Here is a 112,306-nt window from a genome sequence, read left to right as displayed (position 1 = left end):
CACCATTCCTGGTGCACTCCTCGGCCGGGTCGTCCGCCGCGTCGTCTTCCCGGATGCTTCTCTCGTGCGAGGGGCCTCGGCCCGCCGCGAATCCTTCCGCTCCCCCGGTCCCGTCGCGCTCGTGGCGCGGGACTCCGGTTGCAGCTGCACACTCGGAACTGACTATCCGACACGCGCTCCCCCGCGGTGCGACCTGCGGTCGACTCCCGGCGGAGCGGAGATCCGGCGCGTCCATTCGCGGAACGCTGTCGATCTCCTGTGGCCCGGTACTCGCCCGGTAAACCTTCTTCGCGTCGATGCGGGGTCCCCCGGACCGACGGCTCCGATTATCGCACGCATTCCCAGAGGCGCCGATCCGGCGCGTGCCATAATCCCCCGGTGTCCAGCGATCCCGGGGTGCGCGACGCCCCCACCCAGCAGCGCCCCGTCCTCTTCGCCGTCCTGCTGATCGTCCTCGGCGTGATCGGCTGGACCGCCGCCTTCGCTCTCACGAACGACAAGTTCGCCGCTCTCGAGAACCCCGATGCGGGCCTCGGCTGCGACTTCAGCCTGCTGGTGCAGTGCAGTGCGAACCTGAACTCGGCGCAGGGCGCGGTCTTCGGCTTCCCGAACCCTCTCATCGGCCTGGCGGCCTGGATCGCGCCGATCGTGGTGGGGCTGGGCCTGCTCGCGGGCGCCCGGTTCGACCGGTGGTTCTGGGCGGCCTTCAACGTCGGCTTCCTGCTGGCCCTGGTGTTCGTGGGCTGGCTCATCGCGACGAGCGTCTTCGCGCTCGGAACCCTCTGCCCCTGGTGCATGCTCACCTGGGCCGTCGTCATCCCGGGCTTCTGGCTGGTGACGCTCCGCAACCTCCGTGAGGGCGTGTTCCCCGTCCCCGCCGGGGTGCGCCGCTTCGCCGGTGCCGCCTACGGCTGGGTCCCGTTCATCACGCTGCTCTGCTACCTGCTGATCGCGGTGATCGCGCAGGTGAGGCTGAACGTGCTCGCCTACCTCTGACGGACGTCGTCAGAGGCAGGCGGCCGAGCGGCTCAGGCGAACCAGAGACCGAGCTCGCGCGCGGCCGACTCCTCGGAGTCGGACCCGTGCACGAGGTTCTGCTGGACCTTGAGGCCCCAGTCGCGGCCGAGGTCGCCGCGGATGGTGCCGGGAGCGGCCGTGGTCGGGTCGGTGGTGCCGGCGAGGGCGCGGAAGCCCTCGATCACACGGTCGCCCGCGATGCGCAGGGCGACGATCGGGCCGCTCTCCATGAACTCGACGAGCGGCTCGTAGAAGGGCTTGCCCTCGTGCTCGGCGTAGTGGGCGGCGAGCAGCTTGCGGTCGGCCTCGACGAGCTTCACGTCGACGAGGGAGTAGCCCTTCGCCTCGATGCGGCGGAGGATCTCGCCGGTGAGGTTGCGGGCGACGCCGTCGGGCTTGACGAGGACGAGGGTCTCCTGAGTGGCCATGGTTCAGCGGTCTCCTTCGGTGGGGGCGGTGGGCTCCGCCGCCCGGCGCGTCTGAGCGTCGAGGCGGGTGCCGGTCACCATGCAGTACGTCCACAGCGCCACGAAGGCGGCGCCGATCACGTACATGATCGGGACCAGCAGGCCCGAGGCCACGATAACGAACTGCAGCACCCAGCCGATGCGGAAGCCGACCGGCCGGTTCAGCAGGCCCAGAGTGGCGACGAGCGCGAGGCAGACCACCGCTCCCCCGACCAGCACGACCACGGGGTCGGCCGCCTTCAGCCCGAAGGCCACCAGGGTGGCGAGGAAGACGATGACCGCCTCGAAGCCGAGCACGATCGAGCCGAGGCTCTCCCGGACGGTCCGCGAGCGCCGCGGGCGCCCGGCCCTCACGCGCCCATCCAGTTCTCGTCGCGGGCCGCAGTGATCGTGCGGCCGACGAGGGTGATCGAGCCCGTGACCAGCAGAGCGCCCTTGTCGGTGCGCGCCGCGAGGACGCGGCCGGCCGTGAGAGCACCCAGCGGGTCGTCGGCGACGCGGACCGCCTCCTCCGGGAACACGGTGCGGGCGAGCGCGGCGAGCTCCTCGGCGGGCATCGCCCGATCGCTCGGCGCCGTGGTCACGATCAGCTCGTCCACCACGGGGCGGAGCTCCCGGAGGATCCCCTCGGCGTCCTTCTCGGCCAGCACGCCGAGGACGGCCGTCACGCGGTCGAAGTCGAAGTAGCGCCCGAGAGCGGCGGCGAGGGACGCGGCCCCGTGCGGGTTGTGCGCCGCGTCGACGACGGTGCGCGGAGCCAGTCCGACGAGCTGCAGGCGGCCCGGGGAGGTCGCGGCGGCGAAGCCCTCGTCGAGGACGTCGCCGGTGAGCTCCTGCGTCCCGCCTCCCAGGAAGGTCTCGACCGCGACGACGGCCACGGCGGCGTTCTCGGCCTGGTGGTCGCCGAAGAACGGCAGCAGCAGCTGCTCGTACGTGGTGACGAGTCCCCGGACGGTGACGACCTGGCCGCCGACGGCGACGGTCGTCGACTCGACGTCGAACTCCGCCCCCTCGACGACGATCGTCGACTCGGTGGCCTCGGCCGCGTGCCGCAGCACCGCCTCCGCCTCCGGGACCTGCCTCGCGGAGACCACCGAGGCGAGCGGCTTGACGATGCCCGACTTGGTGCGCGCGATCTCCTCGATCGTCGAGCCGAGGCGGTCGGTGTGGTCGAGGGCGATCGGCGTGAAGACGGCGACCTGCGCGTCGGCGACGTTCGTCGAGTCCCACTCGCCGCCCATCCCCACCTCGACGACGGCCACATCGACCGGCGCGTCGGCGAAGGCCGCGTAGGCCAGGACGGTGATCGCCTCGAAGAAGGACAGCGGCGCCTCGCCCTGCTCGGCCAGCTCGGCGTCGGTCATCCGCAGGTACGGCTCGACGTCCTGCCAGTTGTCGGCGAGGCTCCGGTCCGAGATCGGCTCTCCGTCGATGACGATGCGCTCGTTGAAGCGCTCGAGGTGCGGACTGGTGAACAGGCCCACCCGCAGCCCGTGGGCGCGCAGCAGGCTCTCGATCATCCGGCTGGTCGAGGTCTTGCCGTTGGTTCCGGCGATCTGGATCACCGGGTAGGCGCGCTGCGGGTCGCCGAGGATCTCGACGGCGCGCCGGGTCGGAGCGAGGCGCGGGCGGACGCTCGCCTCGCCCAGGCGCTCCAGCAGCGCGGCGTAGACGGCGTCGGCGGCTGCGCGGTCGGCGTCGTCCGGCTCGAACGGATCAGACATCGGCGGCCTCGACCTTCTCGACGCGGATGATGGCGGTGCCCGCGGGGCCGACGGCGATCGCGCCCTCGCCGCCCTCGAGAGCCGTGGTGAGCGGAGTGAACGCGCATCCGGTCGCGAGGGTCTCCTCCGCGATCCAGAGCGCGTGCGGCTCGAGCGCCTGCAGGCTCGGCTCGTCGAGCACGACCTCCAGGACGATCCGGTCGCTGACCTCGAACCCGGCCGCCTTGCGGGCGTCCTGCACCGCGCGGATGAGGTCGCGGGCGAGCCCCTCCGCTTCGAGCTCGGGGGTGGTCGCCGTGTCGAGGAGCACGAAGCCCCCGCGCGGGAGCAGGGCGATGGCGCGGTCGTCGCCGGCCGAGCCGCCGACCTCGAGCGTGAGCTCGTACTCGCCCTCGACCAGCTCGACGCCGCCGGCGGTGACGACGCCGTCCGTCTCGCTCCAGTCGCCGGCCTTGGCGGCCCTGATCACGGTCTGCACGCCCTTGCCGAGCCGGGGCCCGGCGGCGCGCGCGTTGACCGCGAGACGGGAGGTGACGCCGTAGTCGGCGGCGCTGGAGTCGACCAGCGGCACCAGCGACACCTCCTTCACGTTCAGCTCGTCGCGGAGGATCGCCTCGAACGGCGCGAGCTCGGCGGCGTCCGCGACCACCACGGTCAGGCGCGCGAGCGGCAGGCGAACGCGGAGCCCGGCCTGCTTGCGGAGGGAGAGCGCGGTGGACGAGATGCCGCGGACAGCGTCCATCGCGTGCACGAGCGCAGGGTCGGCGGGGAACTCGTCCGCCTCCGGCCAGTCGGTGAGGTGGACGCTGCGGCCGCCGGTCAGGCCCTGCCAGATCTGCTCCGTGACGAGAGGCAGGAGCGGGGCGGCGACGCGGCACACGGTCTCGAGGACCGTGTAGAGCGTGTCGAACGCCTCCGATCCGCGGCCGTCCTCGTCGACGCCCTGCCAGAAGCGGTCGCGGGAGCGGCGCACGTACCAGTTCGTCAGCACGTCGCTGAAGTCGCGGAGCGCGGCGGCCGCGAGCGTGGAGTCCAGCGCCTCGAGCCGGCCGGTCACGGTCTCGACCAGATCGCGGGTCTTGGCCAGCAGGTAGCGGTCGAGGACGTCCTCGGAGCCGGTGCGCCTGGTCGCCTCGTAGCCGCCGCCCGCCGAGGCGTTGGCGTAGAGGGAGAAGAAGTACCAGGTGCTCCACAGCGGCAGCAGCACCTGGCGGACGCCCTCGCGGATGCCCTCCTCCGTCACGACGAGGTTGCCGCCCCGGAGGACCGGGCTCGACATCAGGAACCAGCGCATGGCGTCGGAGCCGTCGCGGTCGAAGACCTCGGCCACGTCCGGGTAGTTGCGCAGCGACTTGGACATCTTCTGCCCGTCGTTGCCCAGCACGATGCCGTGGCTGACCACGTTGCGGAACGCCGGGCGGTCGAAGAGCGCGGTGGAGAGCACGTGCAGCGTGTAGAACCAGCCGCGCGTCTGCCCGATGTACTCGACGATGAAGTCCGCCGGGTTGTGGGTGTCGAACCAGTCCGCGTTCTCGAACGGGTAGTGCACCTGGGCGAAGGGCATCGATCCGGAGTCGAACCAGACGTCGAGGACGTCGCTGATCCGGCGCATCGTCGAGCGCCCGGTCGGGTCGTCGGGGTTCGGGCGGGTCAGCTCGTCGATGAACGGCCGGTGCAGGTCGTCCGGGCGCACGCCGAAGTCGCGCTCCAGCTCGTCCAGCGAGCCGTAGACGTCGATCCGCGGGTACTCCGGGTCGTCGCTCTTCCACACCGGGATCGGCGAGCCGAAGTAGCGGTTGCGGCTGATGGACCAGTCGCGCGCGCCCGAGAGCCACTTGCCGAACTGGCCGTCCTTGACGTTCTCGGGGACCCAGGTGATCTCCTGGTTGAGCTCCTCCATGCGGTCGCGGATCGCGGTGACCCGGACGAACCAGCTCGAGACCGCCTTGTAGATCAGCGGGTTGCGGCAGCGCCAGCAGTGCGGGTACGAGTGCTCGTAGCTCGCCTGGCGGAGCAGCCGGTGGCCCGCGCGCAGGAGCTGCGTGAGGGGCTTGTTCGCGTCGAAGACCTGGAGGCCGGCGACCTCGCTGATCTGCGGCAGGAAGCGGCCGCCGTCGTCGACCGAGATGATGACGGGGATGCCCGCCGCCTCGCAGACCTTCTGGTCGTCCTCGCCGTAGGCGGGCGCCTGGTGCACGATGCCGGTGCCCTCGCTGGTGGTCACGTAGTCGGCGACGAGGATGCGCCACGCGTTCTGCGTGCCCCAGGCCTCGGTGTCCGCGTAGTGGTCCCAGAGGCGGTCGTAGCTGATCCCCTCGAGCTCGGAGCCGCGGTGGGTGCGCGAGACGGCGGCCAGGGCCGACTCCGCGTCCGGATAGCCGAGGTCCTTCGCGTAGGCGCCGACCTGGTCGATGGCGAGCAGGTACTCGGCCGAGAGCTCGCGCTCCTCGGGCTCGCCCCTGCCGTCGGCCGCGCCGTTCGGGCCGGCGGGGACGACCGCGTACTCGATGTCGGGCCCGACGGCGAGCGCGAGGTTCGTCGGCAGCGTCCACGGCGTCGTCGTCCACGCGAGAGCGCGGACCGCCGTCAGCTGGAGCGCCTCCGCCGTCTCGCCGACCAGCGGGAAGGTGACGGTGACCGTCTGGTCCTGCCGCATCTTGTAGACGTCGTCGTCCATCCGCAGCTCGTGGTTCGAGAGCGGCGTCTGGTCGCGCCAGCAGTACGGCAGCACGCGGTGGCCCTCGTAGGCGAGGCCCTTGTCGTAGAGCTGCTTGAACGCCCAGATCACCGACTCCATGAAGGTGGGGTCGAGCGTCTTGTAGTCGTCGTCGAAGTCGACCCAGCGCGCCTGGCGGGTGACGTAGTCCTGCCACTCCCCGGTGTAGCGCAGCACCGACTCCTTCGCGGCGGCGTTGAAGGCCGCGACGCCCATCTCCTCGATCTGGGACTTGTCGGTGATGCCGAGCTGCCGCTCCGCCTCGAGCTCGGCGGGCAGGCCGTGGGTGTCCCAGCCGAAGCGGCGGTGCACCTGCCGTCCGCGCATCGTCTCGAAGCGGGGGAAGACGTCCTTGGCGTAGCCGGTGAGGAGGTGCCCGTAGTGCGGCAGGCCGTTGGCGAACGGCGGGCCGTCGTAGAAGACCCACTCCGGCGCTCCCTCGCGCTGCCGGATCGACTCCTGGAAGGTGTCGTCCGCCTTCCAGTACGCGAGCACGCGCTCCTCGATCTCGGGGAAGCGCGGCGACGGGGACACGCCCCGGCCGAACGCGGAGCCCTCGGCGGGCTCGGCTCCGTGCGGGGTGGGCGGGGTCAGGGGGTAGGTCACGTGCGGTCTCCTGGCAGTGCTGCTGGTCTGCACGAGGACGGCCCGCCCGGATCTCAGACCCCGGGCCGGGTCGCGGTACCACCTCGCTTGGACCGGTCGGCCGGTCGCTCCCGGAGGAGTGCCCGCTGACGCGTTCCCACTCGATCGGCTGTCACGGGCCGCACCCGTCCGGGTCTACTGGGCGCAGGCCGGAGCCGGCACCGTTCTTCCGGAGACTCACCGGTGATGGCCGGGTCGAAGTCGTCCGGCGCTATCCTAGCGCGTCGGGGGAAGCGGAGCAGGAGCGGGTCATGGTGCGAGGAGTGCAGCGCGGACGGCCCCGCGCGTCGTCGCGCTCCATGCTCGAGGACGCCGCACTGGACCTCTTCGTCGAGCAGAGCTACGCGGGCACGACGATCGAGCAGATCGCCCAGCGCGCGGGCGTCTCGCGCAACACCTTCTTCAACTACTTCGAGTCCAAGAGCGACGTCTTCTGGGTGCTGGTCGACGACCGGCTGGCCGAGCTCCCGGAGGCGCTGGCCGAGACTGCGGCAGAGGCGCCGGTGATGGACGCGCTCGGCGACGCGCTGCTCGCGATCGGCTCCGGCTTCGGACCCGCGACGGTGCCGTGGGTGCTCACCCAGTCCGACATGATCGGCAGCGTCCACGAGCTGCAGGCGTCGGCCCTCGGCCGCCTCGCGCGGCAGGCGGCCGTGATCGCCCGCTTCGTGGAGGAGCGGAGCGCGCGCCCGCTGCCCTCGCACCTCTCGCGCGCCATCGCCTACGCGAGCGTCGGAGCCGCGGTGGCGGCCGTGCAGGCCTGGGCCGCGGCGGGCCCCACCCGCGGCGAGCTCGTGCCCTATCTCGACGAGGCGCTCGCGCCCGTCCGCGCCGGCTTCGCCCCCGTCGTCGACTGACCCGGCTCCCGCCGCTCCGGTAGAATCGTCGCGGCCGGCGGGCGACTCGCCCCGGAGCCCCATCCAGGCACCATCACCACCGACGCGGTGCCGCCCATAGCGAACCGGAGCATCATGACCCTCGCCGACCGCCTCCTCGCGAAGCCCGCCCTCGAGGGCCTGGAGGGCACGTGGGGCCTCCGCTGGCAGACCGACGGGACCTACCGGTTCGACCGCACCGGCCTCACCCGCGCCGACGTCTACTCGATCGACACCCCGCCGCCCACCGCCTCCGGGTCGCTGCACATCGGGCACGTCTTCTCCTACACGCACACCGACGTCGTCGCGCGGTTCCAGCGGATGCGCGGCAAGAGCGTCTTCTACCCGATGGGCTGGGACGACAACGGCCTGCCCACCGAGCGCCGCGTGCAGAACTACTACGGTGTGCGCTGCGACCCGACGCTCCCCTACGAGCCCGGCTTCACGCCTCCGTTCGAGGGCGGCGACAATAAGAGCAGCAAGGCCGCCGACCAGAAGCCGATCTCGCGCCGCAACTTCGTCGAGCTGTGCGAGCGCCTCACCGTCGAGGACGAGAAGCAGTTCGAGGACGTCTGGCGCGCCCTCGGCCTGTCCGTCGACTGGTCGCAGAGCTACCGGACCATCGGCGACGAGTCGCAGGCCGCCTCGCAGCGCGCCTTCCTCCGCAACCTCGCCCGCGGCGAGGCCTACCAGGCGCAGGCCCCGACGCTCTGGGACATCACCTTCCGGACCGCCGTCGCCCAGGCGGAGCTCGAGGACAAGGACCAGCCCGGCGCCTACCACCGCCTCGGCTTCCACCGCGACGGCGGTGAGGACGTCTTCATCGAGACGACCCGTCCCGAGCTGCTGCCCGCCTGCGTCGCCCTCGTCGCGCACCCCGACGACGAGCGCTACCAGGCGCTGTTCGGCACCACCGTCCGCACGCCGCTCTTCGACGTCGAGGTCCCGGTGCTCGCGCACCACCTCGCGCAGAAGGACAAGGGCTCGGGCATCGCGATGATCTGCACCTTCGGCGACGTCACGGACGTGGTCTGGTGGCGCGAGCTCGACCTGCCCAACCGCGCGATCATCGGCTTCGACGGCCGCCTGATCTCGGAGGCTCCCGCCGCGATCACGAGCGACGCGGGCCGCGCCGCCTACGAGCAGCTCGCCGGCAAGACCGTCTTCTCCGCGAAGCAGGCCGTCGTGGCGCTGCTGAAGGAGTCCGGCGAGATGGTCGGCGACCCGCGCCCCATCACGCACCAGGTCAAGTTCTTCGAGAAGGGCGACAAGCCGCTCGAGATCGTGTCGACCCGCCAGTGGTACATCGGCAACGGCGCTCGCGACGCGGTGCTCAAGGAGCGCCTGCTGGAGCTCGGCCGCGACGTGCGCTTCGTGCCGGAGTTCATGCGCGTCCGCTACGAGAACTGGGTGAACGGCCTCTCCGGCGACTGGCTGATCTCGCGCCAGCGCTTCTTCGGCGTGCCGATCCCGGTGTGGTACCCGCTCGACGGCGACGGCAACCCCGTCTTCGACTCCCCGATCGTGCCGGACGAGGCGGCGCTGCCGGTGGATCCCTCCAGCGACCCGGCCCCCGGCTACTCGGAGGACCAGCGCGGAGCGGCGGGCGGCTTCCAGGGCGAGCTCGACGTGATGGACACCTGGGCGACCTCCTCGCTGACCCCGCAGCTCGCGGGCGGCTGGGAGCGCGACGACGAGCTCTGGCAGCTGGTCGCTCCCTACGACCTGCGCCCGCAGGGCCAGGACATCATCCGCACCTGGCTCTTCTCTACCCTCCTGCGCTCGCAGCTCGAGGACGGCCGCGCCCCGTGGAGCACGGCGACCGTGTCCGGCTTCATCGTCGACCCCGACCGCAAGAAGATGTCGAAGTCGAAGGGCAACGTGGTCACTCCCGCCGCGATGCTCGAGCAGCACGGCTCGGACGCGGTCCGCTACTGGGCCGCCTCCTCGCGCCTGGGCACCGACGCGGCCTTCGATCCGCAGAACCCGACGCAGATCAAGATCGGCCGCCGACTGGCGATCAAGATCCTCAACGCGGCGAAGTTCATCCACGGGTTCCCTCTCGCCGAGGGCGCCGAGGTCACCGACCCTCTCGACCTCAGCATGCTGGCCACCCTCGACACTGTGGTCGCCGACGCGACGACGGCGCTCGAGAACTACGACCACGCCCGCGCCCTCGAGACGACGGAGGCGTTCTTCTGGACGTTCTGCGACGACTACCTGGAGCTGGTGAAGGAGCGCGCGTACAGCGAGGACGGCGCGTCCGCCGCGGCCGCCCTGCACCGGGCGCTCGACGTCCTCCAGCGCCTGTTCGCGCCGTTCCTGCCGTTCGCGACGGAGGAGACCTGGTCGTGGTCGCACGACGACTCGGTGCACCTGCGCCCCTGGCCGGCCGTCGAGGGCCTGGGCGGCGACCCCGCCGTCCTGGCCGCGGCGAGCTCCGTCCTCACGGCCATCCGGCGCGCGAAGACCGATGCGAAGGCCTCGCAGAAGACGCCGGCCCGCTCCGCCCTGGTGACGGCGCCCGCCGAGCTCGTCGCGTCTCTCCGACTCGCCGCGGGAGACCTCGCGGCCGTCGGCAGGATCGCGACGCTCGACTTCGCCGAGGGCGACGCCCTCGCGGTCGGCATCGAGCTCGAGACCGAGGCGTAGCGCCGCTCCCGGGGGGCGGGAACCGTCCCGCCTCCCTCCCCACCGTCGAGAGGACCCCTCCCATGCAGCTCGGAACCCGCTGGTCGGTCGGCCAGGTGCCGCCGCAGACCCTCCCCGAGATCGTCGTCACCGCCATCGGCGACGTCGAGGGCGAGCTCGCCGCGGCCGGCACGGCGACCGCCGACTGGCGCTGGACGCTCACCTGGCTCGAGGGCAGGCCCGTGCTCGAACTCGACGACGGCACGACGATCACCTACCGTCCCGACGAGGACGCTGCCTACATCACGCAGCCGCAGGGCCGTGTGGAGGGCGAGGACGACGACGACTGGGGCTGACGCCCCTTCGCGGCGCGGTCGCCGAGCCCGGTGAGCGCGCGCGTCCTGCGATCCTGAGCCGGAGCCCTCTCCCCCGCTCGCGCTCTAGGCTCGCAGGATGAGTGCTCCCGATCCCGTCGCCGTCCTGCTCGAGCCGAGCGGACTCCCCCACGGGCTCCCCGACTTCGCCGCCGTCGACCCCGAGGCCTACCGCCCGGCGTTCCTCGAGGCCCTCCGCCGGCACCGCGCCGAGATCGGCGCGATCGCCGGCGCCTCCGAGCCGCCGACCGTCGAGAACACCCTCGTCGCCCTCGAGCGGGCGGGCCGCGAGCTGCGCCGGGTGAGCGCCGTCTTCTTCACCGTCGCCGCCTCCGACCGCACTCCGCTCACCGACGCTCTGGAGGCCGAGCTCGCTCCGCTGCTCTCGGCCCACAGCGATGCGATCAGCCTCGACCCGCGCCTGTTCGCCCGGCTCCGCGCTCTCGCCGAGCAGTCGACGGAGCTCGACCTCGACGCCGAGACGGCCTATCTCCTGGAACGGAGGATCACCGGGTTCGAGCGCTCCGGTGCGCTCCTCGACGACGCGGGGAAGGCACGGCTCGGCGAGCTGAACGAGCAGCTGTCGACCCTGACCACGCGCTTCGAGAAGGACCTGCTCGCCGAGTCGAACGACCGGGCGGTCCTCCTCGAGGACGTCGCCGGCCTCGACGGGCTCGACGAGTCCGACGTCTCGGCCGCCGCGCGCGCCGCCGCCGACCGCGGCGTCGACGGCTGGCTGATCACCCTGCCCCTCTACTCCGGCCACCCCTGGCTCGCGCGTCTGCGCGACCGCGGCGTCCGCGAGCGCGTCCTGCGCGCCTCTGTCGGCCGCGGTGCGGAAGGCGGGCCGCACGACACCACCGCGACCCTGCAGCAGATCGTCGCGCTGCGGGCCGAGCGCGCAGCTCTGCTGGGCGCGGCCTCGCATGCCGAGTTCGTGATCTCGGGCCAGACCGCGGGCTCGCCGGAGCGCGTCCTGTCGCTGCTGCGCGAGCTCGCCGCTCCCGCCGCCCGGAACGCGAGGATCGAGCTCGAGCGGATGCAGGCCTCCGCCGACGCCGAGCAGGACGCCGCCGGAGCGCCGCGCTTCACGATCGAGGCGTGGGATCGCGCCTACTACGAGGAGCGCGTGCGGTCGGAGAGCTACTCCGTCGACTCCAGCGCACTGCGTCCCTTCTTCGAGCTGGAGCGGGTGCTCCGGCACGGCGTGTTCGCCGCCGCCACCGGTCTCTACGGCGTCCGCTTCTCGGAGCGGAGCGACCTGGCCGGCTACAGCGAGCACGTCCGCGTGTTCGAGGTGCACGAGGAGGACGGGACGCCGCTGGGCCTGTTCCTGCTCGATCCCTTCACCCGCGACTCGAAGCGCGGCGGGGCGTGGATGAACTCCCTCTCCAGCCGCACGTCGCTGCTCGGTGACTCCGCCGTCGTCGTGAACAACCTGAACCTGTCGGCTCCGGGCCCGGGCGAGCCCGCCCTTCTCAGCCTCGACGAGGTGGAGACGCTGTTCCACGAGTTCGGGCACGCCCTGCACGGCCTGTTCGCGAGCACGCGGTACCCGCGCTTCGCCGGTACCGCGGTGTTCCGGGACTTCGTCGAGTTCCCGAGCCAGGTGAACGAGACGTGGGTGCGCCGCCCTGGGCTCCTCGCCGAGTACGCCCGCCACGTCGAGACCGGCGAGGCCCTGCCCGCGGGGACCGTCGAGCGCCTCGAGGCGTCCGCGCTGTGGGGCGAAGGCTTCGCGACGAGCGAGTACCTGGCGTCCGCCCTGCTCGACCTCGCCTGGCACTCCCTGCCGGCACCGGTCGAGCCGCGCGACGCGGCCGCCTTCGAGCGCGACGTGCTCGACGGCGCGGGCCTCCTCCTCCCCGCCGTGCCGCCCCGCTACCGCAGCACGTACTTCGCGCACGTCTTCTCCGGCGGCTATTCCGCGGGCTACTACTCCTACATCTGGAGCGAGATCCTCGACGCGGACACGGTCGAGTGGTTCGAGGAGAACGGCGGCCTCGACCGCTCGGCGGGCGAGCGCTTCCGCCGCGGGGTGCTCGAGCTCGGCGGCTCCCGCGATCCGCTCGACGCGTACCGCGCGTTCCGCGGGCGGGATGCGCGGACCGAGCCGCTGCTCGCGCGCCGCGGCCTCCTCTAGCGGCGCCGGGGGACGAGCCAGGCGAGGAGGACGAGTCCCACGACAAGGCCCCAGAAGGCCGAGCCGATCCCTGCGATGGTCGTGCCGGAGGCGGTGACCAGGAGCGTCGCCGCCGCCGGCAGCCGCAGCCGCGCGTCCTCCACAGCGGCCTGCACCGCCGACACGAACACCCCCAGCAGCGCCAGACCGGCGACCGCCTCGATCAGCAGCGGGCTCGCGGAGGACACCAGCGCGGCGGCCGCTCCGGCGAACACGCCCAGCACGAGGTAGGAGGCGCCCGCCGAGACCGAGGCGACCCAGCGCTGCTCCGGCCGCGGCGAGGCCTCGGGACCCGCGGTCAGCGCGGCGCTGAGCGCGGCGTAGTTGATCGGCACGCCGCCGAAGACCGCCGAGACCCCGGAGAGAGCACCGGTCGAGACGATCCCGGGACGCGAGTGGGCCGCGAAGCCGAAGCTCGTCAGCACCGCGATGCCCGGGATGTTCTGCCCGGCCGTGGTGACCACGTAGAGCGGCAGGCCGATCCCGACCATCGCTCCGATCTCGAACACCGGAGCGACGAACTGCGGCACGGGGAGCAGCGGTGCACCGGCGAGTGCCGCGCCGTCCGTCACGACCAGCAGCACGATCGCCAGAGCGATCGCGGCCGGCACCGCCCAGCGGGGCAGGAGCCGCAGGAGCAGCAGCCAGAGCAGGATCACCGGCAGGGCGAGTAAGGGGATCTCGACCGCCGCGCGCACCGGCGCCAGGACGAGCGGGAACAGGATGCCCGCGAGCATGGCGTTCGCGAGCGGCCGCGGGATGCGCGCGACGAGCCTCCCGAGCGCCGGCCACAGCCCGGTGACCACCAGCAGAGCGGAGGCGACCAGGAACGCTCCGACCGCGCGGTCGAAGCCACCGGGGAGCGTCGCGGTCGCGGCCAGCAGGGCGGCGCCCGGCGTGCTCCAGGCGAAGGTCATCGGCACGCGGTAGCGGATGCTCAGCGCGATGCACAGGACTCCCTGCAGCACGCAGACGGCGAGGAGGCCCGAGGCCGCCTGTTCGTCCGTCGCGCCCACCGCGACCACCCCGGCGAGCACGATCGCGAACGAGCTCGAGAAGCCGGTCAGGGCGGCGACGATCCCGGCGAGCAGCGGCTGAACGATGGCGATGCCTCCCGGGGGATCGACCGGCACCGAGGCGGCGGGACGCGCCGTCGGCGCGCTCCGCCAGGTTAGGGAAGCGAGAGCGCCTCGCCCGACGATCCGCCGGGCCAATCGCGGTGAACTGGCAGAGCGGGGCGGGGAGCGACTAGGCGCTCTTCTCCTGACGGCGGGGAGCGTGGGGGACGATCGTCGGGGCCGCGTTGTCGAGCACCGCGGCGCGGGTGACGACGACCCGAGCCACCTCGTCCGAGGAGGGCACCTCGAACATGATCGGGCCGAGCACCTCCTCGAGGATCGCGCGCAGTCCGCGGGCGCCGGTCTGGCGGAGGACCGCCAGGTCAGCGATGGCCTCGAGAGCGCCCCGGTCGAACTCGAGCTCGACGCCGTCGATCTCGAACATCCGCTGGTACTGCTTCACGAGCGCGTTGCGCGGCTCGGTGAGGATCTGCATGAGCGCGACCTGGTCCAGCTGCGTGACCGTCGTGACGACGGGGAGGCGCCCGATGAACTCGGGGATCAGCCCGAACTTGTGCAGGTCCTCCGGGAGGACCTCGCTGAAGATGTTGATCTCGTCTTCCTTGTTGTGCAGCGGGGCGCCGAAGCCGATGCCGCGCTTGCCCGCCCGCGACGAGATGATGTCCTCGAGTCCGGCGAAGGCGCCGGCGACGATGAAGAGGACGTTCGTCGTGTCGATCTGGATGAACTCCTGGTGCGGGTGCTTCCGCCCGCCCTGCGGGGGCACGGAGGCGACGGTGCCCTCGAGGATCTTGAGCAGCGCCTGCTGCACTCCCTCGCCCGAGACGTCGCGCGTGATCGAGGGGTTCTCGGCCTTCCGCGCGATCTTGTCGACCTCGTCGATGTAGATGATGCCGGTCTCGGCACGCTTGACGTCGTAATCGGCGGCCTGGATGAGCTTGAGGAGGATGTTCTCGACGTCCTCGCCGACGTAGCCCGCCTCGGTGAGGGCCGTGGCGTCCGCGACGGCGAAAGGCACGTTGAGGCGCTTCGCGAGGGTCTGGGCGAGGTAGGTCTTCCCGCAGCCCGTGGGGCCGATGAGCAGGATGTTGCTCTTGGCGATCTCGACCTCGTCGTGGATCGCGTCGGCGGCGGTGATGGTGTTGCGGGCGCGCACGCGCTTGTAGTGGTTGTACACGGCGACGGCGAGGGCCTTCTTGGCCTGCTCCTGCCCGATCACGTACTCCTCGAGGAAGCCGAAGATCTCCTTCGGCTTCGGGAGGTCGAACTCGTGGCTCGTCTCCTCGCTCGACTCGGAGAGGCGCTCCTCGATGATCTCGTTGCAGAGCTCGACGCACTCGTCGCAGATGTAGACGCCCGGTCCCGCGATGAGCTGCTGGACCTGCTTCTGGCTCTTGCCGCAGAAGGAGCACTTCAGCAGGTCGGCGCTTTCGCCAATACGTGCCACGGGGATGCCCCACTTCCTTGTCGTGCGTCTGTCGTGCGTCGGTCGGTCGTGCAACGGAGCCCGGAGCTCCGGCCGGTGCGAGCGGGACGAGCCCCCTGACACTGCTCCGAGCCTAGCCGCTGAGCCGCGAGGGCTCGGCAGGCGGGCCGGATTCGCCGTGCCTTGCGCCTCGTGTGGCGCTTTGCTACGGCGACGGAGGACGCAGAGAGGGGCCGGGCGGCGGATCGCTCCGCCACCCGGCCCCTCCTGGACGCCCTACGCCGTGAGAGCCGGGAGGCTCTTGCGGCTGGTGAGCACCTGGTCGATCAGCCCGTACTCGAGCGCGTCGCTCGCGCCGAGGATCTTGTCGCGGTCGATGTCCTTCTTGACCTGCTCGATCGAGCGGTTCGAGTGGTGCGACAGCGTCTCCTCGAGCCACTCGCGCATGCGCATGATCTCGGCGGCCTGGATCTCGATGTCCGAGGCCTGGCCCCCGCCCTGCTGCACGGCGGGCTGGTGGATGAGGATGCGCGCGTTCGGCAGCGCGAGGCGCTTGCCCGGCGTTCCCGCGGCGGTGAGCACGGCGGCGGCCGAGGCGGCCTGGCCGAGCACGACCGTCTGGATGTGCGGGCGGATGTACTGCATCGTGTCGTAGATCGCCGTCATCGCGGTGAAGGATCCACCGGGCGAGTTGATGTACATGACGATGTCGCGGTCCGGGTCCTGGCTCTCGAGCACGAGGAGCTGGGCCATGATGTCGTCCGCGGAGGCGTCGTCGACCTGGACGCCGAGGAAGATGATGCGGTCCTCGAAGAGCTTGGCGTACGGGTCCTGGCGCTTGTAGCCGTAGGCCGTGCGCTCCTCGAACGTGGGGAGGATGTAGCGCGAGGACGGTGCGGCTCCGGAGCCGAACGCCGTTCCGCCGAAGGTGGGTGTGGTCATTGTCTGTTCCTGATCTCTCGGCGCGTTCGCTGGACTACTCGTCGATGGCGGTTCCGCCACCGCCGGCCACGTCGGTCGCCGACGAGCGGATGTGGTCGACGAAGCCGTAGGCGAGGGCCTCCTCGGCGCTGAACCAGCGGTCGCGGTCGCCGTCCTCGTTGACCTGCTCGACGGTCTTGCCGGTCGCCTTGGCGGTGATCTCGGCGAGGCGCTTCTTCATGTCGAGGATGAGCTGCGCCTGGGTCTGGATGTCGGAGGCCGTGCCGCCGAAGCCGCCGTGCGGCTGGTGGAGGAGCACTCGCGCGTTCGGGGTGATGTAGCGCTTGCCCTGGGTTCCGGCGGTGAGGAGCAGCTGGCCCATGGAGGCCGCCATCCCGATGCCCACGGTCACGATGTCGTTCGGGACGAACTGCATCGTGTCGTAGATCGCCATGCCCGCGGTGATGGAGCCGCCGGGCGAGTTGATGTAGAGGTAGATGTCCCGCTCGGAGTCCTCGGCTGCCAGGAGCAGGAGCTTCGCGGCGATCTCGTTCGCGTTCTCGTCGCGCACCTCGGAACCGAGCCAGATGATCCGGTCCTTGAGCAGGCGGTCGAAAACACTGTTGGGCATAACCATGTCGGCCATGTATTGCTCCGTTTCAGTTGTCGCTTCGGAGGCGAATCTATCGGACGCCGCCAGGCCGATCCGGCCGTGTTCGCCCGGGGCGGAGCGGGAGTCGCCCGTGTTCGCCCGGGGCGGACCGGAGCCCCGCAACGAGAGGAGCCGCCCTCCGACGGATCGGGGGGCGGCTCCTGACGTGCTCGCGGGGACTACTCCGCGGCCGGGGTCTCCTCGGCGGGAGCGGCGGCCTTCTTCTTGGCCGGCGCGCGCTTCTTCTTGGGGGCCGGGGCGGGCTCCTCCTCGGCGGCGGGCTCCTCGGCGACGGGCTCCGCGGGGACCTCGGCGTCGGCGGCGGCCTGAGCCTCCTCCACGACCTCGGTCTCGTCCGAGGCGACGGCCTCGTCGGAGGCCTCGACGGCCTCGTCGTCACCGGGGACCGCGGTGAACGCGGTCAGGTCGACGGCGTTGCCCTCGGTGTCGGTGACCTTCGCCTTGCCGAGGACGATCGCGAGCGCCTTGTTGCGGGCGACCTCGCCGACCATCTGGCCGATCTGGTTGTTCTCGGACAGGATCTTGATGAACTCGTTCGGCTCCATGCCGTACTGCGCCGCACCCTGGATGAGGTACTGCGTGAGCTCGTCCTGGCTGACCTGGACCTTCTCCTGCTCGACGACGTGGTCGAGGAGGATCTGCGTCTTGAAGGTCTTCTCGCTGGCCTCCTTGACCTCGGCGCGGTGCTCGTCGTCCTCGAGGCGGTTCTCGCCCTCGAGGTGGCGGTGCACCTCGTCCTCGACGAGACCGGCGGGCACGGGCACCTCGACGAGGGCGAGCAGCGCCTCGACGAGCTTCTCGCGGGCCTCGCCGCCCTGGCCGAAGGTCTTCTGCTGAGCGGCCTGCTCCTTGAGCGACTCGCGCAGCTCAGCGATGGTGTCGAACTCGCTGGCGATCTGCGCGAAGTCGTCGTCGGCCTCGGGGAGCTCGCGCTCCTTGACGGCGGTGAGCGCGACGGCGATCTCGGCCTGCTCGCCGGCGTGGTCGCCGCCGAGCAGCGGAGCGGTGAACGTGGTGCTCTCGCCCGCGGTGAGCGAGTCGAGCGCCTCGTCGATGCCCTCGATCAGCTCGCCCGAGCCGAGCTCGTACGAGATGGCGTTGGCGGTGTCGACCTCGACGCCGTCGATGGAGGCGACCAGGTCGATCTGCGCGAAGTCGCCGGTCTTCGCCGGGCGGTCCACGGTGACCAGGGTGCCGAAGCGGCTGCGGAGCTTGTCCAGCTCGGCGTCGACGTCGGCGTCGGTGACCTCGGCCGCCTCGACGGTGAGCTCGATGCCGTCGTAGTCCGGGACGGTGATCTCGGGGCGCACGTCGACCTCGATGGCGAGCTCGAGGTCGCCGGTGAAGTCCTTGTCGCTCGGCCAGGCGACGATGTCGGCCTGCGGGCGGCCCAGGGGGCGGACCTCGGTCTCGCGGACGGCCTCGCGGTAGAAGCCGTCGAGGCCCTCGTTGACCGCGTGCTCGAGCACCGCGGCCTTGCCGACGCGCTGGTCGACGATGGCGGGCGGGACCTTGCCCTTGCGGAAGCCGGGGACGTTGATCTGCTCGGCGATGTGGCCGTAGGCGTGCGTGATGCTGGGGCCGAGCTCGTCCGGGGTGACCGAAATCGCGAGCTTCACGCGGGTCGGGCTCAGCTGTTCTACCGTGGTCTTCACGTGAGGGGATCTCCTGTGCTGGTTGGTGTCGGCGCCGGATGACGGTCGTCACGGGTCGATGTCGTCACGATGAGTACTCGTGGTCGGGGCGACAGGATTCGAACCTGCGACCTCCCGCTCCCAAAGCGGGCGCTCTAGCCAAGCTGAGCTACGCCCCGGATGCGCGGGCCTGGGCACCGTGCGTGAGACTCTCGTCGAGCCGTCCCCGCACGTGCGCTTGCGCGACACGCCGAAATGGCCTTCGCAAGTGTACTGCACCCCGGCAGCGGCGACCGGAACCGCGCGGCGGAGGACGACCGGGGTGTCCACGGTGCTCGCGCGATGTACTACGCTGTCCTGGTGCCCGGTCGAGAGACCCGGTCGCACCGGTTCGCGGTCGTCAGACCAGCGATTCGGGGCTGTAGCTTAGTGGTAAAGCCTCTGTCTTCCAAACAGATGATGCGAGTTCGATTCTCGTCAGCCCCTCTCCTCTCGAAGAGCCCCGGACGTCCGGGGCTCTTCGTCGTTCCGAGGCGTTCCGGGCGTGCTCAGCCGACCGCGCCGCGGTGGTCCTCCGTCAGGGCGAGGTACGAGGCGGCGTTCCGGCGGATGCCCTCGCGCTCCTCCTCCGTCAGCTCCCGCCGGACCCTCCCGGGGACGCCCGCCACCAGCGAGCCCGGCGGGACGACCGTCCCCTCGAGGACGACGGCGCCTGCGGCGATCAGCGAGCCGGTGCCGACGACGGCCCCGTTCAGGACGGTCGCGCTCATGCCGACCAGCACGTCGTCCTCGAGGGTGCAGCCGTGCAGCACCGCGTTGTGCCCGACCGAGACTCCGGCGCCGATGACCGCGTCGTAGTCGGCGTCGACGTGGACGACGACGCCGTCCTGGAGGTTGCTGCCGGCGCCGAGCTCGATCCGCGCGTGCTCGGCGCGCAGGACGGCGCCGTACCAGACGCTCGCCCGCTCCCCCAGGCGCACGGAGCCGATCACGGTGGCGCCCGGAGCGACCCACGCGGTGTCGGCGATCTCCGGGGCGCGTCCCCCGGTCAGGGCGAGGACGCGGGCGCCCTCCGCAGGACTCGACGGCATCGGGTTCTCCTCTTCTCCGGTGGTCATCGCCCGGCGCGCAGGAAGGCGAGGACCGCCAGCACCCGCCGGTGGTCGGAGCCCGAGTCCTCGAGCCCGAGCTTCTGGAAGATCGCGGTCACGTTCTTCTCCACGGCGCCCACGCCGACGAAGAGAGCGGAGGCGATGCCCGCGTTCGTGCGCCCCTGGGCCATCTGCTCCAGCACCTCCCGCTCCCGCGGGGTCAGCGAGGCGAGCGGGTCGCGGTTGCGCTGCAGGAGCGAGGCGACGACCTGCGGGTCGAGGACGGTTCCGCCCGCCGCGACGCGCTCGACGGCGTCGCGCAGCTCCTCCACGGAGGCGACCCGGTCCTTCAGGAGGTAGCCGAGTCCGCCGTCGCCGGAGCCGAGCAGCTCCTGCGCGTAGGTGACCTCGACGTACTGGCTGAGCAGCAGGACCGACACCTGCGGGTAGCGCCGGCGGATCTCCAGCGCCCCGCGGACGCCCTCGTCGCGGAAGGTCGGCGGCATCCGGACGTCGAGCACGGCGACGTCGACGCCGGCCGGGTCCCGCGCCAGATCGGCGAGCAGGGCGTCCGCGTCCCCGAAGGCGCCGACGGAGGCGAACCCCGCGTCCTCGAAGAGGCGGACCAGGCCCTCGCGCAGGAGGACCGAGTCCTCGGCGATGGCGACGCGGATCACGGGCACGCCCTCAGGATAGGGCGGCCGGGCGGTAGGGGACGTGCACCCCGACCGTGGTCGGCCCGCCGACCGGCGACTCCACGCTCAGGATCCCGCGCAGGCCCCGGACGCGCCCGCCGACCCCCTCGAGACCGTGACCGGCGACCGGCGACGCCCCGCCGACTCCGTCGTCGACCACCCAGGCGTCGAGCCAGCGCTCCCCCGGAGTGCCGGAGTCGCGGGTGTCGAGATGCACCCGCACCGATCGGGCACCGGAGTGCTTGGAGACGTTGGCGAGCAGCTCGGCGACGACGAAGTAGACGCTGCGCTCGACCTCGGGCGGCACGTCCGCCACGGGGTGCTCGGTGAGGACCTCGACCGGCACCGGGCTGAGCTCGGCGAGCGAGTGCACCGCCGCCTCGAAGCCCCGGTCCTGCAGGATCGGCGGCGCCACGCCGCGGGAGAGGGCGCGCAGCTCGTCGAGCGCGGCGCGCACGTGCTCGCGAGCCTCGTCGACCAGGCGGGCGGCGGACTCCGGGTCGGCGGCGAGTCGATTGCGTGCCGAGGCCAGGTCCATCTGGACCCGGATCAGGCGCTGCTGCGGGCCGTCGTGGATGTCGCGCTCGAGCCGGCGCAGCGCGCGGTCCTCGGCGGCGACGGCTGCGCCGCGGGAGGCGCTCAGCTCGGCGACCTCGCGCTGGAGCGCCTCCGACTCCCACGGGCCGAGCAGGAGACGGTCGACCAGCCAGTGCAGGAGGGAGAGACCGCGGGTGGCGAACGGCAGGGTCGAGACGAAGAGGACGGTCGTGGCGACCGTCGCCGCGGCGACCAGTCCCGCCGGAGGCTGCGGGGCGCCCAGCAGAGCTGCTCCGCTCTCGGCCAGCAGGCGGGCCGGACCGGGGGCCCCCGTGAGCGCGGCGGCCACCGTGCCCGGGCCCGCCCAGGTCCACAGCGCCAGGAGCAGTCCTGACAGCAGCGCGAGCACCGGAGCCACGACGAGCGTGTGCAGGAGAGCGAGCCAGTAGTGCCCGTCGATCACCGGACCGTAGAGGGCGAAGGTCGACGGAGTGACGGAGGAGGGCGGTCGCCGCCACTGCGGCCGGGGGACGGCGGGCCGTCCGGCCAGCACGTCGAGGCCGACGGCGGCCCGCGAGAAGAAGCGCGCCGTGTAGAGGGCGGCAGGCAGGAACACCAGGCCGATCAGGACTCCGACGAGCCCGAGCGCGACGGCCAGCGCGACGCCGGCGCAGAAGGCGCCGAGGAGCGCGACCGGGATCGCGGCCACCAGCGCGAGCACCTCCCGGGGCAGTCCGCGCCAGAGCCGGAGGTAGGCGCGCGAGGCCTCGCCGAGGGCCGTCGATGCTCCGCTCATCCGCGCCTCCTGTCCGCTCCCGCCGCCGCCGCGACCCGGTCGAGCGTACCGGCGGCACGGCTCCGGGCACCCGGGGGGAAGCCCCCGTGACGCCCCTCCGCGACCGAGGTGAGCCTGTCCTTCACCGGACTGAGCCGAGCCTGCGCTTCCTTGCGGCGCCGAGGGATCTGCGTACTGTTGACGATCAGTCACCCCCTCTTGAAAGGACCAGACGATGTCCACCACGTCCGTCACGTCGCTCACCTCGTCGAACCCGGATGTCGCATCCGGAGTCGCCCAGTTCCTCAGCCCCGTCGTCGTCGAGATGACCGCGCTCGCCGTCAACGGCAAGCAGGCGCACTGGCACGTCCGCGGCGCCAACTTCATCGGCGTCCACGAGCTGCTCGACGCGATCGTCGGCCGCGCCATCGAGTGGGCCGACCTCGCCGCGGAGCGCGTCGTCGCCCTCGGCCTCCCGGTCGACGCCCGCATCCAGACCGTCGCCTCGGCGACGCGGTCCGAACCCCTCACCCCCGGCTTCCAGCGCTCCGAGAACGCGATCGTCGAGATCATCCGCCAGATGGACGTCGCCATCGCGACCGTCAACACGGCGATCGCCGAGCTCGCCGAGATCGACGCGAGCAGCCAGGACGTCGCGATCGAGATCGGCCGCGGCCTCGAGAAGGACCGCTGGTTCCTCTTCGCCCACGTCAGCGAGAGCTGAGCACCACGCCTCGACCGGCCCGCGGATCCTCGGATCCCGCGGGCCGTCGTCGTTCCCCGGCCCGTCCGCGCGATCCGGAGCAGCCGGAGTCGCGACGGGCGCGGGTCAGCCGCCGTGCGTGAAGCGGCCCGCCAGGAGGGTCGCGGCGACCGGCATGGATCGGAGGGCTCCCGCGTCGGCGGCGAGCGGATCGCGGTCGACCACCACCAGATCGGCGGGATCGCCGGCCGCGGGCGTGAGCCGGCGCACCCGGGTCGAGGCGACGATCGCCTCCTCGACGCTCACCCGCTGCTCCGGATGCCAGGGCTCGTCGCCGGGCAGCGCCCGCGCGACCGCGGCCGAGATCGCGACCCACGGGTCGAGCGGAGCGACCGGAGCGTCCGAGCCGAGCACCACGCGGGCCCCGGAGTCGAGCAGCGAGCGCAGCGGGAACGCCCGGCCGGTGCGTCCCGGCCAGTACCGCTCCGCCACCTCGCGGTCGTCGAGCGCGTGCGCGGGCTGCACTCCGGCCTCCACGCCGAGCGCGGCGAACCGCGGAAGGTCGGTCTCCGCGAGTAGCTGAGCGTGCTCGATCCGGCCCCCGCCGACCCGGCCGAGCGCGTCCAGAGCCAGCGTCGCCGCGGCGTCTCCGATCGCGTGCACGGTGGAGCGGATGCCCCCGGCGGCCGCGCGGGCGAGCAGCTCGTCCAGCTCGGCGGGCTCCACGGTGAGGACGCCGTAGCCGTCGTGGTCGGCGTACGGGTGGGCGCAGTAGGCGGTCCTCGTGTTGAGGGAGCCGTCGATCAGGACCTTCAGCGGGCCCATCCGCAGCAGGCCGTCACCGCCGTCGAGCTCGTCGCCCGTGCGCAGTCCCTCCGCGAGGGCGCGTTCGAGGTGGTCGCGGTAGACGCCGGTGTCGACGCGGAGGGAGCGGGTTCCGCCGTCGACGCGACGGGGCCAGTCCCCCGCGTTCCAGCGCATCTCGAGGTCGACGACGCCGACCACCCCGCGGGCCGCAGCCCGCCGGGCCGCCGCGTCGGCGAGCGCGTCGAGCTCGTCGTCGCCGAGGGCGCCGAGTGCGGTGACGAGCTCGAAGCAGGCGTCCTCGCGCAGCAGCTCGGGCTCGGGAGCGACGGCGTAGCGCCGGTACGCGGCGGAGTTCAGCCAGGCGCAGTGCAGGTCGCCGCTGATCAGCACGACGGGCCGTTCCGGAGAGACCTCGTCCAGGAGCGCGGTCGTGGGCGGCTCCGGCCAGAGGCCGTCGCGGAAGCCGAAGCCGATCAGCGTGCCGGTACCGGGCTCCTCCGCCAGGCGACGTCGGACCGCGTCCGCCGTTCCGCGGGCCGAGTCCGCCGACGAGACATCCAGGCGCGGGGCCGTCATCGCCCACTGGGAGAAGTGGACGTGCTCGTCCCAGAGGCCGGGGAGCACCCAGCGCCCGTCGAGGTCGCGCACCTCGTCGCCCGGGGCGGCGGCGGCGTCCGGTCCGACCGCTTCCACGCGGCCGTCGCGCAGGAGCACGGCACCGGGTCGGGACGAGCCGAGGAGGCGGGCGCCCCGGAGCAGGAGACCGCCGGTCATCGGGCGGCCTCGCGGAGCGCGGGGCGGACGGCTCGGCGGGCGCGGGACCGGGCCGGCGTCTCTCCACCGGCGCTCACGACTGGCACACCGGGCACCAGTAGAGCTTGCGCGCGCCGATCTCCTCGAGCAGCACGTTCGTGCCGCAGACGCGGCAGGGCAGACCCTCGCGCTTGTAGACGTAGTTGCGCTCGGCGCGGCTGCGGACGGCTTTCGAGCGCTCGGTCTTCGTCAGGCCGCGGCGCGTGATCATCATCCCGGTCCGGATGCCGTCCTCGAGCAGGTCCGCCCAGTCCCGCCACAGCTCCTGTGCGAGCTCCAGCGGCACCTGCTTGCCGGGAGTGTGCGGGTCGAGGCCGGCGCGGTAGAGCAGCTCCGCGCGGTAGATGTTGCCGATGCCGCTGACCACGGACTGGTCCATCAGCACCAGCCCGACCGGCGTCGCCGTCCTGCGGAGCCGGTTCACGAAGCGGTCGCGCGCCTCGTCGGAGTCGTCGTCGGCCGGATCCGGACCGAGGCGGGCGAGGAGGGCCTCCACCTGGGCGGGGTCCATCACCTCGCAGGCGGTGGGGCCGCGCAGGTCGGCGACGGTCTCGTCCGTCATGATGCGCACGCGCACCGCGCCCACGGGCGGCGGCGGGAACTCGTCGAGATCGGAGTCGGTCTCGTGCTCCGTCTCGGAGAGGCGCACGGCGCGGCGGCGCCGGGGAGCGCCGATGCTGCTGCCGGCCTTCCCGTCCGGGAACAGCGGCGAGACGTGCCCGAGGAAGTCCCACGCGCCGTAGAGGCCGAGGTGGACGTGCAGCGTCAGGTCGCCCTCGAAGCGCAGCAGCAGGTGCTTGCCGACGGCCGTGGACTCGAGGACCTCGCGCCCGTCGAGGAGCGCGGCTCCCTCGGTGAAGCGGCCCTGGGGGCTGCTGGTCGCGACGCGGTGCCCGACGACGTCGCGCTCGAACTGCAGGGCGATCCGGTGGACGGAGTGCCCCTCGGGCACTCAGCGCTCCTTCGCGGCAGAGTCGACGACCCGGCCGGCGATGTCGCCGGTGGCCTCGTACTCGGCGAGCTGCGCGATGCGGCGCACGTGCCGCTCCTCGAAGGTGAAGGGCTCGGCGACGAACGCGTCGATGAAGCCGGTGGCCTCCTCGACGGAGTGCTGGCGGGCCCCGATCGAGATGACGTTCGCGTCGTTGTGCTGGCGGGCCAGAACGGCGGTGCTCAGGTTCCACACGAGCGCCGCGCGCACGCCCGCGACCTTGTTCGCCGCGATCTGCTCGCCGTTGCCCGAGCCGCCGAAGACGACGCCGAGGGCCTCGACCCCCGCCTCCTGATCGCGGACGACCGCGGCGGCGGCATTGATGCAGAAGGACGGGTAGTCGTCCAGCGGGTCGTAGGACGTGGGGCCGTGATCGATCACGTCGTGACCGGCGGCGCCGAGGTGCTCGATCAGGTGACGGCTGAAGTCCAGCCCTGCGTGGTCCGTGGCGATGTGGATGCGCAAGAGAAGTCCTCCGGAAGAGCCGTCTGGGGCCCGCGGTGCCCGGGCCGGGAGCCAGAGTACCGCGGGTCGGCTCAGTCGAACTGCGGGTCGCGGGTCCGCGAGCGCTTGAGCTCGAAGAAGCCGTCGAAGGAGGCGGCGGCGACGATGCCGTCCCAGAGGGTCAGCGCCTGCTCGCCCCTCGGGATCGGCGAGATGACGGGGCCGAAGAAAGCGACGTCGCCGATCGCGATGACCGGGGTGCCGACGTCCTGGCCGACCCGCTCGATCCCGTCGAAGTGGGAGGCGCGCATCGGCTCGTCGTACTCGTCCGAGTCGGCGTGGGCGGCGAGCTCCGCGGGCAGGCCGAGCTCGGCGAGCGACTCGGCGATCACCGCGTCGACGTCGGTGCGTCCGCCCGGGTGGATCCGGGTGCCGAGCGCGTCGTAGAGCGGCTTCACGTGCTCGCGGCCCTCGCGCTCGGCGACGGCGGCGACCAGGCGCGTGTAGCGCAGCGCGCGCGGGAGGAAGGCGCGGTACGAGTCGTCCACGTCCTTGTCCTCGTTGAGGACGGCGAGGCTCATGATGTGCCACTGCACGTCGAGGTCGCGCGCGGGGGTCACCTCGTCCACGAATCGCGAGGTCATCCAGGCCCACGGGCAGGAGGGGTCGAACCAGAAGTCCACAGAGGTCATGGGGACACGCTACGCCGCTCGCCGGGGCCGCGTCCGCGGTCCCCGGCGGCTCCGCAGGATCGGCGCCGCGGGGCTCCACGGCCGGTCCCGGCAGCTCTAGGGTGGATCGGCGGCGCCCGCACCCCGGCGCCCGCGGCAGCGCCCGAGACGAACGGATGGAGCACCCCCGTGCCAGGAGACAACCTCACCCGGAGCGAGGCGCAGGAGCGCGCCTCGCTGATCCGGATCCACGACTACGACATCGCCCTCGACCTGACCCGGGGAGCCGAGACCTTCCTCAGCACGACCACGGTGCGCTTCTCCGCCACCGAGGGCGCCTCGAGCTTCATCGACGCCGTCACGGGCACGGTCCACTCCGTCACCCTCAACGGCGTGGAGCTCGACCCCGCCGACGTCGCCGACGGCGTCCGGATCCGCCTCGACTCCCTGGCCGCGGACAACGAGCTCACCGTCGTCGCCGACATGCTCTACACCAACACGGGCGAGGGCCTGCACCGCTTCGTCGACCCCGTCGACGGCGAGGTGTACCTGTACTCGCAGTTCGAGGTGCCCGACTCCCGCCGCGTCTTCGCGGTGTTCGAGCAGCCGGACCTCAAGGCCGAGTTCCGCTTCACAGTCACCGCGCCCGCGCAGTGGCAGGTCGTGTCGAACCAGCCCGCTCCCGAGCCGGTCCCGGCGGGCGAGGGGATCGCGACCTGGAGCTTCGAGCCCACCCCGCGCATCTCCTCCTACATCACGGCCCTCGTCGCCGGACCCTACGTGGTCGAGACCGACTCGCTCGTCTCCTCCGACGGCCGCACCATCCCGCTGGGGGTCTTCGCGCGAGCCTCGCTCGCGCCGTTCCTCGACGCCGACTACGTGTTCGAGAAGACGAAGCAGGGCTTCGCCTTCTACGAGGAGAAGTTCGGCGTCCCGTACCCGTTCGCGAAGTACGACCAGCTGTTCGTCCCCGAGTTCAACGCCGGCGCGATGGAGAACGCGGGAGCGGTGACCTTCACCGAGACCTACGTGTTCCGCTCCAAGGTGACGGACGCGATCAAGGAGCGCCGGGTCGTCACGATCCTCCACGAGCTCGCCCACATGTGGTTCGGCGACCTGGTCACGATGAAGTGGTGGAACGATCTCTGGCTCAACGAGTCGTTCGCCGAGTACGCCTCCACCCTCGCCACCGCGGAGGCGACGGAGTGGACCGAGGCGTGGACCACCTTCGCCGCGATGGAGAAGAGCTGGGCCTACCGCCAGGACCAGCTGCCCTCGACCCACCCGATCGTCGCGACCATCAACGACCTCGAGGACGTCCAGGTCAACTTCGACGGCATCACCTACGCCAAGGGCGCCTCGGTGCTCAAGCAGCTCGTCGCGTGGGTCGGCGAGAAGGAGTTCCTCGCCGGCGTCCACGAGTACTTCGTCAAGCACGCCTTCTCGAACACGGAGCTGCGCGACCTGCTGGTCGAGCTGGAGGCCACCAGCGGGCGCGACCTCACCGAGTGGTCGGCGCAGTGGCTCGAGACGGCCGGCGTGAACACGCTCCGCCCCGAGATCGCGGTCGACGAGAGCGGAGCGATCGCGTCCTTCGCGATCCTGCAGACCGCGGTCGAGGAGTACCCGACGATCCGCCCGCACCGCCTGGCGATCGGCCTGTACGACTTCGAGGGCGAGCGCCTCGTCCGCGTCGACCGCCTCGAGCTGGACGTCGACGGGGAGCGCACCGAGGTGCCCGAGCTGATCGGCCGCACCCGTCCGGCGCTCGTGCTGCTCAACGACGACGACCTCGCCTACGCGAAGGTCCGCCTCGACGACGCCTCGCTCGCCGTGGCCGTCGAGCACCTCGCGAGCATCGACAGCCCCCTGGCCCGCTCGCTGGTCTGGGGCTCGGTCTGGGACTCGACCCGCGACGCCGAGTCGGCGCCGCGCGACTTCGTCCGCCTCGTCCTGGGCAACGTCGCGACCGAGACCGAGTCCACGACCCTGCGGACGGTGCTCAACCAGCTCGTCGCCACCGCCACCCAGTACGTCGCTCCGGAGTACCGGGCCGAGGTCGTCGAGGAGGCGGGCGATCAGCTGTGGACGCTCGCGCAGAGCGCCGAGCCGGGCAGCGACGCGCAGTTCCAGTTCGTGAAGTTCTTCGCCGCGATCGCGTCCACCCCGGCGCACCTCGAGGCCGTGCAGGCGCTGCTCGACGGCTCCACCGCCCTCGGCGGCCTCGACATCGACACCGACCTCGGCTGGGAGCTGCTGATCGCTCTCGTCGCCGGCGGGCGGGCCGGTGCGGACGACATCGACGCGGCGCTCGCCTCGGACAACACGGCGACCGGCCAGCAGTCGGCCGCGCACGCCCGTGCCGCACTGCCGACCGCGGAGGCGAAGCGCGCGGCGTGGGACTCCGTCACGGCCGACGACTCGGCACCGAACACGATCGTCCGCTCGACGGGCCTGGGCTTCCAGCGCGCCGCCGACCCGCGCCTGCTCGACGCGATGGTCTCGGTCTACTTCGACGCCCTCCGCACCCTCTGGGAGTCGAAGAGCTACAAGATCGCCGAGTACCTGGTCGTCGGCTTCTACCCGGCCGCCACGCCCTCGCAGGAGATCGTCGACGCCACCCGCGCCTGGCTCGACGCGAACCCGGAGGTCCCGGCGCTGCGCCGACTCGTGATCGAGAACCTGGCCGGCGTGGAGCGTGCGCTCCGCGCCCAGGAGCGCGACACCCGGGGCTGACAGTGAGCCGCCCGGTCCCCCGGCGCTCGGCGCTGCGGGACCGGGTGGCTCTCCCCGCTCCCGGCGCCTAGCGCTGCGGGACCGAGCGGCGCTCCGGCCCGTCATAGGCGGACAGCGGCCGGATGAGCGCGTTCGAGCCCCGCTGCTCGATCACGTGGGCCGTCCAGCCCACCACCCGCGCGGCGACGAACAGCGGAGTGAAGATCCCGGTGTCGAAGCCCATCAGCCGGTAGGCGGGGCCGGACGGGTAGTCGAGGTTCGGCAGGATGCCCGTCCGCTCGGCCATCGCCGCGGCCAGAGCGTCGTACAGCTCCATCATCTCGCCGGCCCCCTCGTGCTCGGCGAGCCGCCGGAGAGCGGCGTCCATGGTCGGCACCCGCGAGTCGCCCGACTTGTAGACCCGGTGGCCGAACCCCATGACCTTCCGGCGCTGTCCGAGAGCCTCGGCGAGCCACTCGCGGGACCGCCGGTCCGCCTCCGGTCCGGTGCCGACCTCGTCGAGCACGTGCAGTACGGCCTCGTTCGCCCCGCCGTGGAGCGGTCCCTTGAGCGCTCCCACGGCGGCGGTCACGGCGGAGTGGACGTCCGACAGCGTCGACGTCACGACGCGGGCCGTGAAGGTCGAGGCGTTGAAGGAGTGCTCGGCGTAGAGCACCAGCGAGACGCGGAACGCGTCGACGACGACCGGCTCCGGCACCTCGCCGAAGGTCGTCCAGAGGAAGTTCTCGGAGTAGTCGAGGTCGTCGCGCGGATCGATCGGCTCGAGGCCGCGCAGGCGGCGCTGAGCGTAGGCGACGATCGCCGGCAGTGCCGCCCAGAGCCGCACGGAGCGCTCCAGCACGGCCTCGGGAGCGTCGGCGTCCGGATCCTCCTCGAGCGCGCCCAGGACGCTCACCGCCGTCCGCACCACGTCCATCGGGTGCGCCGACAGCGGCAGCAGGTCGATCACGGTGCGCACCTCGGGGGCCAGGGCGCGGTGGGCCCGCTCCACTGCGGCCAGCCCGGCCGCCTCCTCCGGAGTGGGGAGCTCGCCGTGCCAGAGCAGCCAGGCCACGTCCTCGAACGAGGTCCCCGCCGCGAGCTCCTGCACGGGGTAGCCGCGGTAGAGCAGCGAGTTCGACGCCGGGTCGACCTTCGAGACGGCCGTCGTGTCGACGACGACCCCCACGAGTCCCTTGCGGATGTCCTGATCGGTCGTGCTCATCCTTCGCTCCTTCGCGAGAGGCGGGCGGCGGCGCCGGGGAGCGCCGCCGGTTCGTGCGGGTCGGCGCGCTCAGGCGCCGTAGTGGTCGGCGAGCGAGAAGTCGAAAACGCCCTCGTCGAAGCGGCTGTACGAGGCGTAGTCGAGGAGCTCGTAGAGCTCGGCGCGCGTCTGCATGGCCGGGACCTCCGAGCGGAGCGAGCCCTCCGCCTTGAGGGCGTCGAGTGCCCGCATCGCGGCGCCCATCGCGATCCGGAGCAGCGAGACCGGGTGGATCACGACGTTCACGCCGACGTCGGCGAGCTGCTGCGCGGTGAACAGCTCGCTCTTGCCGAACTCGGTCATGTTGGCGAGGATCGGCACGTCGATCGCGGCGCGCACGGCCTCGAACTCGGACAGGTCGCGCATCGCCTCGGGGAACACCGCGTCTGCTCCGGCGTCGACGAGGCGCTTGGCGCGGTCGATCGCGGCCGGCAGGCCGTCGAGGGCGCGGATGTCGGTGCGGGCCATGATCACCAGATCGGAGTCGCGGCGCGCGTCGACTGCCGCCGCGATCCTCCGCACCGAGGTCGCCTCGTCGACGACCGCCTTGCCGTCGAGGTGCCCGCAGCGCTTGGGGTTCACCTGGTCCTCGATGTGCAGCCCCGCGACTCCGGCGTCCTCGAGCATCTGCACCGTGCGAGCGACGTTCAGCGGCTCGCCGAAGCCGGTGTCCGCGTCGACGAGGACGGGCAGGTCGGTCAGGCGCGCGATCTGCTGCGAGCGGCCGGCCACCTCGCTGAGCGTGGTGAGCCCGATGTCCGGCAGCCCCAGCTCGGCCGAGAGCACGGCGCCCGAGACGTAGATCCCGTCGAAGCCCTTCGCCTCGATGAGGCGCGCGGAGAGCGGAGTGAACGCGCCGGGCAGCTGCAGCAGCTCGCCCGAGGCGAGGCGCTCGCGGAAGAGGCGGCGCTTCTCGGCGGGAGTCCGGGTGGAGTGGAGCATCGGGCGTCCTTCCCAGGGCGGTGTCCGGGTCCGAGCGGACCCGCCTCGAATCTATACGCGCTCGGGGCTCGTGCACCCGTCTCGGAGGGAGGCGTCCCGTAGCCTGGAGCGGTCATGCTGCTTCTTCAGACCTCCACCCCGGACCCTGTCGCCGCCACCGTCTCCTTCTTCGAGTCCGAGCCCTTCTGGAAGGTGGTCGCGATCCTCGGGATCGTGCTGGGCGCGCTGCTGGTGCGCGTCATCGCCCACTTCGTGATCGGCCGCGTCGTCGACCAGATCGTGTCGGGAGTGAAGCGCCGCCAGCGCGTCGAGGACACCCAGTCGATCGCCGCGTCGCCGCTCGCGGCCGTGCGGGTGGTGCAGCGCACGCGCACGCTCGGGTCGATTCTCAACAACCTGAGCTCGATCCTGATCGTCGTCATCGCCCTGGTCATGATCGTGACGACGATCGACAAGGACCTCATCGGCTCCTTCGCCCTGCTGACGGCCGCCCTCGGCGCGGGCCTCGGCTTCGGCGCGCAGAACATCGTCAAGGACGTCCTGAACGGGCTGTTCATGGTCGCGGAGGACCAGCTCGGGGTCGGCGATGTCGTCGACACCGGGCAGGCGACGGGCGTGGTCGAGTCGGTCGGCGTCCGCGTGACGCAGATCCGCGACGTCAACGGCACCCTCTGGTTCGTCCGCAACGGCGAGATCGTCCGGGTCGGGAACATGTCGCAGGGCTGGTCGCGCGTCATCGTCGACCTGGCCGTGCCCTATGAGACGGACCTCGAGCAGGTGCAGTCCACGGTCCTCGCGACCGCGAACGAGCTGGCGGCGAGCAGCCGCTGGCGGGCCCGGATCATCGACAAGCCCGAGCTCTGGGGCCTGGAGTCCATCGCCGACGACGCCCTGGTCATCCGGGTCGTGGTCAAGACCCGCACCACCGCCAAGGACGACGTCGCCCGCGAGCTGCGCCTGCGCCTGAAGAAGTCGCTCGACGCGCTCGACGTGAAGCTCCCCTCGCTGGCCACCGTCGTCCTCGAGGGCTTCGAGGGGGCGACGAGCGTCGGAGGCGCCAAACCGCAGCGGACCACGCCCTCCCCCACGATCAGCACCGAGCACGGCAAGCCCGTGCGGCTCCCCCGCGCGCTGCGGCGCGGGAGCGGGACGCCGCCCCAGGACGGCGGCGGCACCTCCGGCCCGACGGGAGCGCGCTCGTGAGCGGCCTGCAGATCGGCGGCACGCCTCCGCTGCGCAGCTTCTGGGAGCACATCGGCGGCCGGCCGACGTTCGAGCGCCTGGTCCGCCGCTTCTACGAGGGCGTCCGCGAGGACGAGGTCCTCTGGCCGATGTACCCCGAGCACGACCTCGAGGGCGCGATCCAGCGGCTGACCGGCTTCCTCGAGCAGTACTGGGGCGGCCCGGGCACCTACAGCGAGGAGCGCGGCCACCCGCGCCTGCGGATGCGGCACCAGCCGTTCCGGATCAACCCCGAGGCCCGCGACCACTGGCTCCAGCACATGCGGACGGCCGTCGACGATCTCGGGCTCGCTCCGGCCGACGACGCCCTGCTCTGGGACTACCTGGAGCGCGCCGCCCACGCGATGGTGAACACCTTCGAGGAGTAGCCGCTCAGCCCGGGGTGCGGACCAGCACGTGTCCGCGCCGTGAGGTGAGGCGGCGCCAGGCGCCGCTCTCGAGCAGGGCGACCGGGTCGTCGGCGCCGAGGAACCCGAGCGCGAAGAGGGCGAACGCCGCTCCCGCCGGGACGTCCTCGAGGCCGTCGAGCGGGCGGCCCCAGACGCTCGACCGCACGCGGCCGACGATCTGCTCGCCCGTCTCGGAGCCGACGGCCGCCGCGATCTCGTCGATCCCCTCGCGCGCGACGCGCTCCAGGAAGCCCGGGTCCACGGGCTCGCGCCGGGTCCAGCCGCCGCGGGGCGGGGAGACGCCCGCCCAGGGCCCCGCCGTCGCGTCGTCGCCGTCGGGCAGGACGACCGGCTTGCCGTCCGCTCCGCCCGGCTCCCACTGCAGGCGGGCGAGGCGGTCCGACAGCGCACGGATCGGCACGACCCGGTCGAAGCCGGCGGGCTCGTCGAGCGCGAAGACGCGCAGGCCCAGCACGGTCGCGGAGCGGTCGAGCAGACCGCGGGGCTGGAGGATCGGCGTGTAGGCGGCCAGCACGTGGTCGTCGGCGAGGAGCCGGACCGCACCGTCCTCGACCCGGGCCGAACGGCCGAGGAAGACGCGCAGATCCGACAGGCTGGGCGGATCCGCCAGGGAGAAGGACGAAATCATCGCGTCGATAAACTTACCCGAGGCCGCTCGCCCCACCGCCCGACACCCCGGAGGTACCGTGCCCGATCCCCTGTCCTCGTTCCTCACCGCGCTCGACCTGACGGACACCGGCGCCCGCACCAGCGAGGACATCTCGACGGGTCCCTCGCAGTGGATGCCCGAGGGGCGGGTCTTCGGCGGCCAGGTCCTCGCGCAGTCGCTCATCGCGGCCGGTCGCACCGTCGAGGGGCGCTCCGTGCACTCGATGCACGGGTACTTCCTCCGCCCCGGGGACGTCTCCCTGCCGATCACGTTCTCGGTCGACCGGATCCACGACGGCCGCTCCTTCTGCACGCGGCGGACGCAGGCCTACCAGAACGGACGCCCCATCCTCTCGATGATCGCCTCGTTCCAGACCGAGGACGAGGGCCTCGACCACCAGGCGCCGATGCCGGAGGGGATCCCCGACCCGGAGTCGCTGCCGAGCACCGCCGAGATCCTCGCGGGGGTCGACCACCCGGTCGGCAGCTTCTGGGCCACGCAGCGCCCCTTCGACGTGCGGCACGTCGAGCAGCCGGTGTACCTCCGGGCCGACCCCGAGCGGGTCGCGCACCAGAGCGTGTGGATGCGCTCGCTCGGACCGCTGCCGGACGATCCGATGCTGCACCGCGCCGCCCTCGCCTACGCGAGCGACTACACGATCCTCGAATCCACGCTCCGCCGGCACGGTGCGGCCTGGACGACGCCCGGCCTGCGGATCGCGAGCCTCGACCACGCGATGTGGTGGCACCGCCCCGCGCGCGTGGACCAGTGGCTCCTCTACGTGCAGGAGGCGCCGAGCGCGTCCGGCGGACGCGGCCTCTCGCTCGGGCGCATCTACACGCAGGAGGGCGTGCTCGTGGCGAGCGTCGCCCAGGAGGGCATGGTCCGCGTCCCCCTGGGCTGAGCTCAGCCCCGCTTCGAGAAGGTGATGGGCTCCTCGACGTAGGGGCCCCACGCCTCGCGGAGCTCCTCCGGAATGCGCTGGGGCCTGCCCGTCGCGGCGGTGACCAGCACCAGAGTGGTGGCCGCCTTCGTGAAGAGCACCCGCGGGACGACGCCGGCGGGCGAGTAGAGCTCGTAGCAGACCTCGAGGCTCGCCCCGCCGATCCGCCCGATCCACAGCTCCACGTCGATCGGCGCGCGCATGTACGGGATCGGCGCGAGGTACTCGATCTCCTGCCGGGCGATGAGGCTGATCGACTCGGCGCCCGGCCGTGCGTCGAGCACCGCCGTCGCCATCCCGCCGGGCTGCGGCGAGTCCGGCTTCCAGAACGCCTGGATGCGCGCCTCCTCGAGCAGGCGCAGCATCTCGGCGTTGTTCACGTGCGCGTAGGCGTCGAAGTCCGACCAGCGCAGCGGGATGGCGACGTGCAGGCGCATCAGTCGCGGGTGAGCTTGCGGTACGCGGAGCGGTGCGGCTTCGCCGCGTCCGGGCCGAGGCGCTCGATCTTGTTCTCCTCGTACGCCTCGAAGTTGCCCTCGAACCAGTACCAGTTGGCCGGATCCTCCTCGGTGCCCTCGTAGGCGAGGATGTGGGTCGCGATGCGGTCGAGGAACCACCGGTCGTGCGTGATCACCACGGCACAGCCCGGGAACTCGAGGAGCGCGTTCTCGAGGCTGCCCAGGGTCTCGACGTCCAGGTCGTTGGTGGGCTCGTCGAGCAGGAGCAGGTTGCCGCCCTGCTTGAGCGTCAGCGCGAGGTTGAGGCGGTTCCGCTCGCCACCGGAGAGGACGCCGGCCTTCTTCTGCTGGTCCGGGCCCTTGAAGCCGAACTGCGAGACGTAGGCGCGGGAGGGGATCTCGGTCTTCCCGACGGTGATGTAGTCGTGCCCGTCGGAGACGACCTCCCACAGATTCTTCTGCGGGTCGATGCCGCCGCGGCTCTGGTCGACGTAGGAGATGTCGACCGTCTCGCCGATCTTCAGGTCGCCCGAGTCGAGCGGCTCGAAGCCGACGATCGTCTTGAAGAGCGTGGTCTTGCCGACGCCGTTCGGGCCGATGACGCCGACGATGCCGTTGCGGGGCAGCGTGAAGCTGAGGTCGTCGATGAGGACGCGCTCGCCGAACTGCTTGTGCAGCTTCTTCGCGTCGATGACCTGGGAGCCCAGACGGGGGCCCACCGGGATGACGATCTCCTCGAAGTCGAGCACGCGCGTCTTCTCGGCCTCGGCCGCCATCTCCTCGTAGCGCGCCAGGCGCGCCTTCGACTTGGCCTGACGGCCCTTGGCGTTGCTGCGCACCCAGTCGAGCTCGGTGGTGAGCCGCTTGGCGAGCTTGGCGTCCTTCTTGCCCTGGACCTCCAGGCGGGCGCTCTTCTTCTCGAGGTACGTCGAGTAGTTGCCCTCGTAGGGGTAGAGGTGTCCGCGATCGACCTCGGCGATCCACTCCGCGACGTTGTCGAGGAAGTACCGGTCGTGGGTGACGGCGAGCACGGCGCCGGGGTACTTCGAGAGGAACTGCTCGAGCCAGAGCACGCTCTCGGCGTCGAGGTGGTTGGTGGGCTCGTCGAGCAGCAGCAGGTCGGGCTTCTGCAGGAGGAGCTTGGTGAGCGCCACGCGGCGCTTCTCGCCACCCGAGAGGTTGGTGACGAGGGAGTCGCCCGGCGGGGTGCGCAGCGCGTCCATCGCCTGCTCCAGCTGCGAGTCCAGGTCCCAGGCGTCGGCGGCGTCGATCGCCTCCTGCAGGGTCCCCATCTCGGCGAGGAGACTGTCGAAGTCGGCGTCCGGGTCGGCCATCGCGAGGGAGATCTCGTTGAAGCGGTCGATCTTGCCCTTGATCTCGCCCACGCCCTCCTGGACGTTCTCGAGCACCGTCTTGGTCTCGTCGAGCTCGGGCTCCTGCATCAGGATGCCGACGGTGTAGCCCGGGCTGAGCCGCGCCTCGCCGTTGCTCGGCGTGTCGAGCCCCGCCATGATCTTCAGGATCGTCGACTTGCCGGCGCCGTTGGGCCCGACCACGCCGATCTTCGCTCCCGGCAGGAACGACATGGTGACGTCGTCCAGGATCAGCTTGTCGCCGACCGCCTTCCGCGCGCGCACCATCGAGTAGATGTATTCAGCCATGCCCAGTCCTCAAGTCCGTCGGTCTGCGCGGAGTCGGGTCGCCCGCCGGTCCCCTGCTCCGCGCGGAGGCGCTGACGGAGGCTCGGACCGGGGCGGGACGCCGGGCCCCGGCCGACGCGGAGCGCAGGCCGCGGGACCGTCCGCACCAGTCGAGGATAACGGGAACTCGCCGGTCCGCGTCGGAGGGAGCGCCTGAACGCGGACCGCCCTCCGCTCCGGCCGGGCCGGTGGGGAGGGCGGATCGCGTCAGCGGACGACGGTGCGGATCAGCTGCAGGGCGTCAGGCGCTCCACCGCCTCGGACAGCGTGTCCGTGCTGCCGAGCAGGATCACCTGCGTCGCCTTGGACGCGGTGATGTCGTCGAGGACCGCCCGGGGCACGCAGGTGGGCTGGACCGCGAAGAGCGGGCTCCCGGTGTAGCCCGCCGCCGTGGCTCCGGCCAGGGCGTCGGGGAACTTCTCACCGGTCGCGAGGTAGACGGTCTTCGCCGAGGTGAAGGCCGCCTTGTTCAGCTTCTCCGAGGTGTCGTACCGGTCGGTCCCGCCGATGCGGGTGATCATCGGGCCCGTGATCGAGCGCTCGATGCCGGCGCTGACCGAGAGCGAGGAGCCCGCGATCGTCAAGCTACTGACCTTGAGGCCGCTGATGATCTGCTGGGTGAGGGGGTCCACCGTGGAGCCGGTTCCGTTGGTCAGCACCACCGGAGCGCGATTCGCGCCGGCCGCAGCGCTGGCGCTCAGGGCGTCGGGGAACTTCTCGCCCGTGGCCAGCCAGGCCATCGAGGAGCCGCCCCTGAAGGCGTCCTGGAGGATCAGCTTCGAGGTGTCGTAGCGGTCGACTCCGCCGATGCGTGTGGTCTTTCCCTTCGGCGCATACGCGGCCAGGTCGCTGTAGACCTGGCTGCCGACGCTGAGCTCGGAGCCCACGACGACGATCTTCGCGGGCTTGAGACGCGTCAGCTCGGTGCGGACGACCTGGCTCATCGAGTCGCGGTCGACCAGGAGCAGCGGCCCGCCCGCCTTGGCCGCGGCGGGTCCGGCGCTGAGCGCGTCCGGGAAGTTCTGCCCGGTGGCGACGTAGACGACGGGGACGTTCGCCGGGAAGGTGCGCTTGGACACCTCGACCGCGGTGCCCTGACGGTCGGTGCCCGAGATGCGCGAGACGACCGGCGAGCCGGCGGGCGGGGCCGTCGGCGTTGCGGTCGGCGTGGGCGTGACCGGAGGAGTGGTCGGGGTCGGCGTGACCGGCGGGGTGGTCGCGGTGGCCGTCGGGGTCGGCGTGACCGGCGGGGTGGTGGCTGCGCTTCCCGTGACGCGGACTGCGGCGTCCGACGTGATGGTCGCTCCGCGGGGCTGGTCCACCCTGCCGTTGCTGACGCCGGTGACCTGGACCAGGCTGCTGGCGCGGTCCTTGTAGGCGTCGTAGGCGCTCGAGGGGATCGTCACGGTGACCGCGGACCGTCTGCTGTTCGTACTCACCTGGGCGGGGATCCGCTCGGTCCTGCTGGGACCGACATAGGCGGCGAGCCCCTGGAGGTCGTAGAAGTCGTCCCGGTTGGACTCGAGGACGACGGTGTCGCCGCCCTTCACGTCCGGCACCTCAGCGGCGTTGCTGTAGGCGAAGTAGGCGGCGCTGCGCTGGAGCGTCTGCGCGGTCCCGCTGAGGTCGACCCCGCCGACGCCGCCGCTGCCGGAGGCTCCGGCGACGGAGAGAGTGGCCGACGTGGTCAGCTCGTAGCCGCTGTCGACCGGCTGGCCGATCGGCTCCCGGGGGTTCTTGATCGGCTGCTTCTGCGCCGTGATCTGGAGGGCGACGGTTCCACTACCGAACGAGGCGAGGGGCTGCTTCAGGTCGATGCGGAAGCTACGGCTCCCGGACGCGAGCTTCGCCGACCCGGCGAGGTCGTAGTCACCGATCGCCCAGTTGTAGGTCGTGAACGCCGGATAGGAACCCGTCGGCCGAGCGGAGTCGGAGAGCGTGACGTCGAGACCGGTGACGTCGCCCGCGACGGGACTGATCTGGGCGGCCGAGAACGTCTCGGTGGTCGACCAGTTGTATGGACTCGTCAGCGCGACCATCCGGCTCACCGCGGCGGCAGCCGCTCCGGCTCCTGTCGTCACTCCGAGGACGACGGCTGCCGTGCTCGCGACCGCGATGGCGGCGCGCCTCCACCTCGCTCGCGTCGTCGTCTGCGGTCGGGATGTGGTCATGGCGAGTTCCCCCTCGTCGTGGTCCTCGTGCCGAGCACTCCCGTCGGCACGTCCGTCGCGGTGCCCGCGCTGGGGCACACGTGTCGGTCAGGGCAGCCTAACCGTGCTGAGCGGCGTCCCGGGGAGGGGAGGGCGCCGCCGACCACCGGGATCGTCGACCGGTCCGCTCGCACGAGGCTGTCCTCCTGCTCGGATCCGCACCGGTCGGAGGGGTCCTGCAGGAGCGACGGGCGAACACAGGGCGCTCTCGGACTCGACGGGCGAGGGGCCTTGTCGAGGATCCTTCCGTCCTTTCCGACCCCGACCGGGGCTCATGGTGGAGCGGTTCCCGGTCGAGGCCGGCGCGTCAGCCCTGGATCGGGACGGTCCGGCCGACCAGGCAGGCGCCGGTCGCGATCGGTGCCGCGATCACCGCCCGCACCCCGCCGCTCTTCGGGCCGTACTGGCCGATGAGGCACGACTCCCCGAGCTTGACGGAGACCTGCACCGAGTCCGCGTCGAGTCCGACCGAGGTCTCGTCCGCTGTCAGCTGCATCGACTCGCGGGAGAACCCCGCCGCGACGAGCGCGTCGACCACGCTGGAGCCGCTCACCTTCGGATCGGGCTCGGCCGCCGCGCGAAGGGTCTGCTCGAACACGGGGAGGTTCTGCTCCGTCGTCCCGCCCGGCACGAAGGCGACGGGTGCGGCGGACTCCGCCGGTGCCGGCGCCTCGGCCGCGGAGGAGGACACCACGGGATCCGGTGCCGACGGCGACGTGCAACCGGAGAGGCAGACGGCGAGACCGCCGAGCACGAGCGCGATGCGGGCCGCTCGGTTCCGTGTCACGCCCGGCTCCTCCCGACCGGGACGGCTCTCGCTCCGGTCCCCCGGATCAGAACGGGGTCTCCCCGGATCCTACCGAGAGACCGGGAGCGCCTCCGCCGACGCCCGCCGCCACCGGCGGCTCGGGCACGGCATCACCGCGGTCATGGCCCGACGCGCCCCAGTCCCCCGCCGCGGCGCCCTCGCGCGGCGCCTCCTCGCTCCACGCGGGCTCGGCGGCAGGGGCGGGAGCAGAGGCGCGCCCGACGGTCTTCGTGAAGCTGCTGGTCCCCCAGGCGAGGTCGTGCCCGATGCCCTCGGCCGTGAGGACCACATCCGTACCGGCCTTGCCTCCCGCCTCCCAGGCCCTCACCCCGAGCCGCCCGGTGACGAGGATCCGGTCGCCGCGCGACAGGGAGGACAGCGCGTTGCCGGCCAGGCCGTTGAACGCGGTGACGGTGTACCAGTTGGTCGAGACGTCGACCCAGCGCTGCTCCGAGCGGTCGTAGCGCCGCTGCGTCGAGGCGAGCCGGAAGCTGGTCATCGCGGTGCCGCTGGAGGTATCGATGCTCCGGGGCTCGGTGCCGATGGTCCCGATGACGGTCAGCGTGTCGGTCATGGTCGTGTCCTCTCTACTCCTGCCCCGCCACGGCTGCGACGGGCACGGCGCCCGGGCGGAGGGGGCTGGTACCGCTCGGGCGCCGCAGTGCCAGTGTCGCGACGAAGGGCCCGCCTCCGAGGTGGAGGCGGGCCCTTCTGGGGAGAGGACGAGCGGATCGTCCCCTGTGGAGGAGCGTTACGACGCGGTGATGTACCTCGAGTAGGACTTGCGGATCTTGTTCACCTTGGGCAGTGCGACCGCCATGCAGTAGCCCTGGCCCGGGTTCTTCGCGAAGAAGTCCTGGTGGTAGTCCTCGGCGGGGTAGTAGACGCCCAGCGGCGAGATTTCAGTGACGATCGGGCCGTCCCACCACTCGGACGCACGGTCGCGCGCGGTCTCGAACAGCTCCTTCTCCTCGTCGGAGGAGTAGAACATCGCCGAGCGGTACTGCGTGCCGACGTCGTTGCCCTGGCGGTTCAGCTGTCGCGGGTCGTGCAGGGTGAAGAAGACGTCGAGGACGACCTGCTCGGGGATGACCTCGGGATCGAAGGTGACGGCGACGGCCTCGGCGTGGCCGGTGCGCCCGGAGCAGACGTCCTCGTAGTCGGGCTCGGTCGTGCGGCCGCCGGTGTAGCCGGAGACGACGTCGGTCACGCCGTCGAGGACGCGGTAGACGGCGTCCAGACACCAGAAGCATCCTCCGGCGAGTACGAATGTGCGCATAGCGTGTGACTCACTTCCTGTCGCGTCGACGCGTCCGGGGTGCCGGAGGCGTCAGTCGGTCCAACACGCTCACCGCCCCCTGCATTCCGCGGATCCGCCCCCTGCAATAGAGTCGCGGCGTGAGCTACGACGCCGCCCCCGCCCGCTACGACCGCATGGACTACCGACGCACCGGACGGAGCGGCCTGCTGCTGCCCGCCCTGTCGCTGGGCCTCTGGCACAACTTCGGATCCGACCGCTCCCTCGACACGCAGCGCGCGATCCTCCGCCGCGCGTTCGACCTGGGCGTCACCCACTTCGACCTCGCGAACAACTACGGACCGCCCTACGGCGCCGCCGAGACGGCCTTCGGCCGCATCCTCGCGGAGGACCTCCGCCCGTACCGCGACGAGATCGTCATCTCGTCCAAGGCCGGATACGACATGTGGCCCGGCCCGTACGGGGACGGCGGCTCGCGCAAGTACCTGCTCTCCTCGCTCGACCAGAGCCTGCAGCGGATCGGCGTCGACTACGTGGACGTCTTCTACTCGCACCGGCCGGACCCGGAGACTCCGATCGAGGAGACCATGGGCGCTCTCGTCTCGGCGGTGGAGTCGGGCAAGGCGCTCTACGCCGGCATCTCGAACTACTCGCCCGAGCAGACCCGGGCCGCGCAGGCGGCACTGGCGGGCAGCGGAGTGCCGCTCCTCCTGCACCAGCCCCGCTACTCGCTCTTCGACCGCGGACCCGAGGACGGCCTCTTCCCCGTGCTCGACGAGCTCGGCACCGGCTGCATCGTCTTCTCGCCGCTGGCGCAGGGGCTCCTGACGGACCGCTACCTCGACGGTACCGTGCCGGAGGGGTCCCGTGCGGCGACGTCGCGCTTCCTCTCCTCCGACCGGATCGACGAGGCGTACCTGACGCGCGCCCGCGGCCTGAACGCGATCGCGCAGCAGCGCGGCCAGTCGCTGGCCCAGCTCGCCCTGAGCTGGGTGCTCCGGGTGCCCACCGTCACGAGCGCCATCATCGGAGCGTCGAGCGTCGCGCAGCTCGAGCAGAACGTCGCCGCGCTGGACGCCGGCCCCCTCTCGCAGGAGGAGATCGACGCGATCGAGGAGTTCGCGGTGCACGGCACGACCCTGCGCTGACGCCCCGGCGGGGATGTCGGTGGTCGGCCGTAGTCTGCGACAGCACTCGGCCGGTGGGTGCTCCGAGACTCGAGCAGGAGGAACCGATGTCCCTGTCCACGCTGCACGCCACCCGCACCCCGCCGACGCTCACCCGGGTCAACGCCCGGCTGTGGCGCGTGAGCACCGGCTCGGGCGCCGTGGTCGGTCACATCGAGCTGGTCGAGGATCCGCTCGGCGAGCGGTACCGCGCCCGGCTGCTGCGGGCGGGCATGCCCGCCGGCGCCGAGCTCGGCGAGTTCTGGAGCGTCGACGACGCGATCGAGGTCTTCCGCGTCGCCTGACGCGCCGATCCGCCCGGTCGGCGGCGTGCCGACCGGGCCGCGGCGACCGCCCCGGATAGCGTTCGCCCCATGCAGTGGTGGAACGAGTTCATGTCCTGGATCCGCACGAGCGACGGGCACCAGGCGGTCTTCACGGCCGCTGTGGTCCTGCTGGCCGTGGTGGTCGGAGCGATCGTGATCGCCTCCGTCTTCCGAGCGTCCATCGCGCGCCTCATCCGTCAGCAGGATCACGAGCGGAAGAACGCGGTCATCGCGACGCTCGTCGACGCCGCGGTCGACGCCTCGGCCTGGAACGTCCTCAGCAGCCCGGAGCGCGTCCTCAGCGACCGCGCGTCCGCGCAGGCCGAGACGCACCTGCGCCTCCTGCCCGTCAAGGGCTCCGGAGTCGCGGCCAACTGGGCCGCTCACGAGCTCGCCGAGCTGAAGCACACGTCGAGCACCGGCGGCTACCAGACGCAGGCGAGCGTGGGCGAGTTCCGTGACCGCCTCGTGCAGTGGCGGGACAAGCCCGGGCGCGCCCGGAAGGCCTTCCTCGCCGACCTCGAGCGCTGGCGCTTCTCGGAGACGGGTCGAGACCGCTCCGCCGAGTCCGCTCCGTCGTCCGATCGGGCCGCGAGCACCGCCGAGGCCGCTCCCCAGCGCACCGCTCCCCCGGCCGCCGCACCGACCGCCGTCGCACCGGTCGTCGTCGGCGCGGGCTCCGCCTCCGGCTCTGCAGCCCCGCAGACGCCCACGATCGTCCTCCCCGCGTCGGCCGGGGACGCCTCGCAGGAGGAGACCCGCCGCCTGCTCGCCGACGTCGACCGCCTGGAGGTGCCGTCGCGCGAGCGTTTCGTGGAGGAGCTGCCGCCCGTCGACCCGCAGCGCTCGGCTCCTGCCGCCCAGCCGCAGCCGGACGCGGAGCACGACGCGACGCCGTCGGCTCCGGCCGACGGAGACCGCGACGGCGTGCCGGCCGACGACGAGGCGGTCGTCCGGGCGGACGAGGCCCGGTTCGAGCGGTCCGCCTCGGACGACGACCGAGGCCAGGAGCGCAGCTCGGTCTGAGTGCTCCCGACTACGAGAAGAAGGCCCCGATCGCGAATGCGATCGGGGCCTTCTCCGTGGTGCGGGCGGTGCGTGTACTGACTAGCTGTGTGCATCACGTGCACGGGCGACTCGGCCGACCAGTACGGCGAGGGGCGCCGCGACGATCGTCCACGCGACGGCGATTCCACCGAGGATGGCGAGGAGCAGCATGGTCGTACCTCCGTTCGTTACGTCGTTGTAATTCCGGACACCCCAAGACTAGGTGCCTGAATGACACTCAAACGACTTCGGGTGGGAAACACGCCGGTGTTGCCTCCGATTTGCCGGTGTGTTACTAGTGGAGCGACCGCGAGTCCTCGTCCGAGGGTCACCGGAGCGGAGGAAAACCCCGTGGGTGCCGGGCGTCACTCCTCGGAGGAGCGCAGCGCCGCCCGAGGAGAGGCCGCGACGCGGTCGAAGGACGGGCGCGAGGCGTCGACGCTGATCCGCACGCCACCGGGACAAGACTAGGGACGGCGACCGGCGCGCTCCCGATCCGATGGTGCCCCCGGCAGGAATCGAACCTGCGACCAAGAGATTAGAAGGCTCCTGCTCTATCCGCTGAGCTACGGGGGCGGACTCCGACCACGATACCGAAGCACAGAGGCCGCGCCCGCCGGGGCCTAGGCGCCCCGGACGAGTCCCAGCACTCCCACGACGAGGGAGACCACGGCGAGGGCGAGCGACACGCCGATGAGCACCGTGTGCACGCGGAGGAAGGTCGTCGCGCGGCCGTCCGCGTCGCGCGCCCGCGGGTCCTTGCGGACGCGGCGGAGGAAGGGCGGCCAGACGATCGCGTTCCACACGGCGTTGACGATGAGGAGGCAGCAGGCGAGCGTGATCACGAGGGTCCAGTGTAGGAGGAGCGAGGCGGCCGGACCGGGTGTCGGCGGCCGCCGATAGACTGCCCCGCATGAGTAGCGCCCCCGACCGTCTTGTCTGGATCGACTGCGAGATGACGGGGCTCGACCTCTCCGTCGACGAGCTCGTCGAGATCGCCGTCGTCGTCACCGACTTCGAGTTGAACCCGCTCGACGAGGGGCTCTCCCTCGTCATCCGGCCCGACGCGACCGCGCTCGAGAACATGGGCGACTTCGTCCGGTCGATGCACGAGACCTCCGGGCTACTGGTCGAGATCCCCTCCGGCGTCAGCGTCGCGGAGGCCGAGTACGAGGTGCTGGAGTACGTGCTGAAGCACGTCCCGGCGGAGCAGCAGGCCCCCCTCGCCGGCAACTCGATCGGCACCGACCGCGCCTTCCTCGCGAAGTTCATGCCGCGTCTCGACGGCCACCTGCACTACCGCAACGTCGACGTCAGCACGATCAAGGAGCTGGCACGGCGGTGGTTCCCGCGCATCTACTTCAACGCGCCCAAGAAGCACGGCGGACACCGCGCTCTCGCCGACATCCTCGAGAGCATCCGAGAGCTGCAGTACTACCGCCGTGCCGTGTTCGTGGAGCAGCCGGGGCCGAGCACCGCCGAGGTGCAGGCCGTGTCGGCCGCCGTCGTGGACGAGTTCGCCTCGCGGATGTAGTACTCTCGTACAGTTGCTTCGGCGGGTCACCCCGCCGGAACACGCTCCTGGTGGGTATAGCTCAGTTGGCAGAGCGCCTGGTTGTGGTCTAGGAGGTCGCGGGTTCGAGCCCCGTTACTCACCCCAGTGGCTGTGCATGCAGCGGAAGAGGCCCGGAGTTCCGACTCCGGGCCTCTTCGCACATCCGGCGACCGGCAGCGATCGCCGACGCAGAGAGGTCCCGGATGCTCGAGCTGGACGAGGACGCCTTCGAAGCCCTGGTGATCTCCGAGCTCGACGCGCTCCCGGACGACATGGTCGACGGGCTCGACAACGTCGTGTTCGTCGTGGAGGACCGGCCCGAGGACGGGACCCTGGATCTGCTCGGCTACTACGACGGCGTCGCCCTCACCGAGCGCGAGCGCTACGGCTTCGGCGAGATGCCCGACCGCATCGTGCTGTTCCGCGAGCCGCACCTCGCCGCGTGCGACGATCTGGACGCGCTGCGCGACGAGATCCACGTCACGCTCGTCCACGAGATCGCCCACTTCTACGGCATCGACGACGACCGGCTGCACGAGCTCGGCTGGGCCTGATCACCGCCGAGGGCGAGCCTCTCACCGGCATCCGCGCGTCGCAGCGCTCGGAGTGGACCCCTCAGCCGCGCACCGCTCCCCCGCCGCCCGTGTCCAGCACGAGGTCGGCGTTCTCCCGGGGCCGCTCCCGAGCGCAGTAGGAGCGGAAGTCGCGGTCCCAGGCGTCCCAGTGCGGAGCGAAGAGCTCGCCGTCGCGCTCGAGCGCGCGCACGCGCCGCACCTCGTCGTCGGCCTCGAGCCAGACCACCAGATCGGCGTGGCGGCGCGCGGCGGCGCCGGCCGATCCGCAGCCCTCGAGCACGAGAAGCGGCTCGCGGACGACGCGGCGCCCGGCCGTCGTCCCCGCGGCCCAGTTCCAGGGCCGCCAGCGCGCCGCGAGGCCGAGGCCGTGGGGGCGGACGAGCGTCGCGGCCGTCTCCCGCGACGCCCGGTCCAGGCCCGTCCAGCCGGGGTAGAGGTCGTCCATCCGCACGAGCGCGACCGACGATGCCGCCGGCGCGAGACGGAGCTGCTCGACCAGCGCGCGCGCGAACGTCGACTTGCCGGAGCCGCTCGGTCCGTCCAGCAGCACCGTCCGACGACGCCGCGCGATCACGGAGCGGGCGAGGTCGCCCGCCGTCCGATCCGTCAGCGGCAGGATCCGCTCAGCCATGCAGGACGAAGCTCCAGGAGCCGGTGACGACGGCGGCGGTCACGGCGACGGCAGCGATCAGCGCTCCGCCCGCGAGCAGCAGGAGGTCGCCGGCTCCGAGGCGCGACTGCCGCGCCCAGGTGCGCGGGACGCCGGAGCCGAAGCCCTTCGCCTCCATCGCCGTCGCGAGCCTGCTCCCCCGCCGGATGGCCAGCACGAGCAGCGAGAACGTGCGGGCCGCGAGGCTGCGGAGCGCCTCGACGGGCCCGCGGCCGTCGGCGACCCCGCGGGCGCGGCGGGCCATCGACAGGGTGCGCCAGTCGTCGACGAGCAGACCGACGAGCCGCATGCCGGCGAGAGCGCCGAGCACGAAGCGCGAGGGCAGTCGCAGGATCTGCGCGAGGCCGTCCGCCAGGTCGGTCGGGTCGGTGGTGGCGATGAGGACCACGCTCGGCAGTCCGATCGCCAGGACGCGCAGCGCGATGGCCAGCCCGAGGGCGACGGATCCCTCCGTGACCGAGACGATGAGGAACTCCGCGTAGACGGCGCCGCTGTCACGCCCGTAGAGGACAGTCGAGAGGCCGGCGAGCGGAGCCGCGATCCAGACGGGAGCCGTCCGCCGCACGAGCTCACCCGCCCGGAGCCCTGCGAAGGGCAGAACCAGCAGCTCGAGCGCCAGCGCCGTCGCCGCGGAGACCGCATCGACCGTGAGGAGGAGCGCGAACGCGATGACCAGGCTGGCGAGGAGCTTGGCGACCGGGTTGGCCCGGGCGATCCGGCTGCGCGCGGGAACGGAGTCGAGGAGCGTCATCCCGACACCGCCTCGCGGGCGCCGAGGGTGACGACCGAGTCGGCGAGGGCGGCGACCAGCGCCTCGTCGTGGGTGACGGCGAGCACCGCCGTGCCCGCGTCGCGCTGCTCGGCGAGGAGGTCGACGAGCACCTCCCAGGTCAGGCGGTCCTGCCCGAACGTCGGCTCGTCGAGGACGAGCACGGACGGCGACCGGGTGAGGGCGGACGCGACGGCCAGGCGCCGCTTCTCGCCTCCGGAGAGGGTGAACGGATTGGCGTCGGCGAGGTGCGCGAGGCCGAGGCGCTCCAGGAGCTCCTCCGCCGGATGCCGCTCCGCCTCGTCGCGGGCGCCCAGCGCGAGCTCGGCGCGCACGCGAGCGGTGAGGAACTGGTGCTCCGGCTCCTGGAACACCATCGCGATCCGTCCGGCGAGCTGAGCCGAGGTCCAGCGGATCGGCTCCGGGCCCGCACCGGCGCGGAGCGACTCAGAGGCGGTCACCCGCCCCGCGACCGGCGGCAGGAGACCGGCCAGCGTGAGCGCGAGGGTCGACTTCCCCGCGCCGTTGGGTCCCAGCACGGCCGTGGCCCGCGCGGAGTCGACGGCGAGCTCGAGCCCCGAGGCCACGATGGTCGAGCGGCGGCGCCCGAGGACGGGCCGGCCGATGGCGAGGTCGTGCGCGCTCAGGGCGGCGGGCGAGGGCAGCACGCTCGCCCCGCGCCGGGCGGGGGTGTCACCGGGCAGCCAGACGCCGGAGGCGCGGAGCACGTCGTGCGTTCGATCGAGGACCTCGACTGGAGCGCCGTCGGCGACGACCGCGCCGTCCCGCCCGAGCACCACGACCCGGTCGACGAGGCCGACCCACACGTCGACCCGGTGCTCGACGACGATCAGCGTCGCCCCCGTGCGGGCGGCCGTGCGCTCCACCGCCGCCCGCACCTCGCGTACACCGTCCGGATCGAGGTTGGCGGTGGGCTCGTCGAGGAGCAGGAGCCGCGGACGCATGGCGAGCACGCCCGCCAGGGCGAGCCTCTGCTTCTGCCCGCCCGAGAGCGCCGAGGTGGAGTGGTTTAACGGGACGTCGAGACCGACGTCGCCGAGCGCCTCCCGAACCCGCGCGGGGATCTCCTCGCGCGGCACGCCGAGGTTCTCGCAGGCGAACGCGACGTCGTCGCCGACCCGCGCCAGGACCGCCTGAGTGTCCGGATCCTGCAGCACGAGCCCCGCGACACCGCGCCGGGTGAGCGGCGCGGCTCCGTCGATCTCGAGCTCGCCCGCCGCGGAGCCGTCCTCCTCCCCGCCGAGGACGCCGGCCAGGGCGTGCAGCAGCGTGCTCTTTCCCGCGCCGGAGGGGCCGAGGAGCAGCACGCGCTCCCCCGGCTCCAGCGCGAGATCGAGGCCGGAGAGGGCGTCGCGGGAGCGTCCCGCGTGCCGCCAGCTCCAGCCCCGCGCCCGGACGGAGGCGCCGCTCATCGAGCGCCCGCGCCGGCTCCCTCGACCGTCCGGCCCTCGCGCCCGGAGGCGAAGCGGTCCAGCGCTCCCGAGGCCGCGAGCCCCCGCACCGCGAACCAGGACAGCAGCCCGGCCAGGAGCGCGCCCGAGACGATCGAGGAGGCGACGTAGACGGTCTTGAAGAGCGCGTCGTTGACGGCGTAGTACGACAGCAGGTCGTTGATCGCGAGGGCCAGCCCGGCACCGGCACCGGCCAGCATCGCGACGAGCGGACGGCCGCTGCGGTAGAGGAAGAGCGCCAGGACGATCTCCGCGCCGAGTCCCTGCACGAGTCCGGAGATCAGCACGGTGAAGCCCCACTGGGTGCCGATCAGAGCCGACACGGCCGCGGCGACCAGCTCGGTGTAGAGCGCGGCTCCGGGCTTGCGGATGATCAGGCCGCCGAGGACGCCGGCGAAGAGCCAGCCGCCGCCGAGGAGCCCGCCGAGCCCGGGCAGGAACTCGAAGGCGAGGCCGAGGACGTTCGTCGCCAGGCCCCAGGCCCAGAAGACGATCCCGCTCGCGACGGCGACGACGCTCGCCACCACGATGTCGACGACCCGCCAGCGCAGATCGCGCCGGGCCGGGGCGGAGGAGGTGAGGTTCTGCGCGTTCGTGTTCTGCGCGTTCGTGTTCTGCGCGTTCGTGTTCTGCGCGTTCGTGTTCTGCGCGTTCGTGTTCTGCGCGTTCGTGTTCTGCGCGTTCGTGTTCTGCACTGACGTGCCCTTTCGTGGAAGCGAATGGAGGGCACGGGTTGGTAAGAGGAGATCGAAACGTTCCTTCGCTGGCATGACCCAGATCAGGTTCGACGGTCGAAGGCTGCTGCCTTCCTCTCAGCCCGGTGCACCGGACTCCCGTGTTCGTCGGCAATCATAGACGTCATGTCGTGGTCGGTGGTCGTCGTCCTGGCCGTGCTGCTGATCGTTCTGCTGCAGGCTCTGCTCTGGCAGCGCCGTGCGCGGATCCGCCGCGAGCTGCTCAGCTACGGCACGCGGGTGCCGGCGCGCGTCGTCGGGCCGGATCCGGCACGCGGCGATCGCGATTCGGCACGGGATCTGGGCAGGCTCCTGGTCGTCTACCGGACCGCCGAGGGTGTGGAGAAGCGCGCGCAGAAGTACCCGCTGAAGCGGGGGGACGCGTGGATGGCCGGCGAGCCCGCCGCGGTGATCTACGACCCCCGCCGGCCGGACGACGCCGAGCGGCTGATCGTCGGCTTCGGCCGGACGAAGAAGAAGTGGTACCCCGCGCGCCAGCAGCGCGCCAGCTGACGCGGGGCCGCTCCGGCTACTTCTTGAGGGCGCGGATGATGCGCGCGAGGGCCTTGCCGGTCACCCACACGAAGGGGATGCCGACGGCGAGGACCGAGATCACGTTCGGCTGGAACCGCAGGCCGAGGTCGTCCTTGATGTAGGCGCCGATCGGGATGACCGTGGCGCCACCGCCTCCGCCGCCGCCCTCCTGGCCGTCCTCGGAGCCGCTGCCTCCGCCGAAGCCGAACCAGCGGAGGGCGACGGGGACGAGCGAGACGCCGTCGACGGTGACGGGCTCGCCGTAGATCGTCGCGGTACCCGCGGTGGTGACGGTGTCGGCCAGGGAGACTGCGATGTTGGGCATGGTGCGACGGTACTCCGCGGCTCTCCGCGGCGACAAGCGGCCCGCCGGGGCGCACAGGACTCGTCCATGGACCTCCGGGGACCTGCTGCCATGATCGACGGATGTCCGCCCGCACCCGCCGCCGCCGCCCCGTGCGCTCGGCCGCGGTGGCGGTCGCGAGCCTCGTGCTCGCCGCCTTCCTCGCCTTCCACCGCGCGCTGCCCGATCCGATCGGCTGGCTGTCGGTCCTCGAGGTCGGGATCCCGTGGACGGGGCTCCTCGTGCTGCTCCTCATCGCGGCCGCGGCGGCCCTCCGGTCGCGCCGGACGGCGGCCGCGGTCACCGTGCTGGCGATGGTCTACGGCGTGCTGGTGCTGCCGGTCGCGCTTCCGGCGCCGGCCGTGCGCTCCGGCTCGTTCACCGTCGTCAGCCAGAACATCGAGACGAGCGGCGACGCCGGTGGCCTCGCCGCCTCGCTCGCCGCCCGCGGCCCCGACGTGATCGCGCTGCAGGAGCTCGACGGAGACGCCGTGGACGCGGTCGACGCCGAGCTGGCCGACGAGTACCCGTACTCGTCCGTCTCGAGCACCGTCGGCGTCTGGAGCCGGACCGAGCTGACCGACCAGGAGCCGCTCGACCTCGGTCTCGGCTGGGAGCGCGCGCTCGCCGTCGACGTCGACACGCCGGTCGGCAGCGCACGCCTGTTCGTGGTGCACCTCGCCTCGTTCCGGCCGGGCGACCACGAGGAGCGGGACACCATGCTCTCGAACCTCGCCACCGCTCTCCGAGACGACGAGTCGGACCGGACGCTGGTCATCGGTGATTTCAACACGCCGACGGACGACCACCTGCTCGCTCCGGTGCTGGCGGAGGCGGGCCTCGTCCGCACGGGCGGAGTCGGCTTCCCGGCGACCTGGCCGTCCCTGCTGCCGCTCGTCTCGCTCGACCACGCGCTCGCCGACGGCGTCACCGCCGCGACCGTCGCGGTCCTGCCGCCGAACGGCTCCGACCACCGCCCGATCAGTCTGACGATCGGTTCCGCGTAGCGAGCGTGTCGCTGAGGTCGATCCCCTTGGCCGACTCGGGAGCCGACCGGGACAGGAGCGAGGCGGGACGCACGGCCCCGGAACCGAAGCGGGCGGCCACGCCGTCGACCGCGAGCTCCGCGTCGCGCCAGTCGTCGGAGTCGCTCCACAGGGAGAACGCGACGTCGTCGCCCTCGACGAGCTGCTCGCCGCGCACGCCGATCAGCCGCACGGGCCGCCGCATCGGGTTGGCCGCCTCGAGCAGCGCGGAGGAGGCCTCGTAGAGGACGCGGGCCACGTCCGTCGCCTCGACGAGCGTGCGGGAGCGGGTGAGGGTGCTGAAGTCGCCGAAGCGCACCTTCACCGCGACGGTGCGGCAGCGCACTCCCGAGCGGCGCATCCGCACGGCGACCTTGTCGCAGAGCCGCAGCAGCTCACGACGGACGAGCTCGGGGTCGGCCACGTCGTCGGCGAAGGTGATCTCGTGTCCGGCGCTCTTCTCGATCTGGCGGGTGTCGACCGGCCGCGGATCCACCCCGTTCGCCAGGGCGTGCAGGCGCCTCCCGGTCGCCTCGCCGAGGGCGGACACCAGCGACGGCAGCGGGGTGGTCGCGACGTCGGCGACGGTGCGCAGACCGCGGCGGACGAGCGCCTCCTCCGTGCTCGCGCCGACTCCCCACAGCGCGCTCACGGGCAGCGGATCGAGGAACTCGCGGACGCCGTCGGCGGGGACGACCAGCAGACCGTCGGGCTTGGAGCGGCCGGAGGCGAGCTTGGCGACGAACTTGGTGCTGGCGATCCCGACCGAGCAGGTCAGCCCGAGCTCGGCGTGCACCCGGCGGCGGATCTCGGTGCCGATCGCGAACGGCGAGCCCGAGATGCGGCGGGCACCCGCGACGTCGAGGAACGCCTCGTCGATGCTCAGGCGCTCGACCAGCGGCGTGAAGGAGTCGAAGATCGCCATGACGCGGCGAGAGGCCTCGCGGTAGCGCTCCATGTGCGGCTCGAGGACCACGGCCTGCGGGCAGCGGCGGAGGGCGACCGCCATGGGCATCGCCGAGTTGACGCCGTAGCGGCGCGCCTCGTAGGTCGCCGCTGTGACGACGGAGCGCGCTCCGTGGTGGCCCACGATGACCGGCCTCCCGCGCAGATCCGGCCGGTCGAGCAGCTCGACGGAGGCGAAGAACGCGTCCATGTCGATGTGCATGATGCTCGCGCGCGGGTCGTCGAAGGGCTCGGTCGTGACCTGCCGCCCCGTGCCGTCCTGCTTGCTCACGCGGTGCCGTCCTGCTCGCTCACGCCGTGCCGTCCTGCCTGCTCACGCCGCTCCGTCCTGCTCGACCACACCTCCGGACATGATCGCACCCACCACCGACATCGGCTTCCCGGCCGCTGCGCCCGGGCCGGCCGGGAATGAGCGCCGACCACTCGCGGTTGACCCGAGCACCACGACGCTCCGGAGAGACCATGACGCACGAGCAGCCCGACTCCCCCACCGCCACCGAGACCGGCCCCGGCGCCGAGATGAGCCGCTGGCTCGATCTGCAGGACCGCGCCCACCGCGCCTTCGAGCTCCGGCTGAGCGCCGTCGAGGACTGGTCGGCCCCCACGCCCGACACCGAGTGGGACACGCGCGCTCTGGTGCTGCACGTCGTCCGCGAGCAGCAGCGCGCGCACACGCTCCTCTCGGGGGGCGACGAGTCGGCGCTGCGCCTCGAGTCCGTCGCCACCGATCTGAGGAGCGAGTGGCGCCGCGTGACCGACCGCCTGCGCGTCGCTGTCCGCACCGTCGACCCGGCGGCGACCGTGCAGCTGGGGCGCGACACCGTCAGCGCCGTCGAGCTGCTGCAGGAGCAGACGGCCGATGTGACCGTCCACGCCTGGGACCTCGCCCGCGCGACCGGCAGCGACGAGCGGCTGGACGAGGAGCTCGTCGCAGCGGTCTGGGAGCTCTTCGCACCCCAGGAGGAGACCCTGCGCGCGAGCGGCCTCTACGCCGCGCCCGTGCCGGTCGACGACGCCGCCTCCCTCCAGAGCCGCCTGCTCGCCATCACCGGACGCGACGACCGCCTCGCCGCCTGACGACCCGGCGCCCGAACGCCGTCAAGGCCTGGAGGCGCCCAGGGACGCGGCGGCAGGATGGAGGGGACACGAACACGGGGCGACCCGCCCCGACGAGGAGAGGAACGTCCATGACACGCATCGCCGTCATCGGAGCCCACGGCAAGGTGGGGCAGCAGATCCTGCACCTGCTCTACGACGCCGGCCACGAGTCGGTCGGAGTGATCCGCAACCCCGATCACGCCGAGGACATCGTCCGGCTGGGCGGCGAGCCGCTCGTGCACGACCTCGAGGACACGACGCCCGAGGCCTTCGCCGAGGCGCTGGGCCACGTCGACGGCATGGTCTTCACCGCCGGAGCCGGACCCGACTCGGGCCCGGAGCGCAAGCGCACCGTCGACCTGGGGGCGTCCGTCCTCAGCCAGAAGGCCGCCGCGATCGTCGGGGTCCAGCACTTCGTGCAGGTCAGCGCGATCGGTGTGGACGAGCCGCTCCCCGAGGACACGGAGGAGGGCTGGAAGGCCTACGTCGAGGCCAAGCGCGACGCCGACGCGGCACTTCGCGACTCCGGCCTCGACTACACGATCCTCCGCCCGGGCGGGCTGACGGACGACGAGGGCACCGGCACGATCACGCTCGGCACCTCCGTGGAGAAGGGGAGCATCCCGCGAGCGGACGTCGCCGCGACGGTGATCGCCGCCCTGGCGCAGCCGACCTCCATCGCGAAGACGTGGGAGATCGTCTCCGGTCCCACCCCGATCGAGGACGCGGTGGCTCAGGGAGCCTGAGCCCCGGCCCCTCCTCCTAGAGTGGGGCGGGTGAGCACCCACCCGCCCCGCCCCTGGATCCGCAGCTACGCGCCCGGCGTGCCGACGGAGCTCGAGCTCCCGACCGGCTCGCTCGTCGACATCGTCACCGAGTCGGCCGAGCGCTATCCCCACCAGGTCGCGCTCGAGTTCTTCGGCCGTTCGACCAGCTACTCCCAGCTCGCCGACGAGGTGGAGCGGGCCGCCGAGGGACTCCGCCGCCTGGGCGTCCGCGCGGGCGATCCGGTCGCCCTCGTCCTCCCGAACTGCCCGCAGCACGTCGTCGCCTTCTACGCCGTCCTCCGGCTCGGCGCCGTGGTGGTCGAGCACAACCCGCTCTACACCCCGCGCGAGCTGCGCCACCAGTTCGAGGACCACGGTGCGCGTGTCGCGATCGCCTGGAACCGCGTCGTGCCGACGGTGCAGGACCTCCCGGCCGATCTCGGCGTCGAGACCGTCGTCGCCGTCGACCTCACGCGCGCGATGCCCGCCTCGATGCGCGCAGCCCTCCGCCTGCCGCTGAAGAAGGCCCGGGAGTCGCGCGCCGCGCTGACGGGGCCGGTCCGCGGCGCGATCGAGTGGGAGTCGCTGCTGCGCCGGCGGATCGACCCGGCGCACCCGCGCCCGGTCGCGGAGGACCTCGCGGTCATCCAGTACACGAGCGGCACGACCGGCACACCCAAGGGCGCCGAGCTGACCCACGCGAACCTGACGGCGAACGCCGCCCAGTCGCGCGCCTGGGTGCCGACGGTCCGCCGCGGCGACTGCGTGGTCTACGCGGTGCTCCCCATGTTCCACGCCTACGGGCTGACGCTCTGCCTCACCTTCGCGATGAGCATGGGCGCGCGCCTGGTGCTGTTCCCGAAGTTCGACCCGGAGCTGGTGCTGAAGGTCGTCAAGAAGCACCCCGCCACCTTCCTCCCGGCCGTTCCGCCGATCGCGGAGCGCCTGGCGCGCAGCGCGCAGCAGCGGGGCGTCTCCCTCCGCGGCATCGAGATCGCCATCTCGGGTGCGATGCCGCTCGACCCGGCGCTGGTCGAGTCGTTCGAGGCGCTGACCGGAGGCACGCTCGTCGAGGGCTACGGCCTCTCGGAGACCTCTCCGGTCCTGATGGCCAATCCGGTCGGTCCGACGCGACGCGCCGGGACGGTCGGGCTCCCGCTTCCCGGCACCGACGTGCGGATCGTCGATCCCGAGGATCCCGACACGGAGGTGGCGACCGGCGAGCAGGGCGAGCTGGTCGTGCGCGGTCCGCAGGTGTTCCGGGGCTACCACCGCAAGCCCGACGAGACGGCGGCGACCTTCACCGGTGACGGCTGGTTCCGCACCGGCGATATCGCGACGATCGACGAGGACGGCTTCGTGCGCATCGTCGACCGGATCAAGGAGCTCGTGATCACGGGCGGCTTCAACGTCTCGCCGTCCGAGGTGGAGGAGGTGCTGCTCCGCCTGCCCGAGATCAAGGAGGTGGCGGTGGTCGGCCTGCCCGATCCGCGCAGCGGCGAGTCCGTGGCGGCGGCGGTCGTCCTGGAGCCGGGCGCGCAACTCGACGTCGCAGCCGCCCGCAAGGCCGTCCGGGAGGCGCTGACCCCCTACAAGGTGCCCAAGCGGATCACCGTCGTCGACGAGCTGCCGCGGAGCATGATCGGCAAGGTCCTCCGCCGCCAGGTGAAGGCCATGCTGACCGACGAGGACTAGCCCGGAACGAGCGAGGGCCCCCGACCACTGTCCGTGATCGGGGGCCCTCTGCAACGAGGCTAGAAGCCGAAGTCGCCGCCTCCGAAGTCGCCGCCTCCGAAGTCGCCGCCCCCGCCGAAGTCGCCTCCGCCACCGAAGTCGCCGCCGCCGGAGTCGCCCCAGCCGCCGCCGTCTCCGGCGTCCGCACCGGAGGCGTCCGCACCTCCCGCATCCGCTCCACCGTCGGCCGAGGCGTCTCCCCCGCCGTCACCGCCGGCGTAGTCGCCTCCCCCGTCGGGGAGGAACGCGCCCGCGATGGCCGAGCCGATCGCGAACCCGGCGATCGTGCCGAGCATCGAGGAGGCGAGGACGCCGCCGAAGCCCATGCCTCCGCCGCCGGAGAAGCGGCGCTCCATGAATCCGGGCTGTCGCAGCTCGCTCCGCGTGGCGGACTGGGCGAGCGTGCGGGGGTCGTCGTCCTTCGGCGCGTCGCCGACAGGGGCCCCCTCGCTGAGCTCTCGGAAGACCTGCTGGCGCTGATCCGGGGTCAGCTGCTCGAAGGCCTCGCGGTGCACCTGCTCGATCGCCTCGGGCGGCGCGGTGCGGAGGAGGTAGCGGTAGCGCTCGATGGCACGCTCATCGTCGGTGCGCGGAGACGTCGCCGGAGGGGAGCCGTACTCGGGCCTGCGGTCCGCGGCCTGCGGCGGCGCGTACGTCGAGCGGCGTGCGCTCTCAGGCTGCTCGTCGCGGCCCAGCAGTCGGTCCAGGAATCCCATGATCTCCTCCTCGGCGCCCGACGGACGCACACCGCCACCGTAGGCCTCTCACCGCTCCGGGTGCTGAGCGTTCTCTCAGAGGCTGCTCGGAGCGGGGGCCTCGGTCATTTCTGCTTCGGGATGACCACCCACATCACGAGGTAGGCGATGATCTGCGGCCCCGGGAGGAGACACGAGAGCACGAACAGGAGACGCACCACGAAGGGGCTCCAGCCGAATCGGCGGGCGAGACCGGCACAGACGCCGGCGATGATCCTGCCCCGACGGGGGCGCACGAGAGTAGCCATGACTCCACTCTGGCGCAGGGCGCCTGAGCGGGGCATCCGGGAAACCCCCTAGGTCTGCGCGGGAGTCCCGTCGAGCTCCTCGGGCCGGAACGCTCCGACCGAGCGGGCGAAGGCGGCGGCGCGCTCGGCGTCGGCCTCCGGCCAGACCACGTGGAAGCGCTCGAAGACCACGTCGCCGATGCCGCCAGGTGAGACGCGGGCGAAGTAGCGGCGGTGCCCGTCGAGCCAGGAGGCGCGCGTGCGGTCCCCCTCGCCCTCGGCCCAGGCGAACGCGTCGTCGACGGAGTCGAGCGGACCGGTCCGCACCTCGTCCGTCACGAGGACGACACGCGCCGCTCCCGCGCCGTCGCAGACGATCCAGTGCTCGCCCGCGACGGGCGCCCCCTCCTCGGCGAGGGACGCCGTGGCCGTCTTCACTCCGCGCCGCACGAGGCCCAGCAGCTCGTCCGCCATCGCCGTGCTGTCGCCGAACGCCTCGACCGGCGGGAGCGCCTCGTCAACTCCCGGATGTGCGGAGCGGTACTCCGCCCAGAGGAGCGCCGCCGAGGCGGCGTCGGGGTCGGGGAGGGCGGTGCGCTCCGGCGCGGCGGGCACGAGCGCCACGATGTTCGCCCCGGCCAGGGAGGCGGGATCGTCGGGGTGGTTGTCGGGCGTGGTGACCGTGTCGAAGGGCCAGTGCTGCTGGAGCCAGCGGCGCGCGTAGGCGTCGAGCTCCTCCTCGAGCCGCGAGCCCCGGACGGCGGGGACGACCCACCAGGAGGCCTCGGCGGAGTCGCCGCCGCCGGGCCGGACGCTCAGAGCGCCCAGCGCCTCGGTGCGGTCCGGGCCGACGAGCAGGAACGCGTGCGCTCTGCCCGCACGCGACTCCTCCTCGAGGCGCAGGAGACCGCGCACGTCGTCGCCGAGGGACGCCGACGGCAGGGCGGCCGGATCGTCCCCGCGGAGGAGAGCCGCGAGCCACGGTCTCTGCTCGCCGATCACCGCGTGCAGGAGGTCCGCATCGCTCGAGACGAGAGGACGCAGGAGGGCGCCCGCCGGCAGCTCGAGCCGCGCGGGAAGGGGCGCGTCGCCGGTTCCACCGCTCATGACCGCACCTCCCCGCGCACCGGCTCAGCCGGCCGCGCGCTCCAGGACGAGCTCGCGGACGCGGGCGGCGTCGGCCTGCCCCTTCATGGCCTTCATCACGGCACCGATCACGGCACCGGCGGCCTGCACCTTGCCGTCGCGGATCTTCGCGAGCACGTCGGGCTGCGAGGCCAGTGCAGCGTCGATCGCCTCGATGAGCGCTCCGTCGTCCGAGACGACCGCGAGTCCACGGGCGTCGACGACCTCCTGCGGGGTGCCCTCCCCGGCGATGACGCCCTGGAGGACCTCGCGGGCGAGGCGGTCGGTCAGCGTGCCGCTCTCGATCAGACCGGCGAGCTCGGCGACCTGGGCCGGGGTGACCAGGGACGCCGGGTCCTCGCCCGCCGCGTTCGCGAGGCGCGCGATCTCCCCGGTCCACCACTTGCGGGCCGCCTGCGGAGCGGCTCCCGCGGAGACGGTCTCGGTGATCTCGACCAGCAGGCCGCTGTTGGCGACGTCCTGGAACTCGAGGTCGGTGAAGCCCCACTCCTGCTTGAGGCGGCGACGGCGGTCGGCGGGCTTCTCGGGGAGCGCGGCGCGCAGCTCCTCGATCAACTCCGGGCTCGGCACGACCGGGAGCAGGTCGGGCTCCGGGAAGTAGCGGTAGTCGTCGGCGTCGCTCTTGGGCCGGCCCGCGGAGGTGCGGCCGGTGTCCTCGTGCCAGTGGCGCGTCTCCTGCGTGATCGTGCCACCCGCGGCGAGGATCGCCGCCTGGCGCTGGATCTCGTAGCGGACGGCGCGCTCGACCGAGCGGAGCGAGTTGACGTTCTTGGTCTCGGTGCGGGTTCCGAGCTTCTCCTGGCCGATCGGGCGGAGCGAGACGTTCGCGTCGCAGCGCAGGTTGCCGCGCTCCATCTTGGCGTCCGAGATGCCGAGCGCCAGCACGATGTCGCGGATCGTCGCGACGTACGCCTTCGCGTACTCGGGCGCGCTCTTCCCCGCGCCGTAGATCGGCTTCGTGACGATCTCGACGAGCGGGACCCCCGCGCGGTTGTAGTCCACGAGCGAGTACTCGGCGCCCTGAATGCGGCCGGTGGCGCCGCCGACGTGCGTGAGCTTGCCGGCGTCCTCCTCCATGTGCGCGCGCTCGATCGGGATCTGCACGAGCGAGCCGTCGGCCAGCTCGACCTCGACCGAGCCCTCGAAGGCGATCGGCTCGTCGAACTGCGAGATCTGGTAGTTCTTCGCCAGGTCCGGATAGAAGTAGTTCTTGCGCGCGAAGCGGCTGGACGGGGCGATCGAGCAGCCCAGGGCGAGGCCGAGGCTGATCGAGTAGCGGACGGCCTGCTCGTTCACGACCGGCAGCGAGCCCGGGAGGCCGAGGTCGACCGGGGTCACGTTCGTGTTGGGCTCGGACCCGAACTCGTTCGGCGCGTCCGAGAACATCTTGGTCTTCGTGTTGAGCTCGACGTGCACCTCGAAGCCGAGCACCGGCTCGAAGGTCTCGAAGACCTCGTCGTAGTCCATCAGCTCGGGAGCGGACGTGTGCGCGGAGGCCATCAGACGGCACCTTCCTCGGTCGCGGAGAGCACGGAGTGGGTCAGGTCGGGGGCCTGCGCGAGGAGCGGGCGGCCCCACTTCTCCTCGAGCAGCGCCTCGAGCGCGGCGCCCACGGTGTAGAGGCGCACGTCCTCCCGGGCGGGAGCGAGGAACTGGATGCCGACGGGCAGCCCGTCCTCGTCGGCGAGGCCGGCGGGGACGGAGATGCCGGGGATGCCGGCCAGGTTCGCCGGGATGGTCGCGACGTCGCCGCGGTACATCGCCAGCGGGTCGTCGAGCTTCTCGCCGAGGCGGTAGGCGGTCGTCGGTGCCGTCGGCGAGGCGATCACGTCGACGTCCGCGAAGGCCGCGTCGAAGTCCCGCTGCACCAGGGTCCGGACCTTTTGCGCGCTGCCGTAGTAGGCGTCGTAGTAGCCGGCCGAGAGGGCGTAGGTGCCGAGGATGATCCGGCGCTTGACCTCGGGGCCGAAGCCCTGCTCGCGGGTCGCGGACATGACCTGCTCGACCGTGCCGCCGCCCTCCGGCGTGACCCGGAGGCCGAACCGGACCGAGTCGAACTTGGCGAGGTTGCTGGAGGCCTCCGCGGGGAGGATCAGGTAGTAGGCGGCGACCGCGTGCTCGACGCTCGGGAGGCTCACCTCGACGACCTCGGCTCCGGCGCCCTGCAGGATCTCGAGCGCCTCGTGGAAGCGCGCCAGCACGCCGGGCTGGAAGCCCTCGCCGCCGTCGAGCTCCTTGACCACGCCGATCCGGAGGCCCGTCACGTCGGCGCGGCGCACCGCGTCGGCGAAGGAGGGCCAGGAGTCGCGCAGCGAGGTCGAGTCGCGCGGGTCGTGGCCCGCGATGACGTCGTGCAGCAGCGCGGAGTCGAGGACCGTCCGGGAGACCGGGCCGATCTGGTCGAGGCTCGAGGCGAGCGCGATCGCTCCGTAGCGGGACACGCCGCCGTAAGTCGGCTTCACGCCGACGGTGCCGGTCACGTGCGCGGGCTGGCGGATCGATCCCCCGGTGTCGGAGCCGAGGGCCAGGGGCGCCTCGTAGCTCGCGACGGCCGCGGCGGATCCGCCGCCGGAGCCGCCGGGGATGCGATCGAGGTCCCACGGGTTGTGGGTGGGGCCGTAGGCGCTGCGCTCGGTGGTCGAGCCCATCGCGAACTCGTCCATGTTGGTCTTGCCGATCGGGACCAGCCCGGCCTCGCGGACCTTGCGCATGACGGTCGCGTCGTAGGGCGGGCGCCAGCCCTCGAGGATGCGGGAGCCGCTCGTGGTCGGCATGTCGTTCGTGACGATGACGTCCTTGACCGCGAGAGGCACTCCGGCGAGGGGGTGCAGCGACTCGCCGTCGGCCCGCCGGCGGTCGATCGCCTCGGCGGACGCGACCGCGCCCTCGCGCGCGACGTGGAGGAAGGCGTGGACCGCTCCGTCGACCGCGTCGATGCGCTCGAGGTGGGCGCGGGTGGCCTCGACCGAGGAGACCGAGCCGTCGGCCAGCTTCTCGGAGAGGGCGGACGCGCTGAGGCGGACGAGCTCGTCGCCGTGCGCGCTCACTGCTCCTCCCCCAGGATCGCGGAGACCTGGAAGCGGCTGCCGTCGTGCTCGGGCGCGCCGGAGAGCGCCTGCTCGAGCGTGAGGGTCTCGCCGACCACGTCGGGCCGGAAGACGTTCTCGAGCGGGATCGGGTGGCTGGTCGCCGGCACGTCGGGCGTGGCGACGGCCTGGACCGCGCGCACGGAGTCGACGATCTGGCCGAGCTCCCTGGTGAGGCTCCCGATCTCGTCGGAAGTGAGGTCGATCCTGGCCAGCTGGGCCAGATGGGCGACCGTGTCGGCCGTGATCTCGGACATGCGTCTCCGTCTGGTGGTTCGGGGGGATTTCCGGCCGCCAGTCTACTCGGCGCGCCCGCACCGCCTCCGCCCGTGCCGCCCGCCCGTCAGGAGCCGCCGAAGAGGCTGGCGCCGTGCTTCAGGAGTGCGTTGTACGCGCCCTCGTAGGTGGTCGGCAGGTCCTCGCCGGGCTCGCCGTACCGGGCCAGCAGCAGGCCCATCAGGCCGACGGCGGGCGGGCTCAGCGGCTTGTCGCGGTTCACGTGCGCCGGATGCGCGGGCGCCGCCTCGGGGTTCGGGGGCAGGTACTGCGGCACCGTGGTCGGCCAGTCGCCGATCTGCCGCGGCTCGTCGAGGGTCAGCACCCCGAAGAGGTCGGGGGCGGAGGCGTCGCGAGCGGTCAGCGGCTCGAGGCCGTGCAGGGCGCTGAGGGTCCGGATCACCGCGCCGTGGTGCAGCTCGTCGTGCACGATCGTGCCGGCCCTCGTGTACGCCGAGACGGCGATCGCCGGCACGCGGCAGCCGAGCCGGTCGAAGGCGAAGCCCATCTCGCCCTCGCGGCCGTCGCCCGGCGGAGTCGCCGACGGCGGAGGGACGTGGTCGTAGAGGCCGCCGTGCTCGTCGAAGGTCGCCATCAGCAGCGTGTTCACCGCGTTCGAGCCGGTCGTGCTCGCGCTCTCCCGGATCGCCGAGTACACCTGGTGCAGCAGCAGCTCGCCGGCGCGGACGTCGGACAGCGCGCTGTCGTAGACGGGCGTGCCGTCGACCTCGTCCTCGTGCAGGACCCCGGTCGGCGGGTGCATGTCGTTGTGGTCGAAGACGAGCCGCGGCTCGAGGAAGGCGTAGTCGGGCAGCTCGCCGTTCTCCACGTCGGCGTAGAACCGGTCCATCGTCGAGAAGTGGGTCTTCCAGTACTTCTCGAGCACCGGCGCGTGCAGGAACCCGGTGTACGAGACCACCTGCAGCGCGTCGAAGTAGACGCGCCAGGTCCTCCCCGCCTCCTCGAGGCGGTTGAACACCGTCGGCGCGTCGGCCAGGTCGTCCGCGAGCCACTTCTCGTAGCCGCCGCCCTGCTTGTTGGTGACGAAGCCGTGCGAGGTCGACGCGTGCAGGAAGGACCGGTTGCAGAAGGTCTGGGAGGGGACGGCGCAGAACCACTGGTCGAAGACGGCGAACTCGCGGGCGAGGGTGGAGAAGACGGGCAGCATCTCCGGCGAGAAGCCGCCCATGATCGTCCGCGCCTCCTCCGCCGTGGGCTCCTGCCCCTTCTTCATCACCCGCAGGTGCTGGACGTAGTCCTCGAGGAAGCCGCTCATCGTCGGGGCGGAGGCGTCGGCGGGCGCGTTGAAGGGCGCGGTCATGGCGCCGACGGTGCGGCCGACGTTCTCGGGCGGATCCACCGTGCCGAAGAGCTGGGTGTTGACGTGCGGGTACTCCTCGCCCGGGTCCGGGTCGGGCTGGCGCATCACGGAGTCGGTGGCGCCCTCGTAGACGTGCGTGCCGACGGTCAGTCCCCCGGCGCTGGTGTTCGTCCGCTCGTCGGGGAGGAGGCCCTCGAAGCTCTCGCCCGCGGGCAGGTCGTCCGGTCCGTAGAGGCGGCCGAGGACGTTGTCGAAGGAGCGGTTCTCGAACATGATCACGACGACGTGGTCGAAGCCCGGCTCCGTGCGGGCGGGCAGTCGCGGCTCCTCCTCGCGGCGGGGACCGGAGGCGACGGCCGCGCCGATCGCGCCGCCGGCGAGTGCTCCGGCTCCGACTCCGGCGGCGGCGGTTCCGGCCAGGAAGCGGCGGCGGGAGCGGGAGCGCGGAGCTCCGTCGTCGTGCTCCGAGGGAGTCCGCTCGCTGGTCATCTCCGCCGCCTCTCCTGCGCCGCCTGCGCCTGCTCGGAGTGTAGCGACGCGCCCGGGGCGGCGGCCCGGAGGCGGGCGAGCAGTCCGGCCTCCGGCTCGAGGTCGACGTGGGCGCGGCGGGCCGCGTCGCGGAGGCGCCGCCCGACCGGCGCGGGCGGCGCGAACGCCGGCGCCGTGCGGGGCCAGCGCGCGAGGGGGCGGTCGGGACCGCTGAGGAGTGCGGCCAGCTCTCGGACCTGCGGATCGACGAGCGCCCGGCGCACGCCCGCCCGGGCGCGGACGAGCTGCGCGGGAGTCTCCGGACCGAGCGGCACGCCGATCCGTGCACCCGAGGGGACGGCCGAGGCGAGCACGAGCGCCGGCACCGTGCCGGGCCGCCCTGCGCTCCCCCGCGCGGTGACGAGGAGCAGCATCCGCCGCCCCGCCCGCTCCCCGTCGCGGACGGCGTCGAACACGACGTGCAGCAGCTGCTCCGCGAGGCGCGCATCGGCGGATCGATCGGTGCCGGCGGCTGCGGCGTCGGCGAAGTCGGCCGGATCGACGAGGGACCGCGGCTCGACCAGGACGAGCGGAGGCAGGGAGCCGGCAGCGGCCTCGGCGGCCAGCGCGTCGACGGGAAGGAGGCGCCCGCCGCGGGAGCCGGCGGCGCCAGGATCGCGGTGGGGCCACTCCGGATCGGCGAGGAGCGTGGTCGAGACGCCCTGCCGCTCGTCGACCGCGAGAGCCCAGCCGGTACCGGTCTCCCGGGCCGCGCGCAGGGCCGCCGGCAGCGGATCGCGGCCGTCGGCGCGCCAGTGGTCGGCCCGCGCGAAGGCCGTGGCGAGGAGCGCGTGCACCGGCAGCATCTCGGGGGCGAAGCGCGCGCCCGGAGGATCGTCCGGGCCGGGCGCTGTCATCACGGCGTCCGTATCACCGGTGAACACCGGGCCGTCAGTATCGTCTAGCGCGCCGAGGACCTGGTCGCGGCTGCGGCCGGCGAAGGAGAGCACGACCACGTGGTCGATCCGCCCGAGCACCTCGGCGGTCCGGCGCTCGGCGGCGGTGGGCCGAGCCGCGGCGTCGAGCGCGAGCGACGCTGCGTCGGCGAGGGAGCGGCGCAGGAACGCCCGCCGCTCCCCGCCGCCCGCGTCAGGCATCGGGCCCGGTCGGCTCCTCCGTGCTCGGGGCGGCCGCGTCCGGGACGGCGTCGGTCTCCGGCACGGCGTCGTCCTCCGGCGAGACGTCGGAGCGCGATGCGCCGGCGACGTCCCCGTCCGGGCCGGCGGCGGCCTCCTCCGGAGCGTCGGCGGACGCCTCCTCCGGAGCATCGGCGGACGCCTCCTCCGGCAGCGCGATCGCGTCCGGTCCCTCCGTCACCAGGAGGTGGAACTCGGCCGCGGTGATGATCCGGAGCCCCAGGGCCTCGGCCTTGCCGAGCTTGCTGCCGGCGCCGGGACCGGCGGCGACGTAGTCGGTCTTCTTGGAGACGCTCGAGCCGGCCTTGCCGCCGGCCGCGAGGATGGCCTCCTGCGCCCCCTCGCGGGAGTACCCCTCCAGGCTGCCGGTCGCCACGACCGTGAGACCCGCGAGCACCCCGCCAGCGGCGTCCGCGGCACCGGGACCGGGGTGGCCGGGCGTGGCGAAGCGCACTCCGGCCGCGGCCCAGCGGTCGACGATCTCGACGTGCCAGGCGACCTCGAACCAGGCGATCAGAGCGTCGGCGATGATCCCGCCCACCCCGTCGACCGCGGCGAGCTCGTCGCGGCTCGCCCCGCGGATCGCGTCGAGCGAGCCGAAGTAGCCCGCCAGCGCGCGCGCCGCGACCGGGCCGACGTGCCGGATGCTGAGCGAGACCAGCAGGCGCCACAGCTCCTTGGTCTTCGCCCGCTCGATGTTCTCGATCAGCCGGAGGGCGTTGGTGGAGGGCACGGAGGCGGCGTCCCCCGCGAAGGCTCCCGCCTCCGGGTCGAAGGCGCCGTCCTTGGCGAGCTGCCGCTTGCGCTTGAAGGGCGTGACGACCTTCGGATCGCCCTTCGCGTCGAGCTTCTGCAGACCCGTCTCGGAGTCGCGGACGACGACCTCGATCGGGAAGAGATCGGCCACCGTGAGCTCGAACAGGCCGGCCTCGGTCCGCAGCGGCGGCTCGGCGGGCACCAGGGGCTGGGTCAGGGCGGCGGCGCTGACCTCGCCGAGCGCCTCGATGTCGAGCGCGCCGCGGCTGCCGATGTGCTCGACGCGTCCGCGGACCTGCGCGGGGCAGGACTCCGCGTTGGGGCAGCGCAGGTCGACGTCGCCCTCCTTGGCCGGAGCGAGCGTGGTGCCGCACTCGGGGCACTGCGTCGGCATCACGAACTCGCGCTCGGAGCCGTCGCGGAGCTCCACCACCGGGCCGAGCACCTCGGGGATGACGTCCCCGGCCTTCCGCAGCACGACCGTGTCGCCGATGAGCACGCCCTTGGCCTTGACCACGTCGGCGTTGTGCAGCGTGGCCTGGCGCACCTCGGACCCCGCGACCTTCACCTTGGTCATCTGGGCGAACGGCGTCGCGCGGCCGGTGCGCCCGACGCTCACGACGATGTCGAGGAGCGTCGTGTGGACCTCCTCGGGCGGGTACTTGTAGGCGATCGCCCAGCGCGGCGCCCGGCTGGTGGCGCCGAGCTCGTCGTGCAGCTCGAGCTCGTCCACCTTCACGACCACGCCGTCGATCTCGTGCTCGACCGAGTGCCGCTCGCGGCCGTAGCGCTCGACGAAGGCGAGCACCTCCTCCACCGAGGCCGAGACGCGGTTGTGGCCGCTGACCGGCAGTCCCCAGGAGGAGAGGAGCCCGTAGACCTCGGACTGGGTCGCGACCGGCGGGTCCGGCCAGGCGCCGATGCCGTGCACGTAGAGCGCGAGGGAGCCGACGCGCGCCTCGCCGGCGCGCAGGTCGAGACCCGACTTCTTGTCGAGCTGCTGGCGGAGGCCGCCGCTCGCCGCGTTCCGCGGGTTGGCGAAGGTCGGGAAGCGCCGCAGCGCGCTCGTGCGCGCCTTCTCCTCCTCGAAGACGCCGCGGGTGGCGGCCGGGCGGGTCGACCAGCGGGTCCGCGCCTCCTCGACCGCCTCGTCGCGCAGCGTCTCCTGGAGGGCGTTCAGCTCGGCGAAGGCGGCCACGGGGATGAAGACCTCGCCGCGGACCTCGACGAGTGCCGGGTGGCCCTCACCGGAGAGGCGCTCGGGGATGCCCGCGACGCGGAGGGCGTTGACGGTGACGTCCTCGCCGGTGCGGCCGTCACCGCGGGTCGCCGCCGTGACGAGGCGGCCGTTCTCGTAGTGGAGGGAGATCGCGAGCCCGTCGATCTTGAGCTCCGTGAGCCAGGCGACGGGGCGGTCGGCCGAGGCCACCGTCTTCTCGCACCACTCGCGCAGCTCCTCGGCCGAGAACACGTTGTCGAGGGAGAGCATCCGCTCGGCGTGGTCGATCGGGGCGAGGCCCGCTCCGACGATCCCGCCGACCGTCCGCGTCGGCGAGTCCTCGGCGGCGAGCTCGGGGTGCTCGGCCTCGAGCGCGGCGAGCTCGCGCACCAGGGCGTCGTACTCGGCGTCGGACAGCGGCGAGGAGTCGGCCGCGTAGTAGTCGTCGCTCGCCGACCGGATCCGCGCCCGCAGCTCCTCGACGCGGGCGGCGGGCTCGACGGCGCTCATCGGAGCACCGCGGCGTCGGCAGCGACCGTGCGGTCGATCGTGCACTGGCCCAGCACGCGGGTGCCGAGGTAGACGACGGCCGTCTGGCCGGGGGCGACGCCGTCGAGCGGCGAGTCCGGAGTGATCACGAGCTCCACCCTGCCATCGACGTGCGACACCACCGCGGAGGCGGGGACCGGGTCGGCGTGCGCGCGGATCTGGACGTCGCAGCGGAAGGGCGCGTCCGCGTCCTCGGGAGCGGCGCCCGCCCAGGTGAACCGCTCGCCGGCGATCTCGCCGATGCGCAGAGCCTCGCGCGGACCGACCACGACCTCGTTGCTCACCGGCCGCACCTCCAGGACGAAGCGGGGCCGTCCGTCGGGCGCGGGGACGCCGAGGTGCAGGCCCCGGCGCTGGCCCACCGTGTACCCGTGGGCGCCCTCGTGGGAGCCGACCACCGCGCCGTCCCGATCGACGACCGCTCCGGTCTCGGGGGCGACGCGCTCGGCGAGCCAGCCGCGGGTGTCGCCGTCGGGGATGAAGCAGATGTCGTAGCTGTCGGGCTTGCTCGCGACGCTGAGGCCCCGCTCCGCCGCCTCCGCGCGCACGATCGCCTTGGACGGCGTGGAGCCGAGCGGGAACATCGAGTGCCGCAGCTGCTGCTCCGTCAGCACGCCGAGGACGTAGGACTGGTCCTTCGCCTCGTCGCTCGCGCGATGGAGCTCCGGGGAGCCGTCGGCGGCGGTGCGGAGGGAGGCGTAGTGGCCGGTGCAGACGGCGTCGAAGCCGAGGTCGAGAGCCTTCTCGAGCAGGGCGGCGAACTTGATCCGCTCGTTGCAGCGCATGCAGGGGTTCGGGGTGCGGCCCGCCGAGTACTCGGCGACGAAGTCGTCGACGACGTCCAGCTTGAACCGCTCGGAGAAGTCCCACACGTAGTACGGGATGCCGAGGACGTTCGCGGCGCGCTGCGCGTCCATCGAGTCCTCGATCGTGCAGCACCCCCGGCTGCCGGTGCGCAGCGTGCCGGGCATCCTGCTCAGGGCGAGGTGCACGCCCACCACGTCGTGCCCCGCCTCCACCGCGCGGGCCGCGGCCACCGCCGAGTCCACTCCACCGCTCATCGCCGCCAGAACCTTCACCGTGCGAGTCTACGTTTCCCGCGGGCGCGGCCGGCAGGGGTTCAGGCGGGCAGCACCGCGCGGTTCGAGAGTCCGGCTCGGGCGGCGCGGGCGTAGGCGCCGGGCAGCGCGGCCAGGAGGGCGTCGACGTCCGCGTCGGTCGAGGTGTGGCCGAGCGTCATCCGGAGCACCCCGCGGGCCTCGTCCTCGCTCCGGCCGAGCGCGAGGACCACGTGCGAGGGCTCCGGGATCCCCGCCGTGCAGGCGGACCCGGTCGAGACGGAGACGCCCGCGGTGTCGAGGAGGAAGAGGAGGGAGTCGCCCTGCGCACCGGGGAAGGCGAGGTGCGCGTTGTTGGCGACCCGGCGTCCGGAGTCGAGGGCGGGCCCGGTCAGGGTCGCCCCCGGCACGGCGGCGAGGACGCCCGCGACGAGCCGGTCCCGCAGGGCTGTCAGGCGCCGCGCCTCCGCCGACAGCTCGGCGTCCGCCTCGACCGCGGCGGCGGCGAAGGCCGCGGCACCCGGCACGTCCTGAGTGCCGGAGCGGACGCCCCGCTGCTGTCCGCCTCCGTGCAGCACCGGGACCACGCGGGCGTCGCGGGCGAGCACGAGCGCACCGGTCGCGATCGGCCCGCCGACCTTGTGACCCGAGACGCTGACGGCGGCCAGTCCCGCGCCGCGCCCGGAGCCGGAGGCGCGGCGGATCTCGGCGATCCCCAGCGGCACGTGCCCGAGGGCGGCGACCGCGTCGACGTGGAGGGGGACGCCGGCGCGGGCGCACGCCGCCGCCAGCTCGGCGATCGGGTTGATCGTCCCGATCTCGTTGTTGACCCAGAGCACCGTGACCAGGGCGACCGATCCGGGGTCCTTCTCCAGCGCCGCGGCGAGCGCCTCCGGCCGCAGGGTGCCCTCGTCGTCGAGAGGCAGCCACTCGAGGACGGCGCCCTCGTGCTCGGCGAGCCAGGCGGCCGAGTCGAGCGTCGCGTGATGCTCCCCCTCGGCGACCAGGACCCGGACGCGGGCCGGGTCCTCGCTCCGGCGCTGCCAGTAGAGGCCCTTGATCCCGAGGTTGACCGCCTCGGTGCCGCCGGCAGTGAGGATCACCTCGATCGGCTCGCAGTCGAGCACCCCGGCGAGCGCCGACCGGGCGTCCTCCAGCCGGCGGCGCGCCTCCTGGCCGGAGCCGTGGACGGAGGAGGGGTTGCCGGCGTGGGCGGACGCCTCCGCGAACGCGGCGAGCGCCGAGGCGCGCAGCGGGGTGGTCGCGGCGTGGTCGAGGTAGATCACAGCAGCCCTTCGTCCCGCGTCGGGCGCACGGAGGGAGCCGGTGCCCGTCACTACTGTAAGTCGCATGACCTCTCACGATCCCCTGGCCCGGCTCGGCGTGACCGTGGACGATCAGGGCGGTGAGCTCCGGGTCTGGTCCGAGAGCGCGAGCGCCGTCGATCTGCTGCTGTACGACGAGAAGGATCCGACCTGGGTGACCCGCACGGTCCCGCTGGCGCGCGACGACGCCGCGGTCTGGTCCGCGCGCTCCGATCTGCTGGCCCCCGGCCGCCGCTACGCCCTGCGCGTCGACGGGCCGACGGGCCCCCGGCACCGCTTCGACCCCCGCCGGGCCCTGCTGGAGCCGTACTCCCGGGGCCTGCACCGGGTGGCGGAGAACGAGTGGCGCTCCGTCGTCGTGGACGACGCGTTCGACTGGGGCTCCTCCTCCCGGCCCGGCACCCCGATGGACCGCACCGTGATCTACGAGGCGCACGTGAAGGGGCTGACCCGGCTGAACCCGGCGCTCCCCGTGGAGCTGCGCGGCACCTACGCCGGCCTGGCGCACGAGTCGACGGTCTCGGCGCTGCTCGATCTGGGCGTGACGGCGGTCGAGCTGCTGCCCGTGCACGCGTTCGTGTCGGAGCAGCGCCTGCTGCGGCAGGGGCTGACCAACTACTGGGGCTACAACACGCTGAACTTCTTCGCCCCGCACGCCGCGTACGCCTCCTCCACCGCGCAGCGCGGCGGACCGACCGCGGTGCTCCGGGAGTTCAAGGGGATGGTGAAGCTCCTGCACGAGGCCGGCCTCGAGGTGATCCTGGACGTGGTCTACAACCACACCGCCGAGGAGGGGCCGGGCGGGCCGATGTCGAGCCTGCGCGGGATCGACGACGCCGGCTGGTACCGCCAGACGCCCGAGGGCCACTACGTGGACGTCACCGGCTGCGGGAACACGATCGACTTCGGCCGGCCCGCGGCGCAGCGCCTCGCGCTGGACTCGATGCGCTACTGGTCGGGCGAGGTCGGGATCGACGGCTTCCGGCTCGACCTGGCCGCGACCCTCGGCCGCGACGAGATCGCGCACTTCCGGAGCGACCACCCGCTGCTGCGGGCCGCGGTCGAGGATCCGGCGCTGGCCGGCGTGAAGATGATCGCCGAGCCCTGGGACGTGGGAATGGGCGGCTGGCAGACGGGGAACTTCCCGGCCGGGTGGTCGGAGTGGAACGACCGCTACCGCGACCGCGCCCGCAACTTCTGGCTCTCTGACATCGACTACGCCCGCCGCGCCGGCACGGCCCCCGTCGGCATCGGCGGCTTCGCGACCCGGCTCTCGGGGTCCTCCAACACCTTCTCGGCGGAGCGGGGACCCCTCGCTTCGGTCAACTTCGTCACCGCGCACGACGGCTTCACGCTGGCGGACCTCGTCTCGTACAACGTCAAGCACAACATCGGCAACGGCGAGTCGAACCGCGACGGAGCCGACACCAACCGCTCCTTCAACCACGGCTTCGAGGGCCCCACCACCGACGAGCGGATCACGCTGGCGCGGCGCAAGGCGATGCGGAACCTCCTCGGCACCCTGCTCCTGTCGGCCGGCGTGCCGATGATCACGGCGGGCGACGAGACCGGGCGCAGCCAGCGCGGCAACAACAACGCCTACTGCCAGGACTCGGACCTGACCTGGGTGCGCTGGGAGGGCCTGGCCGACTGGCAGCTCGCGCTCCGCGCGCACACGCGCACCCTGCTGCGCCTGCGGCGCGAGCACCCGGCGCTGCGTCCCTCCCGCTACGGCAGCGGCGACGCGAGCGAGCCGGGCGCCACGACCATGACGTGGTTCGACGCCCACGGGCGCGGGATGAGCGAGCACGACTGGACCTCCGCCGCCAACCGGACGCTGCAGTACCTCGCGGCCTCGACGCCGGTCGAGGGCGAGCCGGACCGTGTCCTGCTGGTGGTGCACGGCGTCGAGCAGGACACCACGGTCGTGCTCGCCGAGGGCGAGGGGGTCGCCGGCTACACGCGCCTGTGGAACAGCGAGGAGCCGGAGCCGCTGGAGCACGGCGAGTCGTTCGAGCCGGGGCAGGTCATCCGCGTGGCCGGAACCTCGATGCAGCTCTTCGCCGCGCACGGGCCGGCGGCCGAGCAGGACGCCTGATGGCGAGGAGCGGGCCGGGGACCCCGGCGACCGTCGCGCTGACGGCGGCGGGCGTCCCCTTCACTCCCCGCCAGTACCGGCACGACCCGGCCACGACGCGCTACGGGCTCGAGGCGGCCGAGGCGCTAGGCGTCGAGCCGGAGCGCGTGTTCAAGACCCTGATGGTCGACGTGGACGGCGAGCTCGTGGTGGGCGTCGTGCCCGTCACCGGCTCCCTCGGGCTGAAGGAGCTCGCGGCCGCGGTCGGAGGCAGGCGGGCGGCGATGGCCGACCCCGTGCTGGCCCAGCGCCGGACCGGCTACGTGCTCGGCGGCATCTCGCCGCTCGGGCAGAGGACGCGGCACCGCACCGTGATCGACGAGACCGTCGAGCTCCACGACACGGTGCTCGTCTCGGGCGGGCGCCGGGGCTTCGACATCGAGCTCGCCCCCGCCGACCTCGTCGCCGCGACGGCCGCCCTCCTCGCCGACATCGCGCGCTGACCCCTGCTCCCCCGCCGTCCTCCTCCGGGCGCCGTTTCGCTCCGTGCGCCGTCCTCCTCCCGCGAGATCCCACTCCGGTCCGCGAGACGCCGAGGAAGGCGCACCGGAGCGGCATCTCGCGGAGAGGGACCGGGCGGGGTCAGCCGGCGGCGGCGGCCAGGCCCAGCTCGGCGGAGCGGGCCAGGAGGGGATGCCGCGGCACGACGCGGACGGTGTAGCCGAAGGAGCCGCTGCGGTCGAGGGTGACCACTCCGGCGTAGGGCACGCGCCCGACCGCGTCGGCCGGCACCACGGCACCCGACTCCTCGACCACCTCGAGCTCGTGGTGGCGGACCTCGGTGAGCGAGCCGTCAGCGGACGTCGTCCCGTAGACGACCTCGACCGAGACGTCCGCCGGCGAGAGCTCGCCCAGGCGCACGCCCGCCCGCACGGCGAGCCGGTCCCCGCGCTGGGGCACCGCGTCGATCCCGCCGGACTCGACGGACGCGACCGCGACCCCGGGCCAGCCGGCGCGGACCCGCCGCTTCCAGGTCGCCAGCTCCTTGGCCGGCTCGAAGTGGTCGGCGGCGACGGCGCGCCCGGCCTCGGCGGCCGGCGAGTAGAGCGCCTCGACGTACTGGCGCACCATCCGCTCGGCGGAGAGCTCGGGCGAGAGGGTCGCGAGGGTGTGCCGGATCGAGCGCACCCACCGCCGGGGCACGCCGTCGTGATCGCGCTCGTAGTAGCGCGGCACGACCTCGGTCTCGAGCAGCTCGTAGAGCGCCTCGGCCTCGAGCGTGTCGCGGGCCTCCGGGTCGAGCGCGCGGTCGGAGGAGGGGATCGCCCAGCCGTTCTCGCCGTCGAAGTACTCGTTCCACCAGCCGTCGAGGATCGAGAGGTTGAGCGAGCCGTTGAGCGCCGCCTTCATCCCGGAGGTGCCGCACGCCTCGAGCGGGCGCAGCGGGTTGTTGAGCCAGACGTCGGTGCCCGGGTAGAGCAGCTGCGCCATCGCGATGTCGTAGTCCGGCAGGAAGACGATCCTGCGGCGCACGTCCGGCTCCTGCGCGAAGCGGACGAGCCGCTGGATCAGGCGCTTCCCCTCCTCGTCGGCCGGGTGGGACTTGCCCGCGATGACGATCTGGATCGGGTGCTGCGGGTGGGTGAGCAGCGCCCGCAGACGCTCGGGGTCGTGGAGCATCAGGGTCAGCCGCTTGTAGGTCGGCACCCGCCGTGCGAAGCCGATGGTGAGCACGTCCGGGTCCAGCAGCTCGTCGAGCCAGGCCGGCGGGAGGCCGCCCGGGTTCTGCTCGCGCCAGGAGCGGGCGGCCCGGCGGCGGGCGTCCCGCACCAGCTGCTCCCGCATCGCGCGGCGCGCGGCCCACAGCTCGGTGTCGCCGAGCGCACCCGAGGCCCAGTCGGCCCGCGTCGTGTCGTCGGTGCCGAGCCGCTCCTCCGCGAGCCGCCGGAGGATCGGATCGGTCCAGGTGGCCGCGTGGACGCCGTTCGTCACCGAGCCGATCGGCACCTCCGCCGTCTCGAAGCCGGGCCAGAGGCTCGAGAACATCGATCGGCTGACCTCGCCGTGCAGCGTCGAGACGCCGTTGGAGCGCTGCGCGAGCCGCAGGCCCATGTACGCCATGTTGAACGCCGTCCCGGAGTCCCCCGGCTCGGCGCCCAGCGCGAGCACGTCCTCGACCTGCACGCCCGGGAGCAGCTCCGTGGAGAAGTACTCCTCGATCATCCCGCGGTCGAAGCGGTCGATGCCCGCCGGCACCGGAGTGTGCGTGGTGAAGACCGTGCTCGCCCGCACCACCTGGAGAGCCTGGTCGAAGTCCAGGCCCGCGCCGATCAGGCCGGAGATGCGCTCGAGCCCCTGGAAGCCGGCGTGCCCCTCGTTCGTGTGGAACACCTCCGGGAGGACGCCGCCCGAGACCTCGGCCCAGAGCTCGAGCGCGCGGACCCCGCCGATGCCCAGCAGCAGCTCCTGCAGCAGGCGGTGCTCGCCCCCGCCGCCGTAGAGGCGGTCGGTGACGGAACGGAGCGAGTCCTCGTTCTCGGGGATGTCGGTGTCGAGCAGGAGGAGGGTCACCCGGCCGACCTCCGCGCGCCAGACCCGGGCGTAGAGCGCGCGTCCCTCGGGGAGCGCCAGCACGATGCGGGCGGGCGAGCCGTCGGCGAGACGGACGACGCGCAGCGGCAGCCCGTCGGGATCGAGCGAGGGGTAGGACTCGAGCTGCCAGCCGTCGGCGGAGAGCTTCTGCGAGAAGTAGCCCGACCGGTAGAAGAGGCCCACGCCGGTGAGCGGCACGCCCAGGTCCGAGGAGGCCTTCAGGTGGTCGCCGGCGAGGATGCCGAGTCCGCCGGAGTACTGGGGCAGCGCCGCCGCGATGCCGAACTCCGGCGAGAAGTAGGCGATCGAGCGCGGGGCGGACTCCGGCAGCGACTGGTACCACCGCGGCTCGGTGCGGTAGCGCTCCAGCTCGTCGCGGAGGCGCCACGCCTCGTCGACGAAGCCCTGGTCCCCCGCCAGCTCGGCGAGGCGCTCGGGGCTCACCGCTCCGAGCAGGGCGGTGGGGTCCGCTCCCCCGCGCCGCCACAGCTCCGGATCGACCCGCTCGAACAAGCGCCGGGCGGGCTCGTGCCAGGCCCAGCGGAGATTGCCCGCCAGATCGCCCAGAGCCGAGAGCTCGGGCGGGAGGACGGAGCGGACGATGAAGCGGCGGATCGCCTTCACGGCACCCCTCGACTCTCTGCGGACCCCGGAGCGCCCGGTCGCGGAGCACCGGGGCGGTCGCGCTCGGTCACCCTAGCGGACCCCGACCACCGCGGATCGGCGGGACGCGGACCCGCTCCGATGGTCCGGCACGCGCTCCCCTGGTCCATTTGCACAGGCCCGAGCGCGGGCGCAAGCGTCGTGTGCGAGCCGCCGCCGGTCGCTACTGTCGTGACGTGGCTCAGATACCTTTCGGCAAGGCTCAGAACGGCAAGGACGCACGGCGAGCGGGTCGCGGACGCGCACCCCAGGAGGCGTCGGCGCCTCCCGAGACGGCCGCTCCGGCGCCCGCCGCCGCCCCCGAGGCGACTCCTGCTCCCCCCGCGGCCGACAGTGCTCCGGCCGCCCCGGTGACCGCGGACGCACCCCACGCGTCGCCGGCGACCGCGACGACCGGGAGCGGCTACCGCGTCCGGGCCGAGCGCCTGCCGATCATCGACCCGCAGCCGCGGCTCGAGGACGACCGCTGGCCCGCGAAGGCGTTCGTCGGCGAGGTCGTCCCCTTCGCTGCCACGGCCTTCCGCGAGGGGCACGACCTCATCGGCGTCGACCTCCTGCTGCGCTCGCCGTCCGGGGCCGAGTCGGAGCACCGCATGTCGCTCCTCGCGACCGGCACCGACCGCTACGGGCGCCTCGTGGCCCTCGACGAGGAGGGCGACTGGAGCTACCGCATCCGCGCCTACGCCGACGACTGGGCGACCTGGCTCCACACGGCCGAGGTCAAGATCCCGGCCGGCCTGGACATCGACGTCACCTTCGCCATCGGCGAAGGCCTGCTGCACAGCGGCGCCGACGACTCCTCGCGGCCCGAGGGCGAGCGCAGCCTGCTCTCCGACACCGCCGCCCGAGTCGGCGACACCACGCTGAGCGCCGAGGAGCGCCTCGCCGCGGCGACCGATCCCGCCGTCCACGGCGCGCTCGACGCCCGCCCGGTGATGAGCCTCACCAGCGTCTCGGAGCCGCGCACCGTCCACGTCGAGCGCACCCGCGCCGGCGTCGGCGCCTGGTACGAGTTCTTCCCCCGCTCCGAGGGCGCCGTGCGCCACGAGGACGGGACCGTGACCAGCGGATCCTTCCGCACCGCGATCGACCGCCTCCCCGCTGTGGCCGCGATGGGCTTCGACGTGCTCTACCTGCCGCCGATCCACCCCATCGGCCGCTCCTTCCGCAAGGGCCCGAACAACACGCTCGACGCCGGCGAGAACGACCCCGGCTCGCCGTGGGCGATCGGCTCGGCCGAGGGCGGCCACGACGCGATCCACCCGGACCTCGGCACCGAGGACGACTTCCGCGCCTTCCACGCCGCGGTCGAGGCCGCGGGCCTCGAGCTCGCCCTCGACTTCGCCCTGCAGGCCTCGCCCGACCATCCCTGGGTCACCAGCCACCCCGAGTGGTTCACGACGCTCCCCGACGGCTCGATCGCCTACGCCGAGAACCCGCCGAAGAAGTACCAGGACATCTACCCGATCAACTTCGACAACGACCCCGAGGGCATCCGTCAGGAGTCGCTGCGGGTCCTGCGGCACTGGATCGACCTGGGCGTACGGATCTTCCGCGTCGACAATCCCCACACGAAGCCGCTCGACTTCTGGGAGTGGATCATCCACGAGGTCAACGCCGAGCACCCCGAGGTCGTCTTCCTCGCGGAGGCGTTCACCCGCCCCGCGATCATGCGCGCGCTCGGCAAGGTCGGCTTCCAGCAGTCGTACTCGTACTTCACCTGGCGCAACACCAAGGAGGAGCTCGGCGAGTTCTTCACGAGCATCTCCCACGAGACGGCCGACTACATGCGGCCGAACCTCTTCGTGAACACTCCGGACATCCTCACCGAGTACCTCCAGTACGGCGGCCGATCGGCGTACAAGGTGCGGGCGGCCCTGGCCGCGACCGCGTCGCCGCTGTGGGGGGTCTACGCCGGCTACGAGCTGGTCGAGAACGTCGCTCGCCCCGGCGCCGAGGAGAACATCGACAACGAGAAGTACGAGTACAAGACGCGCGACTGGACCGGCGCGGAGGAGTCGGGCCGCTCGCTGGCGCCGTACATCACGCGCCTCAACGAGATCCGGCGCTCGCACCCCGCGCTCGGGCAGCTGCGGAACCTGCACGTGCACGGCAGCGACGACGACGCGATCCTCGTCTACTCCAAGCACCTGCAGGCCGCGTTCACGGGTACCGGGACCGACGACACGATCATCGTCGTCGTCAACACCGACCCGCATTCGGCCCGCGAGACCACGGTCCACCTCGACCTGCCCGCGATCGGGCTCGACTGGAGCGCGACCTTCGAGGTCGAGGACCTGATCACCGGCGCCGTCTGGACCTGGGGCAGCGACGACTACGTGCGGCTCGACTCGTTCGTCGAGCCCGTGCACATCCTGAGCGTGAAGGCGGACGAGCGATGAGCGGAACCACCCCCGAGGGCACGAGCCCGGCCGAGGAGGCGGGCCTCGGCGCGCACGCCGAGACGGTCCCGACGACAGGCACCAGCTCGGCGACCACCTCCGGCCACGGCGCGCACGTCGCCGACGCGGCGCCCGACGCTCGACAGCACCCCGGAGCGGACGGCGAGAACGCGCGCAGCTACGCGGTCGAGACGGTCCCGGAGGCGCCTCAGCCGGTCGCGGCCGACGACGCCGTGACCGTCGAGCCCGACGCCGACGACGCGGAGTCCGCTCCGGTCGGCAGCGGGGCCGAGGGCGACCTGCCCGACGACACGGACGCCGCCGATTCCGTCGCAGCCGACAGTGCCGCGCGCTTTGAGACGACCGCCGGCCCCGCCGAGACGACCGCGGACCCCGCCTCCGCTTCGGGCCCCGTCGACGGCACCGCTGCGATCGCGCTGCCCGACATCCCCGAGTGGGTGCTGCAGCAGCTCGCCACCGGCAGCAACGCGCTCCCCCACGACGTCCTGGGCCAGCACCTCGTCGCGGCCCCCGGCGTCTCCGACCCGGTGACGGTCGTCCGCGTGCGCCGCCCGCTCGCCGAGAAGGTCGCCGTGGTGCTCGCCACCGGCGCCCGCGTCGAGCTCAGCCACCTCAGCGACGGGATCTGGCAGGGCTTCCACGTCCTCGGTCCGCAGGCGTACACCGTCGAGGCCCGCTACGGCGGCGGCGGCGAGTGGACCGCGGAGGACCCCTACCGCTTCTCGAAGACGGTCGGCGACTTCGACCTCTACCTCATCGGCGAGGGCCGCCACGAGCGCCTCTGGGAGGCGCTCGGCGCCCGTCACCGCGAGCACGAGGGGGTCTGGGGCACGAGCTTCGCCGTCTGGGCCCCGCACGCCCAGGCCGCTCGGGTCGTCGGCGACTTCAACGACTGGAACGGCGAGGGCCACTCCCTCCGCAACCTCGGGACGACCGGGGTCTGGGAGATCTTCGTCCCGGGCGTCGAGCCCGGAGCCTCCTACAAGTTCGACCTGCTCTCGCGCGACGGCCACTGGGTCCGCAAGGCCGACCCGATGGCCCGCGCCACGGAGGTGCCGCCTGCGACCGCCTCGAAGGTCCCCGTCTCGCACCACCAGTGGGGCGACTCCGGCTGGATGGAGAAGCGAGCCTCGGTCGATCCGCACACGCAGCCGCTCAGCGTCTACGAGATGCACCTCGGCTCCTGGCGTCCGGGACTGGGCTACCGCGACCTCGCGGACCCGCTGATCGAGTACGTCACCGAGCTCGGCTTCACGCACGTGGAGTTCATGCCGCTCGCCGAGCACCCGTTCGGCGGCTCCTGGGGCTACCAGGTCACCGGCTACTACGCCGCCTCGAGCCGCTTCGGCACGGCCGACGACCTCAAGTACCTGATCGACCGTCTGCACCAGGCCGGCATCGGCGTCATCGTCGACTGGGTGCCGGGGCACTTCCCCAAGGACGACTTCGCCCTCGCCCGCTTCGACGGCGAGCCGCTCTACGAGCACCCGGACTGGCGCCGCGGCGAGCAGATGGACTGGGGCACCTACGTCTTCGACTTCGGGCACACCCAGGTGCGCAACTTCCTCGTCGCGAACGCCCTGTTCTGGCTCGAGGAGTTCCACGTCGACGCCCTGCGGGTGGACGCCGTCGCCTCGATGCTCTACCTCGACTACTCCCGCAAGGAGGGCGAGTGGCTGCCGAACCAGTACGGCGGACGCGAGCACCTCGAGGCGATCAGCTTCCTCCAGGAGGTCAACGCCACGGCCTACAAGCTGCACCCCGGCATCATGATGATCGCCGAGGAGTCGACGAGCTGGCCCGGCGTCACCCAGCCCACCAGCTTTGGCGGCCTCGGGTTCGGGCTCAAGTGGAACATGGGCTGGATGCACGACTCGCTCGACTACATGGCGAACGACCCGCTCTGGCGCCAGTACCACCTGGGCGAGATCACCTTCTCGTTCGTCTACGCCTTCAGCGAGAAGTTCGTCCTGCCGATCAGCCACGACGAGGTCGTGCACGGCAAGGGCTCGCTGATCCAGAAGATGCCGGGCGACCACTGGCAGCAGCTCGCGAACGTGCGCGCCTACCTCGCCTTCATGTGGGCCCATCCCGGCAAGCAGCTGCTCTTCATGGGCCAGGAGTTCGGCCAGTACTCCGAGTGGAGCGAGGAGCGGGGTCTGGACTGGTGGATCCTCGATCAGCCGAGCCACCGCGGTCTCTGGAGCCTCGTCGGTCAGCTGAACCGCGTGTACCGCGACTCGCCGTCGCTCTGGGAGCTCGACCACGAGCAGTCGGGCTTCGAGTGGATCGACGGCGGCGCGGCGGCGGCCAACGTCGTCTCGTTCCTGCGCAAGGACAGCGAGGGTCGCCCGATCGCCGTCATCGCCAACTTCTCGGGCTCGCCCGTGCACGGCTACCGCGTGAGCCTGCCCACGGCCGGCCGCTGGGAGGAGCTCGTCAACACGGACGCCGAGATCTACGGCGGCAGCGGAGTCGGGAACTTCGGAGCGGTCGAGGCTCGCGAGGAGCCCTGGGCCGACCGCCCGGCTTCCGCCGAGCTGGTCCTGCCCCCGCTGGCCGTGCTCTACCTGCGACCCGCCGACTGATCGGTCCCCGCACGGAAGAGGCCGCCCGCCGCGACGATCGTCGCGAGCGGGCGGCCTCTCGGCGTTCCGGCCGGCGTCAGTAGAGCAGGCCGGTGAGCCGGGCCCGAGCCTTGTTGACGCGCGGGTCGGTCTGACCGACGATCTCGAAGAGCTCCAGGAGACGAGCCCGGACGGCGGCCTTCCCCTCGGCGTCGAGGCGCGGGAACATCGAGAGCAGCCGGTCGAAGGCGTCCTCGACGTGTCCGCCGGAGACGTCCAGGTCGGCGACGGCGAGCTGCGCGTCGAGGTTCGACGGCTCGGCTGCGGCGGTCGAGCGGATGTCGTCGAGCGTGCGGCCCTGGAGGCGGGCCAGCAGCCGCACCTGCGCGAGACCGGCGACGGCGAGGTCGTCGCGCGGGTTCTGCGCGATGGCGGTCTCGTACTCGGTGATCGCCGCGGCGTAGTCGCCCCGGTCGATCGCGTCGTAGGCCTCCTGGTGGTGCGGCGGCAGCGGCTCGGGCTCGGGCTCGCCGCCCTCGGCAGGAGCGACTCCCTCCACCGGCACCGTGCCCGTCACACCGTTCTGAGCGGCGAGCTGGAGGACCTGCTCGAGCAGGTCGCGCAGCTGCTCCTCAGCGACGAGGCCGCTGAACAGGGGCACCGGGCGGCCGCCGATGATCGCGGCGACCGTCGGCACGGACTGCACCTGGAACGCCTGCGCCAGCTGCGGGCTCGACTCCACGTCGACCCCGACGAGCACGAACGCGCCGGCGTACGAGACGACGACCTTCTCGAGCAGCGCGGTCATGCTCTGGCTCTGGTCCGACCAGGAGCCGCGCAGGTCGACGATCACCGGCACGCGCGAGGAGAGCTGGACCACCTGGTCGAACTCGGCGTCGCCGGCGGTCAGCAGCAGAGGATTCGCGCCGGGCGCGCCTCCGGGAGCGGCGGGCGCGGCCGGGGCGCCGGCGGAGGCGGCGGGCGGGGTGCGGCGGTTCACCAGCGACGAGAGGTCGACGGCGCCGCGGAGGTTTCCAGGCAGGGGCGGGACGGTGCTCACGGCAGCTGCACCACCGAGACGAGTCCCTGGCTCCATCCGAGCATCACGATCTTCTCCTCCGATCCGACGGGCGGTACGTAGAACAGCAGTTGGTATCCGTAGGTGGTCTCGATGCCGGTCGTCGACTTGTCCGTGCCCAGCAGGGTCTGCGAGGCGCCGGAGGTCGAGACGGTCGAGCCCTCGGCAGTGGGGCGGACGGTCGACGTCTCGGCGATGCTCGCCGCGACGAGGGCCCCCGAGTCGTTCGTCGCGAGCGCGATCGTCGGCGACGTGCCGGCGGCGTTCGAGAACTCGATCGAGGCGGTGTCCGGCAGCGCCTCGCGGTCGGCGTTCTTCTTGTCGACGCCGACCTGCCCCCGGAGGGTGTCGCCGTCGGCCGCGAAGAGCTCGGCGTACTGGCTCGAGTCGCCGTTGGCGAGCACGTCCGCGTACGCGGAGCCGACCGACTGCGGGGCGAGCTTCATCAGGCGCGAGTCGGGCGCCACGATCGACGTGCCGACGGTGACGGGCGCAACGTCGGGGATTCGCGCGTTGGCCTCGAGCGAGATGGCGTAGTCGACCTTGTAGTCGACGCGCGGGCTCGCCTGGCTCATCATCAGCGCGATCGGGGCCTGGGTGGTGTCCGTCGAGTTCTGCACGACGGCGGTGACCAGGCGCGGCCACGACTCCGTGTCCTGCGGGAGCACCAGGCTCACCGGGGAGGCCGGGATCGTCTGCGGGGGGTCGATCGTCCCGCCCTTGGCGACGACGTCGTAGTTGGTGGTGCGCTCGGTGAGCGCCTCGCCCTGGAAGCGCTCGGCCAGGATCCCGGCGTCCCGGGCGGCGTCGGCGCGCGACGCGACATCGGCGACCTCGGCGACGACGGCCTCCGCCTGCTGCGTGGTGACCACGGGGGTCGGCTCGGCCGAGACCGGCTCTGCCCCCGCGGTCGCCGTGGCGGACGCGGTCGGCGCCTCGCTCGCGCCCGCGGCGAGATCCGGCCAGTAGTCGGAGCTGCAGCCGGAGAGGAGGACCGTCGTCCCGAGGACGACGGGCAGCACCAGGGCGGCCCGGCGGCGCGAGGGCGCCGGCGACGCCGTGGAGGCCTGGATCCCGGCACGCGGCCGGGGACGGCGGGCACCGCGGGGGATCCGGCCCTGCGGTCCCTTCCGGCGCGGGCCGTGCTGGCGGCGCAGGTGGACGAAGGCCCAGATGTAGAGGACGAGGCCGAGGAGGAGGAACACGGCTCCTCCGAGCAGCAGCGGGCCGGCGAGGGGCGTCGTGGTGTCCACGGGCCAGCTGACGCGCACGGAGTCGGCTGCCGGCGCGGTGCCGTCGCTCGCGATGAGGATGGAGACGTCCTCCGGCACGTCGAGCGCCAGGGTCACGCTGCCGCTCCCCTCGAACTCCTCGAGCCAGAGGTCGGAGCCGCGCGGATCGACGACCGCCGCGTCGGCGGTCTCGACGTCGGAGGAGAGCTGGACGCGCTCGCCCGTCTCCTCCGCAGAGGTGAGGGTGTCGTCGGCGCGCTCGTAGCCGATGGCGTCGTAGCTCGAGCCGCCCACCCAGCCCAGCACGTCGGAGGTCCGGGCGTAGGCGACGACGAGGTCGCCGCTGCCCTCGACCGTGATCGTCTGGCGTCCCGGGTTGGCGCCCAGGGTGCTGCCGTCGATCACCGCGTAGGGAGCGGAGGAGTCGAGCGCGGTCTCGGCGGTGAGGGACTCCGGAGGAGCCCAGACCGTCCGCTGACCGATGCCGAGCACGATCATCGCGGCAGCGATGACGGTGGCGATGATGGCGAAGACGAACCGCACGAAAGTACTCCTCCTGCGTTGCCGGATCGGGGTGACGGCCGGGGCCGGCTCGGGGTACGCAGCCGGACCGGGGCGCGACGGCAACAGACAAAGACAGTCCACGATAGCCGATGCCCTCGCTCCGATGCCCGGGAGAAGCCGAGAGTGCGGCCCGGGCGGCGCGCGGTGCGGGTGTCGCCCCGGCCGCGGCCTCCGCGCTGAATACACTTTCCGAGTGCCGCGAGCCCCACCGCGGTCCTGCTCTGAAGGAGACGACGTGGCGAACGACGAGGCCGAATTCACCCAGGTGTTCCGTGGCTACGACCGGGACGAGGTCGACAAGGCCGTCCAGGGCCTGCGCCGCGAGCTCATCCACTCGAACACCCAGGCGGCCGAGAGCGGCCGCGAGGTGAAGCGCCTGTCCTCCCGGATCGAGGGCCTCGAGAAGGAGCTGCAGCAGGTCGGCACTCCCACCTACGCCGGCCTGGGCGCCAAGCTCGAGCACACCCTGCGCGTGGCCGAGGAGCAGTCCGAGCGGATCATCGCCCAGGCCGAGAACGACGCCTCCGCCCTCCGCCGCTCCACCCGCGACGACGGCGACCGCATCCTCCAGGAGGCGCGCGACGAGGCCGAGCGCCTGGTGACCGAGGCGCGCCGCCGTGCGGACCGGACCCGCGACGAGTCCGAGGCGCAGGCCGCGGCGACGCTCGGCAAGGCCGCCGACGACCGTGACGTGATGACCCAGGACGCCGTCCGCGAGGCCGCCGCGATCCGCGGCACCGTGGCGACCGAGGCCGCCGAGACCCGCGCCACCGCGAAGCGCGAGGCCGCCGCGATCCGCTCCGAGGCCGAGCGCGAGGCTGCGGAGATGCGCGCCGTCGCCGCCCGCGAGATCGAGGTCGCCCGCGCCGAGGCCGCTCGCCTCGCCCAGGCCAACGAGCTCCTGCGGGCCGAGGTCGCCTCCGAGGTCGACCGGCTCCGGGCGGCCGTCGAGGCCGAGGTCGCCCAGGCTCGCGCGGCGGTCGAGGCCGAGGTGCTCTCGACCCGCGCCGCGCTCGACGCCGAGGTCGCCGCAGTCCGCGCCGAGGGCGCCCGCGAGATCGCCGACCAGCGCACCCGGCTCACCCAGGAGCGCGCCGAGGCCGTCGCCGTGCTCGACGCCGAGCTGGCGGGCCTGCGTGCCGCGTCCGCCGACGAGGCCGCTGCGCTCTCGCGCGAGGTCGAGCAGGCCCGGATCGACCTGGTGGTCGAGCTCGCCGCGCGCCGCGAGGAGGCCGACCGCGACGACCTGCTCCGCCACCAGGAGGCCGTCGCGCAGACCCAGCGCTACCTCGACGAGTCGAACCTGCAGCTCGCCGACGCCATCCGACGCGCGAACGACAAGCGCCTCGAGGCGGACGCCCTCCGCAGCGACGCCCTCGACGACACGACGCGACTGCGCCGGAAGGCCCAGGACGACTCCGACGCCCTCCTCGACGACGCGCGCGACCAGGCGCAGAAGCTCGTCGCGGACGCGGAGCGCCGCAGCCGCGAGCTGATGGACACCGCCGAGCGGCGCCTCGACGAGATCCGCACCGAGCGCGACGCGATCGCCGGCTACGTGTCCGGACTGCGCGGGCTCATCGGGCACATCGACGGACTCGCGGACGACAGCGACGGCGACGACTCCGACGGCAGCGGCTCCGACGGCGGCTCGTCCGGCCGCTAGGCGGTCGCCGCACGGGCGGGCTCAGCCGAGCTCGCCCGTCCACTCCGTCGGCAGCGGGGACGAGGCGGGCGCGACCACCCGCACGATCTCGTCGAGGACGCGCCGGGTCTGCGCCTCGCCGACCCAGAGGTGCTTCCCGCCCTCCACGGCGACAAGGTCCAGCTGCGGCACGCTCGCGAAGCGCTCGGCGGCCGCCTCCGGCCGCAGGTAGTCGTCGAACTCCGGGACGACCGCCACGAGCGGGCGGCCGTCCTCGCCCCAGGCGGCGACCTCCTCCGCGCTCGTGCGGTGCAGCGGCGGCGAGAGCAGGATCGCTCCCTCGACGGGGTGCTCCCTCCCCCACTTCAGCGCGAGCTCGGTGCCGAAGGACCAGCCGACCAGCCAGGGGTGCGGCAGTCCGCGCTCCGCGACGAGCGCCAGGGCTGCGGCGACGTCGGCGCGCTCCTCGGTGCCGTGTCCGAACGCGCCCTCGCTCGTGCCGCGCGGCGACGTGGTGCCGCGGGTGTTGAAGCGGAGGACCGCCAGGTCGGCGAGCGCGGGCAGGCGGGCGGCGGCCTTCCGCAGGATGTGCGAGTCCATGAAGCCGCCGTGGGTGGGCAGCGGATGCAGGGTGACCAGGGTCGCGACCGGCTCGCGCTCCAGGGGCAGCGCGAGCTCCCCGACAAGGGTCAGCCCGTCGGCCGTGTGCAGCTCGATGTCCTCGCGGCGGGCGGGGAGGACGACGCCTCCGCGGATCTCGTGGGTCATCGTGCTCGTGCTCCTCGGATTCTCCAGCAGTGCGTGTGCCAGTGGCGGCGGCCGGCCAGGTCGGCCGCGTCGCCGAGCGCGCCGTCGGCCCGCCAGGTGACCAGGTGCGGCTGGCCGATGTCGATGGTGAGCCCGCAGCCCGGGCAGAGGTAGTTCTTCACGGCCCGCGCTGCGGAGACGGGCTGGACGTTCCACTCCCGGCCGGCGTGAAACTCGGTGCGCCGGAAGCCGGCGAGCATCTGCGAGAGGTCGCGCTGCTCGTCGTCGTCGTCACGGCGGCCGCCCCGGGGTCTGTTGCTGCGCGGCATCCCCCCAGTCTAGGAGGCCGCCGCCGTGCCCCTCCCGTCAGTGGGAGCTGTCGTCCATCTCGAGCCGGGTCTCCTCGGCGTCGAGCATCAGCTGCGCCCGCCGCAGCGTCCGCGAGGAGTAGACCCCGCGCCCCCGGGCGTCCAGCAGTGCCTCCCGCTCGGCGAGCAGGACCGCTCGGCGCAGCCGCAGGTACTGCGCGTGCGGGCCGAGCGGCGCGTCCTCCGCGCGGCCGACCTGCTCCCACGCCACCTGCGAGCGGGTCAGAGTGTCGCGGCGCACGCGCTCGAGAACGCGCTCGCCCGCCTCGCCGTCGGGCAGCTCCGCCACCGCCTCGGGCAGGGCCTGGATGCCCGTGGCCGCGACCTCGTCGAGCAGCGTCGCGAGCTCGCGGCGGTCGGCCTCGCCGTCGGTGCCCTGGATGCCGGTGAGCCGGATCAGCGCGGGGAGCGTCGCACCCTGCAGGAGCAGCGTCACGACGGCGACAGTGAAGGCGATGAGGATCAGCTGGGAGCGGTAGGGAGTCTCGTCCGGCAGCGACTGGGCCGCGGCGAGCGTGACCACGCCGCGCATCCCGGACCAGGACAGGACGACTCCTCCGCGCCATCCGAACGCCTCGCTCGTGGTCGCGGCCAGATCGGTCTCGCGCCGGAGGTAGAGCCGCTCCGCTCTCACCTGCCGCCGCCGGAAGCGCTCGTCGCTGGTGGCGCTGTTGCGCAGTCGCATGAGGCCCACCGCCAGCCGCCGGTTGATCCGCTCCGCCCGCCGACCGGAGCTGCGCAGCCACAGGAGCAGCGGCCACACGAAGAGGGCCCGCAGCACGATCAGGATGACCACGGTGGCCAGACCCAGCAGCACCGCGGTGCCCACTCCGAACTCGCCCGGGTTCACGACCCCGGAGACGATCGCCTTGATCTCGGCGCCCATGAGCAGGAAGACGCCGTTCTCGAGCAGGAACTGCGCCGTCCGCCAGTTCACCCGCTCGCTGATCCGCGACTGCGGCGAGAGGAAGCGCGCGCTGTTGTGCCCCGTGTAGATCCCGGTGACCACGACGGCGAGCACCCCGGACGCGCCCAGCTCCTCGGCCGGGATGTAGGCCAGGAACGGCACGGCGAAGGACACGGCGGTGTCGAGCACCGGGTCCCGCAGCTTCGAGCGCACGAAGACGGTGAGCACGCCCATCACCAGTCCGAGGACGATCGCCATCAGGACGGAGTAGACGAAGAGGACCCCCACCTCGCCCACGTCGATCGCGTCGGTCGTGACGGAGGCGCCGACCACGGCCGCCGCAGCCGTCGCGGCGCGCAGCAGCACCAGCGCCGACGCGTCGTTCACGAGGCTCTCGCCCTCGAGCACCGTCACCAGGCGGGGCGGGAGTCCGAGCTTCTTGCCGATCGAGGTCGCGGCCACCGCGTCGGTCGGGCTCACGACGGCGCCCAGAGCGATCGCCGCGGGCAGGCTCAGATCGGGGAACACGAGGTAGAGGAAGCCGCCGACCACGAGGGCGGTCACGACGACCAGGAGGACCGAGAGCCCGAAGATCGAGCGCAGGTTCCGCCGGAAGTCGGTGAGGGGCACCTGGATCGCGGCCGAGTACAGCAGCGGCGGCAGCACGCCCGCGAGGATCAGCTCAGGCTCGACCTCGATGTCCGGGACCCCGGGGAGGTAGGACGCGCCGATCCCGATGACGACCAGGAGCAGCGGTGCGGCGATTCCAAGGCGGCTCGAGAACCGCGCGACGGTGACGACCGTGATGATCCCGACGACCCCGAGCAGCGCGTAATCCACGGCACCAGGGTAGCGAGAGCCTCAGCCCGCCGGACGCGGTGCCGAGCGGAGGAGAACGATCAGTACCAGCCGACCGACTCGGAGTGGGCCCAGGCGCCGCAGGGCGAGCCGTAGCGCCCGGAGATGTAGCCGAGGCCCCAGGTGATCTGGGTGCTCGCGTTGGTCGCCCAGTCGGAGCCGGCCGTCGCCATCTTGCTGCCGGGGAGTGCCTGCGGGATGCCGTAGGCACCGCTGGACTTGTTCTCGGCGTAGACGTTCCAGCCGGACTCGCGGTTCCAGAGGAGGACGAGGCAGTCGTACTCGCTGTCGGCCCAGCCGCGCTGCACGATCATGTCGTACGCGATGGCCTTCGCGGATCCGGGATCCGGAGCGGCGGCGCGCTGGACGGGAGCGGCGGTCTCCGCCTCGGCGGAGCCCGACTCCTCCTCGTCGGCGGTCGCGGAAGCGGTCTGAGTCTCGGTCGGAGTGGGCGTCGGGGTCGGAGTGGGCGTCGGCTTCGCCTCGGCGCCGAACGAGTCGCGCTGGACGGTCCGCTCGACGGCGTCCGCGACGACGAGCCGCTGCGCGGAGTCGCCGTTGAAGCGCGCCGGGGCCTGGTAGTAGGGGGAGGCGACCGCGCCGCTGGACGGATCGACGACGTTCACCATGGCGAACGCGATCGAGGCCGTGAAGGCCAGCACCGTCACCGGGATCCGAGCCCAGGAGCGCCGCACCGGGGTCTGGTGCGGGACCGCCGGGCGACCGCTGGTGCGGTTCGCGGGCGTGTGGGCGACGGAGGTCTGAGGATGCTGAGCCACGATTACGAAAGCATAACGGACGATGACCTGATCGGCCAGCAGATCCGGCTCCGGTCAGCGGACCGCCAGCATCACATCGACGACCGTGTCGAGCAGCAGGTCGACCTGCGCCTCGGCGTACCCGCCGCGCTGCGGGGCGAAGGAGACGGTCCGCACGTCGTCCACGGTCAGCACCGATCCGTCGCGGAAGTACCCGGAGATCCGGTCGGCGAAGGCGTCGACCTGGCGGATGTTGTAGCCCGTCGTGAGAGCACCGGCCCGGGTGAACCGCTCGCGGGGAGCGCGGGCCAGCCGGTTCACGATCTCCTGGGCGGTCGACCGCGCGTCCGCGAGCCACGCCTCCTCGCCCCGGGCCGCGATCGCGTACTGGCGCTCCCGCAGGGCGAAGGCGTCCTCGAGGCGCTCGAGCGCCGCATCGACGTGGGGCGCGGAGTAGCCGCCCTTGCGCAGGGTGAACGCGGTGTGGCGCAGGTCGGCGGCGCGGAGGTCCGCCGGTCCCCCGGAGAGCTGCGAGTAGGCCTCGCGCGCCGACGCGAGGAAGGAGTCGACCTCGGCCGTGTCGTAGCCGGGACGGGACTCGCGGGCTCGGGGGAAGGGAGCGGTCATCCCGACATCATGCCAAGCCGCGCGCCGGGAGCGGAATCGGCACGCCCCGGTGAGGCGTGCGCTCAGTGGGCGAAGAGGAAGTACAGCACGTAGGCCGCTGCGGCCGACGGCAGGATCGAGTCCAGCCGGTCGAGGACTCCCCCGTGGCCGGGCAGCCAGGAGCTCATGTCCTTGATGCCGATGTCGCGCTTGATCAGCGACTCGGCGAGGTCGCCGAGCGTCGCGGTGAGGAGCACCACGGCCCCGAACACCGCGCCGACCCACCAGGGCTGGCCGAGCATCAGCAGGGCGAGCAGGACGCCGACGACGATCCCCGCGACGGCCGCACCGGCGAACCCCTCCCAGGTCTTCTTCGGGCTGATCCGCGGTGCCATCGGGTGCTTGCCCCAGGTGAGTCCGCTCACGTAGGCGCCGGTGTCGACGACGATCACGAGCACCAGGAACGCGAACGCCCAGAGCTGGCCGCCGGGCTCGGCGACGAGACGGATCGCGAAGGCACCGAGGAAGGTCGTGTAGCCCTGGACGAACGCGCCGAGGCCGATGTCGAGGGCGAGGTCCCTCCGACTGGAGGCGGTGCGCCGGAAGAGCTGCTCCCCCAGCCGCCAGAGGCCGACGAGGACGGATCCGCCGAGGACCGTGGCCCACGCGGCGCCGAGGCCGCCGTAGTAGGCGGCCGGCACGGCGACGACCGCCACGATCCCGGTCGGGATGCGCGGGATATCGCGACCGGCGTGGCGCAGGGCGTTCGAGAGCTCCAGCGCCGCGAGCAGCACCACCACCCCCGCGAGCACCATGAAGAGCTCCTTGACCAGGAGGAGGCTGACGACCATCGCGCCGCCGCCGAGGAGTCCGATCGCGGTCGCCGACACGAGGTTCCGGCCCGAGCGCGCGGTGAGACGGTCGTTCGTCGCCTCGAGCTGGGCGCGGGTCGCCTCGAGCTGGCGCTCGACGTCGGCCCGGCCCTGCTGGGCGCGCGCACGCAGCGCGTCGCGGGTGACCATCCGGGATCCCCGGGCACCCGGGACGTGCGGAGACGGTCTCTTCTCGCCGCCCTCGGGTCCTTCGGGGATCTCGGGCACCGCTACACCTCGAGCAGTTCGGATTCCTTGCGCTTGAGCGCCTCGTCGATCGCGTCGACGTGCTGCTTCGTGAGCGCCTCGAGCTCCTTCTCGCCGCGGGCGAGCTCGTCGTCGCCGATGTCGCCCTTCAGCGCGTCGAGGTCGTCCTTGCCCTTGCGGCGGATGTTGCGCACCGCGATCTTGGCGTCCTCGGCCTTGGTGCGGACGATCTTGACGAACTCCTTGCGGCGCTCGGCGGTGAGCTCCGGCAGAGTCACGCGGATGATCGTGCCGTCGTTGGTCGGGTTCGCGCCGAGGTTCGGCATGTCCCGGATGGCCTGCTCGATGTCGCGCAGCGAGCCCTTGTCGTAGGGCGTCAGGACGAGCGTGCGGGCCTCCTGGTTCTGCATCGAGGCGAGCTGCGACAGCGGCGTCGGGGTGCCGTAGTAGCTCACCAGCACCTTCTGGAACATGCCGGGGTTCGCGCGTCCGGTGCGGACCGTGGAGAAGTCCTCCTTGGCGACCTCGACGGCCTTGCCCATCTTGGTCTTCGCGTCGGCCAGTACATCCGAGATCACAGGGAGCTCCTTAAGAGAGGGAAGTGGTCAGTCTAGTTCGAGACGAGCGTGCCGAGCTCGGCGCCGCGGATGGCCTTCGCGACGTTGCCCGAGGGCTCCATGCCGAAGACCTGCATCGGCATGCCGTTGTCCATGCAGAGGCTGAACGCGGTGGAGTCGACCACCTTGAGGCCCCGCTGGAGCGCCTCCTGGTAGGTCAGCGCGTCGAGCTTCTTCGCGTCGGGGTTCGTCCGCGGGTCGGCGTCGTACACGCCGTCCACGCCGTTCTTGGCGACGAGGACCACGTCGGCGTGCGTCTCGAGCGCGCGCTGCGCGGCGACCGTGTCGGTCGAGAAGTACGGGAGTCCGGCGCCGGCGCCGAAGATGACGACGCGGCCCTTCTCCATGTGCCGGATCGCCCGGCGGGGGATGTAGGGCTCCGCGACCTGCGTCATCGCGATCGCGGACTGCACGCGCGTCTCGGCGCCCGCCTGCTCGAGGAAGTCCTGGAGGGCGAGGGCGTTCATCACCGTGCCCAGCATGCCCATGTAGTCGGCCCGGCCGCGGTCCATGCCGCGCTGCGAGAGCTCGGCTCCGCGGAAGAAGTTGCCGCCGCCGACGACCACCGAGATCTCCACCTCGGTCGCGGCATCGGCGATCTCGCGCGCCAGGGCGCTGATCACGTCCGGGTTCACGCCGAGCGTGCCGGCTCCGAACGCCTCCCCCGACAGCTTCAGAAGCACCCTGCGGCGCTTGCCCGTCGTCATCGCATCCGTCTCCGTCATGGACGTTTCCTCCCGTAGACCCGTACAAACCTATCCCGCGCGGAGCGGGCCCCGCGACCACGCCCGGGACCGCCCCGGGCAGAGCGAAGGGAGCCCGGGTCGACTGAACGACCCGGACTCCCTCCTGCAGTGCTGTTAGGCGCCGACCTTGAAACGGGCGAAGCCCGACACGGTCAGGCCCGCGTCGCTCAGGACCTTGCTGACGGACAGCTTGTTGTCCTTCGCGTAGTCCTGGTCGAGCAGGGCGACCTGCTTGAAGTACGCGTTCACGCGTCCCTCGATGATCTTCGGCAGGGCGGCCTCGGGCTTGCCCTCGCCGCGCGAGATCTCCTCGACAATGCGGCGCTCGTTGTCGACCTCGGACTGCGGCACGTCCTCGCGCGAGAGGTAGGACGGGTTCGCGAACGAGATGTGCTGGGCGACGGAGCGCGCGGTCTCGGCGTCCTCACCCGCGTAGCCGACGACCACGCCGACCTGCGGGGGCAGGTCCTTGTTCGTCTTGTGGAGGTAGATCGCGAAGTGCTCGCCCGAGACGGAGGCCACGCGGCGCAGCTCCACCTTCTCGCCGAGGATCGCGGCCTCGTCGTTGATGAGGTCGGCGACGGTCTTGCCGTCGGCGGGGGCCGCGAGGGCCTCCTCGACCGTGGTGGAGCCGGCGGCGACGACCGCGGCGAGCACGGCGTCGGCGAGGGCGATGAACTTCGTGCCCTTGGCGACGAAGTCGGTCTCGCAGGCGAGCTCGATCATCGTGGCGACCCCGTCCTTCTCGGCGGCGGCGACGAGGCCCTCGCTCGTGGAGCGGTCGGCGCGCTTCGCGTTGCCCTTGGCGCCCTTGAGGCGGAGGATCTCGACCGCCTTGTCCAGGTCGCCGTCGGCCTCGACGAGCGCGTTCTTCGTGTCGACCATGCCGGTACCGAGCTGCTCGCGCAGCGTCTTGACGTCAGCGAGGCTGAAATTTGCCATGTTCTCGGAACTCCTCTTGGTTCGGAAACCCTGTGGCGCCGTCACTCGCGGCGGCGGGCTCACGGGAGGAGCCCAGCACGCCGAGGTGACGGCGGTTCTTACTCGTGGTGAACGTGCACCGACCGAGCGGGGGCCGGACGACCGCGGGTGCGGCGTCCGACCCCCGTCACGGAACGGGGTGTCAGGCGGTGGCGGTCTCGTCGGTCGAAGTCGCGGCGGCCTCGGGGGCCTCCTCCGCGGCGGGGGTCTCGGCCTCGACGACGGCCTCGTCGGCGGTCTCGGCCTCGGCGTCGGCGACCTTCTCGGTCTCCGCGCCGGCCTGCTCGTTCGGCTCCTGCACGTCGGCGGCGGGCGCACCGGTGGAGAGCAGCTCCTGCTCCCACTCGGCCAGCGGCTCGACGGCGGAGACGTTGCCCTCGGCCTCGGGCTTCTGGTGGCGCTGGATGAGGCCCTCGGCCGCGGCGTCGGCGACGATGCGGGTGAGCAGGCTCACCGAGCGGATCGCGTCGTCGTTGCCCGGGATCGGGTACTGGACCTCGTCCGGGTCGCAGTTCGTGTCGAGGATGCCGATGACCGGGATGCCCAGCTTCTTGGCCTCGTCGATCGCGAGGTGCTCCTTCTTGGTGTCGACGACCCAGAGGGCCGACGGCGTCTTCGAGAGGTTGCGGATGCCGCCGAGCGACTTGTGCAGCTTGTCGAGCTCGCGCTTCTTGATGAGGAGCTCCTTCTTGGTGAAGCCGCTCTTCGACGTGTCGTCGAAGTCGAGCTCCTCCAGCTCCTTCATGCGGGCGAGGCGCTTCGAGACCGTCTGGAAGTTGGTCAGGAGGCCGCCGAGCCAGCGCTGGTTCACGTAGGGCTGGCCGACGCGGGTCGCCTGCTCCGAGATCGCGTTCTGCGCCTGCTTCTTGGTGCCGACGAAAAGGATGGTGCCGCCGTGGGCGACCGTCTCCTTGACGAAGTCGTAGGTCTTGTCGATGTAGGCCAGCGACTGCTGGAGGTCGATGATGTAGCTGCCCGAGCGCTCGGTCAGGATGAAGCGCTTCATCTTCGGGTTCCAGCGACGGGTCTGGTGCCCGAAGTGGACGCCGCTGTCGAGCAGCTGGCGCATGGTGACGACTGCCATGAGTCGTTCTCCTTGTCTCGGGGCCCGGGCGCACGACGGCGCCGAACTCCCGTTCGGTTGTCTGCGACGGCCGGTCGGCACGTCGCCCTGGCGCCCGGCGCACTCCCGCCCCGGCCGCATGAGCGGAGAGGGACCGTGGGGAGCGGAGGCCGAATGGGCGCGCGTAGTCACCCCGACGAGCGAGGTGCTCCGTGGAGTCTAGCACCAGGACGGCCGCCTCCCCCGCTGCTGCGGGAGGGCGGCCGTCGGGGCGCGGGAGGCCGGTGCTACTTGCGCGCCGACTTCATCACGGTGCGGATGTGCAGGGTGTCCATCTCCTCCAGAGAGCGGCCCTTGGTCTCGGGCACGAACATGAAGACGAAGACGAACGAGATCGCCGCGAAGGCGGCGTAGAGGCCGTAGGCCAGGGTGAGCGACACGTCCTGCGAGAGGATCGGGAAGGTCACCGTGATGGCGAAGTTCGCGATCCACTGGGCCGAGGCCGCCAGGCCGAGCGCGGCCGCCCGGATCCGGTTCGGGAAGATCTCGCCGAGGAGGACCCACACCAGCGGGCCCCAGGTCGCACCGAAGAAGACGACGAACGCGTTCGCCGAGACGAGGGCGATCGGCCCCCACGCGCCGGGCAGCGAGACGTCCTCTCCGCTGATCGTCGACTGGCTGAAGGCGATGGCCATCAGCGCGAGCGAGACGGCCATGCCGGCCGAGCCGACCAGCAGCAGCGGCTTCCGGCCGACCTTGTCGACCAGGAAGATCGCCACGAAGGTGACGACGACGTTCACGACCGAGGTGAAGACCGAGATCGCGAAGGAGTTGGACTCGTCGAATCCGACCGCGCTCCAGAGCGAGGTGGAGTAGTAGAAGATCACGTTGATGCCCACGAACTGCTGGAACACCGACAGCAGGATGCCGACCCAGACCACGGGGAGCAGGCCGAGGGCGGGACCGCGGAGGCTGGAGCGCTTCGCGTTCTCGGAGTCCTCGTCGATCTTCTTCTGGATGTCCGCGAGCGCCTCGTCGACCTCGTCGCGCGGCGTGACCGTCGCGAGCACCGCGCGGGCGTCCTCGGAGCGGCCGCGGGTCGCGAGGTAGCGGGGCGACTCCGGCAGGGTCAGGGCCAGGAGGCCGTAGATGACGGCCGGCACGGCGCAGGCGATGAACATCCAGCGCCAGGCGGCGACGCCGAACCAGAAGGGCTCGGAGGCGCCGTCCGCGCCGTTCGCGATGAGGGTGTCCGAGAGCAGGGCGGCGAAGATGCCGAGCGTGATCGCCAGCTGCTGCAGCGACGCGAGGGCGCCGCGGATGGCCTTGGGCGCGATCTCCGAGATGTAGGTCGGAGCGATCACGGAGGCGATGCCGATGCCGAGGCCTCCGACCACGCGCCAGAGCACGAGGTCCCAGACCGCGAACGCCGCGCCGGCGCCGATGGAGGAGATGAAGAAGAGCCCGGCGCCGAGCAGCATGACCTTGATGCGGCCCCAGCGGTCGGCCAGGCGGCCCGCGAGGTACGCGCCGAGTGCGCAGCCGAGCAGCGCGGAGGCGACGGCGAAGCCGATCAGGGCGGCCGAGAGCTGGAACTCGCCCTGCACCGCCTCCACGGCACCGTTCACCACCGACGAGTCGAAGCCGAAGAGGAAGCCGCCGACCGCCGCCGCGATCGCGAGGCCGATCACCTTCCTCTTCAGCTTCGCCGCCGAGGGGTTCGGGATGTCCGCTCTCCCGCTGGTCGTGTCAGATCGTCCGCTGGTCATGGTCGTCTCCGATTCTCGCCGCCGGTGGGGGCGGGGTGCCGCTCCCGAGCCGGATCACCGGCACGTTACTCCTCGCCGCGGCACCGCCGGGACGGGTTGCGCTCTCCCCCGGCCGATGTCCTCCCTCCACAGCCGGGCCCGTCGCGCTCTCCTCCCCTGATCCGCTCGGCCGACCACCGGTCCCGGACCGGCTCCAGGAGGGTGGCCGCATGCTCCGATCCCGACTCCTGCGCCCGGGCGTGTTCGCCCTCGCCGCTCTGCTCGTCGGGGCGCCTCTCGGCGCCTCGCCCTCCGGCACCTCGTCCCCCGGCCGGTCCGACCCGCGGTGGAATTCACCCGTCCCGGGGTTCTCCGTCGTGGAGCCGTGGGGCGCGCCGGCCCACCGCTACGCCCCCGGGCACCGCGGGATCGACCTCGCGGCAGCGGCCGGGCAGCCCGTGGTCGCCGTCGCGGCGGGCACCGTGTCGTTCTCGGGCAGGGTGGTCGACCGGTCCGTGGTGAGCATCGTGCACGCGGACGGTCTGGTCTCGACGGTCGAGCCGGTCGACGGATCGGTGACGGCGGGGCAGGTCCTCACCGCGGGCCAGCCCGTCGGAGCAGTGGGTGCGGGCGGCCACTGCGACGAGAGGTGCGTGCACCTCGGCGTCCGCGAGGGTGGCGACTACGTCTCGCCGATGCGGTTCTTCGGCGGAATCCCCCGGGCGGTGCTTCTGCCGATGGACGAGGGGGCGCGGGGTGTTGAGCGAGTGGCGCGGAAGGGTGCGTCCAGCGACTCGCGCGTCCGGTCAGGCGCGGGGGTGGGCGAGGCGGTAGGCGTCGCGGATCCGCTCGGTCGAGACGTGGGTGTAGATCTGCGTGGTGCCCAGGCTCGCGTGGCCGAGCAGCTCCTGAACGGCGCGGAGGTCGGCTCCGCCGTCGAGCAGATGGGTCGCCGCGGTGTGGCGGAGCGTGTGCGGACCGGACGGTCCGGAGCCCTGCCCGCCGTCGAGGAGCCTCGCCACGACGCCGTAGACCGTGCGCGGGGTGAGCCTCGCCCCCCGTCGGCCGAGCAGGAGCGCGCGGCCGCCGTCACCGGTGGCGAGAGCGGGACGGGCGCGGTCGAGGTAGGCGACGAGCGCCTCCTTCGCGGGCACGCCGAACGGCACGACCCGCTGCTTCGCGCCCTTGCCGGTGACGAGCACGGTGAGCCTGCCGAGATCGACGTCGCCCAGGTCGACGGCGACCAGCTCGGAGACGCGGATGCCGGAGGCGTAGAGCAGCTCGACGATCGCGAGGTCCCGCAGCGCCACCGGGTCCTCGGTCGCGCCTCGCGCCGCGACCGTGTCGAGCACCTGTTCCGCCTGCGGGAGCGTCAGGACCCGCGGCAGTGTCCGTCCCGACTTGGGCGTCTTGAGGCGCGCGGCGACGTCGAGGGGAAGCCGCTCGGTCCGCTGCGCCCAGGAGGAGAAGGAGCGGACGGCTGCGGTGCGCCGGGCGAGGGTCGCGCGAGCGATGCCCGACTCCGACTCGCGCCAGAGCCAGTCGCGCAGCAGCTCGAGGTCGAGCTCGGCGGTGAGGAGCCGCCCCTTCTCCTCCGTGTGGGCGATCAGGCGCGCGAGGTCGGAGCGGTAGCCCTTCGCGGTGGCGGGCGAGAGGGACCGCTCGTCGAGGACGTAACGGAGGAAGTGCTCGACCGAGTCGGCGAGCGTCTCGCCGGTCATGATCCGTCCGGCATCCGCGACCAGAGGTCGATGCGCCCCTGCTCGTCGAGCCCCTCGAGCCGTTCGATCAGGTCGGTGCCGAACCGCGTCGCGATCGGGGCCGGCGCCGTCGGCACGAACGAGGCGGCCACCGTCTCCGGGTGGACGTGGACGAGCGAGAGGCTCTGCGCTCCGTCGACGCCGGCGAGCTCCCGCTCGGGCGCTCCGAGGTCCATCGTGTAGCTGGTGGCGCCGGCGACGAGCACGGGCACGCCCGCGAAGGTCGCAGCCGTGGGGTAGTGCAAGTGGCCGCCGAGGATCGCGCGGACGTCGGTTCCGCGCACCACCTCCTCGAGGCGGTCGATCCCCCGCAGCTCGAGCACGGTCATCGCGCCGAGCGGCGTGGGCAGCGGAGGGTGGTGCAGGGCGAGGATCGTCCCCAGCGGGGCCGGTGCGGCGAGCTCGTCCTTCAGCCAGGCCAGCTGGGCGTCGGTGAGGTCGCCGTGGTGGAAGCCGGGCACCGCGCTGTCGAGCGCGATGAGCCGGAGCCCGCCGAGGTCGACGACCTGATCCACGGGTCCCGCGCCCGCCGGGTCCTGCTCGAGGAGCACCCGCCGGAAGGCTCCGCGCTCGTCGTGGTTGCCCATCACCCAGACGATCGGGCAGCCGAACCGCTCGCCGACCGGGTCGAGCTGCTCGCGCACGAGCAGGTAGGCGTCCTCCTCGCCACGGTCCGCGACGTCCCCGGTGACGACGATCGCGTCCAGGCGTCCGCCGCGCTCGGCCAGCCGGCCGACCGCCTGCGCGAGGCGGGCGGCCGTGTCGACCTTCCCGTAGAGCGGAGCGCCGTCGGCCAGCAGGTGCGTGTCGCTCAGATGCGCGATGACCCTGTCGGCGGCGCGGAAGTGCCCGAGCCGCGGGCGCTCCCCGCCGTGTCCTGCTGCCGTGGCGTCCATGCCGCTCCCCTCGCCGATGCCCCTTCAGCGTAGGGCGGACCGCCGACAGCGCCGCGGCGGCGGGGCCGCTCACCCGGGTGCACGCTCCCAGTCCCCGTCCTCGGAACGGCGGACGTGTCCGTCGGCGAGGAGCGCACCCAGCGCCGACAGCGCCGAATCGAGCGATTCCCCGGAGAGCCCGGCGACGGTTGCGGCGTCACAGCATCCTTCGGATTCGACGACGGCCAGGACTCGCGCCTCAGTCGCGGTCAGCGCTCGGCACGATCCGTCGGCGTCGCCGACGGCGAGCAGTTCGAGCACGTCCGCCGGCGAGGTGACGCAGGTCGCCGCGTACTCGCGGAGGAGCCGGTGACAGCCGGCGGAGGAGGCACTGGTGACCGGGCCCGGGACCGCACCGAGGGGGCGGCCCAGGGCAGCCGCGTGGCCGGCGGTGTTGAGGGAGCCGGAGCGGGCGCCGGCCTCGACGACGACGGTGCCCGCGGTGGAGGCGGCGATGAGGCGGTTGCGCTGCAGGAATCGCCAGCGAGTGGGCGTGGTGCCCGGCGGGACCTCCGTTGCGACGGCGCAGCCGGGGGTGGCGATGATGCGGTGGAGGAGGTCGGCGTGGGCCGTCGGGTAGAGGCGGTCCGCTCCCCCGGCGAGGAGGGCGACCGTCCGGCCTCCGGAGCCGAGGGCGGCACGGTGGGCGACCGCGTCGATCCCGAAGGCACCGCCCGAGACGACGGAGACGCCTCGCGCCGCGACGCCCGCGGCGAGCTCGGCGGCGACGTGCTCGCCGTAGCCGGTGGCAGCGCGGGCGCCGACGAGGGCGAGGCGGTGCGGCGGATCGAAGGCGGCGGGATCACCGCGCAGCCAGAGCAGGAGTGGCGCGTGCGGCCCGAGGTCGTCGAGCGACTCGGGCCACACGGGAGCCCCGGGCAGGAGCAGCCGGGCGCCGAGTCGCTCGGCGATCTCGAGCCGGCGGAACAGCAGCCTGCGGTCCAGGCGCGGTCGCCAGCGCGCCAGCCCCGACTGCAGGGCGGCGACCTCGGAGTCGAGGGGCGCGAGTGCCGCGCCTCCTTCGTCGGAGGGAGCGCGATGCGGGGGCGCGAGGATCTCCTCCGCGGACGACGAGGACACGACGTGGGCGAAGGCCTCGGCCGCGCCGACCCTCTCGATGAGGAGGGCGGCGACGGAGTCGCCGGGCTCGGTCAGCGAGTTCCAGCCGCATCGGGCTGCAGCGTCGACGAGCGCGCTCCGAGCACAGCCGGACTCGCCCGAAGGCTCGCCGTCGGCAGCCGAGTCCTGATCGGCTGAACCGCTCGGCAGCAGTCGACGAACGGCGTCGAGCTCCGCGGCGTCGAAGAGCGCGTCGGGCCGGATCACGCGGCACCCCCACGGAGGACGAGCGCGCGCGCGAGGTGGGCGGCACTCGGCCGGTCGGCCGCGTCGAGGTCCGCGAGCGTCCAGGCCAGGCGCAGGACCCGGTCGTAGCCGCGCATGGTCACCAGACCTCGCTCCAGAGCCCGGTCGAGCGTGCGGGACTCGGCACTGGTCGGGCGCACCGCGTCCGAGCGCAGCCAGGCGCCGGAGACCTCCGAGTTGAGCGTCCATGGAGTGGAGGCGAGGCGAGCCGCTGCGAGGGACCGCGCCGCGGCGACACGCGCGCGGGCCTGCGCCGTCGACATGCCGGACGTGTCTCGACGTGCGGCCAGCTGAGCCGCGCTGATGCGGCGGACCGTCAGGCGGATGTCGACGCGGTCGAGCAGCGGTCCGCTGAGCCGCGCGAGGTAGCGGCGGCGGACCGAAGGAGCACAGGTGCAGGTCTCTCCGGGGATGCCGAAGCGGCCGCACGGGCACGGGTTCGCCGCGAGGACGAGCTGCACCCGGGCGGGGAACTCGGCGACGGCGTTCGCGCGGTGGATGCGGATCACGCCGGATTCGAGCGGCTGGCGCAGCGCATCGAGGGCGACGGACGAGAACTCGGGGGCCTCGTCGAGGAACAGCACGCCCCTGGTGGCGCGGGCCACCGCGCCGGGACGGATGCGGCCGCTGCCCCCGCCGACGATCGCTGCCGACGAGGCCGAGTGGTGCGGACTCTCGAACGGCGGCCTGCGCACCAGCGCGCCACCGGTCGGCGCTCCGACGAGCGAGCGCATGCAGGTGGCCTCGAGCGCTGCATCGTCGTCGAGGTCGGGGAGGATGCCCGGCAAGCGCGAGGCGAGCATCGTCTTCCCGGCGCCGGGAGGCCCGAGCAGGAACACGTGGTGCCCGCCCGCCGCCGCGACGACCATCGCCTCGGCCGCCTCCTCGTTCCCCACCATGTCGGAGAGGTCGAGGCGGGCCTCCGGCTCGGACACCGTCTCAGACGGCGGCGCGGCCTCGGGGAGCACCGGCACTTCCCACTCGGCTCCGTGCCAGACGGCGGCCGCCGCCAGCGAGGAGACCGCGATCACCTCGACGCCGTCGACCAGCTCCGCCTCGAGCCGGTCCTCGACGGGGACCATCACGCGGCGCCTGCCCTCGCGGGCGGCCGCGAGCACCGCGGGCAGCACGCCCGGGACGGAGCGCAGCCGGCCGTCCAGGCCGAGCTCCCCGATATGGACGACCGCGGCGACCGACTCCGCATCGACCTCACGGAGCGACGCGAGCGCGGCCAGCCCGATGGCGAGATCGAAGGCGGAGCCGTGCTTGGGCATCGCGGCCGGCGAGAGGTTCACGGTGATCTTGTACTCGGCGATGGTGCTCCCGGAGTTGATCGCCGCCGAGCGCACCCGCTCCTTCGCCTGCGCGAGCGCGGCGTCGGGCAGGCCGATGATCACCATGCCCGGGGTGCCGTCGGCCGAGTGCGCCTCCACCCCGACCACGGCTCCCGCGAAGCCGACGAGACCGACCGCCGAGGTCCTTCCCAGGCCCATCAGGCCACCGCCCGCAGGTGCCGGATCTGCGACGGGACTCCCCCGGGCGCGACGATGCCGACCGCGTCGATCCGCAGGTGGCGGGAGCGCTCGTGGTGCTCGTCGGCCCAGGCGTAGGCGAGTCGCCGCAGGCGCTGCGCCTTGGCCCGCGTGATGGCCTCGACCGGAAGCCCGAAGCGCGTCGACGAGCGCGTCTTCACCTCCACCACGACCAGTGCCGACCCGTCGCGGGCGACGATGTCGAGCTCGCCCTCGCGGACCCGCCAGTTGCGGTCGAGGATCTCGAATCCGTTGTCTCTCAGGTGCGCCGCCGCGATCTCCTCGCCGCGCCGCCCCAGTTCGTCCTTGTCCATGCGTCCTCCTGCCGGAAGCGTGCCGGAGCAGGGAGGAACGTCGGACGGCCGGGAGGGGATCCGGGGAGAAGAGGGCCGAGGAGGCGGGTGGGGAGGGACGTCGGGCCGGGGTCTTCGGACGCCGCCGGGGGCGGCTATGCGACCAGCAGGAGGAACCCGCGTTGCCTGACGACGAGACCCGCGGAGCCGCGGATCCGAGAGAGCTCCGGAGCGGGGTGGGGCTCCGGGCACCGGGTCTCGATGGGTCGTCGGAGGCGGCTACGCGACCAGCAAGGGGTCCGGAGCCTGCCGCGACAGCGCCCTACTCGTCGAGCGCGAGCTCCTTGGGGAGCTCGAACTCCTTGCGGGAGAGCTCCTCGACGTTGACGTCCTTGAAGGTCAGCACGCGCACCGACTTCACGAAGCGGTCGGAGCGGTAGACGTCCCAGACCCACACGTCGCGCATGGTCAGCTCGAAGTAGAAGTCGTGCTCGGTGTCGCGGCGGACCAGGTCGACCTCGTTCGCCAGGTAGAACCGGCGCTCGGTCTCGACGACGTACGAGAACTGCGAGACGACGTCGCGGTACTCCCGGTACAGTGCCAGCTCGACCTCGCGGTCGTAGTCCTCGAATTCGTCCTCATCCATCGTTGGACAATCCTACGCCGAGCCGACGGGCCCGAGCGCCGGGAGCGGCTCCTCGACGCTCTCCCGCGACTTCGACAGCCAGGTCACCCGGTGGAGCGGGGACGGGCCGACCCGCTCGATCCCCGCCCAGTGCGCGGCGCTGCCGTAGCCCTTGTTGCTGTCCCAGGCGTAGTCGGCGAAGTCGTCGTGGTGGCGCACCATCTGACCGTCCCGCCCCACCTTCGCGAGCACGGAGGCGGCGGAGACGGCGGCGCAGTCGCGGTCGGCCTTCACGCGGGTGACGATCGTCAGCTCGGCCGCCCACTCGCCCAGCGCGGGCGTCAGCCAGTCGTGGGCGCCGTCGAGGAGGACGACGGCGGTGGCGAGGTCGACGCCCTGGTCGGCGAGGCGCTCGATGCCCCTCGACGCGGCGCGGCCGAGTCCGGCGATGATCCCGGTCTCGTCGATCTCGTCCGCCGAGGACTCGCCGATCGCCCAGGCCGAGACCCACTTCGCGACTCCCGGCAGGAGCGCCTCGCGGCGGGCGGGAGCGAGCATCTTGGAGTCGCGGAGCCCCTCGGGGAAGCGCCCGCAACGGCTGCCGATCGACACGACGCCGACCGACACCGGGCCGGCGATCGCGCCGCGGCCGACCTCGTCGCAGCCGATGACCGTCTCGTAGCCCTGCCGGAAGAGGCGCCGCTCCTGCGTCAGCGTCGGCTCGGCGACGACCACCTAGCCCTGCCCGCTCTGCGCGTCGTCCGAGCCCTCCTCGGAGGCCTCGGTGTCGACTCCGCGGAACACCGACGGGTAGTCGTCGAGCCACGCCCACTGCTGCACGGGCCAGGTGACGAGGATCGCGCGCCCCACGACGTTGTCGATCGGCACGAAGCCGCCGCCCGGCTTGTCGGTGTTGTAGCGGGAGTCGGCGGAGTTGTAGCGGTTGTCGCCCATCACCCAGAGCGAGCCCTCGGGCACGACGACGTCGAAGGGGGTGGCCGAGACCGCCTGCACCCCGTCCGGCAGCTTCACGTAGGGCTCGTCGATCGGGTTGCCGTTGATCTCGACCTGGCCGAGCGGTGTGCAGCAGGTCACGTGGTCGCCCGGCAGGCCGATGACGCGCTTGATGAGGTGGTCGTTGCTGTCGGGAGCGGTGAGGCCGACGAGCGCGAGGGCGGAGTCGACCGCGGCCTGGAACGGCGGCACGGAGGGCTCGGAGCTCGGCGAGAGCCATCCGCCGGGATCGCGGAAGACGACGACGTCGCCCCGCGAGATCGGCACGACTCCGGGCACGAGCTCGTTCACGAGGATGCGATCGTTCTCCACGAGCGTCTGCTCCATGGAGGAGGAGGGGATGTAGAACGAGCGGATCAGGAAGGTCTTCACGAGGAAGGAGACGAGCACCGCGACCACGAAGATGATCAGCACGTCGCGGAGGAAGAGCAGGACACCCCGGCGCTTGCGCGGGCGCTTCTCGGACGGATCCGCCGAGTGGCGGGCGTGGTCCTCGCCTCCGGGGAGGCGGACCGGGGCCGTGCTGTCTGTCATCGCTCGCCGTCGCCCCTACTGTGCATCACCGGGTGGACTCCCCGGACGGATCGCCCCCGAGAAAGGGAGGAACCCCGGTCCATCATAGGTGGACCGGGGTTCCCGAGAAGTCGTGCGGAAGCCGCTCAGGCGTCGCGCTTCTCCTTGATCTTGGCCTTCTTGCCGCGCAGGTTGCGCAGGTAGTAGAGCTTCGCGCGACGGACGTCACCGCGGGTGACGACCTCGATGTGGTCGATGACCGGCGAGTGCACGGGGAACGTGCGCTCGACGCCGACCTGGAAGCTCACCTTGCGGACGGTGAAGGTCTCGCGGACGCCCTCGTTGGAGCGGCCGATGACGACGCCCTGGAAGACCTGGATGCGCGAGCGGGAGCCCTCGACGATGTTGACGTGGACCTTGACGGTGTCGCCGGCGCGGAAGTCCGGGACATCGCTGCGGAGGGACGCCGCATCGACGGAATCGAGGATGTGCATGCTGTATCGCTCTCCGTGCCCGCCACAGGTCGAACACCGTTTCGTTGATGGAAGTCGGTCGTGCCCACGTCGTCGCGGCTCCCCTGTGGCAGAGCCTGCGCGAGGCACAAGCGCTCATTCTGCCATGCCGCGTCGATCCGAGTCAAAGCAGGCTCGTCTGGAGGGCAGGGTCACCCGGAGGGCAGAGCCGCGCAGAGGGCGGGTCCGTCGAGAGGGCCGAGCTGTGGAGCAGGGCGAGGCCTCGCAGGAGACAGCGCCTCTCGGGACGCCCGACCCCTCAGAGGACGATGGTCTGCCCGTCCTGCGGGCGCTCCGGGTCGAAGCCCTCGCCGGCGACGGGGCGGTGAGCGCCCTCGGCCTGCACGGACGCCGCCTCCGAGAAGGCGAGGAGAGTGGCCCTCGCGTCGGCGAGGAACCGCCACGCCGAGTGCCAGAAGGCCGCCACTCCGAGGACCACCGAGAGCAGGCCCAGCGCCCAGGCGCCGGGCGGGAAGAAGCCGAAGGCGATCAGGGAGAGGTGCCAGGCGCCGACCACGGCCACGTCGCTCCACGCGGGAGTGCGCGTGGGCCGGACGGTCACCCGGAATGCGACGATCGCGGCCACAGCCGCCAGCGCGACCGCCAGAATGGGGAGGGCGATCACCAGGCCGAGCACGGTCCAGCCGCTCGCTCCTCCGAAGACCCCATAGCCGAGGAGGATCCACAAGGGCAGCACGATCGCCGCCGGGAACTGCCAGGAACCGAATGCCCGTCGCGTGCGCATGCACCGACCGTACCCACCACCGCTGAGCGACGGCTCAGCGGACCCCGAGAGGATCAGGATGATCGAGCTACGCACCCCCGCCGAGATCGAGGAGATGCGTCCCGCCGGCCGCTTCGTCGGCGAAGTACTGAAGGCCACCTCCGCCGCCGCCGCGGTCGGCGTGAACCTGCTGGAGCTCGACCGGCTCGCCCACGACATGATCCGCACGGCCGGCGCCGAGTCCTGCTACATCGACTACCACCCCTCCTTCGGCGCGAGCCCCTTCGGCAAGGTCATCTGCACCTCCGTCAACGACGCGGTGCTGCACGGCCTGCCCTTCGACTACCGGCTGAAGGACGGCGACCTGCTCACCCTCGACTTCGCCGCCTCCGTGAACGGCTGGGTCGCCGACTCGGCCATCAGCGTCGTGGTCGGGACGCCGCGCGAGGAGGACCTCGCCCTCATCGACACCACCACCCGCGCGCTCGAGGCCGGCATCGCCGCCGCCCAGCCCGGGAAGAAGATCGGCGACATCTCCGCGGCCATCGCGGCCGTCGCGCACGCCGAGGGCCTGTCCATCAACACCGACTTCGGCGGCCACGGCGTCGGCCGCACGATGCACGGCGATCCGCACATCCCCAACGACGGACGCGCCGGCCGCGGCTACCCGCTCCGCCCGGGCCTCGTCGTCGCGATCGAGCCGTGGTTCCTGCAGACGACCGACGAGATCTACACGGACAAGGACGGCTGGACCCTCCGCAGCCGTGACGGCTCTCGCGGCGCCCACATGGAGCACACGATCGCCATCACCGAGACGGGGAACATCGTCCTCTCCGCGCGGAACTGATCAAATGGTGGACAGTACCGCTATCCGATAGCGATACTGTCCACGTGAGAATCTCGGAGCTCAGCCGCAGCAGCGGCGTCAGCCTGCCCACGATCAAGTACTACATCCGGGAGGGGCTGCTGCCGCCGGGCGACGCCGCCGGCCCTCAGCGGGCGGAGTACGGGGACGCCCATGTCGCCCGCCTGACGCTGCTCCGGGCGCTCATCGAGAGCGGCGGCGTCGGCATCGCCGGCGCGAAGCGGATCACGGCCGCGCTCGACGCGGGCGTCGGTCCGACAGCAGCGTTCGAGGTGGCGCAGGACGTGGTCTCCGTGAGCGCCGACTCGACCGCGTCCGCCACCGAGGCGTCGACGCGGCGGATCGCCGAGGCCGCGGGCTCCGACCACTGCGGCCACCCTGCCGTCGCGACGGCGGCACGGGCGCTCGACGCGCTCGAGCTCTCCACCGGACCGATGAGCGCCGGCTGGCTCGAGACCTACGCCCGCGCCGCCGCCCTCGTCGCCTCCGCCGACCTCGACGAGCTGCAGGCCCGCGAGAGCGTGAGCGAGCAGGCGGCCGTCGCCGCGGTCGGCACCGCGCTCGGAGACGTGGTGCTGCAGTCGCTCCGGCGCGTCGCCCAGGCGCGCGAGACGCAGAGCCGCTTCGGCGGCGGCGCGGAGGCGATCCGATGAGCACGGCGACCGAGACGCCCGCGAGCACAGCCTCCGCCGCCCCGCACCGGCCCCTCCTGGTGCTCGCTGCCGCGATGGCGGTCGGCGCCCTCCTCTGCGCGATCGCGCTGGTCGTCGATCCCCGCGAGCTCGGCGGGCAGCCGCTCTGGGGCAAGCCGCTGAAGTTCTGCCTCTCGATCGCGCTGTACGCCGTGACGCTCGCCTGGCTGATCGGGCTCGTGCCCCGCCGGCGCCGCCCCGCCCGAGCGCTGGGCACGGTCGCGGCGGTCGGCCTGGCGGTCGAGATGGTCGTGATCGGAGGCGCCGCCCTGGTCGGCGAGCGCAGCCACTTCGACGTCTCCACTCCCCTGCACGCCGCACTCTGGGCCTCGATGGCCGTCTCGATCGTGGTGGTCTGGCTGGCGACGCTGGTCCTCGCCGCCCTCCTGGCGCGGGTGCCGCTCGGCGATCCGGCGCTGACGCTCGCCGTCCGCGCCGGACTCGTGATCGGGCTCGTCGGGATGGCCCTCGCGTTCCTGATGACGGGGCCCTCGCCCGGCCAGATCAGCGACTACCAGGGCGTCGTCGGCGCGCACGCCGTCGGAGTCGCGGACGGCGGACCCGGCCTCCCCCTCCTGGGCTGGAGCACCACGGGGGGCGATCTGCGCATCCCGCACTTCGTCGGGATGCACGCTCTGCAGGGGCTCCCGCTGCTCGCGCTGCTGCTCGGACGGCTGGCACCCCGGATCCCCGTGCTGCGCCCCGCATCCACCCGGCTGCGGCTCGTCGCACTGGCCTCGGCGGCCTGGGCGGCCGCGGTCGCCCTCACCTGCTGGCAGGCGCTGCGCGGACAGGCGCTGACCGCACCGGACGCGCTGACCCTCGCCGTCGCTACTGTGGCCGTGGTCGCCCTCGCCGGAGGGACGATCCTCACCCTCGCACGAACGGAGGCCCGCGCATGAGCCGGCTGCACCGCGGCTGGACGCCGCTCGGGATCGTCTACCTCGCCCTCGCCCTGGCCGGGCTGATCGGGACCTGGACCTGGAACGTGCGGGCGATGCAGGAGGGCGCGGACGTGCTCGCCGGCCTCGCCGCGGGCGGGCCGTGGGTGTCGTCGTTCTCGACCGACCTGCTGGTCGTCGCGATCGCAGCCGTCGCCTTCATGGTGGTGGAGGGCCGCCGGATCGGGATGCGCCGCGTGTGGATCCTGGTGCTGCTCGCGCCGCTGGTCGCCCTCGCGTTCGCGTTCCCCCTCTTCCTCGCCCTCCGCGACCGGCACCTGGCCCTCGCGGCCCGGTGACCGTGCGGCTAGGGGCTAGGGAAGCAGTTCGGGGCGGACGCGGCGCGTGCGCTCGACGCTCTGCTCGTGGCGCCAGGCGGCGATCGCCCCGTGGTTGCCGCTGAGGAGCACCGGAGGGACGTCGAGGCCCCGCCAGGAGGCGGGCTTGGTGTAGCTCGGGTACTCGAGCAGCCCGTCGGAGTGGCTCTCCTCGACCAGGCTCGCCGGGTTGCCGACGACGCCCGGGACCAGGCGTCCGACGGCCTCGATCATCGCCATCACGGCGACCTCTCCTCCGTTGAGGACGTAGTCGCCGAGGCTGATCAGCCGGACCCGCGCGCGCTCGGCGGTGTGGTCCACGACGCGCTGGTCGATGCCCTCGTAGCGGCCGCAGCCGAAGACGAGGGAGGACTCCTCCGCGAGCTCGCGGGCGGTCGCCTGGGTGAACAGCTCGCCCGCGGGCGACGGGAAGATCACGACGGGGTCGTCCGCGCCGTCGAGGATCGTGTCGAGCGCCTCGCCCCACGGCTCCGGTCGCATCACCATGCCGGCGCCGCCGCCGTAGGGCGTGTCGTCGACGGTGCGGTGGCGGTCGTGGGTGAAGTCGCGCAGGTCGTGCACGCCGAGCTCGATCAGCCCGCTCTGCCGCGCACGGCCGAGCAGGCTGATGTCGAGCACGCCGAAGAACTCCGGGAAGATCGTGACGATGTCGATCCTCACGACCGGGGCTCCTCCTCGGAGGCGGCGTCGGAGGCGGCCGAGGGCTCGTCGTCGGCGGGCTCCTCGAGAGCGGAGTCCGCGTCATCGGAGGCGTCCGGCGCATCGGCGTCCGCAGGCGCGCTCAGCGCCGGGTCCGCGAGGTCGACACCGCTGAGGTCGACCGCGGCGGGCTCCTCCTCGGGAGCCTCCTCGAACAGGCCGATCGGAGGCGTGACCGTGACGATCCCGGCGGTGGCGTCGACGGAGGGGACGATCGCGTTCACGAACGGCACCATCACCTCGCCGGAGGGGGTACCGACGATGAGCAGGTCCTGCGCGGGGAAGTGGTCGACGCGGCGGACGGTGCCGACCTCGACGCCGTCGCGGACGACCTTCATGCCGACCAGCTGGTAGTCGTACCAGGAGTCGTCCTCGCCCGGCTGGGTCTGCACCTCCTCGTCGATCCAGAGGATCGCCTTCAGGAGGGTCTCAGCGGCGTTGCGGTCGTCGACGCCTCGGAAGAACGCGACGGGGTGGCTGTTGTACCAGCGCAGCTCGACGAGCTCGAGCTTCCTGCCGTGCCACTCGGAGGTGCGCGGGACCTGCAGCGTGAACGTGGATCCGGGGGTGAAGCGCTTGTCGGGCTCGTCCGTGTAGAGCTCGAGCTTGATGGCGCCCTTGAGCCCGTGTGCCTTGGTGAGTCGGGCGACGCGGAGCTGCGTCGTGCCCGGTCCGGTGACCGACACCTCTACTTGTCGGTGTCGACGACGTCGACGCGCACGCGGCGCCCGTCGGCGAGCGCGGCGACGAGAGTGCGGACGGCCTTGGCGGTGCGACCGGAGCGTCCGATCACGCGGCCGAGGTCCTCGGGGTGCACGCGCACCTCGAGGACCTCTCCGCGCGGGGAGCTCGTGGCCACGACACTGACCTCATCGGGGTTCTCGACGATCCCCTTGACGAGGTGTTCGACGGCGGGAGCGAGCACTGACTACGCCTCGGTGGAGGTCTCGTCGGCGGTGTCCTCGACCGGGGCGGCCTTGGCCGGAGCCTCGGACTTCGGCTTGAGGACGGGCTTCTTCTTCGCGTCGACGACGAACGGAGCCTTGGGCTCCTTCACCTGGACGGTGCTGACGGCGTCGGCGTCGCCCTTGAAGCGGCCCCAGTCGCCGGTCAGCTTGAGGATCGCGGCGACCTGCTCGGTCGGCTGCGCGCCGACTCCGAGCCAGTACTGCGCGCGCTCCGAGTCGACCTGGATGAACGAGGGCTGCTCGGTCGGGTGGTACTTGCCGATCTCCTCGATCACGCGGCCGTCGCGCTTGGTGCGCGAGTCGGCGACGACGATGCGGTAGTAGGGCGCCCGGATCTTGCCGAGGCGCTTCAGACGAATCTTGACAGCCACAATTCTCCTGTGTGGTCGTTGACCGGTGTCCGGTCGATGATGGATGAACTGAGCCGTGAGCGTGGGGGCACACCCGGCGGAAGCTCGAGGGGGTTTCGTCGGCGGTGAGTAGAGGGTCGACCGCCTCGGACCCGACGGATCATTCTGCCAGAAAAACCGACCCGGTGCGGGCCCGGCACGCCGCCGCCCAGCGGCACCCTCGCGGGAGCGGGCCTCGCGGGACCCGGAAGGCCTCCGCCGGGACTCGGCGTCCGCCCCGGCCGCAGGTGGCAGGATGGCGAGGCGCGTCCCGATCGGCGGACGCCCGGATCCGATGAGGACCACGCCATGGAGATCAGCTTCGCCGCATCAGACCGCTCCACGCTCGGGATCGAGTGGGAGGTCGCGATCGTCGACCGGCAGACGGGCGATCTCGCCAACGTCGCCGATGTGGTGCTGGAGGCGCTCCGCGGCGACGACGGCGCCCCGCACCCGCACATCACCGGCGAGCTCCTGCGCAACACGGTCGAGCTGGTCTCCGGCGTGCACACCTCCGTCCGCGACGCGGTCGCCGATCTGCAGGACCAGCTGCGGCAGGTGCGCGAGATCACCGACCCCATGGGACTCGACCTCGTGTGCTCGGGCACGCACCCGTTCGCGCAGTGGTTCGACCAGGCCATCACGGACAAGGAGCGGTACCACCGCCTCATCGACCGGACCCAGTGGTGGGGTCGGAACATGATGATCTGGGGCATCCACGTGCACGTCGGCATCGAGCACCGCGACAAGGTGCTGCCGATCCTCAACTCCCTGCTCGACTACTACCCGCACCTGCAGGCGCTCTCGGCGTCGAGCCCGTTCTGGGGCGGGGTCGACACGGGCTACGCCTCGAACCGTGCGCTGATGTTCCAGCAGCTGCCGACGGCGGGCCTGCCTCCGCAGTTCGGTGCCTGGGCGAACTACGAGGAGTACGTCGACGACATGATGCGCACCGGCGTCATCGACGACCACACGGAGGTCCGCTGGGACATCCGCCCCTCGCCGCAGTGGGGCACTCTCGAGATGCGCGCGTGCGACGGCCTCTCCTCCGCGGAGGAGATCGGAGCGGTCGCCGCGCTGATCCAGTGCCTCGTCGAGCACCTCTCGTCGCGGCTGGACGCGGGCGAGGACCTTCCGACGATGCAGCCCTGGTACGTGCGCGAGAACAAGTGGCGCGCGGCCCGCTACGGGCTCGACGCCGAGATCATCCTCGACGCCGCTGGAGCGGAGCGCCTGGTCACCGACGACATCCGCGACCTGCTCGTCACCCTCGCACCGGTCGCCGAGCGTCTCGACTGCGTGAAGGAGCTCGGCGACGTCGAGCTGATCCTGGTCGCGGGAGCGAGCTACCAGCGCCAGCTGCGGACGGCCGCGGCGAACGACGGCGACCTCACGGCGGTGGTCCGGGCGCTCGCGGGCGAGCTGCGCGACGGGCTCCGGGATCCCCGCTCATGACGCGTCCCGTCCTCCTCGCCGCAGCCGCGATCGGCGCCCTGGCCCTCGGCCTCGCCGGCTGCTCGTCCTCGACGACGACCGGCCCGGCGACCGCGTCCCCCACCGGCACCGCCACTCCCCTCCCGACCGTCACCGCCGATCCGCTGCCGCTCTCGATCGGCGGCTCTCTTCCCGCCGGCTCCCGGGTGACGATCGTCGGCGACAGCATCGTGCGCGGTCTGACGGTCGACCCGGAGCAGGCCTGGCCCGCACTCGTCGGCGACGACCTCGGCTGGGAGGTCACGAACCTGGGCTGCGACGGCGGCGGCTTCATCGAGCCGGGCGACTGCGGCGTCGCGATCGGCGACCGCGCGGAGGAGATCGCCGACACCCGGCCCGACGCGATCGTGCTGATCGCCAGCAGCAACGACCTGGGCTGGGATCCGGAGGACGTGGACGCCGCGATCGGGCCGGCGGTGGACGCGATCGTGTCCGCCTCGCCCTCGGCCCGGCTCATCGCGCTCGACTCGGTCTGGGGCCCCGACCCGCGCCCCTCCGATCTCGACGAGTACGACGCGGCGCTGGTCGAGGCCGTGACGGCCGCCGGCGGCGGTGCGCTCGAGTACCCGGACCCCCTCCGCGAGGACGGGCTGCTCGGCGAGGACGGCGTGCATCCCACCGTCGAGGGCCAGCGCGCCCTGGCCGACGCGTTCGAGGTGGCGGCCGAGAAGTCCGGCCTCGCCCGGGCGGTGCCGACGGGACAGAAGGCGACGGACGCGCCGGCGGCCTGACTCCGACGCGGGGCGCCGCCGTGACGGCGCCCCGCCGGGTCAGCGCGCGGTGCTGTTCCGGCCGTCGCGCCAGCCGAGCAGGTCGCGCACGGGCGCGAGGTCGATGTCCGGACCGGTGATGCCGAGCGTGAACAGGCGGGCGCCCAGATCGTACTGCTGGTCGAGCACGTCGAAGGAGGCGTCGCCGACACCGCCGCGCACGCTCGCGCCGGTCGAGATCTCGATCGCCGCCGGGTCGCGGTCGACGCGGCCGCACCACTCCGAGAGCACGCCGAGCTTGCGCTCGAGCGTCGGGACGTCCGAGAAGCTGTGCCAGATGTCGGCGTGCTCGGCGACGATCCGCAGCGTCTTCTTCTCGCCGCCGCCGCCGATCATCACCGGGATGTCGCGGGTGGGCGCCGGGTTGAGCATCGACCACCGGCTGCGGATGCGCGGCATCGCCTCGGAGAGCTCGTCGAGGCGGGAGCCCGGGGTGCCGAACTCGTAGCCGTACTCCTCGTAGTCGCGCTCGAACCAGCCCGAGCCGATGCCGAAGATCAGACGGCCCTCGGCGCCCTTGGCGCTGATGTGGTCGACCGTGCGCGCCATGTCGGCGAGGAGGTCGGGGTTCCGGTAGCTGTTGCAGGTGACCAGCGGGCCGAACTCGATGCGGCTGGTCTGCTCGGCCCAGGCCGCGAGCATGCTCCAGCCCTCGAAGTGCAGGCCGTTCGGCTCTCCCGAGAGCGGGAAGAAGTGGTCCCAGTTGAAGGCGATGTCGACGCCGAGGTCCTCGAGTTCGGCGAGCGTGTCGCGGATGACCTCGTAGGGGACGTGCTGCGGTGCGATCTGGACGCCGATGCGGACGGGGCGCGCGTGTGCGGTTGTCATGCCCTCACGCTAGCGAGCGGTGCGCCTCACGGGGATCCCCGCTGCGGCCCGCGGAGGGACGGCGCGCTACTCCCCCGCCGGGTCCGGCGACGGCGAGGGCGCCTCGTCGCTCGTGGAGCGGGCGAGCTTGACGACGGTGGCCCCCTCGTCGTCGAACAGGCGGAGCCGTCCGCCGTCGATCGAGGCCATCGCCGCCTCCGAGAAGATCGTCGGCAATGCGACGCCGTCGCAGGCGATCAGCGTGCTCGGCCCGGCCGAGACGGTGAGCGCGCCCGCCTGGTCGATCGACCACTCGCCCTGCGCGCCGTTGCAGCCGTCGGAGCCCGTCCAGGTCCCGTCCTCCGCGATCAGGAGGAACGGCACGTCGGGCGCGTCGTAGGAGACGCCCGTCACCCAGCGGCCGACCAGGTCCTCCGGGGAGGGCGCCGTCATCGCGTCGACCCCGGAGCCCTCGGCGCAGCCGGTGAGCCCGAGCACGGCCGCGAGGACGAGGATCCCGCCCGCGCGTCCGGCTGCGACCCGCCTCATCGCCCGAGGAGCTTCTGCAGCTGCTCGAGCTCCTCCGGCGTGGGCTGGGCGCCCTTGCCGGCGCCGCCGCCCAGGCCGAAGCCGGAGCCGCCCGCATCGCCCGGGCGGGGCCCGGAGGTGATCGCCGCGTTCTCGGCCGCGCGCTTCGCGGGGTTGCCGGACTTGCTGCTCTTCTTCTTCTGCGGCTTCGGGCGGCCCTGGTAGCCGGCGCCGGGCACCGGGCCCATCCCGGGGACCGAGGGCATGCCGCCCTTGGCGACCGTCTTCATCATCTTGGCGGCCTGCTCGAAGCGCTGGACGAGCTGGTTGACGTCCGTGACCGTCATGCCGGAGCCGCGGGCGATGCGCAGGCGCCGCGAGCCGTTGAGCAGCTTCGGGTTGACCCGCTCCGCCTTCGTCATCGACTGGATGATCGCCTCGGTGCGCACGATCTCGCGCTCGTCGAACTGGTCGAGCTGCTCTCGCATGCCCTTCGCGCCGGGCAGCATGCCGATCATCTTCTTGATCGAGCCCATGTTGCGCAGCTGCTGCATCTGGCCGAGGAAGTCG

General features: G+C 72.5%; 106 protein-coding genes, 4 tRNA genes, 1 pseudogene and 1 riboswitch (2 of these 112 running past the window's edge). Of the genes and pseudogenes, 34 read left to right on the top strand and 77 right to left on the bottom strand.

What is annotated here, in order from left to right:
• Window positions 1-6, bottom strand: the 5' portion of a protein-coding gene (locus C5D66_RS01100; RefSeq protein WP_104254916.1) for an Rne/Rng family ribonuclease. The gene continues 2,616 nt to the left of window position 1, outside the view; the window shows 6 of its 2,622 coding nt (coding positions 1-6); it begins with the start codon at window positions 4-6; the stop codon falls past the left edge of the window.
• 372 nt (window positions 7-378) lie between these two features.
• Here C5D66_RS01100 and C5D66_RS01095 point away from each other — a divergent pair, with 372 nt between their 5' ends.
• A complete protein-coding gene (locus C5D66_RS01095) occupies window positions 379-996 on the top strand; it encodes a vitamin K epoxide reductase family protein (RefSeq protein WP_244230638.1) in 618 nt (205 codons plus the stop codon).
• 32 nt (window positions 997-1,028) lie between these two features.
• On the opposite strand, the gene ndk is transcribed toward C5D66_RS01095, so the two are convergent.
• Genes ndk through ileS form a run of 4 tightly spaced genes read right to left on the bottom strand, consistent with a single transcriptional unit; the run spans window position 1,029 to window position 6,530 of the window.
• Window positions 1,029-1,445, bottom strand: a complete 417-nt coding sequence (ndk, locus tag C5D66_RS01090) for a nucleoside-diphosphate kinase (RefSeq protein ID WP_104254917.1) — start codon at window positions 1,443-1,445, stop codon at window positions 1,029-1,031.
• A 3-nt stretch (window positions 1,446-1,448) separates the two neighbouring features.
• Entirely contained in the window at window positions 1,449-1,838 is a 390-nt protein-coding gene (locus tag C5D66_RS01085; RefSeq protein ID WP_258061495.1) for a DUF4233 domain-containing protein, read from the bottom strand.
• Window positions 1,835-3,208, bottom strand: a complete 1,374-nt coding sequence (locus C5D66_RS01080) for a folylpolyglutamate synthase/dihydrofolate synthase family protein (protein WP_104254918.1) — start codon at window positions 3,206-3,208, stop codon at window positions 1,835-1,837. Before C5D66_RS01080 ends, C5D66_RS01085 begins: the two co-directional genes overlap by 4 nt.
• Window positions 3,201-6,530: an isoleucine--tRNA ligase gene (gene ileS / locus C5D66_RS01075; RefSeq protein ID WP_104273176.1), complete on the bottom strand. Its 3,330-nt coding sequence runs from the start codon at window positions 6,528-6,530 to the stop codon at window positions 3,201-3,203. The genes C5D66_RS01080 and ileS overlap by 8 nt, the downstream gene beginning before the upstream one ends.
• A gap of 290 nt (window positions 6,531-6,820) precedes the next feature.
• Here ileS and C5D66_RS01070 point away from each other — a divergent pair, with 290 nt between their 5' ends.
• The 4 genes from C5D66_RS01070 (at window position 6,821) to C5D66_RS01055 (ending at window position 12,592) form a co-directional block, all read left to right on the top strand.
• Complete coding sequence (locus tag C5D66_RS01070) at window positions 6,821-7,426, top strand: TetR/AcrR family transcriptional regulator (RefSeq protein ID WP_104254919.1); 606 nt, start codon at window positions 6,821-6,823, stop codon at window positions 7,424-7,426.
• A gap of 114 nt (window positions 7,427-7,540) precedes the next feature.
• Window positions 7,541-10,096: a valine--tRNA ligase gene (gene valS / locus C5D66_RS01065; protein WP_104254920.1), complete on the top strand. Its 2,556-nt coding sequence runs from the start codon at window positions 7,541-7,543 to the stop codon at window positions 10,094-10,096.
• Window positions 10,097-10,158: 62 nt separating this feature from the next.
• Entirely contained in the window at window positions 10,159-10,431 is a 273-nt protein-coding gene (locus C5D66_RS01060; protein ID WP_104250565.1) for a hypothetical protein, read from the top strand.
• Window positions 10,432-10,528: 97 nt separating this feature from the next.
• Entirely contained in the window at window positions 10,529-12,592 is a 2,064-nt protein-coding gene (locus C5D66_RS01055; RefSeq protein WP_104254921.1) for a M3 family metallopeptidase, read from the top strand.
• Here the strand turns inward: C5D66_RS01055 and C5D66_RS01050 are convergent.
• The 6 genes from C5D66_RS01050 to C5D66_RS01025 form a co-directional block, all read right to left on the bottom strand.
• The gene (locus tag C5D66_RS01050) at window positions 12,589-13,764 is read right to left on the bottom strand and encodes a benzoate/H(+) symporter BenE family transporter (RefSeq protein WP_104254922.1); all 1,176 of its coding nucleotides are present in this window, start codon (window positions 13,762-13,764) and stop codon (window positions 12,589-12,591) included. The two genes, C5D66_RS01055 and C5D66_RS01050, sit on opposite strands and share 4 nt — an antisense overlap.
• Window positions 13,765-13,879: 115 nt before the next feature.
• A complete protein-coding gene (gene clpX / locus C5D66_RS01045; protein WP_104223693.1) occupies window positions 13,880-15,157 on the bottom strand; it encodes an ATP-dependent Clp protease ATP-binding subunit ClpX in 1,278 nt (425 codons plus the stop codon).
• Window positions 15,158-15,412: 255 nt separating this feature from the next.
• Complete coding sequence (locus tag C5D66_RS01040; RefSeq protein WP_068253282.1) at window positions 15,413-16,078, bottom strand: ATP-dependent Clp protease proteolytic subunit; 666 nt, start codon at window positions 16,076-16,078, stop codon at window positions 15,413-15,415.
• Window positions 16,079-16,112: 34 nt separating this feature from the next.
• Complete coding sequence (locus tag C5D66_RS01035) at window positions 16,113-16,703, bottom strand: ATP-dependent Clp protease proteolytic subunit (protein WP_097165884.1); 591 nt, start codon at window positions 16,701-16,703, stop codon at window positions 16,113-16,115.
• 185 nt (window positions 16,704-16,888) lie between these two features.
• Window positions 16,889-18,385 (bottom strand): trigger factor, encoded by a 1,497-nt coding sequence (tig, locus tag C5D66_RS01030; protein ID WP_104232539.1) that lies wholly within the window; start codon window positions 18,383-18,385, stop codon window positions 16,889-16,891.
• Window positions 18,386-18,465: 80 nt separating this feature from the next.
• Window positions 18,466-18,543 (bottom strand) — tRNA-Pro (locus C5D66_RS01025).
• A gap of 236 nt (window positions 18,544-18,779) precedes the next feature.
• On the opposite strand from C5D66_RS01025, the gene C5D66_RS01020 reads away from it, so the two are divergent.
• Window positions 18,780-18,850 (top strand) — tRNA-Gly (locus C5D66_RS01020).
• 62 nt (window positions 18,851-18,912) lie between these two features.
• On the opposite strand, the gene C5D66_RS01015 is transcribed toward C5D66_RS01020, so the two are convergent.
• Genes C5D66_RS01015 through C5D66_RS01005 form a run of 3 tightly spaced genes read right to left on the bottom strand, consistent with a single transcriptional unit; the run spans window position 18,913 to window position 21,483 of the window.
• Window positions 18,913-19,455 carry a gamma carbonic anhydrase family protein gene (locus C5D66_RS01015; RefSeq protein ID WP_104254923.1) on the bottom strand — a complete coding sequence of 181 codons (543 nt, stop codon included), beginning with the start codon at window positions 19,453-19,455 and terminating at the stop codon, window positions 18,913-18,915.
• Between the two features lie 23 nt (window positions 19,456-19,478).
• The gene (locus C5D66_RS01010) at window positions 19,479-20,138 is read right to left on the bottom strand and encodes a response regulator transcription factor (protein WP_104223696.1); all 660 of its coding nucleotides are present in this window, start codon (window positions 20,136-20,138) and stop codon (window positions 19,479-19,481) included.
• Window positions 20,139-20,142: 4 nt separating this feature from the next.
• Entirely contained in the window at window positions 20,143-21,483 is a 1,341-nt protein-coding gene (locus tag C5D66_RS01005; RefSeq protein WP_104254924.1) for a histidine kinase, read from the bottom strand.
• Between the two features lie 214 nt (window positions 21,484-21,697).
• Between C5D66_RS01005 and C5D66_RS01000 the strand changes: the two genes are divergently transcribed.
• A complete protein-coding gene (locus tag C5D66_RS01000) occupies window positions 21,698-22,186 on the top strand; it encodes a Dps family protein (RefSeq protein WP_104232536.1) in 489 nt (162 codons plus the stop codon).
• A gap of 105 nt (window positions 22,187-22,291) precedes the next feature.
• Here the strand turns inward: C5D66_RS01000 and C5D66_RS00995 are convergent, their stop codons facing one another.
• From C5D66_RS00995 to C5D66_RS00980, 4 genes are all read right to left on the bottom strand, one after another.
• Window positions 22,292-23,746, bottom strand: a complete 1,455-nt coding sequence (locus C5D66_RS00995) for an amidohydrolase (protein WP_104254925.1) — start codon at window positions 23,744-23,746, stop codon at window positions 22,292-22,294.
• A gap of 73 nt (window positions 23,747-23,819) precedes the next feature.
• Window positions 23,820-24,737: an Fpg/Nei family DNA glycosylase gene (locus C5D66_RS00990; RefSeq protein WP_104254926.1), complete on the bottom strand. Its 918-nt coding sequence runs from the start codon at window positions 24,735-24,737 to the stop codon at window positions 23,820-23,822.
• A complete protein-coding gene (locus C5D66_RS00985) occupies window positions 24,738-25,241 on the bottom strand; it encodes a ribose-5-phosphate isomerase (RefSeq protein ID WP_104223700.1) in 504 nt (167 codons plus the stop codon).
• A 71-nt stretch (window positions 25,242-25,312) separates the two neighbouring features.
• Window positions 25,313-25,912 carry a DsbA family protein gene (locus C5D66_RS00980; protein WP_104223701.1) on the bottom strand — a complete coding sequence of 200 codons (600 nt, stop codon included), beginning with the start codon at window positions 25,910-25,912 and terminating at the stop codon, window positions 25,313-25,315.
• Window positions 25,913-26,080: 168 nt separating this feature from the next.
• Here C5D66_RS00980 and pepN point away from each other — a divergent pair, with 168 nt between their 5' ends.
• A complete protein-coding gene (pepN, locus tag C5D66_RS00975; RefSeq protein ID WP_104254927.1) occupies window positions 26,081-28,627 on the top strand; it encodes an aminopeptidase N in 2,547 nt (848 codons plus the stop codon).
• 67 nt (window positions 28,628-28,694) lie between these two features.
• Here pepN and C5D66_RS00970 read toward each other — a convergent pair whose 3' ends face one another.
• The gene (locus tag C5D66_RS00970) at window positions 28,695-29,831 is read right to left on the bottom strand and encodes a bifunctional 2-methylcitrate synthase/citrate synthase (protein WP_104254928.1); all 1,137 of its coding nucleotides are present in this window, start codon (window positions 29,829-29,831) and stop codon (window positions 28,695-28,697) included.
• Between the two features lie 69 nt (window positions 29,832-29,900).
• On the bottom strand, window positions 29,901-30,812 hold the full coding sequence (gene prpB, locus C5D66_RS00965) for a methylisocitrate lyase (protein WP_104254929.1): 912 nt from the start codon (window positions 30,810-30,812) through the stop codon (window positions 29,901-29,903).
• 114 nt (window positions 30,813-30,926) lie between these two features.
• Between prpB and C5D66_RS00960 the strand changes: the two genes are divergently transcribed.
• Both C5D66_RS00960 and C5D66_RS00955 read left to right on the top strand, forming a co-directional pair.
• The gene (locus tag C5D66_RS00960; RefSeq protein ID WP_104254930.1) at window positions 30,927-32,015 is read left to right on the top strand and encodes a mechanosensitive ion channel family protein; all 1,089 of its coding nucleotides are present in this window, start codon (window positions 30,927-30,929) and stop codon (window positions 32,013-32,015) included.
• On the top strand, window positions 32,012-32,422 hold the full coding sequence (locus C5D66_RS00955; RefSeq protein WP_308471149.1) for a globin: 411 nt from the start codon (window positions 32,012-32,014) through the stop codon (window positions 32,420-32,422). The genes C5D66_RS00960 and C5D66_RS00955 overlap by 4 nt, the downstream gene beginning before the upstream one ends.
• A gap of 4 nt (window positions 32,423-32,426) precedes the next feature.
• On the opposite strand, the gene C5D66_RS00950 is transcribed toward C5D66_RS00955, so the two are convergent.
• On the bottom strand, window positions 32,427-33,092 hold the full coding sequence (locus C5D66_RS00950; protein ID WP_104254931.1) for a hypothetical protein: 666 nt from the start codon (window positions 33,090-33,092) through the stop codon (window positions 32,427-32,429).
• Between the two features lie 58 nt (window positions 33,093-33,150).
• Here C5D66_RS00950 and C5D66_RS00945 point away from each other — a divergent pair, with 58 nt between their 5' ends.
• The gene (locus C5D66_RS00945) at window positions 33,151-34,017 is read left to right on the top strand and encodes an acyl-CoA thioesterase II (RefSeq protein ID WP_244230637.1); all 867 of its coding nucleotides are present in this window, start codon (window positions 33,151-33,153) and stop codon (window positions 34,015-34,017) included.
• A gap of 2 nt (window positions 34,018-34,019) precedes the next feature.
• Here the strand turns inward: C5D66_RS00945 and C5D66_RS00940 are convergent, their stop codons facing one another.
• The 6 genes from C5D66_RS00940 to msrA form a co-directional block, all read right to left on the bottom strand.
• Window positions 34,020-34,493 carry a thioesterase family protein gene (locus C5D66_RS00940; RefSeq protein ID WP_104223707.1) on the bottom strand — a complete coding sequence of 158 codons (474 nt, stop codon included), beginning with the start codon at window positions 34,491-34,493 and terminating at the stop codon, window positions 34,020-34,022.
• Window positions 34,493-36,175 (bottom strand): energy-dependent translational throttle protein EttA, encoded by a 1,683-nt coding sequence (ettA, locus tag C5D66_RS00935; RefSeq protein WP_104223708.1) that lies wholly within the window; start codon window positions 36,173-36,175, stop codon window positions 34,493-34,495. Before ettA ends, C5D66_RS00940 begins: the two co-directional genes overlap by 1 nt.
• A 266-nt stretch (window positions 36,176-36,441) precedes the next feature.
• Window positions 36,442-38,385: a cell wall-binding repeat-containing protein gene (locus C5D66_RS00930; protein WP_146083134.1), complete on the bottom strand. Its 1,944-nt coding sequence runs from the start codon at window positions 38,383-38,385 to the stop codon at window positions 36,442-36,444.
• 346 nt (window positions 38,386-38,731) lie between these two features.
• Window positions 38,732-39,211, bottom strand: coding sequence for a DUF6993 domain-containing protein (locus tag C5D66_RS00925; protein WP_104254933.1), 480 nt, complete (start codon window positions 39,209-39,211; stop codon window positions 38,732-38,734).
• Between the two features lie 46 nt (window positions 39,212-39,257).
• Complete coding sequence (locus tag C5D66_RS00920) at window positions 39,258-39,806, bottom strand: single-stranded DNA-binding protein (RefSeq protein ID WP_104274010.1); 549 nt, start codon at window positions 39,804-39,806, stop codon at window positions 39,258-39,260.
• Between the two features lie 177 nt (window positions 39,807-39,983).
• Window positions 39,984-40,511 carry a peptide-methionine (S)-S-oxide reductase MsrA gene (gene msrA, locus C5D66_RS00915; RefSeq protein WP_104223713.1) on the bottom strand — a complete coding sequence of 176 codons (528 nt, stop codon included), beginning with the start codon at window positions 40,509-40,511 and terminating at the stop codon, window positions 39,984-39,986.
• Window positions 40,512-40,630: 119 nt separating this feature from the next.
• Here msrA and C5D66_RS00910 point away from each other — a divergent pair, with 119 nt between their 5' ends.
• The 3 genes from C5D66_RS00910 (at window position 40,631) to C5D66_RS00900 (ending at window position 43,008) form a co-directional block, all read left to right on the top strand.
• Window positions 40,631-41,638: an aldo/keto reductase gene (locus C5D66_RS00910; protein WP_104223714.1), complete on the top strand. Its 1,008-nt coding sequence runs from the start codon at window positions 40,631-40,633 to the stop codon at window positions 41,636-41,638.
• A gap of 86 nt (window positions 41,639-41,724) precedes the next feature.
• Entirely contained in the window at window positions 41,725-41,961 is a 237-nt protein-coding gene (locus tag C5D66_RS00905; RefSeq protein ID WP_104223715.1) for a hypothetical protein, read from the top strand.
• Window positions 41,962-42,030: 69 nt separating this feature from the next.
• Window positions 42,031-43,008, top strand: a complete 978-nt coding sequence (locus tag C5D66_RS00900) for a hypothetical protein (protein WP_104254935.1) — start codon at window positions 42,031-42,033, stop codon at window positions 43,006-43,008.
• Between the two features lie 521 nt (window positions 43,009-43,529).
• Here the strand turns inward: C5D66_RS00900 and C5D66_RS00895 are convergent.
• Window positions 43,530-43,605: transfer RNA gene (locus C5D66_RS00895), tRNA-Arg, on the bottom strand.
• Window positions 43,606-43,652: 47 nt separating this feature from the next.
• Window positions 43,653-43,874, bottom strand: a complete 222-nt coding sequence (locus C5D66_RS00890) for an SCO4848 family membrane protein (RefSeq protein ID WP_104223717.1) — start codon at window positions 43,872-43,874, stop codon at window positions 43,653-43,655.
• Window positions 43,875-43,942: 68 nt separating this feature from the next.
• Here C5D66_RS00890 and orn point away from each other — a divergent pair, with 68 nt between their 5' ends.
• From orn to C5D66_RS00875, 3 genes are all read left to right on the top strand, one after another.
• Window positions 43,943-44,563 (top strand): oligoribonuclease, encoded by a 621-nt coding sequence (gene orn / locus C5D66_RS00885; RefSeq protein WP_104223718.1) that lies wholly within the window; start codon window positions 43,943-43,945, stop codon window positions 44,561-44,563.
• Between the two features lie 50 nt (window positions 44,564-44,613).
• Window positions 44,614-44,689: transfer RNA gene (locus tag C5D66_RS00880), tRNA-His, on the top strand.
• A gap of 98 nt (window positions 44,690-44,787) precedes the next feature.
• On the top strand, window positions 44,788-45,138 hold the full coding sequence (locus C5D66_RS00875; RefSeq protein WP_104223719.1) for a metallopeptidase family protein: 351 nt from the start codon (window positions 44,788-44,790) through the stop codon (window positions 45,136-45,138).
• A gap of 61 nt (window positions 45,139-45,199) precedes the next feature.
• Here the strand turns inward: C5D66_RS00875 and C5D66_RS00870 are convergent, their stop codons facing one another.
• Genes C5D66_RS00870 through C5D66_RS00855 form a run of 4 tightly spaced genes read right to left on the bottom strand, consistent with a single transcriptional unit; the run spans window position 45,200 to window position 48,621 of the window.
• Entirely contained in the window at window positions 45,200-45,790 is a 591-nt protein-coding gene (locus C5D66_RS00870) for an AAA family ATPase (protein WP_258061292.1), read from the bottom strand.
• Window positions 45,783-46,580 (bottom strand): energy-coupling factor transporter transmembrane protein EcfT, encoded by a 798-nt coding sequence (locus tag C5D66_RS00865; RefSeq protein ID WP_104254936.1) that lies wholly within the window; start codon window positions 46,578-46,580, stop codon window positions 45,783-45,785. The genes C5D66_RS00870 and C5D66_RS00865 overlap by 8 nt, the downstream gene beginning before the upstream one ends.
• The gene (locus tag C5D66_RS00860; protein ID WP_104254937.1) at window positions 46,577-48,031 is read right to left on the bottom strand and encodes an ABC transporter ATP-binding protein; all 1,455 of its coding nucleotides are present in this window, start codon (window positions 48,029-48,031) and stop codon (window positions 46,577-46,579) included. The genes C5D66_RS00865 and C5D66_RS00860 overlap by 4 nt, the downstream gene beginning before the upstream one ends.
• A complete protein-coding gene (locus tag C5D66_RS00855; protein WP_104247316.1) occupies window positions 48,028-48,621 on the bottom strand; it encodes an ECF transporter S component in 594 nt (197 codons plus the stop codon). The genes C5D66_RS00860 and C5D66_RS00855 overlap by 4 nt, the downstream gene beginning before the upstream one ends.
• A gap of 187 nt (window positions 48,622-48,808) precedes the next feature.
• Window positions 48,809-48,916: riboswitch (TPP riboswitch) on the bottom strand.
• 14 nt (window positions 48,917-48,930) lie between these two features.
• On the opposite strand from C5D66_RS00855, the gene C5D66_RS00850 reads away from it, so the two are divergent.
• A complete protein-coding gene (locus C5D66_RS00850; RefSeq protein ID WP_104223723.1) occupies window positions 48,931-49,317 on the top strand; it encodes a DUF3592 domain-containing protein in 387 nt (128 codons plus the stop codon).
• A 16-nt stretch (window positions 49,318-49,333) separates the two neighbouring features.
• Here C5D66_RS00850 and C5D66_RS00845 read toward each other — a convergent pair whose 3' ends face one another.
• Window positions 49,334-49,663, bottom strand: coding sequence for a hypothetical protein (locus C5D66_RS00845; RefSeq protein ID WP_104223724.1), 330 nt, complete (start codon window positions 49,661-49,663; stop codon window positions 49,334-49,336).
• Window positions 49,664-49,764: 101 nt separating this feature from the next.
• On the opposite strand from C5D66_RS00845, the gene C5D66_RS00840 reads away from it, so the two are divergent.
• Entirely contained in the window at window positions 49,765-50,688 is a 924-nt protein-coding gene (locus C5D66_RS00840; RefSeq protein WP_104254938.1) for an endonuclease/exonuclease/phosphatase family protein, read from the top strand.
• On the opposite strand, the gene dinB is transcribed toward C5D66_RS00840, so the two are convergent.
• Window positions 50,663-51,943, bottom strand: coding sequence for a DNA polymerase IV (gene dinB, locus C5D66_RS00835; protein ID WP_104223726.1), 1,281 nt, complete (start codon window positions 51,941-51,943; stop codon window positions 50,663-50,665). The two genes, C5D66_RS00840 and dinB, sit on opposite strands and share 26 nt — an antisense overlap.
• 191 nt (window positions 51,944-52,134) lie before the next feature.
• Between dinB and C5D66_RS00830 the strand changes: the two genes are divergently transcribed.
• The 3 genes from C5D66_RS00830 (at window position 52,135) to C5D66_RS00820 (ending at window position 55,232) form a co-directional block, all read left to right on the top strand.
• Entirely contained in the window at window positions 52,135-52,749 is a 615-nt protein-coding gene (locus tag C5D66_RS00830; protein WP_258059445.1) for a TIGR03086 family metal-binding protein, read from the top strand.
• Window positions 52,750-52,859: 110 nt separating this feature from the next.
• Window positions 52,860-53,516: an SDR family oxidoreductase gene (locus C5D66_RS00825; protein WP_104223727.1), complete on the top strand. Its 657-nt coding sequence runs from the start codon at window positions 52,860-52,862 to the stop codon at window positions 53,514-53,516.
• A 30-nt stretch (window positions 53,517-53,546) separates the two neighbouring features.
• Window positions 53,547-55,232: a long-chain-fatty-acid--CoA ligase gene (locus C5D66_RS00820; protein WP_104254939.1), complete on the top strand. Its 1,686-nt coding sequence runs from the start codon at window positions 53,547-53,549 to the stop codon at window positions 55,230-55,232.
• A 59-nt stretch (window positions 55,233-55,291) separates the two neighbouring features.
• Here the strand turns inward: C5D66_RS00820 and C5D66_RS00815 are convergent, their stop codons facing one another.
• The 11 genes from C5D66_RS00815 to C5D66_RS00765 all read right to left on the bottom strand — a co-directional run bounded on the left by C5D66_RS00815 (window position 55,292) and on the right by C5D66_RS00765 (window position 68,614).
• Window positions 55,292-55,987 (bottom strand): hypothetical protein, encoded by a 696-nt coding sequence (locus C5D66_RS00815; RefSeq protein ID WP_104254982.1) that lies wholly within the window; start codon window positions 55,985-55,987, stop codon window positions 55,292-55,294.
• A gap of 104 nt (window positions 55,988-56,091) precedes the next feature.
• A complete protein-coding gene (locus tag C5D66_RS00810; RefSeq protein ID WP_104223873.1) occupies window positions 56,092-56,274 on the bottom strand; it encodes a PspC domain-containing protein in 183 nt (60 codons plus the stop codon).
• A 48-nt stretch (window positions 56,275-56,322) separates the two neighbouring features.
• Window positions 56,323-57,360, bottom strand: coding sequence for an ASCH domain-containing protein (locus C5D66_RS00805; RefSeq protein WP_104254940.1), 1,038 nt, complete (start codon window positions 57,358-57,360; stop codon window positions 56,323-56,325).
• A gap of 24 nt (window positions 57,361-57,384) precedes the next feature.
• Complete coding sequence (gene gatB / locus C5D66_RS00800) at window positions 57,385-58,899, bottom strand: Asp-tRNA(Asn)/Glu-tRNA(Gln) amidotransferase subunit GatB (protein WP_104254941.1); 1,515 nt, start codon at window positions 58,897-58,899, stop codon at window positions 57,385-57,387.
• Window positions 58,899-60,446, bottom strand: coding sequence for an Asp-tRNA(Asn)/Glu-tRNA(Gln) amidotransferase subunit GatA (gene gatA / locus C5D66_RS00795; RefSeq protein ID WP_104247609.1), 1,548 nt, complete (start codon window positions 60,444-60,446; stop codon window positions 58,899-58,901). The genes gatB and gatA overlap by 1 nt, the downstream gene beginning before the upstream one ends.
• Complete coding sequence (gene gatC, locus C5D66_RS00790; RefSeq protein WP_104223877.1) at window positions 60,443-60,742, bottom strand: Asp-tRNA(Asn)/Glu-tRNA(Gln) amidotransferase subunit GatC; 300 nt, start codon at window positions 60,740-60,742, stop codon at window positions 60,443-60,445. Before gatC ends, gatA begins: the two co-directional genes overlap by 4 nt.
• A gap of 86 nt (window positions 60,743-60,828) precedes the next feature.
• Window positions 60,829-62,571, bottom strand: coding sequence for an alkaline phosphatase family protein (locus tag C5D66_RS00785; protein WP_104254942.1), 1,743 nt, complete (start codon window positions 62,569-62,571; stop codon window positions 60,829-60,831).
• Entirely contained in the window at window positions 62,568-63,707 is a 1,140-nt protein-coding gene (locus C5D66_RS00780; protein WP_104254943.1) for a hypothetical protein, read from the bottom strand. Before C5D66_RS00780 ends, C5D66_RS00785 begins: the two co-directional genes overlap by 4 nt.
• Window positions 63,700-66,231 (bottom strand): NAD-dependent DNA ligase LigA, encoded by a 2,532-nt coding sequence (gene ligA, locus C5D66_RS00775; RefSeq protein ID WP_104254944.1) that lies wholly within the window; start codon window positions 66,229-66,231, stop codon window positions 63,700-63,702. Before ligA ends, C5D66_RS00780 begins: the two co-directional genes overlap by 8 nt.
• Window positions 66,228-67,349 (bottom strand): tRNA 2-thiouridine(34) synthase MnmA, encoded by a 1,122-nt coding sequence (gene mnmA, locus C5D66_RS00770; RefSeq protein WP_181028759.1) that lies wholly within the window; start codon window positions 67,347-67,349, stop codon window positions 66,228-66,230. Before mnmA ends, ligA begins: the two co-directional genes overlap by 4 nt.
• Window positions 67,350-67,390: 41 nt before the next feature.
• Complete coding sequence (locus tag C5D66_RS00765) at window positions 67,391-68,614, bottom strand: cysteine desulfurase family protein (RefSeq protein WP_308471150.1); 1,224 nt, start codon at window positions 68,612-68,614, stop codon at window positions 67,391-67,393.
• 64 nt (window positions 68,615-68,678) lie between these two features.
• On the opposite strand from C5D66_RS00765, the gene glgX reads away from it, so the two are divergent.
• A complete protein-coding gene (gene glgX / locus C5D66_RS00760; protein WP_104254946.1) occupies window positions 68,679-70,751 on the top strand; it encodes a glycogen debranching protein GlgX in 2,073 nt (690 codons plus the stop codon).
• Window positions 70,751-71,233 carry a Cys-tRNA(Pro) deacylase gene (gene ybaK, locus C5D66_RS00755; RefSeq protein WP_104226855.1) on the top strand — a complete coding sequence of 161 codons (483 nt, stop codon included), beginning with the start codon at window positions 70,751-70,753 and terminating at the stop codon, window positions 71,231-71,233. Before glgX ends, ybaK begins: the two co-directional genes overlap by 1 nt.
• Before the next feature lie 139 nt (window positions 71,234-71,372).
• Here ybaK and glgP read toward each other — a convergent pair whose 3' ends face one another.
• Window positions 71,373-73,946 (bottom strand): alpha-glucan family phosphorylase, encoded by a 2,574-nt coding sequence (gene glgP / locus C5D66_RS00750; protein WP_104226856.1) that lies wholly within the window; start codon window positions 73,944-73,946, stop codon window positions 71,373-71,375.
• A 470-nt stretch (window positions 73,947-74,416) separates the two neighbouring features.
• Here glgP and C5D66_RS00745 point away from each other — a divergent pair, with 470 nt between their 5' ends.
• Window positions 74,417-76,387 carry an alpha-1,4-glucan--maltose-1-phosphate maltosyltransferase gene (locus C5D66_RS00745; RefSeq protein WP_308471151.1) on the top strand — a complete coding sequence of 657 codons (1,971 nt, stop codon included), beginning with the start codon at window positions 74,417-74,419 and terminating at the stop codon, window positions 76,385-76,387.
• Entirely contained in the window at window positions 76,384-78,996 is a 2,613-nt protein-coding gene (gene glgB / locus C5D66_RS00740) for a 1,4-alpha-glucan branching protein GlgB (RefSeq protein WP_104254947.1), read from the top strand. Before C5D66_RS00745 ends, glgB begins: the two co-directional genes overlap by 4 nt.
• Before the next feature lie 76 nt (window positions 78,997-79,072).
• On the opposite strand, the gene C5D66_RS00735 is transcribed toward glgB, so the two are convergent.
• Together C5D66_RS00735 and C5D66_RS00730 are read right to left on the bottom strand one after the other, a co-directional pair.
• Window positions 79,073-80,035 (bottom strand): tetratricopeptide repeat protein, encoded by a 963-nt coding sequence (locus C5D66_RS00735; RefSeq protein WP_104254948.1) that lies wholly within the window; start codon window positions 80,033-80,035, stop codon window positions 79,073-79,075.
• A complete protein-coding gene (locus C5D66_RS00730; protein ID WP_104254949.1) occupies window positions 80,032-81,828 on the bottom strand; it encodes a hypothetical protein in 1,797 nt (598 codons plus the stop codon). Before C5D66_RS00730 ends, C5D66_RS00735 begins: the two co-directional genes overlap by 4 nt.
• A gap of 256 nt (window positions 81,829-82,084) precedes the next feature.
• Here C5D66_RS00730 and C5D66_RS00725 point away from each other — a divergent pair, with 256 nt between their 5' ends.
• Complete coding sequence (locus C5D66_RS00725; RefSeq protein WP_104254950.1) at window positions 82,085-83,515, top strand: DivIVA domain-containing protein; 1,431 nt, start codon at window positions 82,085-82,087, stop codon at window positions 83,513-83,515.
• Between the two features lie 21 nt (window positions 83,516-83,536).
• Here C5D66_RS00725 and C5D66_RS00720 read toward each other — a convergent pair whose 3' ends face one another.
• The 11 genes from C5D66_RS00720 to C5D66_RS00670 form a co-directional block, all read right to left on the bottom strand.
• Window positions 83,537-84,262: an alpha/beta hydrolase gene (locus tag C5D66_RS00720; protein ID WP_104254951.1), complete on the bottom strand. Its 726-nt coding sequence runs from the start codon at window positions 84,260-84,262 to the stop codon at window positions 83,537-83,539.
• Window positions 84,259-84,570 carry a hypothetical protein gene (locus tag C5D66_RS00715; RefSeq protein ID WP_181028758.1) on the bottom strand — a complete coding sequence of 104 codons (312 nt, stop codon included), beginning with the start codon at window positions 84,568-84,570 and terminating at the stop codon, window positions 84,259-84,261. The genes C5D66_RS00720 and C5D66_RS00715 overlap by 4 nt, the downstream gene beginning before the upstream one ends.
• A 37-nt stretch (window positions 84,571-84,607) precedes the next feature.
• Window positions 84,608-86,356 carry a sodium:proton antiporter gene (locus tag C5D66_RS00710; RefSeq protein ID WP_104254952.1) on the bottom strand — a complete coding sequence of 583 codons (1,749 nt, stop codon included), beginning with the start codon at window positions 86,354-86,356 and terminating at the stop codon, window positions 84,608-84,610.
• 59 nt (window positions 86,357-86,415) lie between these two features.
• Complete coding sequence (locus C5D66_RS00705; protein ID WP_258061290.1) at window positions 86,416-87,153, bottom strand: lytic transglycosylase domain-containing protein; 738 nt, start codon at window positions 87,151-87,153, stop codon at window positions 86,416-86,418.
• Between the two features lie 54 nt (window positions 87,154-87,207).
• Window positions 87,208-87,759, bottom strand: a complete 552-nt coding sequence (locus tag C5D66_RS00700; RefSeq protein WP_104226865.1) for a DivIVA domain-containing protein — start codon at window positions 87,757-87,759, stop codon at window positions 87,208-87,210.
• A 62-nt stretch (window positions 87,760-87,821) separates the two neighbouring features.
• Window positions 87,822-88,760 (bottom strand): phosphatidate cytidylyltransferase, encoded by a 939-nt coding sequence (locus C5D66_RS00695; protein WP_104232500.1) that lies wholly within the window; start codon window positions 88,758-88,760, stop codon window positions 87,822-87,824.
• A gap of 80 nt (window positions 88,761-88,840) precedes the next feature.
• Window positions 88,841-89,395 (bottom strand): ribosome recycling factor, encoded by a 555-nt coding sequence (gene frr, locus C5D66_RS00690; protein WP_104232499.1) that lies wholly within the window; start codon window positions 89,393-89,395, stop codon window positions 88,841-88,843.
• A 32-nt stretch (window positions 89,396-89,427) separates the two neighbouring features.
• Window positions 89,428-90,141 carry a UMP kinase gene (gene pyrH / locus C5D66_RS00685; RefSeq protein WP_374952923.1) on the bottom strand — a complete coding sequence of 238 codons (714 nt, stop codon included), beginning with the start codon at window positions 90,139-90,141 and terminating at the stop codon, window positions 89,428-89,430.
• Window positions 90,142-90,294: 153 nt separating this feature from the next.
• Window positions 90,295-91,122, bottom strand: coding sequence for a translation elongation factor Ts (gene tsf, locus C5D66_RS00680; protein WP_104223895.1), 828 nt, complete (start codon window positions 91,120-91,122; stop codon window positions 90,295-90,297).
• Window positions 91,123-91,303: 181 nt separating this feature from the next.
• Window positions 91,304-92,245: a 30S ribosomal protein S2 gene (gene rpsB / locus C5D66_RS00675; protein WP_104254953.1), complete on the bottom strand. Its 942-nt coding sequence runs from the start codon at window positions 92,243-92,245 to the stop codon at window positions 91,304-91,306.
• 266 nt (window positions 92,246-92,511) lie between these two features.
• Window positions 92,512-93,993, bottom strand: coding sequence for a sugar porter family MFS transporter (locus C5D66_RS00670; RefSeq protein WP_104223897.1), 1,482 nt, complete (start codon window positions 93,991-93,993; stop codon window positions 92,512-92,514).
• Window positions 93,994-94,202: 209 nt separating this feature from the next.
• Here C5D66_RS00670 and C5D66_RS17630 point away from each other — a divergent pair.
• Window positions 94,203-94,655: pseudogene (locus C5D66_RS17630) on the top strand (murein hydrolase activator EnvC family protein); the annotation flags it as partial.
• A gap of 123 nt (window positions 94,656-94,778) precedes the next feature.
• On the opposite strand, the gene C5D66_RS00660 reads toward C5D66_RS17630, so the two are convergent.
• The 10 genes from C5D66_RS00660 to C5D66_RS00615 form a co-directional block, all read right to left on the bottom strand.
• The gene (locus tag C5D66_RS00660) at window positions 94,779-95,693 is read right to left on the bottom strand and encodes a tyrosine recombinase XerC (protein ID WP_104254954.1); all 915 of its coding nucleotides are present in this window, start codon (window positions 95,691-95,693) and stop codon (window positions 94,779-94,781) included.
• Window positions 95,690-96,628: a phosphodiesterase gene (locus C5D66_RS00655; protein WP_104254955.1), complete on the bottom strand. Its 939-nt coding sequence runs from the start codon at window positions 96,626-96,628 to the stop codon at window positions 95,690-95,692. The genes C5D66_RS00660 and C5D66_RS00655 overlap by 4 nt, the downstream gene beginning before the upstream one ends.
• Window positions 96,629-96,697: 69 nt before the next feature.
• A complete protein-coding gene (gene dprA / locus C5D66_RS00650; RefSeq protein ID WP_258061289.1) occupies window positions 96,698-97,993 on the bottom strand; it encodes a DNA-processing protein DprA in 1,296 nt (431 codons plus the stop codon).
• On the bottom strand, window positions 97,990-99,525 hold the full coding sequence (locus C5D66_RS00645; RefSeq protein ID WP_104254974.1) for a YifB family Mg chelatase-like AAA ATPase: 1,536 nt from the start codon (window positions 99,523-99,525) through the stop codon (window positions 97,990-97,992). Before C5D66_RS00645 ends, dprA begins: the two co-directional genes overlap by 4 nt.
• On the bottom strand, window positions 99,525-99,878 hold the full coding sequence (locus C5D66_RS00640) for a YraN family protein (RefSeq protein WP_104223901.1): 354 nt from the start codon (window positions 99,876-99,878) through the stop codon (window positions 99,525-99,527). The genes C5D66_RS00645 and C5D66_RS00640 overlap by 1 nt, the downstream gene beginning before the upstream one ends.
• A gap of 301 nt (window positions 99,879-100,179) precedes the next feature.
• Window positions 100,180-100,503, bottom strand: a complete 324-nt coding sequence (locus C5D66_RS00635; protein WP_055792576.1) for a DUF2469 domain-containing protein — start codon at window positions 100,501-100,503, stop codon at window positions 100,180-100,182.
• 12 nt (window positions 100,504-100,515) lie between these two features.
• Window positions 100,516-101,217: a ribonuclease HII gene (locus C5D66_RS00630; protein ID WP_104226870.1), complete on the bottom strand. Its 702-nt coding sequence runs from the start codon at window positions 101,215-101,217 to the stop codon at window positions 100,516-100,518.
• Window positions 101,218-102,030, bottom strand: coding sequence for a signal peptidase I (lepB, locus tag C5D66_RS00625; protein ID WP_104250528.1), 813 nt, complete (start codon window positions 102,028-102,030; stop codon window positions 101,218-101,220).
• Window positions 102,031-102,155: 125 nt separating this feature from the next.
• A complete protein-coding gene (gene rplS / locus C5D66_RS00620) occupies window positions 102,156-102,503 on the bottom strand; it encodes a 50S ribosomal protein L19 (RefSeq protein WP_104223904.1) in 348 nt (115 codons plus the stop codon).
• A 277-nt stretch (window positions 102,504-102,780) separates the two neighbouring features.
• A complete protein-coding gene (locus C5D66_RS00615; protein WP_104274011.1) occupies window positions 102,781-103,266 on the bottom strand; it encodes a hypothetical protein in 486 nt (161 codons plus the stop codon).
• 58 nt (window positions 103,267-103,324) lie between these two features.
• Here C5D66_RS00615 and map point away from each other — a divergent pair, with 58 nt between their 5' ends.
• The 4 genes from map to C5D66_RS00595 are packed head-to-tail and all read left to right on the top strand — an operon-like array spanning window position 103,325 to window position 106,042.
• Window positions 103,325-104,092: a type I methionyl aminopeptidase gene (gene map / locus C5D66_RS00610; protein WP_104256314.1), complete on the top strand. Its 768-nt coding sequence runs from the start codon at window positions 103,325-103,327 to the stop codon at window positions 104,090-104,092.
• A 44-nt stretch (window positions 104,093-104,136) separates the two neighbouring features.
• Window positions 104,137-104,763 carry a MerR family transcriptional regulator gene (locus C5D66_RS00605; protein ID WP_181028757.1) on the top strand — a complete coding sequence of 209 codons (627 nt, stop codon included), beginning with the start codon at window positions 104,137-104,139 and terminating at the stop codon, window positions 104,761-104,763.
• Entirely contained in the window at window positions 104,760-105,704 is a 945-nt protein-coding gene (locus C5D66_RS00600) for a hypothetical protein (protein WP_104256312.1), read from the top strand. The genes C5D66_RS00605 and C5D66_RS00600 overlap by 4 nt, the downstream gene beginning before the upstream one ends.
• A complete protein-coding gene (locus tag C5D66_RS00595; RefSeq protein ID WP_104256311.1) occupies window positions 105,701-106,042 on the top strand; it encodes a DUF2834 domain-containing protein in 342 nt (113 codons plus the stop codon). The genes C5D66_RS00600 and C5D66_RS00595 overlap by 4 nt, the downstream gene beginning before the upstream one ends.
• A 15-nt stretch (window positions 106,043-106,057) precedes the next feature.
• Here the strand turns inward: C5D66_RS00595 and trmD are convergent, their stop codons facing one another.
• The 4 genes from trmD to rpsP are packed head-to-tail and all read right to left on the bottom strand — an operon-like array spanning window position 106,058 to window position 108,119.
• Window positions 106,058-106,741, bottom strand: a complete 684-nt coding sequence (trmD, locus tag C5D66_RS00590) for a tRNA (guanosine(37)-N1)-methyltransferase TrmD (RefSeq protein ID WP_104256310.1) — start codon at window positions 106,739-106,741, stop codon at window positions 106,058-106,060.
• Complete coding sequence (gene rimM, locus C5D66_RS00585; RefSeq protein ID WP_104256309.1) at window positions 106,738-107,466, bottom strand: ribosome maturation factor RimM; 729 nt, start codon at window positions 107,464-107,466, stop codon at window positions 106,738-106,740. Before rimM ends, trmD begins: the two co-directional genes overlap by 4 nt.
• 2 nt (window positions 107,467-107,468) lie before the next feature.
• Entirely contained in the window at window positions 107,469-107,705 is a 237-nt protein-coding gene (locus C5D66_RS00580; RefSeq protein WP_068210678.1) for an RNA-binding protein, read from the bottom strand.
• 3 nt (window positions 107,706-107,708) lie between these two features.
• Window positions 107,709-108,119 carry a 30S ribosomal protein S16 gene (rpsP, locus tag C5D66_RS00575; protein WP_104223912.1) on the bottom strand — a complete coding sequence of 137 codons (411 nt, stop codon included), beginning with the start codon at window positions 108,117-108,119 and terminating at the stop codon, window positions 107,709-107,711.
• 327 nt (window positions 108,120-108,446) lie between these two features.
• Here rpsP and C5D66_RS00570 point away from each other — a divergent pair, with 327 nt between their 5' ends.
• Window positions 108,447-109,592, top strand: a complete 1,146-nt coding sequence (locus C5D66_RS00570; RefSeq protein WP_104256308.1) for a glutamate--cysteine ligase — start codon at window positions 108,447-108,449, stop codon at window positions 109,590-109,592.
• A complete protein-coding gene (locus C5D66_RS00565) occupies window positions 109,589-110,362 on the top strand; it encodes an SGNH/GDSL hydrolase family protein (RefSeq protein WP_104256307.1) in 774 nt (257 codons plus the stop codon). Before C5D66_RS00570 ends, C5D66_RS00565 begins: the two co-directional genes overlap by 4 nt.
• A 39-nt stretch (window positions 110,363-110,401) precedes the next feature.
• Here C5D66_RS00565 and C5D66_RS00560 read toward each other — a convergent pair whose 3' ends face one another.
• From C5D66_RS00560 to ffh, 3 genes are all read right to left on the bottom strand, one after another.
• Entirely contained in the window at window positions 110,402-111,229 is an 828-nt protein-coding gene (locus C5D66_RS00560) for an LLM class F420-dependent oxidoreductase (protein WP_104223915.1), read from the bottom strand.
• A gap of 66 nt (window positions 111,230-111,295) precedes the next feature.
• On the bottom strand, window positions 111,296-111,757 hold the full coding sequence (locus C5D66_RS00555) for an META domain-containing protein (protein ID WP_104256306.1): 462 nt from the start codon (window positions 111,755-111,757) through the stop codon (window positions 111,296-111,298).
• Window positions 111,754-112,306, bottom strand: partial view of a signal recognition particle protein gene (gene ffh, locus C5D66_RS00550; RefSeq protein WP_104226882.1) — the 3' portion only. The gene runs 1,004 nt beyond the window's last position; only the last 553 of its 1,557 coding nucleotides appear in the window; the start codon falls outside the window, past its right edge; it ends in the stop codon at window positions 111,754-111,756. The genes C5D66_RS00555 and ffh overlap by 4 nt, the downstream gene beginning before the upstream one ends.

Source organism: Rathayibacter sp. AY1B4, assembly GCF_002932815.1.
GTDB lineage: Bacteria > Actinomycetota > Actinomycetes > Actinomycetales > Microbacteriaceae > Rathayibacter.
This window is presented reverse-complemented; position numbering and strand designations above follow the sequence as displayed.

Excerpts from the sequence above, each read along its gene's own strand:
- ndk (WP_104254917.1), bottom strand. The coding sequence starts at position 1,445 with ATGGCCACTCAGGAGACCCTCGTCCTCGTCAAGCCCGACGGCGTCGCC.
- C5D66_RS01080 (WP_104254918.1), bottom strand. The coding sequence starts at position 3,208 with ATGTCTGATCCGTTCGAGCCGGACGACGCCGACCGCGCAGCCGCCGAC.
- C5D66_RS01070 (WP_104254919.1), top strand. The coding sequence starts at position 6,821 with ATGGTGCGAGGAGTGCAGCGCGGACGGCCCCGCGCGTCGTCGCGCTCC.
- valS (WP_104254920.1), top strand. The coding sequence starts at position 7,541 with ATGACCCTCGCCGACCGCCTCCTCGCGAAGCCCGCCCTCGAGGGCCTG.
- C5D66_RS01060 (WP_104250565.1), top strand. The coding sequence starts at position 10,159 with ATGCAGCTCGGAACCCGCTGGTCGGTCGGCCAGGTGCCGCCGCAGACC.
- C5D66_RS01055 (WP_104254921.1), top strand. The coding sequence starts at position 10,529 with ATGAGTGCTCCCGATCCCGTCGCCGTCCTGCTCGAGCCGAGCGGACTC.
- C5D66_RS01040 (WP_068253282.1), bottom strand. The coding sequence starts at position 16,078 with ATGACCACACCCACCTTCGGCGGAACGGCGTTCGGCTCCGGAGCCGCA.
- C5D66_RS01035 (WP_097165884.1), bottom strand. The coding sequence starts at position 16,703 with ATGGCCGACATGGTTATGCCCAACAGTGTTTTCGACCGCCTGCTCAAG.
- C5D66_RS01015 (WP_104254923.1), bottom strand. The coding sequence starts at position 19,455 with ATGCCGTCGAGTCCTGCGGAGGGCGCCCGCGTCCTCGCCCTGACCGGG.
- C5D66_RS01005 (WP_104254924.1), bottom strand. The coding sequence starts at position 21,483 with ATGAGCGGAGCATCGACGGCCCTCGGCGAGGCCTCGCGCGCCTACCTC.
- C5D66_RS01000 (WP_104232536.1), top strand. The coding sequence starts at position 21,698 with ATGTCCACCACGTCCGTCACGTCGCTCACCTCGTCGAACCCGGATGTC.
- C5D66_RS00995 (WP_104254925.1), bottom strand. The coding sequence starts at position 23,746 with ATGACCGGCGGTCTCCTGCTCCGGGGCGCCCGCCTCCTCGGCTCGTCC.
- C5D66_RS00980 (WP_104223701.1), bottom strand. The coding sequence starts at position 25,912 with ATGACCTCTGTGGACTTCTGGTTCGACCCCTCCTGCCCGTGGGCCTGG.
- C5D66_RS00970 (WP_104254928.1), bottom strand. The coding sequence starts at position 29,831 with ATGAGCACGACCGATCAGGACATCCGCAAGGGACTCGTGGGGGTCGTC.
- prpB (WP_104254929.1), bottom strand. The coding sequence starts at position 30,812 with ATGCTCCACTCCACCCGGACTCCCGCCGAGAAGCGCCGCCTCTTCCGC.
- C5D66_RS00960 (WP_104254930.1), top strand. The coding sequence starts at position 30,927 with ATGCTGCTTCTTCAGACCTCCACCCCGGACCCTGTCGCCGCCACCGTC.
- C5D66_RS00950 (WP_104254931.1), bottom strand. The coding sequence starts at position 33,092 with ATGATTTCGTCCTTCTCCCTGGCGGATCCGCCCAGCCTGTCGGATCTG.
- C5D66_RS00940 (WP_104223707.1), bottom strand. The coding sequence starts at position 34,493 with ATGCGCCTGCACGTCGCCATCCCGCTGCGCTGGTCGGACTTCGACGCC.
- ettA (WP_104223708.1), bottom strand. The coding sequence starts at position 36,175 with ATGGCTGAATACATCTACTCGATGGTGCGCGCGCGGAAGGCGGTCGGC.
- C5D66_RS00930 (WP_146083134.1), bottom strand. The coding sequence starts at position 38,385 with ATGACCACATCCCGACCGCAGACGACGACGCGAGCGAGGTGGAGGCGC.
- C5D66_RS00920 (WP_104274010.1), bottom strand. The coding sequence starts at position 39,806 with ATGACCGACACGCTGACCGTCATCGGGACCATCGGCACCGAGCCCCGG.
- msrA (WP_104223713.1), bottom strand. The coding sequence starts at position 40,511 with ATGCGCACATTCGTACTCGCCGGAGGATGCTTCTGGTGTCTGGACGCC.
- C5D66_RS00905 (WP_104223715.1), top strand. The coding sequence starts at position 41,725 with ATGTCCCTGTCCACGCTGCACGCCACCCGCACCCCGCCGACGCTCACC.
- C5D66_RS00900 (WP_104254935.1), top strand. The coding sequence starts at position 42,031 with ATGCAGTGGTGGAACGAGTTCATGTCCTGGATCCGCACGAGCGACGGG.
- orn (WP_104223718.1), top strand. The coding sequence starts at position 43,943 with ATGAGTAGCGCCCCCGACCGTCTTGTCTGGATCGACTGCGAGATGACG.
- C5D66_RS00875 (WP_104223719.1), top strand. The coding sequence starts at position 44,788 with ATGCTCGAGCTGGACGAGGACGCCTTCGAAGCCCTGGTGATCTCCGAG.
- C5D66_RS00870 (WP_258061292.1), bottom strand. The coding sequence starts at position 45,790 with ATGGCTGAGCGGATCCTGCCGCTGACGGATCGGACGGCGGGCGACCTC.
- C5D66_RS00865 (WP_104254936.1), bottom strand. The coding sequence starts at position 46,580 with ATGACGCTCCTCGACTCCGTTCCCGCGCGCAGCCGGATCGCCCGGGCC.
- C5D66_RS00860 (WP_104254937.1), bottom strand. The coding sequence starts at position 48,031 with ATGAGCGGCGCCTCCGTCCGGGCGCGGGGCTGGAGCTGGCGGCACGCG.
- C5D66_RS00850 (WP_104223723.1), top strand. The coding sequence starts at position 48,931 with ATGTCGTGGTCGGTGGTCGTCGTCCTGGCCGTGCTGCTGATCGTTCTG.
- C5D66_RS00845 (WP_104223724.1), bottom strand. The coding sequence starts at position 49,663 with ATGCCCAACATCGCAGTCTCCCTGGCCGACACCGTCACCACCGCGGGT.
- C5D66_RS00840 (WP_104254938.1), top strand. The coding sequence starts at position 49,765 with ATGTCCGCCCGCACCCGCCGCCGCCGCCCCGTGCGCTCGGCCGCGGTG.
- C5D66_RS00830 (WP_258059445.1), top strand. The coding sequence starts at position 52,135 with ATGACGCACGAGCAGCCCGACTCCCCCACCGCCACCGAGACCGGCCCC.
- C5D66_RS00825 (WP_104223727.1), top strand. The coding sequence starts at position 52,860 with ATGACACGCATCGCCGTCATCGGAGCCCACGGCAAGGTGGGGCAGCAG.
- C5D66_RS00815 (WP_104254982.1), bottom strand. The coding sequence starts at position 55,987 with ATGGGATTCCTGGACCGACTGCTGGGCCGCGACGAGCAGCCTGAGAGC.
- C5D66_RS00810 (WP_104223873.1), bottom strand. The coding sequence starts at position 56,274 with ATGGCTACTCTCGTGCGCCCCCGTCGGGGCAGGATCATCGCCGGCGTC.
- C5D66_RS00805 (WP_104254940.1), bottom strand. The coding sequence starts at position 57,360 with ATGAGCGGTGGAACCGGCGACGCGCCCCTTCCCGCGCGGCTCGAGCTG.
- gatB (WP_104254941.1), bottom strand. The coding sequence starts at position 58,899 with ATGGCCTCCGCGCACACGTCCGCTCCCGAGCTGATGGACTACGACGAG.
- gatC (WP_104223877.1), bottom strand. The coding sequence starts at position 60,742 with ATGTCCGAGATCACGGCCGACACGGTCGCCCATCTGGCCCAGCTGGCC.
- C5D66_RS00785 (WP_104254942.1), bottom strand. The coding sequence starts at position 62,571 with ATGACCAGCGAGCGGACTCCCTCGGAGCACGACGACGGAGCTCCGCGC.
- C5D66_RS00780 (WP_104254943.1), bottom strand. The coding sequence starts at position 63,707 with ATGCCTGACGCGGGCGGCGGGGAGCGGCGGGCGTTCCTGCGCCGCTCC.
- ligA (WP_104254944.1), bottom strand. The coding sequence starts at position 66,231 with ATGAGCGCCGTCGAGCCCGCCGCCCGCGTCGAGGAGCTGCGGGCGCGG.
- glgX (WP_104254946.1), top strand. The coding sequence starts at position 68,679 with ATGACCTCTCACGATCCCCTGGCCCGGCTCGGCGTGACCGTGGACGAT.
- ybaK (WP_104226855.1), top strand. The coding sequence starts at position 70,751 with ATGGCGAGGAGCGGGCCGGGGACCCCGGCGACCGTCGCGCTGACGGCG.
- glgB (WP_104254947.1), top strand. The coding sequence starts at position 76,384 with ATGAGCGGAACCACCCCCGAGGGCACGAGCCCGGCCGAGGAGGCGGGC.
- C5D66_RS00720 (WP_104254951.1), bottom strand. The coding sequence starts at position 84,262 with ATGACCCACGAGATCCGCGGAGGCGTCGTCCTCCCCGCCCGCCGCGAG.
- C5D66_RS00715 (WP_181028758.1), bottom strand. The coding sequence starts at position 84,570 with ATGCCGCGCAGCAACAGACCCCGGGGCGGCCGCCGTGACGACGACGAC.
- C5D66_RS00700 (WP_104226865.1), bottom strand. The coding sequence starts at position 87,759 with ATGACCGCTCCCTTCCCCCGAGCCCGCGAGTCCCGTCCCGGCTACGAC.
- C5D66_RS00695 (WP_104232500.1), bottom strand. The coding sequence starts at position 88,760 with ATGGTCACCCGCGACGCGCTGCGTGCGCGCGCCCAGCAGGGCCGGGCC.
- pyrH (WP_374952923.1), bottom strand. The coding sequence starts at position 90,141 with ATGACGACGGGCAAGCGCCGCAGGGTGCTTCTGAAGCTGTCGGGGGAG.
- tsf (WP_104223895.1), bottom strand. The coding sequence starts at position 91,122 with ATGGCAAATTTCAGCCTCGCTGACGTCAAGACGCTGCGCGAGCAGCTC.
- rpsB (WP_104254953.1), bottom strand. The coding sequence starts at position 92,245 with ATGGCAGTCGTCACCATGCGCCAGCTGCTCGACAGCGGCGTCCACTTC.
- C5D66_RS00670 (WP_104223897.1), bottom strand. The coding sequence starts at position 93,993 with ATGACCAGCGGACGATCTGACACGACCAGCGGGAGAGCGGACATCCCG.
- C5D66_RS00660 (WP_104254954.1), bottom strand. The coding sequence starts at position 95,693 with ATGACCGGCGAGACGCTCGCCGACTCGGTCGAGCACTTCCTCCGTTAC.
- C5D66_RS00655 (WP_104254955.1), bottom strand. The coding sequence starts at position 96,628 with ATGGACGCCACGGCAGCAGGACACGGCGGGGAGCGCCCGCGGCTCGGG.
- C5D66_RS00645 (WP_104254974.1), bottom strand. The coding sequence starts at position 99,525 with ATGGGCCTGGGAAGGACCTCGGCGGTCGGTCTCGTCGGCTTCGCGGGA.
- C5D66_RS00640 (WP_104223901.1), bottom strand. The coding sequence starts at position 99,878 with ATGGACAAGGACGAACTGGGGCGGCGCGGCGAGGAGATCGCGGCGGCG.
- C5D66_RS00635 (WP_055792576.1), bottom strand. The coding sequence starts at position 100,503 with ATGGATGAGGACGAATTCGAGGACTACGACCGCGAGGTCGAGCTGGCA.
- lepB (WP_104250528.1), bottom strand. The coding sequence starts at position 102,030 with ATGACAGACAGCACGGCCCCGGTCCGCCTCCCCGGAGGCGAGGACCAC.
- rplS (WP_104223904.1), bottom strand. The coding sequence starts at position 102,503 with ATGCACATCCTCGATTCCGTCGATGCGGCGTCCCTCCGCAGCGATGTC.
- C5D66_RS00615 (WP_104274011.1), bottom strand. The coding sequence starts at position 103,266 with ATGCGCACGCGACGGGCATTCGGTTCCTGGCAGTTCCCGGCGGCGATC.
- map (WP_104256314.1), top strand. The coding sequence starts at position 103,325 with ATGATCGAGCTACGCACCCCCGCCGAGATCGAGGAGATGCGTCCCGCC.
- C5D66_RS00600 (WP_104256312.1), top strand. The coding sequence starts at position 104,760 with ATGAGCACGGCGACCGAGACGCCCGCGAGCACAGCCTCCGCCGCCCCG.
- C5D66_RS00595 (WP_104256311.1), top strand. The coding sequence starts at position 105,701 with ATGAGCCGGCTGCACCGCGGCTGGACGCCGCTCGGGATCGTCTACCTC.
- C5D66_RS00570 (WP_104256308.1), top strand. The coding sequence starts at position 108,447 with ATGGAGATCAGCTTCGCCGCATCAGACCGCTCCACGCTCGGGATCGAG.
- C5D66_RS00565 (WP_104256307.1), top strand. The coding sequence starts at position 109,589 with ATGACGCGTCCCGTCCTCCTCGCCGCAGCCGCGATCGGCGCCCTGGCC.
- C5D66_RS00560 (WP_104223915.1), bottom strand. The coding sequence starts at position 111,229 with ATGACAACCGCACACGCGCGCCCCGTCCGCATCGGCGTCCAGATCGCA.
- C5D66_RS00555 (WP_104256306.1), bottom strand. The coding sequence starts at position 111,757 with ATGAGGCGGGTCGCAGCCGGACGCGCGGGCGGGATCCTCGTCCTCGCG.